This window comes from Variovorax atrisoli 110B, assembly GCF_000382045.1.
Classification (GTDB): Bacteria; Pseudomonadota; Gammaproteobacteria; order Burkholderiales; family Burkholderiaceae_C; genus Variovorax; species Variovorax atrisoli.
In genome coordinates this window covers 1-111,689 of the sequence record NZ_KB907464.1, presented here as the reverse complement: position 1 = coordinate 111,689, position 111,689 = coordinate 1, and the positions used below count along the sequence as shown (strand labels likewise).

Annotated in this window: 105 protein-coding genes (1 of these 105 running past the window's edge); 61 read left to right on the top strand and 44 right to left on the bottom strand. The window is 69.4% G+C overall.

Annotated features, from left to right (window positions below):
- From G369_RS0130095 to G369_RS0130085, 3 genes are all read left to right on the top strand, one after another.
- A protein-coding gene (locus G369_RS0130095; RefSeq protein WP_019657789.1) for a 3-hydroxybutyryl-CoA dehydrogenase crosses the window boundary here: on the top strand, positions 1-608 show its 3' portion. The gene continues 241 nt to the left of window position 1, outside the view; the window shows 608 of its 849 coding nt (coding positions 242-849); its start codon lies beyond the left edge, outside the window; it ends in the stop codon at positions 606-608.
- A 120-nt stretch (positions 609-728) separates the two neighbouring features.
- Positions 729-1,544 carry a crotonase/enoyl-CoA hydratase family protein gene (locus tag G369_RS0130090; protein ID WP_019657788.1) on the top strand — a complete coding sequence of 272 codons (816 nt, stop codon included), beginning with the start codon at positions 729-731 and terminating at the stop codon, positions 1,542-1,544.
- Positions 1,545-1,568: 24 nt separating this feature from the next.
- Positions 1,569-2,921, top strand: coding sequence for a serine hydrolase domain-containing protein (locus G369_RS0130085; RefSeq protein ID WP_019657787.1), 1,353 nt, complete (start codon positions 1,569-1,571; stop codon positions 2,919-2,921).
- 6 nt (positions 2,922-2,927) lie between these two features.
- Here G369_RS0130085 and G369_RS0130080 read toward each other — a convergent pair whose 3' ends face one another.
- Positions 2,928-3,716 carry a type III pantothenate kinase gene (locus tag G369_RS0130080; protein ID WP_019657786.1) on the bottom strand — a complete coding sequence of 263 codons (789 nt, stop codon included), beginning with the start codon at positions 3,714-3,716 and terminating at the stop codon, positions 2,928-2,930.
- A gap of 134 nt (positions 3,717-3,850) precedes the next feature.
- On the opposite strand from G369_RS0130080, the gene lysM reads away from it, so the two are divergent.
- Complete coding sequence (lysM, locus tag G369_RS0130075; protein WP_019657785.1) at positions 3,851-4,315, top strand: peptidoglycan-binding protein LysM; 465 nt, start codon at positions 3,851-3,853, stop codon at positions 4,313-4,315.
- Between the two features lie 209 nt (positions 4,316-4,524).
- On the opposite strand, the gene G369_RS0130070 is transcribed toward lysM, so the two are convergent.
- Positions 4,525-4,935 carry a rhodanese-like domain-containing protein gene (locus G369_RS0130070; protein WP_019657784.1) on the bottom strand — a complete coding sequence of 137 codons (411 nt, stop codon included), beginning with the start codon at positions 4,933-4,935 and terminating at the stop codon, positions 4,525-4,527.
- Positions 4,936-5,112: 177 nt separating this feature from the next.
- On the opposite strand from G369_RS0130070, the gene G369_RS0130065 reads away from it, so the two are divergent.
- The 3 genes from G369_RS0130065 (at position 5,113) to G369_RS0130055 (ending at position 8,926) form a co-directional block, all read left to right on the top strand.
- Complete coding sequence (locus G369_RS0130065) at positions 5,113-6,228, top strand: TRAP transporter substrate-binding protein (RefSeq protein ID WP_019657783.1); 1,116 nt, start codon at positions 5,113-5,115, stop codon at positions 6,226-6,228.
- Between the two features lie 107 nt (positions 6,229-6,335).
- Complete coding sequence (locus G369_RS0130060; RefSeq protein ID WP_019657782.1) at positions 6,336-6,956, top strand: TRAP transporter small permease subunit; 621 nt, start codon at positions 6,336-6,338, stop codon at positions 6,954-6,956.
- Positions 6,953-8,926, top strand: coding sequence for a TRAP transporter large permease (locus tag G369_RS0130055; RefSeq protein WP_019657781.1), 1,974 nt, complete (start codon positions 6,953-6,955; stop codon positions 8,924-8,926). Before G369_RS0130060 ends, G369_RS0130055 begins: the two co-directional genes overlap by 4 nt.
- Positions 8,927-8,953: 27 nt before the next feature.
- Here G369_RS0130055 and G369_RS0130050 read toward each other — a convergent pair whose 3' ends face one another.
- Positions 8,954-11,002: a PEP/pyruvate-binding domain-containing protein gene (locus G369_RS0130050; RefSeq protein ID WP_019657780.1), complete on the bottom strand. Its 2,049-nt coding sequence runs from the start codon at positions 11,000-11,002 to the stop codon at positions 8,954-8,956.
- A 147-nt stretch (positions 11,003-11,149) separates the two neighbouring features.
- On the opposite strand from G369_RS0130050, the gene G369_RS0130045 reads away from it, so the two are divergent.
- Positions 11,150-13,084, top strand: coding sequence for a DUF6600 domain-containing protein (locus G369_RS0130045; RefSeq protein WP_019657779.1), 1,935 nt, complete (start codon positions 11,150-11,152; stop codon positions 13,082-13,084).
- Between the two features lie 4 nt (positions 13,085-13,088).
- Here G369_RS0130045 and G369_RS37265 read toward each other — a convergent pair whose 3' ends face one another.
- The gene (locus tag G369_RS37265) at positions 13,089-13,388 is read right to left on the bottom strand and encodes a double zinc ribbon domain-containing protein (protein WP_051127673.1); all 300 of its coding nucleotides are present in this window, start codon (positions 13,386-13,388) and stop codon (positions 13,089-13,091) included.
- A 171-nt stretch (positions 13,389-13,559) separates the two neighbouring features.
- Between G369_RS37265 and gorA the strand changes: the two genes are divergently transcribed.
- The gene (gene gorA / locus G369_RS0130035) at positions 13,560-14,927 is read left to right on the top strand and encodes a glutathione-disulfide reductase (RefSeq protein WP_019657777.1); all 1,368 of its coding nucleotides are present in this window, start codon (positions 13,560-13,562) and stop codon (positions 14,925-14,927) included.
- 86 nt (positions 14,928-15,013) lie between these two features.
- On the opposite strand, the gene G369_RS0130030 is transcribed toward gorA, so the two are convergent.
- Together G369_RS0130030 and G369_RS0130025 are read right to left on the bottom strand one after the other, a co-directional pair.
- Entirely contained in the window at positions 15,014-15,919 is a 906-nt protein-coding gene (locus tag G369_RS0130030; protein WP_019657776.1) for a ketopantoate reductase family protein, read from the bottom strand.
- Between the two features lie 67 nt (positions 15,920-15,986).
- Entirely contained in the window at positions 15,987-16,901 is a 915-nt protein-coding gene (locus G369_RS0130025; RefSeq protein WP_019657775.1) for a LysR substrate-binding domain-containing protein, read from the bottom strand.
- Between the two features lie 166 nt (positions 16,902-17,067).
- Here G369_RS0130025 and G369_RS0130020 point away from each other — a divergent pair, with 166 nt between their 5' ends.
- The 7 genes from G369_RS0130020 (at position 17,068) to G369_RS0129990 (ending at position 24,383) form a co-directional block, all read left to right on the top strand.
- Complete coding sequence (locus G369_RS0130020; protein ID WP_026346754.1) at positions 17,068-17,853, top strand: ABC transporter permease; 786 nt, start codon at positions 17,068-17,070, stop codon at positions 17,851-17,853.
- Positions 17,854-17,872: 19 nt separating this feature from the next.
- On the top strand, positions 17,873-18,901 hold the full coding sequence (locus G369_RS0130015) for an ABC transporter ATP-binding protein (protein WP_019657773.1): 1,029 nt from the start codon (positions 17,873-17,875) through the stop codon (positions 18,899-18,901).
- A 37-nt stretch (positions 18,902-18,938) separates the two neighbouring features.
- Positions 18,939-20,015: an extracellular solute-binding protein gene (locus tag G369_RS0130010; RefSeq protein WP_019657772.1), complete on the top strand. Its 1,077-nt coding sequence runs from the start codon at positions 18,939-18,941 to the stop codon at positions 20,013-20,015.
- Between the two features lie 158 nt (positions 20,016-20,173).
- Positions 20,174-20,998: an ABC transporter permease gene (locus G369_RS0130005; RefSeq protein WP_020723361.1), complete on the top strand. Its 825-nt coding sequence runs from the start codon at positions 20,174-20,176 to the stop codon at positions 20,996-20,998.
- On the top strand, positions 20,946-21,497 hold the full coding sequence (locus G369_RS0130000; RefSeq protein WP_051127672.1) for a TIGR00725 family protein: 552 nt from the start codon (positions 20,946-20,948) through the stop codon (positions 21,495-21,497). Before G369_RS0130005 ends, G369_RS0130000 begins: the two co-directional genes overlap by 53 nt.
- 230 nt (positions 21,498-21,727) lie before the next feature.
- Entirely contained in the window at positions 21,728-23,245 is a 1,518-nt protein-coding gene (locus tag G369_RS0129995; protein ID WP_019657769.1) for an AMP nucleosidase, read from the top strand.
- Positions 23,246-23,369: 124 nt separating this feature from the next.
- Positions 23,370-24,383 (top strand): Bug family tripartite tricarboxylate transporter substrate binding protein, encoded by a 1,014-nt coding sequence (locus tag G369_RS0129990; protein WP_019657768.1) that lies wholly within the window; start codon positions 23,370-23,372, stop codon positions 24,381-24,383.
- Between the two features lie 100 nt (positions 24,384-24,483).
- Here G369_RS0129990 and G369_RS0129985 read toward each other — a convergent pair whose 3' ends face one another.
- Positions 24,484-25,179, bottom strand: coding sequence for an ArsR/SmtB family transcription factor (locus tag G369_RS0129985; RefSeq protein WP_019657767.1), 696 nt, complete (start codon positions 25,177-25,179; stop codon positions 24,484-24,486).
- A gap of 82 nt (positions 25,180-25,261) precedes the next feature.
- Between G369_RS0129985 and G369_RS0129980 the strand changes: the two genes are divergently transcribed.
- Complete coding sequence (locus G369_RS0129980; protein ID WP_019657766.1) at positions 25,262-26,440, top strand: cytochrome P450; 1,179 nt, start codon at positions 25,262-25,264, stop codon at positions 26,438-26,440.
- Here the strand turns inward: G369_RS0129980 and G369_RS0129975 are convergent.
- Both G369_RS0129975 and G369_RS0129970 read right to left on the bottom strand, forming a co-directional pair.
- Positions 26,398-27,390 carry a pyridoxamine 5'-phosphate oxidase family protein gene (locus tag G369_RS0129975; RefSeq protein WP_019657765.1) on the bottom strand — a complete coding sequence of 331 codons (993 nt, stop codon included), beginning with the start codon at positions 27,388-27,390 and terminating at the stop codon, positions 26,398-26,400. The two genes, G369_RS0129980 and G369_RS0129975, sit on opposite strands and share 43 nt — an antisense overlap.
- The gene (locus G369_RS0129970; protein WP_020723358.1) at positions 27,387-28,043 is read right to left on the bottom strand and encodes a glutathione S-transferase family protein; all 657 of its coding nucleotides are present in this window, start codon (positions 28,041-28,043) and stop codon (positions 27,387-27,389) included. The genes G369_RS0129975 and G369_RS0129970 overlap by 4 nt, the downstream gene beginning before the upstream one ends.
- A gap of 116 nt (positions 28,044-28,159) precedes the next feature.
- Here G369_RS0129970 and G369_RS0129965 point away from each other — a divergent pair, with 116 nt between their 5' ends.
- Positions 28,160-29,050, top strand: a complete 891-nt coding sequence (locus G369_RS0129965) for a LysR family transcriptional regulator (protein ID WP_019657763.1) — start codon at positions 28,160-28,162, stop codon at positions 29,048-29,050.
- A gap of 18 nt (positions 29,051-29,068) precedes the next feature.
- Here G369_RS0129965 and G369_RS0129960 read toward each other — a convergent pair whose 3' ends face one another.
- From G369_RS0129960 to G369_RS0129950, 3 genes are read right to left on the bottom strand one after another with little or no spacing between them, the layout of a single operon-like run.
- Positions 29,069-29,653, bottom strand: a complete 585-nt coding sequence (locus G369_RS0129960; RefSeq protein ID WP_019657762.1) for a hypothetical protein — start codon at positions 29,651-29,653, stop codon at positions 29,069-29,071.
- Positions 29,650-30,339: a hypothetical protein gene (locus tag G369_RS0129955; protein WP_019657761.1), complete on the bottom strand. Its 690-nt coding sequence runs from the start codon at positions 30,337-30,339 to the stop codon at positions 29,650-29,652. The genes G369_RS0129960 and G369_RS0129955 overlap by 4 nt, the downstream gene beginning before the upstream one ends.
- Positions 30,336-31,178, bottom strand: a complete 843-nt coding sequence (locus tag G369_RS0129950) for a hypothetical protein (protein WP_019657760.1) — start codon at positions 31,176-31,178, stop codon at positions 30,336-30,338. Before G369_RS0129950 ends, G369_RS0129955 begins: the two co-directional genes overlap by 4 nt.
- A 137-nt stretch (positions 31,179-31,315) precedes the next feature.
- Between G369_RS0129950 and G369_RS0129945 the strand changes: the two genes are divergently transcribed.
- Both G369_RS0129945 and G369_RS0129940 read left to right on the top strand, forming a co-directional pair.
- Entirely contained in the window at positions 31,316-32,263 is a 948-nt protein-coding gene (locus G369_RS0129945; protein WP_026346752.1) for an ATP-binding cassette domain-containing protein, read from the top strand.
- 119 nt (positions 32,264-32,382) lie between these two features.
- A complete protein-coding gene (locus G369_RS0129940) occupies positions 32,383-33,219 on the top strand; it encodes an ABC transporter permease (protein WP_019657758.1) in 837 nt (278 codons plus the stop codon).
- Here the strand turns inward: G369_RS0129940 and G369_RS0129935 are convergent.
- Positions 33,209-34,273 carry a MerR family transcriptional regulator gene (locus tag G369_RS0129935; RefSeq protein WP_019657757.1) on the bottom strand — a complete coding sequence of 355 codons (1,065 nt, stop codon included), beginning with the start codon at positions 34,271-34,273 and terminating at the stop codon, positions 33,209-33,211. The two genes, G369_RS0129940 and G369_RS0129935, sit on opposite strands and share 11 nt — an antisense overlap.
- A 164-nt stretch (positions 34,274-34,437) precedes the next feature.
- On the opposite strand from G369_RS0129935, the gene G369_RS0129930 reads away from it, so the two are divergent.
- The 4 genes from G369_RS0129930 to G369_RS0129915 all read left to right on the top strand — a co-directional run bounded on the left by G369_RS0129930 (position 34,438) and on the right by G369_RS0129915 (position 37,870).
- Entirely contained in the window at positions 34,438-34,893 is a 456-nt protein-coding gene (locus tag G369_RS0129930; protein WP_019657756.1) for a MarR family winged helix-turn-helix transcriptional regulator, read from the top strand.
- Positions 34,894-34,998: 105 nt separating this feature from the next.
- A complete protein-coding gene (locus tag G369_RS0129925) occupies positions 34,999-35,424 on the top strand; it encodes an organic hydroperoxide resistance protein (protein ID WP_019657755.1) in 426 nt (141 codons plus the stop codon).
- A gap of 259 nt (positions 35,425-35,683) precedes the next feature.
- The gene (locus G369_RS0129920) at positions 35,684-36,799 is read left to right on the top strand and encodes a DUF2855 family protein (protein WP_019657754.1); all 1,116 of its coding nucleotides are present in this window, start codon (positions 35,684-35,686) and stop codon (positions 36,797-36,799) included.
- Positions 36,800-36,835: 36 nt separating this feature from the next.
- Positions 36,836-37,870, top strand: a complete 1,035-nt coding sequence (locus tag G369_RS0129915; RefSeq protein ID WP_019657753.1) for a serine/threonine protein kinase — start codon at positions 36,836-36,838, stop codon at positions 37,868-37,870.
- Here G369_RS0129915 and G369_RS0129910 read toward each other — a convergent pair.
- A complete protein-coding gene (locus G369_RS0129910) occupies positions 37,861-38,763 on the bottom strand; it encodes a LysR family transcriptional regulator (RefSeq protein WP_019657752.1) in 903 nt (300 codons plus the stop codon). The genes G369_RS0129915 and G369_RS0129910 overlap by 10 nt on opposite strands.
- Before the next feature lie 100 nt (positions 38,764-38,863).
- Here G369_RS0129910 and G369_RS0129905 point away from each other — a divergent pair, with 100 nt between their 5' ends.
- The 3 genes from G369_RS0129905 to G369_RS0129895 all read left to right on the top strand — a co-directional run bounded on the left by G369_RS0129905 (position 38,864) and on the right by G369_RS0129895 (position 43,005).
- Positions 38,864-40,558: an acyl-CoA dehydrogenase family protein gene (locus G369_RS0129905; protein ID WP_019657751.1), complete on the top strand. Its 1,695-nt coding sequence runs from the start codon at positions 38,864-38,866 to the stop codon at positions 40,556-40,558.
- Positions 40,559-40,593: 35 nt separating this feature from the next.
- Positions 40,594-41,571, top strand: coding sequence for a Bug family tripartite tricarboxylate transporter substrate binding protein (locus G369_RS0129900; protein ID WP_019657750.1), 978 nt, complete (start codon positions 40,594-40,596; stop codon positions 41,569-41,571).
- Positions 41,572-41,856: 285 nt separating this feature from the next.
- Positions 41,857-43,005 (top strand): CaiB/BaiF CoA transferase family protein, encoded by a 1,149-nt coding sequence (locus G369_RS0129895; RefSeq protein ID WP_019657749.1) that lies wholly within the window; start codon positions 41,857-41,859, stop codon positions 43,003-43,005.
- Here the strand turns inward: G369_RS0129895 and G369_RS0129890 are convergent.
- The gene (locus G369_RS0129890) at positions 42,988-44,334 is read right to left on the bottom strand and encodes a UDP-glucose dehydrogenase family protein (RefSeq protein WP_020723357.1); all 1,347 of its coding nucleotides are present in this window, start codon (positions 44,332-44,334) and stop codon (positions 42,988-42,990) included. The genes G369_RS0129895 and G369_RS0129890 overlap by 18 nt on opposite strands.
- 96 nt (positions 44,335-44,430) lie before the next feature.
- Between G369_RS0129890 and G369_RS0129885 the strand changes: the two genes are divergently transcribed.
- The 4 genes from G369_RS0129885 to G369_RS0129870 are packed head-to-tail and all read left to right on the top strand — an operon-like array spanning position 44,431 to position 48,425.
- Positions 44,431-45,459, top strand: a complete 1,029-nt coding sequence (locus G369_RS0129885; protein ID WP_019657747.1) for a glycosyltransferase family 2 protein — start codon at positions 44,431-44,433, stop codon at positions 45,457-45,459.
- A gap of 49 nt (positions 45,460-45,508) precedes the next feature.
- Positions 45,509-46,522 (top strand): hypothetical protein, encoded by a 1,014-nt coding sequence (locus G369_RS0129880; protein ID WP_019657746.1) that lies wholly within the window; start codon positions 45,509-45,511, stop codon positions 46,520-46,522.
- Positions 46,512-47,294 (top strand): hypothetical protein, encoded by a 783-nt coding sequence (locus G369_RS0129875; RefSeq protein WP_019657745.1) that lies wholly within the window; start codon positions 46,512-46,514, stop codon positions 47,292-47,294. Before G369_RS0129880 ends, G369_RS0129875 begins: the two co-directional genes overlap by 11 nt.
- A 3-nt stretch (positions 47,295-47,297) precedes the next feature.
- Positions 47,298-48,425, top strand: a complete 1,128-nt coding sequence (locus G369_RS0129870) for a glycosyltransferase family protein (protein ID WP_019657744.1) — start codon at positions 47,298-47,300, stop codon at positions 48,423-48,425.
- A 7-nt stretch (positions 48,426-48,432) separates the two neighbouring features.
- Here the strand turns inward: G369_RS0129870 and G369_RS0129865 are convergent, their stop codons facing one another.
- From G369_RS0129865 to htpG, 5 genes are all read right to left on the bottom strand, one after another.
- Complete coding sequence (locus tag G369_RS0129865) at positions 48,433-48,798, bottom strand: nuclear transport factor 2 family protein (protein ID WP_019657743.1); 366 nt, start codon at positions 48,796-48,798, stop codon at positions 48,433-48,435.
- 172 nt (positions 48,799-48,970) lie between these two features.
- Positions 48,971-50,668: a hypothetical protein gene (locus G369_RS0129860; protein ID WP_019657742.1), complete on the bottom strand. Its 1,698-nt coding sequence runs from the start codon at positions 50,666-50,668 to the stop codon at positions 48,971-48,973.
- A gap of 84 nt (positions 50,669-50,752) precedes the next feature.
- Positions 50,753-51,706: a Bug family tripartite tricarboxylate transporter substrate binding protein gene (locus G369_RS0129855; RefSeq protein WP_019657741.1), complete on the bottom strand. Its 954-nt coding sequence runs from the start codon at positions 51,704-51,706 to the stop codon at positions 50,753-50,755.
- 150 nt (positions 51,707-51,856) lie between these two features.
- Positions 51,857-52,588: a hypothetical protein gene (locus G369_RS0129850; RefSeq protein ID WP_020723356.1), complete on the bottom strand. Its 732-nt coding sequence runs from the start codon at positions 52,586-52,588 to the stop codon at positions 51,857-51,859.
- On the bottom strand, positions 52,585-54,621 hold the full coding sequence (gene htpG / locus G369_RS0129845; protein ID WP_019657739.1) for a molecular chaperone HtpG: 2,037 nt from the start codon (positions 54,619-54,621) through the stop codon (positions 52,585-52,587). Before htpG ends, G369_RS0129850 begins: the two co-directional genes overlap by 4 nt.
- 464 nt (positions 54,622-55,085) lie before the next feature.
- Between htpG and G369_RS0129840 the strand changes: the two genes are divergently transcribed.
- The 6 genes from G369_RS0129840 (at position 55,086) to G369_RS0129815 (ending at position 60,658) form a co-directional block, all read left to right on the top strand.
- Positions 55,086-57,224 carry an SdrD B-like domain-containing protein gene (locus tag G369_RS0129840; protein ID WP_244164401.1) on the top strand — a complete coding sequence of 713 codons (2,139 nt, stop codon included), beginning with the start codon at positions 55,086-55,088 and terminating at the stop codon, positions 57,222-57,224.
- Between the two features lie 55 nt (positions 57,225-57,279).
- The gene (locus tag G369_RS0129835) at positions 57,280-57,885 is read left to right on the top strand and encodes a hypothetical protein (protein ID WP_019657738.1); all 606 of its coding nucleotides are present in this window, start codon (positions 57,280-57,282) and stop codon (positions 57,883-57,885) included.
- A complete protein-coding gene (locus G369_RS0129830; RefSeq protein WP_019657737.1) occupies positions 57,885-58,529 on the top strand; it encodes a hypothetical protein in 645 nt (214 codons plus the stop codon). The genes G369_RS0129835 and G369_RS0129830 overlap by 1 nt, the downstream gene beginning before the upstream one ends.
- On the top strand, positions 58,526-59,035 hold the full coding sequence (locus G369_RS0129825; protein ID WP_019657736.1) for a hypothetical protein: 510 nt from the start codon (positions 58,526-58,528) through the stop codon (positions 59,033-59,035). The genes G369_RS0129830 and G369_RS0129825 overlap by 4 nt, the downstream gene beginning before the upstream one ends.
- A gap of 151 nt (positions 59,036-59,186) precedes the next feature.
- The gene (locus tag G369_RS0129820; protein WP_019657735.1) at positions 59,187-59,999 is read left to right on the top strand and encodes a COG1470 family protein; all 813 of its coding nucleotides are present in this window, start codon (positions 59,187-59,189) and stop codon (positions 59,997-59,999) included.
- Positions 59,996-60,658, top strand: a complete 663-nt coding sequence (locus G369_RS0129815; protein ID WP_019657734.1) for a hypothetical protein — start codon at positions 59,996-59,998, stop codon at positions 60,656-60,658. Before G369_RS0129820 ends, G369_RS0129815 begins: the two co-directional genes overlap by 4 nt.
- Before the next feature lie 140 nt (positions 60,659-60,798).
- Here G369_RS0129815 and G369_RS0129810 read toward each other — a convergent pair whose 3' ends face one another.
- Together G369_RS0129810 and G369_RS0129805 are read right to left on the bottom strand one after the other, a co-directional pair.
- Positions 60,799-61,839 (bottom strand): ABC transporter substrate-binding protein, encoded by a 1,041-nt coding sequence (locus tag G369_RS0129810; protein ID WP_019657733.1) that lies wholly within the window; start codon positions 61,837-61,839, stop codon positions 60,799-60,801.
- A 51-nt stretch (positions 61,840-61,890) separates the two neighbouring features.
- The gene (locus G369_RS0129805) at positions 61,891-62,799 is read right to left on the bottom strand and encodes a LysR family transcriptional regulator (RefSeq protein ID WP_019657732.1); all 909 of its coding nucleotides are present in this window, start codon (positions 62,797-62,799) and stop codon (positions 61,891-61,893) included.
- Positions 62,800-62,896: 97 nt separating this feature from the next.
- Here G369_RS0129805 and G369_RS0129800 point away from each other — a divergent pair, with 97 nt between their 5' ends.
- Together G369_RS0129800 and aqpZ are read left to right on the top strand one after the other, a co-directional pair.
- Positions 62,897-63,910, top strand: a complete 1,014-nt coding sequence (locus G369_RS0129800; protein WP_019657731.1) for a zinc-dependent alcohol dehydrogenase family protein — start codon at positions 62,897-62,899, stop codon at positions 63,908-63,910.
- A gap of 186 nt (positions 63,911-64,096) precedes the next feature.
- On the top strand, positions 64,097-64,804 hold the full coding sequence (aqpZ, locus tag G369_RS0129795) for an aquaporin Z (protein ID WP_019657730.1): 708 nt from the start codon (positions 64,097-64,099) through the stop codon (positions 64,802-64,804).
- A 39-nt stretch (positions 64,805-64,843) separates the two neighbouring features.
- Here the strand turns inward: aqpZ and G369_RS0129790 are convergent, their stop codons facing one another.
- The 5 genes from G369_RS0129790 to G369_RS0129770 form a co-directional block, all read right to left on the bottom strand.
- The gene (locus G369_RS0129790; protein WP_019657729.1) at positions 64,844-65,182 is read right to left on the bottom strand and encodes a hypothetical protein; all 339 of its coding nucleotides are present in this window, start codon (positions 65,180-65,182) and stop codon (positions 64,844-64,846) included.
- Positions 65,183-65,392: 210 nt separating this feature from the next.
- The gene (locus G369_RS0129785; RefSeq protein ID WP_019657728.1) at positions 65,393-66,772 is read right to left on the bottom strand and encodes a sensor histidine kinase; all 1,380 of its coding nucleotides are present in this window, start codon (positions 66,770-66,772) and stop codon (positions 65,393-65,395) included.
- A 58-nt stretch (positions 66,773-66,830) separates the two neighbouring features.
- Positions 66,831-67,487, bottom strand: a complete 657-nt coding sequence (locus G369_RS0129780; RefSeq protein ID WP_019657727.1) for a response regulator — start codon at positions 67,485-67,487, stop codon at positions 66,831-66,833.
- Between the two features lie 162 nt (positions 67,488-67,649).
- Positions 67,650-68,786 (bottom strand): winged helix DNA-binding domain-containing protein, encoded by a 1,137-nt coding sequence (locus tag G369_RS0129775; RefSeq protein WP_019657726.1) that lies wholly within the window; start codon positions 68,784-68,786, stop codon positions 67,650-67,652.
- On the bottom strand, positions 68,753-69,592 hold the full coding sequence (locus G369_RS0129770) for a pseudouridine synthase (RefSeq protein ID WP_019657725.1): 840 nt from the start codon (positions 69,590-69,592) through the stop codon (positions 68,753-68,755). The genes G369_RS0129775 and G369_RS0129770 overlap by 34 nt, the downstream gene beginning before the upstream one ends.
- Positions 69,593-69,673: 81 nt before the next feature.
- On the opposite strand from G369_RS0129770, the gene G369_RS0129765 reads away from it, so the two are divergent.
- From G369_RS0129765 to G369_RS0129740, 6 genes are all read left to right on the top strand, one after another.
- Positions 69,674-70,744, top strand: a complete 1,071-nt coding sequence (locus tag G369_RS0129765) for a bifunctional nicotinamide-nucleotide adenylyltransferase/Nudix hydroxylase (RefSeq protein WP_019657724.1) — start codon at positions 69,674-69,676, stop codon at positions 70,742-70,744.
- A gap of 64 nt (positions 70,745-70,808) precedes the next feature.
- Positions 70,809-72,254, top strand: coding sequence for a nicotinate phosphoribosyltransferase (locus G369_RS0129760; protein ID WP_019657723.1), 1,446 nt, complete (start codon positions 70,809-70,811; stop codon positions 72,252-72,254).
- Between the two features lie 341 nt (positions 72,255-72,595).
- On the top strand, positions 72,596-73,750 hold the full coding sequence (locus tag G369_RS0129755; protein ID WP_019657722.1) for an MGDG synthase family glycosyltransferase: 1,155 nt from the start codon (positions 72,596-72,598) through the stop codon (positions 73,748-73,750).
- Positions 73,747-74,244, top strand: coding sequence for a hypothetical protein (locus G369_RS0129750; protein ID WP_019657721.1), 498 nt, complete (start codon positions 73,747-73,749; stop codon positions 74,242-74,244). Before G369_RS0129755 ends, G369_RS0129750 begins: the two co-directional genes overlap by 4 nt.
- The gene (locus G369_RS0129745) at positions 74,241-74,816 is read left to right on the top strand and encodes a dual specificity protein phosphatase family protein (RefSeq protein WP_019657720.1); all 576 of its coding nucleotides are present in this window, start codon (positions 74,241-74,243) and stop codon (positions 74,814-74,816) included. Before G369_RS0129750 ends, G369_RS0129745 begins: the two co-directional genes overlap by 4 nt.
- 87 nt (positions 74,817-74,903) lie before the next feature.
- A complete protein-coding gene (locus G369_RS0129740) occupies positions 74,904-76,025 on the top strand; it encodes a zinc-binding dehydrogenase (protein WP_019657719.1) in 1,122 nt (373 codons plus the stop codon).
- Positions 76,026-76,150: 125 nt separating this feature from the next.
- Here G369_RS0129740 and kdpE read toward each other — a convergent pair whose 3' ends face one another.
- The 9 genes from kdpE to G369_RS39155 form a co-directional block, all read right to left on the bottom strand.
- Complete coding sequence (gene kdpE / locus G369_RS0129735) at positions 76,151-76,846, bottom strand: two-component system response regulator KdpE (RefSeq protein WP_019657718.1); 696 nt, start codon at positions 76,844-76,846, stop codon at positions 76,151-76,153.
- A 4-nt stretch (positions 76,847-76,850) separates the two neighbouring features.
- Positions 76,851-79,607, bottom strand: a complete 2,757-nt coding sequence (locus G369_RS0129730; RefSeq protein WP_019657717.1) for a DUF4118 domain-containing protein — start codon at positions 79,605-79,607, stop codon at positions 76,851-76,853.
- Positions 79,608-79,619: 12 nt separating this feature from the next.
- Positions 79,620-79,754 (bottom strand): hypothetical protein, encoded by a 135-nt coding sequence (locus tag G369_RS39745; RefSeq protein ID WP_019657716.1) that lies wholly within the window; start codon positions 79,752-79,754, stop codon positions 79,620-79,622.
- On the bottom strand, positions 79,744-80,058 hold the full coding sequence (locus tag G369_RS0129720; RefSeq protein ID WP_244164400.1) for a hypothetical protein: 315 nt from the start codon (positions 80,056-80,058) through the stop codon (positions 79,744-79,746). Before G369_RS0129720 ends, G369_RS39745 begins: the two co-directional genes overlap by 11 nt.
- Positions 80,059-80,125: 67 nt before the next feature.
- Positions 80,126-80,737 (bottom strand): potassium-transporting ATPase subunit KdpC, encoded by a 612-nt coding sequence (kdpC, locus tag G369_RS0129715; RefSeq protein WP_019657714.1) that lies wholly within the window; start codon positions 80,735-80,737, stop codon positions 80,126-80,128.
- Between the two features lie 125 nt (positions 80,738-80,862).
- Positions 80,863-82,962: a potassium-transporting ATPase subunit KdpB gene (gene kdpB / locus G369_RS0129710; RefSeq protein ID WP_019657713.1), complete on the bottom strand. Its 2,100-nt coding sequence runs from the start codon at positions 82,960-82,962 to the stop codon at positions 80,863-80,865.
- Between the two features lie 13 nt (positions 82,963-82,975).
- Positions 82,976-84,775 (bottom strand): potassium-transporting ATPase subunit KdpA, encoded by a 1,800-nt coding sequence (gene kdpA / locus G369_RS0129705; RefSeq protein WP_019657712.1) that lies wholly within the window; start codon positions 84,773-84,775, stop codon positions 82,976-82,978.
- A gap of 1 nt (position 84,776) precedes the next feature.
- Positions 84,777-84,875 carry a K(+)-transporting ATPase subunit F gene (kdpF, locus tag G369_RS0129700; RefSeq protein WP_019657711.1) on the bottom strand — a complete coding sequence of 33 codons (99 nt, stop codon included), beginning with the start codon at positions 84,873-84,875 and terminating at the stop codon, positions 84,777-84,779.
- Positions 84,872-85,009, bottom strand: coding sequence for a hypothetical protein (locus G369_RS39155; RefSeq protein ID WP_019657710.1), 138 nt, complete (start codon positions 85,007-85,009; stop codon positions 84,872-84,874). The genes kdpF and G369_RS39155 overlap by 4 nt, the downstream gene beginning before the upstream one ends.
- A gap of 634 nt (positions 85,010-85,643) precedes the next feature.
- Here G369_RS39155 and G369_RS0129690 point away from each other — a divergent pair.
- The 5 genes from G369_RS0129690 to G369_RS0129670 are packed head-to-tail and all read left to right on the top strand — an operon-like array spanning position 85,644 to position 92,591.
- On the top strand, positions 85,644-86,756 hold the full coding sequence (locus G369_RS0129690) for an efflux RND transporter periplasmic adaptor subunit (protein ID WP_019657709.1): 1,113 nt from the start codon (positions 85,644-85,646) through the stop codon (positions 86,754-86,756).
- Entirely contained in the window at positions 86,753-89,833 is a 3,081-nt protein-coding gene (locus tag G369_RS0129685; RefSeq protein WP_019657708.1) for a MexW/MexI family multidrug efflux RND transporter permease subunit, read from the top strand. Before G369_RS0129690 ends, G369_RS0129685 begins: the two co-directional genes overlap by 4 nt.
- Positions 89,830-91,269, top strand: a complete 1,440-nt coding sequence (locus G369_RS0129680; protein WP_020723353.1) for an efflux transporter outer membrane subunit — start codon at positions 89,830-89,832, stop codon at positions 91,267-91,269. Before G369_RS0129685 ends, G369_RS0129680 begins: the two co-directional genes overlap by 4 nt.
- Positions 91,270-91,303: 34 nt before the next feature.
- Entirely contained in the window at positions 91,304-91,972 is a 669-nt protein-coding gene (locus G369_RS0129675; RefSeq protein ID WP_019657706.1) for a helix-turn-helix transcriptional regulator, read from the top strand.
- A gap of 37 nt (positions 91,973-92,009) precedes the next feature.
- Entirely contained in the window at positions 92,010-92,591 is a 582-nt protein-coding gene (locus tag G369_RS0129670) for a superoxide dismutase (RefSeq protein ID WP_019657705.1), read from the top strand.
- Positions 92,592-92,602: 11 nt separating this feature from the next.
- Here the strand turns inward: G369_RS0129670 and G369_RS0129665 are convergent, their stop codons facing one another.
- Positions 92,603-92,980, bottom strand: coding sequence for a VOC family protein (locus G369_RS0129665; RefSeq protein WP_019657704.1), 378 nt, complete (start codon positions 92,978-92,980; stop codon positions 92,603-92,605).
- Between the two features lie 254 nt (positions 92,981-93,234).
- Here G369_RS0129665 and G369_RS0129660 point away from each other — a divergent pair, with 254 nt between their 5' ends.
- Together G369_RS0129660 and G369_RS0129655 are read left to right on the top strand one after the other, a co-directional pair.
- A complete protein-coding gene (locus tag G369_RS0129660; RefSeq protein WP_019657703.1) occupies positions 93,235-94,230 on the top strand; it encodes a Bug family tripartite tricarboxylate transporter substrate binding protein in 996 nt (331 codons plus the stop codon).
- Positions 94,231-94,290: 60 nt separating this feature from the next.
- Positions 94,291-95,301, top strand: a complete 1,011-nt coding sequence (locus G369_RS0129655; RefSeq protein WP_020723352.1) for an MBL fold metallo-hydrolase — start codon at positions 94,291-94,293, stop codon at positions 95,299-95,301.
- A gap of 174 nt (positions 95,302-95,475) precedes the next feature.
- On the opposite strand, the gene G369_RS0129650 is transcribed toward G369_RS0129655, so the two are convergent.
- From G369_RS0129650 to G369_RS0129635, 4 genes are read right to left on the bottom strand one after another with little or no spacing between them, the layout of a single operon-like run.
- Positions 95,476-95,733, bottom strand: a complete 258-nt coding sequence (locus tag G369_RS0129650; RefSeq protein WP_019657701.1) for a hypothetical protein — start codon at positions 95,731-95,733, stop codon at positions 95,476-95,478.
- A gap of 19 nt (positions 95,734-95,752) precedes the next feature.
- Positions 95,753-96,517, bottom strand: a complete 765-nt coding sequence (locus tag G369_RS0129645) for an SDR family NAD(P)-dependent oxidoreductase (RefSeq protein ID WP_019657700.1) — start codon at positions 96,515-96,517, stop codon at positions 95,753-95,755.
- 58 nt (positions 96,518-96,575) lie between these two features.
- Positions 96,576-97,043, bottom strand: a complete 468-nt coding sequence (locus G369_RS0129640; RefSeq protein WP_019657699.1) for a hypothetical protein — start codon at positions 97,041-97,043, stop codon at positions 96,576-96,578.
- Positions 97,040-97,819 (bottom strand): Crp/Fnr family transcriptional regulator, encoded by a 780-nt coding sequence (locus tag G369_RS0129635; protein ID WP_019657698.1) that lies wholly within the window; start codon positions 97,817-97,819, stop codon positions 97,040-97,042. Before G369_RS0129635 ends, G369_RS0129640 begins: the two co-directional genes overlap by 4 nt.
- A gap of 84 nt (positions 97,820-97,903) precedes the next feature.
- Here G369_RS0129635 and G369_RS0129630 point away from each other — a divergent pair, with 84 nt between their 5' ends.
- The 7 genes from G369_RS0129630 (at position 97,904) to G369_RS0129600 (ending at position 106,891) form a co-directional block, all read left to right on the top strand.
- Entirely contained in the window at positions 97,904-99,859 is a 1,956-nt protein-coding gene (locus G369_RS0129630; protein WP_019657697.1) for an AMP-dependent synthetase/ligase, read from the top strand.
- The gene (locus G369_RS0129625) at positions 99,856-100,689 is read left to right on the top strand and encodes an ABC transporter ATP-binding protein (protein ID WP_019657696.1); all 834 of its coding nucleotides are present in this window, start codon (positions 99,856-99,858) and stop codon (positions 100,687-100,689) included. The genes G369_RS0129630 and G369_RS0129625 overlap by 4 nt, the downstream gene beginning before the upstream one ends.
- Positions 100,690-100,851: 162 nt before the next feature.
- Entirely contained in the window at positions 100,852-101,781 is a 930-nt protein-coding gene (locus tag G369_RS0129620) for a branched-chain amino acid ABC transporter permease (RefSeq protein WP_019657695.1), read from the top strand.
- A gap of 94 nt (positions 101,782-101,875) precedes the next feature.
- On the top strand, positions 101,876-102,940 hold the full coding sequence (locus G369_RS0129615) for a branched-chain amino acid ABC transporter permease (protein WP_019657694.1): 1,065 nt from the start codon (positions 101,876-101,878) through the stop codon (positions 102,938-102,940).
- 52 nt (positions 102,941-102,992) lie between these two features.
- Complete coding sequence (locus tag G369_RS0129610) at positions 102,993-104,324, top strand: ABC transporter substrate-binding protein (protein ID WP_019657693.1); 1,332 nt, start codon at positions 102,993-102,995, stop codon at positions 104,322-104,324.
- Between the two features lie 172 nt (positions 104,325-104,496).
- Positions 104,497-105,309, top strand: a complete 813-nt coding sequence (locus G369_RS0129605) for an ABC transporter ATP-binding protein (protein WP_026346745.1) — start codon at positions 104,497-104,499, stop codon at positions 105,307-105,309.
- A 331-nt stretch (positions 105,310-105,640) separates the two neighbouring features.
- Positions 105,641-106,891, top strand: a complete 1,251-nt coding sequence (locus G369_RS0129600; protein ID WP_019657691.1) for a phenylacetate--CoA ligase family protein — start codon at positions 105,641-105,643, stop codon at positions 106,889-106,891.
- Here the strand turns inward: G369_RS0129600 and G369_RS0129595 are convergent.
- Positions 106,882-107,892: a hypothetical protein gene (locus G369_RS0129595; protein ID WP_019657690.1), complete on the bottom strand. Its 1,011-nt coding sequence runs from the start codon at positions 107,890-107,892 to the stop codon at positions 106,882-106,884. The two genes, G369_RS0129600 and G369_RS0129595, sit on opposite strands and share 10 nt — an antisense overlap.
- 102 nt (positions 107,893-107,994) lie before the next feature.
- On the bottom strand, positions 107,995-109,116 hold the full coding sequence (locus G369_RS0129590; RefSeq protein WP_019657689.1) for a citrate synthase/methylcitrate synthase: 1,122 nt from the start codon (positions 109,114-109,116) through the stop codon (positions 107,995-107,997).
- A gap of 81 nt (positions 109,117-109,197) precedes the next feature.
- Between G369_RS0129590 and G369_RS0129585 the strand changes: the two genes are divergently transcribed.
- A complete protein-coding gene (locus tag G369_RS0129585; RefSeq protein ID WP_019657688.1) occupies positions 109,198-110,445 on the top strand; it encodes a citrate synthase in 1,248 nt (415 codons plus the stop codon).
- On the opposite strand, the gene G369_RS0129580 is transcribed toward G369_RS0129585, so the two are convergent.
- Positions 110,390-111,007: a type 1 glutamine amidotransferase domain-containing protein gene (locus G369_RS0129580; RefSeq protein ID WP_019657687.1), complete on the bottom strand. Its 618-nt coding sequence runs from the start codon at positions 111,005-111,007 to the stop codon at positions 110,390-110,392. The genes G369_RS0129585 and G369_RS0129580 overlap by 56 nt on opposite strands.
- Positions 111,008-111,303: 296 nt before the next feature.
- Here G369_RS0129580 and G369_RS0129570 point away from each other — a divergent pair.
- Positions 111,304-111,689, top strand: a 386-nt coding sequence (locus tag G369_RS0129570) for a tripartite tricarboxylate transporter substrate-binding protein (protein ID WP_019657686.1), incomplete at its 3' end; no start/stop codon positions are given.

The window sequence follows — 111,689 nt, the reverse complement described above, 5'->3', positions numbered from 1 at the left end:
AGGGCGCCCAGCTGGTCATCGAGGCCGCCACCGAGAACCACGCGCTCAAGCTCAAGATCCTCAAGCAGGTCGACGAGATGCTGGCGCCCGAGGTCATCATCGCCTCGAACACCTCCTCGATCTCGATCACGCAGCTGGCCGCAGCCACCTCGCGCGCCGACCGCTTCATCGGCATGCACTTCTTCAACCCGGTGCCGATGATGGCGCTGGTGGAGCTGATCCGCGGCTACCTCACGAGCGACGCCACGCACGACACGGTGAAGGAGCTGGCCGAGCGCCTGGGCAAGTCGCCGATCACGGTGAAGAACGCCCCGGGCTTCGTGGTCAACCGCATCCTGGTGCCGATGATCAACGAGGCCTTCTTCGTGCTGTCCGAAGGCATCGCCACGGCGGAAGACATTGACGCCGGCATGAAGCTGGGCTGCAACCAGCCCATCGGCCCGCTGGCGCTGGCCGACATGATCGGCCTGGACGTGTGCCTGGCGGTGATGGAGGTGTACCTGGAGCAGTTCGGCGACTCCAAGTACCGCCCCTGCCCGCTGCTGAAGGAAATGGTCGCGGCCGGCCAGCTCGGCCGCAAGACCGGCCGCGGCGTGTACACCTACTAACCCCCGGACTCGGCCACTTCGTGTGGCCCGCCCCCCCCCTTGGCAAGGGGGCGACACCAGCGGCCCGGCAAAGCCGGTTCCGCGGTGTTCCTTGAAAAGACAAGAAAGGAGACTGCTCGCATGACCGCCACGCCCACCACCCCACCCGCAGAAGGCTGCATCGACACCCAGGTACTCGGCCACGTGCTGCTGATCGGCATCAACCGCCCGGCCAAGCGCAACGGCTGGACGCCGCCGATGTTCAAGCAGCTGGCCGAGGCCTACACCCGGCTCGACGACGATCCGGAACTGCGCGTTGGCGTGCTGCATGCCTTCGGCGACCACTTCACGGCGGGCCTCGACCTGCCGGCGGTCACCGAATACATGAAGCGCGGCGAGAAGGCGATTCCTGCCGGGCTGGTGGAGCCGCACGACTTCGGCCTGCCCGACTACCGCCGCCGCACCAAGCCGATGGTGGTGGCGGTCAAGGGCATCTGCTTCACGGTCGGCATCGAGCTGATGCTGGGCGCCGACATCGTGGTGGCGGCCGACAACTGCCGCTTCTCGCAGATGGAAGTGCAGCGCGGCATCATGGCCACGGGCGGCGCCACGCTGCGCATGGCCGAGCGCGCGGGCGTGGGCAACGCCATGCTGCACCTGCTCACTGCAGACGAGTTCGACAGCGCCGAGGCCTACCGCCTCAACTTCGTGCAGAAAGTGGTGCCCACCGGGCAGGAGCTGGACGCGGCGCTGGCCATCGCCCAGCGCATCGCGGCGCAGGCGCCGCTGGCGGTGGTGGCGACGCGGCTGAACGTGATCAAGGCCGTGGAGCAGGGGCCGCTGGCCGCCGTGTCGGAATTCATCGAGACGCAGAAGCGCCTGTCGAACAGCGAGGACGCCGCCGAGGGCGTGCGCTCCTTCATCGAACGCCGGCCGGCGCGGTTCTCGGGCCGCTGAACTCTTTCATCAAGAACAACGAAGATGCCTCGTCTCACCCCCCTTCTCACTCCTCTTCTCACTCGCACGGCGCTCGCCGCCGCATTCACCCTGCTCGCCGTGAACACCACTTCCGCCCAGACGCCCACGCCTGCAGCGCTGCCCGACCCTGCCGCCACCTCGGTCGAGGCCATGGGCTGGATGAAGGGCTTCCCGCCCCCGCCCGACAAGCTCATCACCTTCGACAACCCCGCCGGCGGCGTCTTCCCGCGCACGCGCTGGAGCTTCTCGCACGTGCGCGAGACGGTGCCCACGGCCAACGTATGGCGCGGTCCCGGCGCGGCCAGCCCGCTGCCTTCGGCGCCGGCCCCCTTCGACATCGAGGCCGTCACCTTCAAGCCCCTGGGCAGCGACCAGACGCTGAACTTCGCCCAGATGATCGCCAACACCTACACCGACGGCATCCTCGTGATGCACCGTGGCAAGGTGGTCTACGAGAAGTACTTCGGCGCGCTCACGCCCGAGCGTCCGCACATCGCGATGTCGGTCACCAAGTCCTTCGTGGGCACGCTGGCGGCGATCCTCGCGGACGAGGGCAAGCTCGACCCGGCCGCGCCCGTCACGAAGTACATCCCCGAGCTCAAGGACAGCGCCTACGGTGACGCCACCGTGCGCCAGGTGATGGACATGACCGTGGGCGTGCACTACTCCGAGAACTACGCCGACCCCAAGGCCGAGATCTGGGACTACGCGCGTGCCGGCGGCATGCTCACCCAGGGCGCGAACTACACCGGCCCGAAGTCGTTCTACGAGTTCCTCGTCACGCTGAAGAAGGAGGGCGAGCACGGCGAAGGCTTCGCCTACAAGACAGTCAACGCCGAGGTGCTGGCGTGGATCGTTCGCCGCGCCAGCAACCAGTCGCTGGCTGACCTGCTGAGCGAGAAGATCTGGCGCCGCATCGGCGCCGAGCAGGACGCCTACTTCATGGTCGACCGCATCGGCACCGAGTCGGGCGGCGGCGGCCTGAACACCGTGCTGCGCGATCTCGCGCGCTTCGGCGAGACCATGCGCAACGGCGGGCGCGCCTCCAGCGGGCAGCAGGCCATTCCGAAGGCGGTGGTGGAAGACATCCAGCGCGGCGGCGACCCGGCCAAGTTCGTGAAGGCGGGCTATCCGCTGCTCAAGGGCTGGTCGTATCGCGACATGTGGTGGGTCTCGCACAACCCGCACGGTGCCTACATGGCGCGCGGCATCCACGGCCAGAGCATCTACGTGGACCCGAAGGCCGAGATGGTGATCGTGCGCTATGCGGCGCACCCGGTGGCGGCCAACGGCGCGAACGATCCGCTCACGCTGCCGGCCTTCCAGGCGATGGCCGAGGCGCTGATGCGCCCCTGAGCCTTCTCAGTTCGAAGCCCGCTCGCGGGCGATCACCAGGAGCCCGTCCATGATCAGGCTTTCGACCAGCTCGAAGTGCCCATTCATCACGGGCGCCATCTTCCAGCCTGCACCGCCGGTCATGTAGCAGGCCGGCTCCACGCCGCAGTGCGAGCGCACGTGCTGCACCATGCGCTCCACCGCGCCCGCGATGGCGTAGGTGCCGCCGCTGGTCAGCGCGTCGCTGGTGTTGGTCGGGAACTCGCGCACCTCGCCGGTGGGCACGTGCAGGCCCGCCGTGCCCGACTCGAGCGCGCGCAGCATGATGCCGTGGCCCGGCAGGATCAGGCCGCCGAGGAACTTGCCGTCGGCATCGATGGCCTCGACTGTCACGGCCGTGCCGATCAGCACCACCACCATCGGCCGCGGCGCCTGTCCCGGCCTGGCGGCGGCCAGCATGCGGTGGCGCGCGCCGATCATCGCCACGAAGCGGTCGGCGCCCAGGCGCGTGGGATGGTCGTAGCCGTTGACGATGCCGGCCTCGCCGGCGCTCGACATCACCCAGCGCGGCGTGCAGTCGAAGCGCTCGACGATCTGCTCCTCGGCGCGACGGCGCACCGCATCGCCGGCCACCACGCAACCCAGCATCGAACCGGGCGAAGGCAGGTCGGCCCACGGGCCGTCGGCCAGCCGTTCGATGTGGTCGAGGAATTCGGCGCCCTGCGCCTGCAACGCGGCGCCGGGGCTGGCCGAGTCGTAGAGCGCCCACTTGATGCGGGTGTTGCCGATGTCGATGGCGAGGAAGGGGGATGACATGCGCGGGATTATTGCGACTTTGTTGTTATTCCTGCTGGCACGTCGTTGACACACGCGGCATGGGACTACGCTGGCACGCCGAGTTCCACCCCTACATTGGCGGGTTCCACCCACCACCGCACAAGGAGAGAACCATGGGATTGCTCAGTTTCATCAAGGAGGCTGGTGAGAAGCTGTTCGGCGGCTCGTCGGCCCAGGCCGCCACGCCCGACGCCAACCAGGCTGCTGCCGCCGCCATCAAGACCTACATCGAGACCCAGAACCTCGGTCTCACGCGACTGGAAGTGACCTACACCGCCAGCACCGGGGTTGTCACCCTCGCGGGCCAGGCGCCGTCGCAGGAAGCCAGCGAGAAGGCCTCGCTCGCCGCCGGCAACGTGGCGAACGTGACCAGCGTGGAGAACAACCTCGTCGCACCGGCCGCACCGCCCGCCCAGTACCACGACGTGGTGCGCGGCGACACGCTCTCTGCCATCTCGAAGAAGTACTACGGCGACGCCAACAAGTACAACGTGATCTTCGAGGCCAACAAGCCGATGCTGAGCAACCCGGACAAGATCTATCCGGGGCAGAAGCTGCGGATTCCGGCGCTGGGCTGAAAGCCTTTCGCCATGCAGTGCAGGAAGGCCCGCGGCGTACCGTGGGCCTTTGTGCTTTCTGGCGCAGCCGATGAAGTGCAAGCCCACCCGGCGCGACGCGTACTGCCGCACGCCGGGTGCCTGTTGCCCGATTAGCAACGATCGTCGCCTTTTGAGCAACGAATTCTTCGTGGCCCTGCCATGAAACACTCAGCCGCCAGGCTTCAGGCTCAGTTCTGCCGCCACGGCAACCCGCGCTTGCGCCAGCCGCCCGTCAGCCCGCGGTGGCCGTTCTCGTCCGGGTTGCCCTCGAAGCCTTCGAGGATGTTGTAGGCCTCCACGCCCAGTTCCGTCGCGCGCTTGGCCGCGGCGATGGAGCGCACGCCGCTGCGGCACAGCAGCACCAGCTTCTTGCCGCCTTCGGCCGCGGCACGGATGCCTTCGTCGAAGGCCGGGTTGAGCGCCATGCCGGGCCACTGCTTCCATGCCAGCGGCACGGCGCCGGGCACGTAGCCGACCCATTCGCGCTCGGCATCCGTGCGCACGTCGACCAGCACGGCCTCTGCGCTGGCGATCCATTGCGCGGCCTGCTCGGGCGTCACGTCGCCGGCGTAGCCCTTGTTCTCGATGGGTTCGGTCATCTCTCTTGCGTCCTTGGCATGCGGGTTTTCATTCCCCGGAATTTTTCACCGGTTCGTGAAAACCCTGTTTGTTGAGTGCTCCCGCGCGCCAAAGATGGCGCCTTGGGCCTGTCGAACCATAACTCCAAGACGCACAGCCTGGGTTTTCCCAAGTCAGAACCGTTTGGAGAGAGACAAATGACAGACAGCAAGATGCCCCGCCGCCGCGGGCTGCTCAAGGGCGCGGCCGTGGCCGCCGGCGCCATGTCCGTGCCGATGGTCAGCATGGCCCAGACCACCACCCTGCGCTTCCAGAGCACCTGGCCCGCGAAGGACATCTTCCACGAGTACGCGCAGGACTACGCGAAGAAGGTCAACGACATGGCGGGCAGCCGCCTGAAGATCGAGGTGCTGCCCGCCGGCTCGGTGGTGCCCGCCTTCCAGCTGCTCGACGCGGTGGCCAAGGGCACGCTCGACGGCGGCCACGGCGTGGTCGCGTACTGGTACGGCAAGAACTCGGCGCTCGCGCTGTGGGGCTCCGGCCCGGGCTACGGCATGGACGCCAACATGGTGCTGGCCTGGCACACCTACGGCGGCGGCAAGGCGCTGATGGAGGAGATCTACAAGGGGCTGAACCTCGACGTGGTCTCGTACCTCTACGGCCCCATGCCCACGCAGCCGCTGGGCTGGTTCAAGAAGCCGGTGGCCAAGGCCGAGGACATGAAGGGCCTGAAGTTCCGCACCGTGGGCCTGGCGGTGGACGTGTTCACCGACATGGGCGCGGCCGTGAACCCATTGCCCGGCGGCGAGATCGTGCCCGCGCTGGACCGCGGCCTGATCGACGCGGCCGAGTTCAACAATGCGTCGAGCGACCGCGTGCTGGGCTTTCCCGACGTCGCCAAGAACTGCATGCTGCAGAGCTTCCACCAGAGCGGCGAGCAGTTCGAGGTGCTGTTCAACGGCGCCAAGCTCAAGGCGCTGCCGACCGAGCTCAAGTCGATCATCGAGTACGCCACGCAGGCCGCAAGCGCCGAGATGAGCTGGAAGGCCATCGACCGCAACTCGAAGGACTACGAGGAGCTGAAGAAGGCCGGCATCAAGTTCTACAAGACGCCCGACACGGTGCTGCGCGCGCAGCTCGCATCGTGGGACAAGACCATCGCGAAGAAGTCGTCCGAGAACCCCATGTTCAAGAAGGTGCTCGACTCGCAGCGCGCCTTCGCGGAACGCGCGGGCCAGTGGCAGAACGACTACGAGGTCGATTTCAAGATGGCCTACAACCACTACTTCGGACGGCAGGCGAAGAAGACCTGAGCCAAGGGATCGATGCGATGCGAGGGCACCCGTGCGGTGCCCTCTTTTCATGCCTGCGCCCAAGCTGCCGCGCAAGACACGGATGACGCGGCGAGGAGTTCGTTCCGATGCAATCTTTCCTGCTGGCGGTCGACCGGTTCTCCACATGGATCGGCAAGACCTTCGCCTGGTGCGCCCTGCTGCTCACGCTGCTGATCAGCTGGGAGGTGTTCTCGCGCTATGCCCTCAACAAGCCCCACGCCTGGGTGCTGGACGCGCAGATCATGCTGTACGGCACCATGTTCATGACCGCGGGCGCCTACACGCTCTCGAAGAACGGCCACGTGCGCGGCGACGTGCTCTACGGCTTCTTCCGCCCGCGCACGCAGGCGCTGGTGGACCTGGTGCTCTACATCGTCTTCTTCCTGCCCGGCATCGTGGCGCTGACCTGGGCCGGATGGGTCTACGCGGGCGAGTCGCTCGCCATCCGCGAGCAGACCTTCTCGGCCGAGCCGCTGCCGCTGTACCCGTTCAAGTACGTCATTCCGCTGGCGGGGTTCACGCTGCTCCTGCAGGGGTTGGTGGAGATCATCCGCTGCGTGCGCTGCATCCGCGAGGGCGCCTGGCCATCGCGCGAGCAGGACGTGGAGGAAGTCGACGTCGAGAAGCTCAAGGAGATGGTGCACGTGAAGGACGAGGACATCGCCGCGCTCGATCGCGTCGTCGCCTCGAAGGAGGCCGCGCGATGATCCGCCGCGAACTCTGGTTCGGCCTCTCGTTCATGGCGCTGATCGTGATCGGCGCGGTGGCGGTGCTGGCCAACGCGCCCACCATCACCAACGGCCACCTCGGCCTGCTGATGCTCTCGCTGGTGGTGGTGGCCATCATGCTGGGCTTTCCCACGGCGTTCACGCTGATGGGCATGGGCATGCTCTTCACCTGGCTGGCCTACGACCGCGACTGGCACCGCACGCTCGACCTGATGGTGCAGTCGGCCTTCAAGACCATGGCCAACGACGTGCTCATCGCGGTGCCGCTGTTCGTGTTCATGGGCTACCTGGTGGAGCGCGCGAACCTCATCGAGTCGCTGTTCAAGAGCCTGCACCTCGCGCTCGCGCGGCTGCCGGGCGCGCTGGCGGTGGCGACGCTCGTGACCTGCACCATCTTCGCGACGGCCACCGGCATCGTGGGCGCGGTGGTCACGCTGATGGGCCTGCTGGCGCTGCCGGCCATGCTGCGCGCGGGCTACAGCGTGCCGCTGGCCGCGGGCTCGATCACCGCGGGCGGCTGCCTGGGCATCCTGATTCCGCCTTCGGTGCTGCTGATCGTGTACGGCGCGACGGCAGGCGTGTCGGTGGTGCAGCTCTATGCGGGTGCCTTCTTTCCGGGGCTGATGCTGGCCTCGCTCTACGTGCTGTACGTGATCATCGTCGCGTGGCTCAAGCCGCAATGGGCCCCGCCGCTGTCGCACGCCGAGCGCGTCGTGCCGCTGCCGCCGCTGTCGCAGCGGCTGGCTGAAAGCCCGGCCGCGCATGCGCTGGTCGGCCTGCTGAAGGGCCGGCGCAATGCCGACGTGCCCTTCTCGCACGTGCTGAAACAGCTTGGCGTCGTCGCGCTGCCGGGTGTGATCTTCCTGCTCCTGGCCGCCTTCAGCTACAAGGCCGTGACCACCGTCGAGGCGCAGGCGCGCTACGAGATCGAGGAGATCGGCGCGGTGCGCAGCAGCACGCCGGAGTCGGGTGGACTGCAGGAGCCTCCGGTCGAAGGCGGGCTGCAGGAGCCGCCGCAGGAAGGCGGCCTCCAGGAGCCGCCCAGTGAAGATTCGCAGCCATCGGCGCCTGCCGCTGCTTCGAACCAAGGCTCGCTGGCCGAGCCACCGGGGGCATCGCCCGCACCACCGGCGCCTGCCGCCGAAGGAGTCGCAGAGCCCGCAGCCCCTGCCGCCGCCGAAGCCGCCACGCAGCGTCCCGCGCCGACCTGGTGGTGGGTCACCTTCGCCATCTTCGGCGCGATCGTCACGCTGTTCTACCTGTTCCTGAGCTTCGCGCGGCTCGAGATATTCAAGATGCTGCTGGCGTCGTTCTTTCCGCTGGTGCTGCTGATCCTCGCGGTGCTGGGCTCGATCGTGCTGGGCCTGGCCACACCCACCGAAGCGGCAGCCATGGGCGCGCTCGGCGGCATGCTGCTGGCGGCGGCCTACCGGCGGCTCAACCTCGCGGTGCTGAAGGAGTCGGTGTTCCTCACGGCCAAGACATCGGCGATGGTGTGCTGGCTCTTCGTCGGCTCGGCCATCTTCTCGGCCGCATTCGCGCTGCTGGGCGGACAGGCGCTGGTGGAGGAATGGGTGCTCGGCATGAACCTCACCAAGGTGGAGTTCCTGATCCTGAGCCAGGTCATCATCTTCCTGCTGGGCTGGCCGCTGGAGTGGACCGAGATCATCGTGATCTTCATGCCCATCTTCATCCCGCTGCTCGACAACTTCGGCGTCGACCCGCTGTTCTTCGGGCTGCTGGTGGCGCTGAACCTGCAGACCGCCTTCCTGTCGCCGCCGGTCGCGATGGCCGCCTTCTACCTCAAGGGCGTGAGCCCGCCGCACGTGACGCTCAACCAGATCTTCCTGGGCATGCTGCCCTTCATGGGCATCCAGGTGCTGGCGATCGTGCTGCTGTACATGTGGCCGCAGATCGGGTTGTGGCTGCCGCAGCTGCTGTACAAGTAGAAACGGCGGCAAGCCGGGGCGGCGGCGTCAGCGCCGCCTCTCCACATACGGCCGCGCCTGCAGCAGCACGATCCTGTCGCCCACCGTCGCCCACTCGATGTCCTGGTCGACGCCGTTGAAGGTGCGTTTGACCGCCGCGCCCACGTTGGCCAGCCGTACGACCAGGTCGTCGGTCAGCACGTTGCGGCCGGCTTCCACCGGCACTTCCTTCACGCCGCCGTCCTTGTCGAGCTGCAGCGCGGTGTCTTCGGCCGAGCGGCTGAGCACCTGGATGGCCTTGGACCAGCTCGAGTACATCACCTGCTCGGCCACGCGCCGGCCCTCGACCACGCGGATGCCGATGCCGCGCTTGGCCGAGATGTAGGTGATGTGCGGATGCCCCGCGTCGAAGGGGTCGCGGGTGATCATCACGCCGGCGTTGGCGGAGTCGATGGCGGTCTGCACGAACACGCCCATGAGGACCGATTCGGCGCCGAAGCCCGCCGCCGCGCGGGCCTCCCAGGCCTCGGGGTTGAACACCGATGCCCAGACCTTCTTCACGGCCACTTCGAGCGCGTCGCCGGTCTTGACGTTGGGCACGGTGGTGTAGAGCCCCGCGCCGCTGAAGCCGGGCAGGTCTTCGGAGTTGGACGAGCTGCGCACGAACACGCCGCCGCCTCCGAGCTGCGACTGCCATGCGGCGCGCCAGCCGGCGGCGGTGGCGGCATCGACGGGCCATTGCACGATCTCGTCGCGCAGCTGCGCCAGCGCCTTCTGGCGGACCTTCGGGTCGCTCGCGAAGCCGGGCTGCTGCTGCATGCGCGCGATGCGATCGGCCAGGCCGTTGGCGCGCATGAAGCGGTCGTAGTGCGCGAAGGGAATGCAGAAGCCGTCGGGCACCGAGGTGCCCGGGATGTGCGCGGCCTGCATGGCGCCGAGGTTGGCGGCCTTGACGCCGCACTGCGCGCTGTTGCGCGCGCGCAGCGAGGCCAGCGGCAGCAGCCGGCTCTCGCGCAGGTCGGGCCTGATGGCGCGCGCGCTGCCGGGCACGGCTCCCGTGGCGGCGGTGCGCACCGCGCGCGGCGGCAGCGCGGCGATTTCCTCCGGCGTGAGCCGGCGCACCTGGTAGCCCGAGCTGACGACCTTCAGCGCCACCCACTGGCCGGCATGCTCCTTCAGGACCGCGGCGGCATCGCGCACGTAGGCGTTGGGAATGCCCCAGCCCTTGGCCAGCAGGTTGACGTGCGAGAGCGCGGTCGAGGGGCGTTCGGTCAGCACGGCCGCCACCGGCGGCAGGCCGATGGGCACCTGCCGCAGCACGGCGATGTCGTCGGGCAGCAGTGCGTCGATGCCGGCGTCGTCCTCCACGATGCGCACGCGGCCGGTGGCGGTGCCTAGGTTCATCGGCAGGAAGGGCTGCTCGCGGATCAGCGCCTCCTGGCTCACGAAATCGATGCCGGCTTCCTTCGCCACGCGCTCGTGCAGCGTGGAGTTGGTCTTGAACTTCACCGGACCGAAGAAGCTGGACCTGACCTGCTGCTCGGCCTGCCGCAGCAGCGGCGCGGTGAGCTTGTCGCCCTCCCAGAACTCGTAGGTGAAGCTGCCGATGTTCTGCTGCCAGCTCAGCGTGCCGAACAGGAAGCGGCGGTCGGGCACGAGGTAGTTGCGGTCGATCTCGCGCTTGACGGTGTTGGGCGCGAGCCGCGTGTCGCGCAGGAAGCGCACGTGCAGCTGGTAGCGCGGAGTGTCGATGTAGTACATGCGCGGCGGCTTCGCCTGCCGGTCGACCACGAAGAGCACGTGCGCAAGCTGCATCGGCGTGCCGGCGTCGTAGACGCGGGCCAGCTGGTCGAAGTCGGCCTGGCTGCGCAGCGCGGGCAGCGACGAGGGCACTGCGGGGCGCGGCACCAGTTGCGCGGCCGGGCCTTCGGGCTGCGGCTGGTTCTGCTGCTGGTAGTAAGACGGCTTGCGGGCCAGCTGCGCATCGGCGGGCCCTGCCACCAGTGTTGCCGCAGCAGCAGCCATGGAGAACACGATCGCGCTACGGTTTTTGAAGCGCGATCTGCCCGTGGGTCGTGTGTTGTTCTGGTTTTTCATGGGGTGTCCCTCCTTACAGCCGGTTTCCGATTGCACGCGCGCTTCACCAAGCAGAGGTCGTGCGGTGACGGCGGCAGCGGATTCTCGCGCGTTACAAAAACCCGGCGCCGCGCTTTCGCACCGTCCCGAGGATCAGAGAACGACACCATGAACCAACCCGCCCCTTCCATGCTTGCCGCGCCACGCCGATGGCTGCTCGGCATCGCGCTGCTGTGCGCGGCCTTCGCGGCCAGCGCGCAGCAGGACCCGCCGGGCCGCGTCGCGCTGCTCGGCTACCAGCAGGGCTCGGTGAGCTTCGCACCCGCCGGCGCCGACAGCTGGTACGACGCGCAGACCAACCGCCCCATCACCACCGGCGACCGGCTCTGGACCGACCGCAACGCCCGCGCCGAACTCTTCATCGGCTCGGCGGCGCTGCGGCTAGATGGGCAGACGCACCTGGAGTTCACAGAACTGGACGACGACACGGCGCACATCACGTCGAACCAGGGCAACCTGCAGCTGCGCGTTCGCGACGAGCTTTCGGGCCAGCGCTTCGAGGTGGACACCGGCAACATCGCGGTGGTGATCGACGCGCCGGGCGAATACCGCATCGCCGCCGATCCAGCCGCCGGCACCACCTGGGTGGCAGTGGCCTCGGGCCGGGTCACGCTCCATGGCGAGAACGGCCAGTCGCAGTCGCTGGGCGCGCGCCAGCAGCTCACCGTGGCGGGCCGCGATCTTTCGGCCGTGAGCGGCGCGCCGCAGCAGGGCAGCGGCTTCGACGCCTGGGTGGCCGAGCGCAACCGCATCGAGGACCAGTCGATCTCCGCCCGCTACGTGTCGCGCGACGTGGTCGGCTACCAGCAGCTCGACGCGTACGGCGACTGGCAGAGCGACCCGAACTATGGCGACGTGTGGTTCCCGCGCAATGTCGATGCCGACTGGGCGCCGTACCGCGACGGCCAGTGGGTCAACGTCGCGCCCTGGGGCCTGACCTGGATCGACGCCGCGCCCTGGGGCTTCGCGCCCTCCCACTACGGACGCTGGGCGCGCGTCGGTCCGCGCTGGGGCTGGGTGCCGGGGCGGCCGGGCGGACGGCCCGTGTATTCGCCGGCACTGGTGGGCTTCGTGGGCGGCGCTGCCGGAACGGGCGGCAACGGCGGGGTCGGCTGGTTCCCGCTGGCCCCGGGCGAACAATGGCGCCCCGGCTACCGCGCGAGCCAGCGCTACCTGGACCAGGTCAACCGCATGGCCATCTATAACCGCCAGGCGTTGCGCAGCGACTTCTACGCCAACCAGCAGATGCCCGGCGCGGTGACCGTGGTGCCCGCCGACCGCTTCGGCCGCGGCCCCTTCGGGCGGCGCGACCTGATGCGGCTGCCGGACGACCGCTTCGCGCGCGGACCTGTGGCGCCCGCGCCAGGCATCGCAGTCAATGCCTTCGGCGGTTTCGGCCGGCCCGCCGCGGTGGTGCCGCCGGCCGCCGCGCTGGCGGCGCGGCAGCAGCAGATCCAGCTCCAGCAGGCGCGACAGGCACAACAGGCACAACAGCAACAGCTGATGCAGCAACAGCAGCAGATGGAATGGCAGCGCCAGCAAGGCTGGAGGCAACAACAGGATTGGCGCCAGCAACAGGACTGGCAGGCGCAGCAGGAATGGCGCCAGCGCGGCGAGCAGGATCGCTGGCAGCGCCAGCAACAACAGCAGCTGCAGCAACAGCAGTTGCAACTCCAGCAGCAACAGGCCATGCGCCAGCAGCAGGAAATGCAGCAACGCGCCGCGCAGGCGCAGGCCCTGCAGCAGCAACAGCTGCTTCAACAACAGCAGGCGGCGCAGATGCAACTTCTGCAGCAGCAGCGCGCGGCGCAGCAGCAGGCGTTGGTGCAGCAACAGCAGCTTCGCCAGCAGCAGGAGATGCAGCAGCGCGCCGCACAGATGCAGCAGCAGGCGCAGGCTCAACAGCAGGCCTTGCAGCAGGCCCAGTTGCGCGCGCTGCAGCAGCAGCGCGGCATCCAGCCGCCCGCCGTGCCGCAACCGCAGCCCGGCCAGCGCGGTGACGACCCGCGCCGGCTCTGGACCTCGCCCGACTCGCGCCAGTAGCGCTTCAGCCGCGCAGCGGGGCGTGCGAGGGCTGGCCGCACTGTGCGCAGAACTTCGCACCGGCCTGCATCGCGGTGCCGCACTGCCTGCAGGCCGCCGGAAGCATCGAGCCGCCGCATTGCTGGCAGAAGCGCGCGCCCGGCCCGTTGACGGCGCGGCATGCGGGGCAAGCGCTGCCGCCACCACCCCCTCCTGCAGGCGGTGCGCCGCTGCCGTGGCCGTGTCCGCCGTGCGAGCCATGGTGGCCGCCGCCGCCATGCCGCGATCCGCCGTGGCCTCCGAAAAGCCTTTCAAGCATGCCCATGTGATCTCCCTGATAGCGGGCTGCCCGTGGAAGCGTCGCCGGCGGCGATGAACACCCGCGGGGCCCGGACGCAGTGGAATCCCTGAAGCAGCTCCAGGGTCAAGCAAGCCCCGACGGAAGCGCCGGCTTCGCCCCGGCCGCTACAGTCGGCGGCCAAGGAGCAAGCCTTTCATGCCCACATTCGACTTCGATCTCTTCGTCATCGGCGGCGGCAGCGGCGGCGTCCGCGCCGCTCGCATGGCTGCGCAGACCGGCGCCCGCGTCGCCCTCGCCGAGGCCGCCGAGCTTGGCGGCACCTGCGTCAACGTGGGCTGCATCCCCAAGAAGCTCTACAGCTACGCGGCCGGCTATGCCGAATCCTTCGAGGAGGCCGCGGGCTACGGCTGGAAGCTGCCCGAGGCGCCGCAGTTCGACTGGGCGCACCTGAAGGCGCAGCGCGCGAAGGAGATCGGCCGGCTCAACGGCATCTATGCCTCGCTGCTGAGGAACGCGGGCGTCACGCTCGTCACCGGATGGGCCCAGCTGGTCGATCCGCACACGGTGGAGGTCGACGGCAAGCGTCACACCGCGCGCCACTTGCTCGTGGCCACCGGCGGCACGCCCTTCGTGCCCGACATCCAGGGCCGCGAGCACGTCGTGACCTCCGACGCGATGTTCGACCTCGATCCGTTCCCCAGGCGCCTGCTGGTGGTGGGCGGCGGCTACATCGCCTGCGAGTTCGCGTCGATCTTCAACGGGCTGGGCGCCAAGGTCACGCAGCTGCACCGCCGCGCGCACCTGCTCACCGGTTTCGACGACGACGTGCGGCAGTTCCTGGCCAACGAGATGGGCAAGGCCGGCGTCGACGTGCGGCTGAACTGCGATGTCGCCTCGGTCACGCGCCACACCGGCGGTAGCGGCGGCCTCACGGTCACGCTGGCACGCGGCCAGCAGATCGAGGCCGACACGGTGCTCTTCGCCACCGGCCGCGTGCCCAACACGCAGGGGCTGGGCCTGGAGGCGGCGGGCGTGGCGCTCGACGAGCGCGGCGCGATCGCGGTCGATGCGCACTACCGCAGCTCGGTGCCGTCGATCTACGCGGTGGGCGACGTCTCCACTCGCGTGCAGCTCACGCCGGTGGCGCTGGCCGAGGCGATGGTGGTGGTCGACGAGCTCTTCGGCAAGGGAAAGCGCCGGCTCGACTACGAGTTCATTCCCACCGCCGTGTTCACGCACCCGAACATCGGCACCTGCGGCTACACCGAGCTCGACGCACGCGCCAGGTTCGGCGAGGTGACGGTGTTCTCCAGCGAGTTCAAGTCGCTGCGCCACACGCTCTCGGGCCGCAGCGAGCGCACCTTCATGAAGCTGGTGGTCGACAAGGCCACCGACCGCGTCGTGGGCCTGCACATGGTGGGCGCCGATGCCGGCGAAGTGGTGCAGGGCTTCGCGGTGGCGATGCGCGCAGGGGCGACGAAGGCGGTCTTCGACAGCACGGTGGGCATCCATCCCACGGCTGCCGAGGAGTTCGTGACGATGCGCGAGCCGATGCCGGGGTGAAGGCTCGCCCCCAGGCTTCGCGCACTTCGTGTCGCTGCGCCAACCCCCTTCCGGGGGCAACCCGCGGTGTTCCCGCCAGATAGGGGTCAGCTCGAGCGTTGCTTGCCTTCAAGGAGCTTCACCATCACGAACAGCACGCGGTTCGCCGGCGTGGGCACGCCCAGCGCCTCGCCGCGGCGCACGATAAGGCCGTTGAGGTGGTCGATCTCGGTGGGCTTGGCGCGCGCGAGGTCCTGCGCGGTGGAGGAGTACTGCGACGGCATGGTCTGCGCGATGGCGCGCACGGCGGCGTCGGTGTCGCCGACCACGTCCACGCCCTCGGCCTTCGCGACCGCGAGGCATTCGGCCACCACGTCGCGGATCACGTCGGCCACGCCGGTGCCCTTCACGAGCACGCCGTAGGGCAGCTGCGTGACGGCGGAGAGCGCGTTGTAGGCACAGTTGAGTATCAGCTTGGCCCAGAGCGATCCGCGCACGTTGGGCGATATCTGCGTGGGCACGCCGGCGGCTTCGAGCTGCCGCGCCACTTCCTCGCTGCGGGCCGAAGGCGCGATCACCAGCTCGCCGCGGCCGTGGTGCTTCACGTGGCCGGGGCCGGCCATCTCGGTCGCGACGTAGACGACGGCCGCGGCGACTTCGTTCGACGGCGGCAGCACCGAGCGCACGCGCTGGTCGTTGTCCACGCCGTTCTGCAGCGTGAGCACAAGCGCGCCGGGTGCAAGGTGCGGCCCGATCTGTCCCGCGGCCGATTCGGTGTCGGTGGATTTCACGCAGAAGAGCACGAGGTCGGCGCCCTGCACGGCCGAAGCCTCGGTGCTTGCGGCAACGCGCACGTGCTCGTCGAAGGCCTTGGTCTCCAGGCGCAGGCCCCTGGCGTCGACGGCCTCCACGTGCGAGGGGCGGCCGATCAGCACCACCTCGTGTCCGGCGCGCGCGAGCATCGCCCCGTAGTAACAGCCGACCGCGCCGGCACCCATCACTGCGACTTTCATCGGTTCGTTTCCTTGCTTGTCCGCATGGAGGGCAAGCCTAGCGAAGATGGCGCCTTCATGCCTCGCTTCATGCTTCGGTTTCGACGCCGCGCGACTTCAGCCCCTCGTCGAGCAGCCATTCGCGGAACGCCGCGAAGGCCGGCAGGTCGAGGCGGTCTGGCCGGTAGCACAGGTAGTGCCCCTGGTTCACGCTCACGGGCGTGCCGCAGGGGCTGAGCAGCGCGCCTTCGGCCAACTCTTCCTGCACCAGCAGCTTCGGTACGAGGCCGATGCCCAGTCCGTTGAGCGCCGCCTGGATCAGCGCCGAATACTGGGCGAAACGCGGTCCGGCCACGGTCTGCACCTCGGGCACGCCGTGCTGGACGGCCCACAGGCGCCAGGCGGTGGGCGCGCCCTCGTGGTGCAGCAGCGTGTGGCCGACGATGTCGGCAGGCTGCGCGATGCGATGGCGCCCTTCGACCAGCGATCGCGCCACGATCAGCACGAACTCGCGCCCCGCGATGTATTCGGACACCACGCCGGGCCAGCCGTCGGGGCCATAGCGGATGGCGGCATCCACGCCGGCCGGGATGCCGTCGCTGGGCTCCAGGTGGCGGCTGAAGCTCAGCATCACGTGGCGGCTCTTCTGGCTGAAGGCGGGCAGGCGCGGAATGAGCCACTTGGTAAGGAAGGTGGGCACGCTCGCCAGCGTGAGCAGGCCGGCGCCGGCATCGCCCGAGCGGGCCTCGAAGGTGGCGGTCTCGATGGCGCGCAGGCCGCCGGAGATCTTCTGCCAGTACACGCGCCCCTGCGGCGTGAGCTGCACGCCGCGGCCGTTCTTCTGCAGCAGCTCGCGGCCCAGGAAGGCCTCGAGCCCCGCGATCTGCTTGCTGACCGCGCTCACGGTGATGCACAGGGCTCCGGCCGCGAGCGTGATGCTCTGGTGGCGCGCCACGGCGTCGAAGGCCAGCAGCTCCTGGATGGTGGGGCAGTCGCGCTTCATGCATGGCCTCGCTTCATGAAAGCTGCGTGAAAAAGGGTTTCCAATTGCTCAAGTGTCGTCATCCAACTTTCACCCATAAGTACGCATGCGGTTCCTAGAATTCGGGACGGCGCGGCGGCATGACCGGCGCGAACAGTAGCGCATCCGGAAAGTATGCCGGGTGTCCATGACATTGGAGACAAACTTGGTTCGCGTCATCTCGCTCGTCTACGGCCTGTACCTGCTGCTGCCCATCGCGCTGCTGCTGGTCGGCAGCGTGGGCGGCAACTGGACCAACACGCTGCTGCCCACGGGCATCACCGGGCAGTGGTACGTCGACCTCTGGCTCGACACCTCCTTCCGCAAGGCCTTCGTGAGCAGCCTGGTGGTGGCGCTGTCGGCCTGCGCCATCAACACCGTGCTGGCGCTGCCGCTGGCCTATGCGCTGTACCACGGCGCGCGGCGCGGCGGCAGCCTGGCGGCGCGCATCGTGAGCGCCACGCCGGTGGCGGTGCCGACGATCACGCTGGCCTTCGGCTACATGATCGTCTTCAACACCGACCTCGCGCCCTGGCTGGGCTCGATGCCGCTGCTGATCGCGGCGCACGCGATCCTCACGCTGCCCTATCTCACCAACACGCTGCTGACCGACCTGCGCCACCTCGACCTCGGCCGGCTGGAGCAGGCGGCCGCCACGCTGGGCGCCTCGGGCTGGCAGCAGTTCACCGGCATCGTGCTGCCCAGCCTGCGCCAGAGCCTGATCAGCGGGCTGGTGATGGTGGCGGCCATCTCGGTGGGCGAGTTCGGCGTGTCGAACCTGCTCACGAGTTTCCAGAACCGCACCTACCCGGTCGTGCTGCTGCAGGCCTTCTACGGCGCGACGGGCTTCGCCTGCGCGGCCACGGTGATCCTGCTGGTGCTGGCGAGTGCGTCGGCGCTTCTTTCCTCCTCCCTCGTGAAGCAACGCGCATAAGCGGCAGAACCGATACGCCATGAGCCTCCTCCTCGACAAGGTCAGCTACAACTACCCCGGCAGCACGCACGGGCTGCACGACGTATCGCTGGACGTCCGCACCGGCGAGCTGGTCGCGGTGATCGGCCCCAGCGGCTCGGGCAAGTCGACGCTGCTGAAGCTGGTGTCGGGCCTGGAGACGGGCCACACCGGCCGCATCGCGCTCGACGGCGAGGACATGTCGCGCACGCCGGTGCACCAGCGCCACATCGGCATGGTGTTCCAGAGCTACGCGCTCTTTCCGCACCTGAGCGTGCTCGACAACGTGGCCTACGGCCTGAAGCTGCGCAAGGTGGCCGCGGCCGAGCGGCATCGCCGCGCGCAGGAGCTGCTCGACATCGTCGGGCTGGGCGAGTTCTCGCGGCGCGCCGTGGCGCAGCTCTCGGGCGGGCAGCAGCAGCGCGTGGCACTGGCCCGCGCGCTGGCCATCGACCCGCGCGCCCTGCTGCTCGACGAGCCGCTCTCGGCGCTCGACGCCAGCGTGCGCGGCCACCTGCGCGACCAGATCCGCGCCATACAGCAGCGCTTCAATGCCACCACGCTGCTGGTCACGCACGACCAGGAGGAAGCGCTGGCCATGGCCGACCGCGTGGCGATGCTCAAGGACGGCAGGCTGCTGCAGATCGCCACGCCGCGCGACATCTACGAGAACCCCGCGAGCCGCGCGGTGGCCGAGTTCGTCGGGCTCTCGACGATCCTGCCCGCGAAGGTGGCCGCACCCGGCCGGCTGGACATGGGTTTTGCCGAGCTCTTCGCCGACACCGGCCGGCGCGCCTTCGGCACCGAGGTGAACGTGCTGGTGCGGCCCGAGCACATCCGGCCCGACCCGGCCGCAGACGCCGTGAACCGGCTCGCGGGCCGCACCGGCGCGCAGCGCTACCTGGGCGCGCTCACGCGCTACGACTTCGAGGTGCAGGGCGCCGCCAAGCCCTTCCTCGCCGAATCGTCGAGGCCGGCCGCCGAGGCGATCGCCATCGCGCCAGAGCACCTGCGCCTGCTCGACCACTGAACAAGAAAACCCTGAACCCATCCTCCAAGGAGCCACCATGCAACGCAGACATCTGATCCAGGCCGCCGGCGCACTGCCGCTGGCCTCTCTCGCGGCCCGCACCGCATTCGCCTTCGACGGCCCCGAGCTCTACGCGGGCGAGAAGGCGCTGTACGCCGAGGCGCAGAAGGAAGGCCTGTGCGTCTCCTTCGACACCGGCCCCGAATGGGCCAACTGGAAGTCGCTGTTCCGCGACTTCAAGAAGCGCTACCCCGAGATCGAGCTGACCTACAACGACATCGGCTCCGCCGCCACCGTGGTCTCGCTCGAGAAGACGAAGCGCCGCCCGCAGGCCGACACCGCCTACTACTTCGCCGCCTCCGCCGTCGACGCCGCGAAGAAGGACGTGGTCGCGCCCTTCAAGCCCGTCAACTTCGACAAGCTGCCGGCCGTGTTCCGCGAGGCCGAGGGCCGCTGGTTCACCATCCACACGCTCAACATCGCCTTCCTGGTCAACAAGAAGCTGGTGAAGAACGTGCCCACCGGCTGGGCCGACCTGCTCAAGCCCGAGTTCAAGAACTCGGTGGTGTACCTCGACCCGCGCTCCACCGGCATCGGCCAGGTGCTGACCTTCGCGGCGGCGTACGCCAACGGCGGCAGCGTCGACAACGTGCAGCCCGGCACCGACTACCTCGGCAAGCTGCATGCGGCCGGCAACGTGCTGCGCGTGGAAGGCACCACGCCCTATGCCAAGTTCCTCAAGGGCGAGATCCCGGTGTGGATCAGCTACGAGAACGACGGCCTGAAGGCCAAGCACGTCGACGGCATGGGCGACGCGGTGGAAGTGGTGATCCCGAAGGAAGCCAGCGTGGCCGCGCCCTACGCCATCAGCCTCGTGAAGAACGGCCCGAACCCGAACGCCGGCAAGCTGTGGCTCAACTTCATCATGAGCGAGGCCGGCCAGTCGCTCTTCGCGCAGGGCTTCGTGCGCCCCGCCGTGCCGGGCACGCCGCTGGCCGCCGACGTGGCCGCCAAGATGCCGGCCGCGCCGCAAATCAAGCCGCTCGACGTGGTGAAGGCCTCGGAGCGCAAGGCCGAGGTCGACAAGCTCTGGGCGCAGGCAGCACTGAAATGACGCACTCCCCCAGTCTTCGCGCACTTGGTGTCGCTTCGCCAACCCCCTCGCCGGGGGCAACACCTGCGGCCCGGCAAAGCCGGTTCCGCGGTGTTCCCCGCCCTGGCCCTGCCGTTGCATGCGCCGTGGGCCGCGGCAGGTCGTGACGGAGAACTGATATGCGACGCTTTGGCGCCTGGCCCGCATGGGCCTTCATGGCGCTGTTCTTCGCGGTGCCCCTTGCCGCACTGCTGCCCGAGGCCTTCGGCGAGGGCGGCAGCGCCTTCGGGCGGCTGTTCGGCAACGCGCTCTTCTTCGGCGCGCTGCGCAATACCCTGGCGCTCGGGCTCGCGGCGGGTGCCATGTCGGCGCTGGTGGGCACCTGCATCGCGATCGAGCTCGCGCGCCAGCCCGAGGCGCGCCGCCGCTGGATGATGACCCTGCTGGGCCTGCCGCTGGCGTTCTCGGGGCTGGTGATCGCCTATGGCTTCATCCTGGCCTTCGGCCGCGCGGGCTTCGTGACGCAGCTGCTCGCGGGCCTGGGCGCCGACCCGGCGGCCTTCGGCAGCTGGATCTACAGCGTGTCGGGCCTGGGTTTTGCGTATGCCTACTACCTGATTCCGCGCGTGGCGCTGTCGCTGTACCCGGTGTTCGCGAACCTCGACCTGCGCCCGGCGCAGGCGGCGCGCACGCTGGGCGCCTCGCGCTCGCGTGCTTTCTGGGACACGGTGGTGCCCGAGGTGCTGCCCTCGGTCCTGTCGAACGCCTGCATGGTGGCCGCGATCGCGATGGGCACCTACGGCACGGCGCTGGCGCTGGTGGGCACGCAGCTCAACATCCTGCCGCTGATGCTGCTGGCGCAGGTGGGCGACGGCGGTTCCGATTTCGCGGTGGCGGCGGCCCTGTCGCTGGTGCTGATGGTTGTGTGTGTGATCGTGATGGGAGTGGGCGATGTCTTTACGCGAAGGCGCGAGCGCGGTGGCGCTGCCGGCGCAGGTCACTGAGGCGCTGGCGCGCCTCGCGCAGAAGCAGCGGGGGCCGCAGCGCCACCGCCAGCCGGTGGCCATCATCGGCCCCGGCGACGGCGGTCCGGCCGAATGCGAGGCCGCCCATGCCGTGGCGCATGCGCTGGCCGGCGCCGGCATGGCCGTGGTCTGCGGCGGGCGCGGCGGCGTGATGGCGGCCGCCTCGCGCGGCGCGGTGGAAGCCGGCGGCATCGCCGTGGGCATCCTGCCCGAGGACGACGACCGCAACGCCAACGAATGGCTCAGCGTGGCCATCCCCACCGGCATGGGCGAGATGCGCAACGGCATCGTCGCGCGCAGCGGCGTGTGCCTGGTGGCCATCGGCGGCAACATGGGCACGCTGTCGGAGATGGCGCTGGGTCTCAAGTGGGGCAAGCCGGTGTTCGTGATGCACGGCGACGTGGCGCTGCCGGGGGCGGTGCAGGTCTCGGATGTGAACGAGATGCTCTCCAAGGTGGTGGCCTGCCTGTTGGGCTGAGTTTCTGCTCTGTCGTTCGGGGGTGTGCACAGGGCACGACGAGCGCTGCTCTTGTGCCGGCCGATCAGCCAATGCTCTGGACGATCACGCCGATGGGGTGCCTTGCGCAGCGAAATAAAGGAGGAGGGGCGAAGCCCCGGGAGACATTCGCGGAGCAAGGTACCCCGTCGGCGTGATCGCGCCCCGAACAGCGGCCCGAAGCAACCCAGCAGCCATTGCACAATGCCGGCATGCCCTACATGCCCACATTCGTCGCCCCCGCCCGCTTCACCGATGCCGCCGCCGCACTCGAGCAGGTCAAGCTCATCTACCAGAGCGGCCTGACGCACCTGCGCGAATCGATGCTGCGCTTCGTCGCCGGCGAGGAGCTTCCGGGGCGGGTGCGGGCCTGCTACCCCTTCGTGCGGGTGCACACCCACACCGTCTCGCGCCACACGCCTCCGGCCAACGCCGGCCTGAGCTACGGCTTCGTGGCCGGCCCCGGCCGCTACGAGACCACGCTGACGCGCCCCGACCTGTTCGCGCGCTACTACCTCGACCAGTTCCGCCTGCTGCTGGAGAACCACCAGGTCGAGCTGGAGGTGGGCACCAGCACGCAGCCGATCCCCATCCACTTCTCCTTCGCCGAGAACGACCACATCGAAGGCACCATGAGCGCCGAGCGCCGGGCCCTCATGCGCGACGTGTTCGACCTGCCCGACCTGGGCGTGATGGACGACGGCATCGCCAACGGCACCTTCGAGGCGCGCGACGGCGAGGCGCAGCCGCTGTCGCTGTTCACCGCCGCGCGGGTCGACTACTCGCTGCACCGCCTGCGCCACTACTCAGGCACGGCGCCGGAGTGGTTCCAGAACTTCGTGCTGTTCACCAACTACCAGTTCTACATCGACGAGTTCGTGCGGCTGGGCCACGAGGCCATGGCCGACGAGAACAGCGAGTACGTCGCCTTCATCGAGCCGGGCAACGTGGTCACGCGCCGGCGCGGCCTGCCCGCCGGTTCGAGCGCCACCTACGGCCACCTGCTCGATGGCAGCCAGGGCACCGCGCCCCCGCGGCTGCCGCAGATGCCGGCCTACCACCTGGTGCGCGAGGACTGCAGCGGCACCACCATGGTCAACATCGGCGTCGGCCCGGCCAACGCCAAGACCATCACAGACCACATCGCGGTGCTGCGTCCGCACGCCTGGATGATGCTGGGCCACTGCGCCGGCCTGCGCAACACGCAGCAACTCGGCGACTACGTGCTGGCCCACGCCTACGTGCGCGAGGACCACGTGCTCGACGAGGAACTGCCGCTGTGGGTGCCGATTCCGGCGCTGTCGGAGATCCAGCTCGCGCTGGAAAAAGCCGTGGCCGACGTCACCCGCTACGAGGGGCCCGACCTGAAGAAGATCATGCGCACCGGCACCGTGGCCAGCACCGACAACCGCAACTGGGAGCTGCTGCCAGGCAACCAGCCGCAGCGCCGCTTCAGCCAGAGCCGCGCGGTGGCGCTGGACATGGAAAGCGCGACCATCGCGGCCAACGGCTTCCGCTTCCGCGTGCCCTACGGCACCCTGCTGTGCGTGAGCGACAAGCCGCTGCACGGCGAGATCAAGCTGCCGGGCATGGCCAACCACTTCTACCGTGAACGCGTGGAGCAGCACCTGCGCATCGGCATGCGGGCCATCGACATCCTGCGCGCCGAGGGCTCGACCCGGCTGCACAGCCGCAAGCTGCGCAGCTTCGCCGAAGTGGCGTTCCAGTAAGAAGAACGGCTCCAGCAGGCCCGCGACCAGGGCCGGGCCTCAGGGTTTGTCCTGCCCGCGGGCACGCCTGATCGGCGCGTTTCGCGGACATCATCCGGTCTATCCCACGACAACCGGAAAGAAGATGACCCAGTCGCGCTCCGTTCCCCCCATTTCCCGTCGCAGTTTCTCTGCATGGATCGCGGCCTCGGCCGCGGCAGCCGGCGCAGGACACGCCGCGCTGTGGCCGCGCTCCGCGCACGCCGCCGACGCGCCGCTGAGCAACCGGCTGCGCATCGTGATCCCCGCCAACGAAGGCGGCGGCTGGGACCAGACGGGCCGTGCGCTGGGCGCCGCCATGCTGGCGTCGGGCGCGGTCGGCAGCGTGGTCTACGAGAACGTCGGCGGCAAGGGCGGCACCATCGGCCTGGCCAAGTATGTCGAGAAATACGACGCCGACCCCGACACCCTGCTGATGAGCGGCATGGTCATGGTCGGCGCGGTGGCCCTGCAGAAGCCGGCGGTCACCATGGCCAGCATGGCGCCCATCGCCCGCCTCACCAGCGACTACGAGGTGATCGCGGTCAAGGCCGACTCCCCCATCAAGACGCCGAAGGACCTGATCACGCAGCTGCACGCGGACGCGGCCAACACCGTCATCGCAGGCGGTTCGGCCGGCGGCGTGGACCACATGTATGCCGGCATGCTGGCGCGCGTGGCCGAGGCCTCGCAGTCGCTGGTCTACCAGGCGCACCCCGGCGGCGCGGAGGTGGTCGAGGCGCTGGAAAGCGGCAAGGCCGCAGCAGGCATCTCGGGCTACAGCGAGTTCGCCGAGAGCATCGCCAATGGCAAGCTGCGCGCCATCGGCGTGTCGTCGAAGCGGCCGTTCCAGGGCATCGCCTCGGTGCGCGAGCAGGGCGTGGACGCCGACCTCGCCAACTGGCGCGGCGTGCTCACCGGCCGCAAGGTGCCGCCGTACCGCAAGACCGCCCTGCTGACCGTGGTGAAGCGCGCCACCGCCACCGATCTGTGGCAGAAAACCGTCAAGCAGAACAACTGGGACCCGTTCTGGCTGGAAGGCAAGGAATTCGAGAACTTCCTCGAGACCGACACGGCGATGGCCGGGCCACTGATCTATCTGCTCAAGCTCAAGGCCTGAGGCGGGCTGACCGCCAGGCTTCGCGCACTTCGTGTCGCGCACGCCTTGCCCCTTCCCAGGGGGATATCGCGGAGCCTTGCAGCCGGTAGCCCCTGCTCGTTCAGGCGAAGAGTTCCGGCATCTCGCGCTGCGCCTTCGGCGTCAACGTGAGCGCGCGCCCATCCAGCTCCTGCCGCACCCACCCGCGCTTCAGCGACAGCTGCAGCCATGCCGCGCCCAGCGCGCCGCCCAGGTGCGGGCGGCGCTCGCTCCAGTCGAGGCAGGCGCAGGCGAAGCGGCGGCGGGAGCGGCGCACCTCGTCGATCTTCACGCCCAGGCTCTCCAGCGCGATCGCACCTTCGGGCGTGAGTTCGTACGAGCCGCTCTGCAGGCCGCTGAGCCAGCCATGGGCGTGCAGCCGGTCGTGCAGCGCGACGCCGGCCGTGCCCGCCATGTGGTCGTAGCAGGTGCGCGCGCTGCGCAGGCGGCTGGGCGTGCTGGGCCTGAACTCGGGTGTGCGTGGAGTGCCGGCCACCACCATCAGGCTTTCAAGCGCCGAGGCGACGTCGTCGCTGGCGAGGCGGAAGTAGCGGTGCTTGCCCTGCACCAGCACGTCGACCAGTCGTTCTTCCTTCAACCGGGCGAGGTGCGCGCTGGCGGTGGAGGCGGCCACCTCGGCGACGGTGGCGAGCTCGGTGGCGGTGCGTGCGTGGCCGTCCATCAGGCAGCTCAGCATGCGGGCGCGCGCCGGCTCGGCGATGGCCCCGGCCAGTCGGGCGAGCTGGAAGTCGGCGGCGGATGAAAGGGTGTCGTCCATGCGCCCATCCTAAGACGGCGGCACACGCCATACTTCGTTCACGGGCGAAGTGTGGCGGCAGCTTCGACAGCACACTGGCGCCATGAACCCAAGCCCCACGCTCTCCGCCATGCCCGCAGATCCGGTCGCGGCTGCCACGCATGCAGATCCCTATCCTTACTACGCAGCCCTTCGCGACGGACCGGCGCTCGCATGGAACGCGCAGCTGCGCCTGTGGGTCGCGAGTCGTGCCGACGTGATCGAGCAGGTGCTGCAGGCCCACGGCGCCCTGCGCGTGCGGCCGGCCGCGGAGCCCGTGCCGCGCGCCATCATGGGCAGCCCCGCCGGCGAGGTGTTCGGCCACCTCGTCCGCATGAACGACGGCGCCGCGCACCAGGCGCACAGGCCTGCGCTGCAGCGCGCGCTCGCAGGGCTGGACCTGGATGCGGTCTACGCGTCAACGCTGCAGGTGGCGCAGCGCGTGCTGGCGCAGCAGCAGCCGCCTTCCGAGGCGTTGTTCTCGATGCCTGTGCAGTCCGTCGCCCACCTGCTCGGCTTCGCGGACGATGCGCTGCCGCAGGTGGACCGGTGGATGCGCGACTTCGTGGCCTGCCTCTCGCCGCTTTCCACGCCCGAGCAGCTGCAGCGCGCGAGCACGGCGGCTGCGCAGCTGATGACGCGCTTCGAAGCGCTGGCAGCCGGCAATGCGCCGCGTCACGGCACGCTGCTCGCAGCGGTGCTGGCCGAGGGCTCCGGCGATGCGCTCACCTCGCGCTCGCTGCTCGCGAACCTCGCGGGCCTGCTCTCGCAGACCTGCGACGCCACGGCTGGCCTGGTCGGCAACAGCTTGATCTCTCTGATGCGCGAGCCATCGCTGTTGCCCTCGGCCCGCACGCGCAATGGACTGCAAGCCATCGTCGAGGAAACCGCGCGCCACGATCCCTCGGTGCAGAACACGCGGCGCTTCGCCGCCGAGGCCGTCACCATCGCCGGCACCGACGTGGCTGCAGGCGACACGGTGCTGGTGCTGCTGGCATCGGCCAACCGCGATCCGGCGTTCAACACCGAGCCCGACCGGTTCATGCCGATGCGGGAGCGCCGCCGCATGCTCGGCTTCGGCCACGGCATGCACGCCTGCCCGGGACAGGCGCTGGCCTGCACGCTGGCGGCGGCCAGCCTCCACACGCTGCTGCAGCAGCATGCAGCCGACCTCGACGCACAGCGCCTGCGCGGCTGGAGCTACCGCCCGTCGGTCAACGGCCGCATCCCCGTGTTCCACTGACCCGTGCCCGCGAGGTGCGGCGACAGCTGCGCGTCGCCCCAGCGCAGCGGCAGCGCACCCGGACGGCGCAGCGCGTGCGTGACGTGGAAGCGCACCAGCCGCTCGGCGCCTTCGAAGGCATCCACCTCGGGTCCGTTCCACACGATCTCGGCGGTGGCCGCCACGTGCAGCAGGTCGCCGCTGTCGAAGTCGACGAAGAGCAGGCCCGCGCGCGGATGCACCGCGAGGTTGCCCAGCGTGTTGAAGAAGCGGTTGCCGTTGAAGTCCGGCAGGATGAGCGTGTCGTCGCCGTCGATGCGCACGAAGCCCGGGCGGCCGCCGCGATGCGACACGTCGACGCCGTGCGAGCTCGCGTCGGCCCCGTCGCCCGCCGCGGCTTCGTCGGGGTAGGCGGTGGCGATGAACAGCGTGTCGGCGCTGCCGATGAGGCGGTGCGCGGCAAGGTCCAGCCTGTCGAGCCATTGCGCGGGAGCCGCATCGGCAGCGCGCGGCGCGACGAACTCCGGCTCGCGCGCCTGGATGTAGCGCGGGCAGTTGCCGAAGCTCTGCTGCACCGCGACGCTGAAGCCCGCCGCATCGAGCGCCTCCACGGTTCCGTTCATGCGGTTGCGCCGCCGCGTGTGCGGCTGGATGCCGAGAAGGCCCAGCGTGGCGCCCTGCTTCAGCTGGCCGATGAGCGGGTCGCCGGCAGCCGGCAGCGCGTCGATGCGCAGGTGCGTGGCATCGGGCGAGTGCACGAAGCCTGTGGGCCCCGCGAGCACGCTGGCCCAGGGCTGCAGCTCTTCGTCGAGACTGCCGGCCACGATGAAGGGCAGCAGCGAGAAGAACTCGCGGTGCTGGTCGGGCATGTAGTCGCGGATCACGCGGGGCCCGGCGACCTCCATCTGCTCGCGCGAGCCCGCCAGCGCCTGCAGCGTGCGCTCGCCGGCATGGAAGGGCGCGGCGATCATGACTTGGCCTCCGCAGCGAGTCCGACGGGAGTGCGCACCATCGGCACGAAGCCGGGCAGCGCTTCCACGCGCGCCAGCCACTCGCGCACGCTCGGATAGCCGTCGAGCGACACGCTGCCTTCGGGGGCATGCGCCACGTAGGCGTAGTTCGCGATGTCGGCCAGCGTGGCATCGGGGCCTGCAAGGAAGGGCTGCTGCTGCAGGTGCGTTTCCATCACCGAGAGCAGCGCGTGCGAGCGCTTGACGGTCTCCGTCGGATCGGTCGCATGGCCGAACAGCACCATGACCCGCGCGGCCGCCGGGCCATAGGCCAGCGGACCGGCCGCCACCGAGAACCAGCGCTGCACGCGCGCCGCGCCGACCGCGTCGCGCGGCATCCAACGCGTCGGATCGGACGAATAGCGCTCGTTGAGATAGACCAGGATGGCGTTGGAATCGGCCAGCGTCAGATCGCCGTCCTCGATCACCGGCACCTGGCCGAAGGGATTGCGCGCAAGGAACTCGGGCGTGCGGTTCTCGCGCTTGCGCATGTCGAGCTCGATGCTCTCGAAGGGCAGCCCGAGCATCGTGAGGAACAGGCGCACGCGATGCACGTGGCCCGAGATGGAGGAGCCGTAGAGCTTGATCGGCTGGGCGGGGCGGGTGGCGGCCATGGGCGATTCCTTTTCCGTGAAGAGATGAGGCATGGGCTGGATTCTTCTCTCTTGCGTGGAATGAATGAATAGCCATTCCTGTATTTGACTGCTGCGTTTTCCGGTTTAATCGACCCATGGATCGCTTCAAAGCCCTGCAGAACTTCGTCCAGATCGCCGACCAGGGCAGCCTCACTCGCGCCGCCGAGGCGCTGGGCACCTCGCTGCCCGCCGTGGTGCGCTCGCTCGCCGCGCTGGAGGCCCACCTGGGCGTGCGCCTCTTCCACCGCACCACGCGTCGCCTCTCGCTCACCGAGGAAGGGCGCAGCTACCTGCCGAGCGCGCGCGAGCTGCTGCTCGCGGCCGACGCCGCCGACCTCGCGCTGAAGGCCGAGGCCCGCGAGCCCGCCGGCCAGCTCACCATCACCGCGCCGGTGCTCTTCGGCCACATGTACGTGGCGCCCGCCATCGTTCGCTTCATGCAGCGTTACGAGAAGGTGCGCTGCAGCGTGCGGCTGTACGACCGCACGGTGAACCTGCTGGAGGAAGGCATCGACGTCGGCATCCGCATCAGCCCGCTGGAAGATTCGTCGCTCGTCGCACAGACCATGGGCACCATCCGCCGCGTGCTGGTCGCGAGCCCCGACTACCTGGCGCGACACGGCACGCCGATGCACCCGCGCGAACTGAACGGCGCACCGTGCGTGCGCGGCCGCGTCGACGCGCCGACGCAGTGGCAGTTCTACGAGGGCGGCAAGGCGATCGGCGTGACGCCCGACACCCGGCTGGAGTTCAACCACCTCGCGCCGGCCATCGAGTCGTGCGCGGCGGGCATGGGCTTCGGCACCTTCTTCTCGTACCAGGTGATACCCCACGTGGCACAGGGCCGGCTGAAACTGGTGCTCGAAGACTTCGAGCCGCCGCCGCGCCCGGTGAGCGTGATCTATCCGAATGCGAGGCTGCTGCCGGCGCGCACGCGGGCGTTCATCGATTGGATGAAGATGGAGTTCGAGGGGCTCAGGCTTTGAGCGGCGGCGGCCGCGATGTCATGCGGCCGCGTGCAGCGAGCTGTCGTGCAGGCAGACCTGCGAATGCTGCTTCATCAGCGGCCAGCCTTCGCGATCCAGGTGCGCGGCCAAGGCAGCGACACGCGCCTTGAAGCCGGCCAGCGGCTCGTGGCTGCGCAGCGTCACTACGTGAACATCGGGTTCATCGCCGATGTCGTCGCGCGAAAGCCGTGCACCGTGCTCTTCACACAGCTGCTGCAACGCCGAGACATCGCGCAACCGCAGCTTGCCGTGCCATCTGAAATACTGGCTCGGCCACTCAAGGCTCTCATGACTCTCGATCGGCGCCTCGACCTTCACGCGCAGCACCGCCATGCCCGCGCGGGCCAGCCATTGCGCGAGCGCCATTGCCTCGGCCTTGGCCTCTGCCAGGTCGCCGCGCAGCCAGGTGGTGGCCATGGGCTGCTGCTTCTGCTCGCCGTTGGCGAGGTCGATAAGCAGCGGCTTGAGCCCGACCTGCTCGCAGACCTCGACGAAGGACGGGATCTGCGCGGCGTGCATCGCGCCGCAGGTCAGGTGCAGTTCGAGCCTGCTCTTGTTGGGTTGCCGGGCGATCGTGTTCATGGCGCGGGGGCCCTCGCGGGCAGGGGTTTGCCGTCGCACAGCGCGGCCACGTCGACGACGAGGCCTCGCACAGCCTCTTCCATGCCGAGGTTGAGCACCGACATGAATTCGCCGTTGCCGTTGGCCCAGTTGGCGCGCGTGCCCATGCCGTGGTACTGGCGCACCACGGCCTCGGTGCCGGGCATGCGGAAGCTGGCCTGCAGCACGACGTGCGAGACGAGGTTGAGGCCCGACGACCACGAATGCGCCAGGCGCAGCGCGACTTCGGCCGTGGCCTGCCGCGTGGCGCCGGTGGAGGGCGGCACTGCGCTCACGACCTGCAGGCCGTAGCGGCTCGCGGACTGCAGCGCACTGCGCGTCCACTCGACCGGATCGCCGCCGGCCCGGATGGACTGCACCTTCACAGGCGTGGCGTGCAGCGTCGGCAGCATGAGCGTCAGGTTGCCGACGTTGGCCTTGTTCAGGCGGGTGTCGTCGATCCTCGGCAGGTACAGCGTGCAGCCGCTCGTCACGCGCAGCGCCGGGGCGGGCGCGCTGTTGGGCCGCTCGGCCGGCTCGGGTGCCGCCTCGTAGACCATGGGAAGCGGCTCGGTCTCGGTCAGCGCGTGCGAGATGCCCGGCATGGCGCCGAGCATGCACAGGGCGCGGAAGACGGCCGGCCTCCAGGCTTGCAGCAGCGGCGTCATGGCGCAGCGCTCCTCACCGAATAGAGCGCGCCATCCTGGTCGCGGAACAGCACGCGGCCCGGACGCTCGTCGAAGCTCTGGCCGGCCAGCGTCACCCATGAGCCGTTGACGTTGAAGCGCGCGGTCTTCACCGGCCCCGAGCGCGCGCCGGCGAGGTCGAGCGCCACCGCATGCAATGTCTGCGTCATCGACTCGCGCATCATGCCGCGCAACACCTGCCCGTCATCCGCGGTGAGGCGGCGCAGAACGGTGGCGCGCGCGACGCCGCCTACGGGCGTCTGGAAGATGGCGGCGGCGCGGTAGGTGGGCTCGCTCCTGCCGTCCTGCCAGAGCAGCGCCGAGGTGCGCGTGGTGAAGGCGCCCAGGCCGGGCTCCAGCGCGTACTGCAGCAACAGCACCATGTAGGACGGCCCGCTCTTCGTGGCGGCGATGCGGGCCTCGTGTTCGGCCCTGGCCGGCATGGCCGGCAGCAGCTGCGCCGAGCGGATCTTCAGCGGAAAGGTCGACGGCTCCCCGAGCTGCGCCTCGAGCGCCCGGGCGGCCTCGGCGCGGTAGTCGTAGTCGAGCAGCGGGCCGACGATGGCCTGCACCTCGGCGCTCATGTCCTTCTGGCGCGACTGCTGCACCGAAGAATCGATGAGCGCGCCGATCAGCCCGCCGCCCGTGGCCGCGCTCACGCCGGGCGCCTGCGCCGAGAACATGAAGCTCTCCTGCGCGACGACGACGCGCAGGTCGACTTCGCCGACCTTGTTGCGGTCCGCGGCCGCCAGCGGCCGGTGAAAAGGTGCGCAGGCACCGAGCAGCGACAGCGCCGCCAGCGCCAACCAGAAACGCAGCATCCTTGGGCCTCCCCCCGTTGCAATGCCAGATATTCGAACGTTGATGGACTGCGATTGTGGGGCCGCCGGGAACGCGCCCCGACCCGGGTTATCGAGGACCCGGCACGCACGCCGCCGGCGTGCGTCAGAATGGCCGCGTGCCGCCTACGACATCCTCCAGCCCGCCTCCCCTCTTCCACGCCAGCCATCTGCTCAAGCGCTATGGCGACACCACGGTCGTGGACGACCTGTCCTTCGAGATCGCGCCCGGCGAATGCCTGGGCGTGATCGGGCCGAACGGCGCCGGCAAGACCACCACCATCCGAATGTGCCTGGGCCTCACGGCGCCCGACGGCGGCGAGATCTCCGCGCTCGGGCTGCAGATGCCGCGTGATGCGCTGGCGATCAAGGCGCAGCTCGGCGTGGTGTCGCAGTTCGACACGCTCGACCCCGACTTCAGCTGCGCCGAGAACCTCGTGGTGTACGGCCGCTACTTCGGCTTCAGCAAGGCACAGGTGCGCGCACGCGTGCCGCAGCTGCTGGAGTTCGCGGCGCTCTCGCACAAGGCCGATGCGAAGCCGGGCGAGCTCTCGGGCGGCATGCGGCGTCGGCTCTCTCTGGCGCGCGCATTGGTCAACGACCCGAAGCTGCTGCTGCTCGACGAGCCCACCACCGGGCTCGACCCGCAGGCGCGGCACCTGATGTGGGAGCGGCTGCAGGTGCTGCTGCAGCAGGGCAAATCGATCCTGCTGACCACGCACTTCATGGACGAGGCCGAACGCCTGTGCTCGCGCCTGCTGGTGCTGGACCACGGCCGCAAGATCGCCGAGGGCCGCCCGCGCGACCTCATCGCCGAGCATCTGGAGCCCGACGTGGTCGAGGTGTACGGCAACGGTGCGCTGTCGCTGGCCGAGTCGGCCGAGCTGAAGGCGATGGCGGCGCGCGTGGAGGTCAGCGGCGAGACGGTGTTCTTCTACACGCAGGACTCGCGCAGGCTGCTCGCAGCGCTGACAAGGCACGGTGGACTGCGCACCTTCCACCGCCCCGCGAACCTCGAAGATCTTTTCCTCAAGCTCACGGGTCGCCAGATCCGCGAGGACGGCTAAAGATGAGACTCACCCCCCAGGCTTGCCCACGTCGTGTGGCCGCCACCCCCCTCGCCGGGGGCAATACCGGCGGCCCGGCAAAGCCGGTTCCGCGGCATTCCTGAGATGGAGCAGCAGCCATGAACAACGTATCGAGTCCGGCGTCGACTTCAACGCCCCCTTCGCCTTCACCATGGCGCCCGCCAGAGCTTTCCCTGCGCTGGTGGCCCGTGTTCCTGCGCAACCTGCTGGTGTGGCGCAAGCTCGCGATACCGAGCCTGATCGGCAACATCGCCGAGCCGCTGATCTGGCTGGTGGCCTTCGGCTACGGCATGGGGGCGCTGGTGGGGCAGGTGTCGGTCGACGGCACGAAGGTGCCGTACATCCTGTTTCTGGCCAGCGGATCGATCTGCATGAGCGCGATGAACGCGGCGAGCTTCGAGGCGCTGTACTCGGCCTTCTCGCGCATGCACGTGCAGAAGACCTGGGACGGCATCATGAACGCGCCGGTCGGCCTCGACGACATCGTGCTGGCCGAGATGCTGTGGGCGGCGTTCAAGTCGATCTTCACGGTGACGGCCATCCTCTTCGTGATGCTGGGCCTCGGCATCAGCCACAGCCCGAAGCTCGTCGTGGCATGGATGGTTCTGATCGGCGCGGGCATCACCTTCTCGTCGATCGCGCTGATCTTCAACGCGCTGGCCAAGGGCTACGATTTCTTCACCTACTACTTCACGCTGTTCATGACGCCGATGATGTTCCTGAGCGGCGTGTTCTTTCCGCTGGAACAGCTGCCTGCCGCGGTGCAGGCCGTGGCGGCCTGGCTGCCGCTGACGAACGCGGTGGCGCTGGTGCGGCCGCTGTTCATGGACCAGTGGCCCACAGGCTGGTGGGTGCACGCGGTGGTGCTGGCGGTGTATGCGGTGGCGGCGTTCTGGATCGCGCTGGGGCTGACGCGCAAGAGGTTCAAGGCGTAGCGGCAGCGGCCTGAAGCCGGCCCGGCGGACGCCATGCGATGACGCCTGCTGTCCGCGCCCGCACTTCCGGCGAGGCCAGGCAGGTGGCGACCGCTTCGTAGCCGGGAGAACCGGGATACGGCGCGACCTGCATCGGCGGGCTGTGGTTGGCCGGGCACAGGATGATGCTTTCGTCGGGGCCCACGGCGGACAGGTCGAGGATCGCGCAGGAGCGGGTGAGCATGAAGACCGGCCGCGCGCCCGGGCCCCTTCGGCGCAGCCAGGCGATGAGGGCTTCCTGCGTCGGCTGGTCGAGGCCCTGCTCGATCATGTCCACGATCAGCGGGACGGCAGGCCCCTCGGCGACCAATGCAGCGAGCAGCACGCCCAGGGCATCCGACGGGGTTGCGCCGTCTTCCACGAGCCAGGCCACGGCCGCATCGATGCTCGACTTCGATCGATGGTCTGCAAGCGGCTTCGCCTTTGCCCCGGCCGGTTCGGGCGCATCGAGCCTCTGCAGACCCAGGAAGACGGCGCCGGGCAGCGCCTTCGCGAGGCTGTGCGCCAGCCGCGTCTTCCCGCTGCCCAGCGGGCCGACGATGTAGTTCAGCGTGCGGATGTCGCGCAGCTCGAATAGCTCGCCGCCCCAGGGCCAGGGAAGCTCGAATGCGACGCGGGCCCCGGAGGCCGGTGCGCGCAGGTCCGCGAGTTCGCCGATGGTCGGCGTGCGGCCCTGCCGCAGATCGCTTCGCAGGCTGCGGATCTTCGCGACCGTGCCTGCGAGGCCATGCAGTTGCGCCTCCAGTGCGGCCTGATGGGCCTCCAATGTCTGTTCCAGGCCCTGCGGGTCTCCCTGCAGCACCCGTGCCACCTGGGCAAGGCTGAAGCCGAGCGCGCGAAGCGCGACGATCTCTGCGGCGCGCGCCATCTGCCCGGGGCCGTAGGCGCGCCAGCCGGCTGCCGTGCGCTCGGGCGCCACCAGCCCGCGCTGCTCGTAGAGCCGCAGGGCCTTGGTGGACACGCCGAGCCGCCGGGCGGCTTCGGAGGGACTGAGGAATCGGGCGTTGGACGGCATGACAGTGGCCTTTCGGCGGGAGTTTCCGCTTTTGTAAGGGCTGCCCCAGGGGCCGGGTCAACAGGCGGACACGAAAACCGGGTTTCATGTGCCCCGGACCGGCTGTATATCGATACTTTCAAATTACATTGCACGCAATTTAATTGTTCGCTACAATTCAGCCCATGCCCTCCACCGCCATCAACGCCGACGAAATGCTCAAGCTGGACAACCAGCTTTGTTTCGCCGTCTATTCCGCTTCGCTGGCCATGACCCGGCTCTACAAGCCGGTGCTGGAGAAGCTGCAGCTCACCTACCCCCAATACCTCGTGATGCTCGCCCTCTGGGAGCAGGACGGCCTCATGGTCTCCGAGCTCGGCGAGCGTCTCTCGCTCGATTCGGGCACGCTCACGCCGCTGCTCAAGCGCCTGGAGGCCAACGGCTACGTGGCCCGCGTGCGCGACGTGGCCGACGAGCGGCGCGTGCACATCACGCTGACCGCCGCGGGCCGCAGGCTCAAGAGCCGCGCCTCCAACGTGCCCGCCTGCCTGATGGCTGCGGCCGAGTGCTCGGTGCCCGAGCTGGTTTCGCTCACCCAGCAGATCCAGACGCTGCGCGACCGCATCAGGAAGGCGGCCTGACGCCACGCAACATGTTTCTCCCGCTCCGGTCGACTTCCGCAAGGAAAGAGAACGAAGCCTTTTCACCACCCTCCCTTCAACTTCATCACCACCAGAGGAATCACCATGACCACCAAGCTCGACAAAGTGCTCTACACCGCAGAAGCCCACACGGTCGGCGGCCGTGACGGCGCAGGCAAGTCCAGCGACGGCGCGATCGACGTCAAGCTGAGCTCGCCCGGTTCCGGCAAGCCCGGTACCAACCCCGAGCAGCTGTTCGCAGTCGGCTATGCCGCCTGCTTCATCGGCGCGATGAAGGCCGTCGGCCCGAAGATCGGCGTGAAGGTGCCTGAAGACGTCGCCATCGACTCCAGCGTTTCCCTCGGCCCGACGAACGGCGGCGCCGCCTACGGCATCGCCGTGAAGCTGGCGATCACGCTGCCCGGCCTCGACGCCGAAGCCAAGCAGAAGCTGGTCGACACCGCCCACCAGGTGTGCCCGTACTCGAACGCCACGCGCGGCAACATCGACGTCGAACTGACGATTGCTTGAGCTCGCCCCCAGGCTACGCGCACTTCGTGTCGCTTCGCCAACCCCCTACCGGGGGCAACACCTGAGGCCCGGCAGAGCCGGTTCCTCGGTGTTCTCTTGAAGGGATCACATACAGAGCGGTCCGGCCACAAGCCGGGCCGCTTTTTTCATGCCCGCCGATGTCTCACGGGTGACGCCGGAAGCCGCCGCGCGATGGCGCCTTTCATCAAGCTTGGCTAACGTCGGCGAATCCCGCAACCGCCAGCCAGGAGCCACGCTCATGAGCACCACCAGCCTCCTCATCCGCAAAGACCAGCTTGCCGCCACCCGCCTTCACACCGCCACCGACGAGGCGCTTGCCGACGGCCAGGTGCGGGTGCGCATCGACAGCTTCGCGCTCACCTCCAACAACATCACGTATGCGGCCTTCGGCGACGCGATGAGCTACTGGCAGTTCTTCCCGAGCGGCGAGGAAGGCTGGGGCAGCATCCCCGTGTGGGGCTTCGCGAGCGTGGTGCAGTCACTGCACCCGGGCGTGCCGGTAGGCGAGCGGCTGTACGGCTACTGGCCGATGGCCTCGGGCGCGGTGCTGAGCCCCGGGCGGCTTTCGCCCGAGCGCTTCACCGACGTGGCGCCACACCGCGCGGAGCTGCCGGCCGTCTACAACCAGTATTTCCGCTGCGCGAGCGACCCGCTCTACACGGCGGGCACCGAGGACATCCAGGCGCTGCTGCGACCGCTGTTCATCACCTCGTGGCTGATCGACGACTTCATGGCCGACAACGATTTCTTCGGCGCCAACACCATGCTGCTGTCGAGCGCATCGAGCAAGACGGCCTATGGCACCGCCTTCCAGCTGCACAAGCGCAAGGGCATCGAGGTGATCGGGCTGACCTCGCCCGCCAACGTGGCCTTCTGCGAGAGCCTCGGCTGCTACGACCGCGTCGTGACCTACGACACGCTCGATTCCATCGCGGCCGACGCGCCCTGCGTGTACGTCGACTTCGCCGGCAACGGCGCGCTGCGCAACGCCATCCACGAGCGCTTCGCCAATCTGAAATACAGCAGTTCCATCGGCGGTACGCACGTCGAGCAGCTCGCGGCCAAGGGCGCAGGCAAGGACCTGCCGGGCCCGCGCGCCACGCTCTTCTTCGCGCCGGCGCAGATCAAGAAGCGAACCGCCGAATGGGGCCCCGAGGAGTTCGGCCGCCGCATGGTCGCGGCCTGGCACGACTTCATGGCGACCGTCACCGACGCGAAGGCGCCCTGGCTTCGCGCCGAGCATCACGATGGCGCAGCGGCCGTGCAGGCGGCCTATGCGCAGGTGCTGGGCGGCAAGGGCGATCCGCGCACGGGTCACATCCTTTCCCTTTCCAGGCAGGCCGTCACGTCCTGAGACGGACGGGCGCCCGGCGGCGACGACAATCGCCGCATGACCCAATCTTCCGCGGCGCCCGCGAACACACATCCCTATGAGAGCCTCACGCCCGACGTGGTGCTCGACGCGCTCGCGACGCTCGGCCTGTACGGCGACGGCCGGCTCACCGGCCTGAATTCCTACGAGAACCGGGTCTACCAGGTTCACCTGGAAGACCGCAGCGTGGTGGTGGTCAAGTTCTATCGCCCCGGCCGCTGGGGCGAGGCCGAGATCCTCGAAGAGCACAGCTTCTCGCTCGAGCTGGCCGCTGCCGAGGTGCCGGCCGTGCCGCCGCTGGCCTTCGACGGCAAGACGCTGCACCACCACGCCGGCTTCGCCTTCAGCGTGAGCCCTTACCGCGGCGGCCGCGCGCCCGAGCTCGACGACTTCGAAGTGCTCGAATGGGTGGGCCGCTTCCTGGCGCGCATCCACACCGTGGGCGGCGCCAGGCCTTTCGAGGCCCGGCCCGCGCTCGACCTGCAGAGCTTCGGCATCGCCTCGCGGGACTGGCTGCTCGCCAACGAAAAGATCCCGCTCGACGTGCAGCGCGACTGGGAGAAGGCCTGCAACGAGGCGCTGGACATGATCGGCGCCACGGCGCTCGCGGCGAATCCGCCTTCGTCCGACTTCCAGCCCCGCAAGCTGCGCCTGCACGGCGACGTGCACCCCGGCAACATCCTGTGGACGCCCACCGACCGCCCCGGCGGCGGGCCCCATTTCGTCGACCTCGACGACGCGCGAACCGGCTTCGCGGTGCAGGACCTGTGGATGCTGCTGTCCGGTGACCGCGCGCAGCGCACCGCGCAGCTGTCGGGCCTGCTCGACGGCTACGAGCAGTTCCGCGAGTTCGACCGGCGCGAGCTGGCGCTGATCGAGCCGCTGCGCACGCTGCGCCTCATCCACTACAGCGCCTGGCTGGCGCGGCGCTGGGAAGACCCGATCTTCCCGATCAACTTCCCGTGGTTCGGCTCCAGCGACTACTGGAAGGGGCAGATCCTCATGCTCGAGGAGCAGTGCGAGCAGATGGCGGAAGAGCCGCTCTACGCCTGATCTTCCTGCGTGGCGGCGAGGCTGTCGGCCACGCCCTCCAGCAGCCGCTCGACCAGCACGTTGGCCGGGCCGTTGCGCCAGATGCCGTAGGCCTCCGACTGCACCACCGCCCTGTCGAGCGGCCTGAACACCGCGCCGCGCAGGGCCGAATGCCGCATCGCCTGCGGCACCAGCGCCACGCCCAACCCCTGCGACACCCACGAGACCACCGCCAGCCAGTGGCGCACCTCGTGCCTCACCTCGGGCAGGAAGCCCGCGTCGGCGCAGATGCTCAGGATGCGCTCGTGGTAGTCGGGCGAGACCTCTCGGGAGAACAGCACGAAGGGCTGCTCGCGCAGGTCGGCCGGTGCCAGCACCCGCTTGCGCGCCAGCGCATGGCCGGCGGGCAGGCAGGCCACGAAGGGTTCGGCCAGCAGCAGCCGGTGCTGCAGCTCGGGCGGCACGCGGTGCGTGTGGGCGAAGCCCAGGTCGAGCCGGTCGTTCATCAGCTCGGCGATCTGCATGCCCGAATTGAGCTCGCTCAGCGTGATGCGCACCGCCGGATGCTTCGCCTGGAAGGCGCGCAGCGCCTGCGGCAGGCCCCGGTAGAGCATCGCCCCGACGAAGCCGATGCGCAGCCGCCCGGCCGAACCCAGCGCCACGTCGCGCGCCTCGATGGCGGCCTCCTCGGCCTGCAGGAGCAGCCGGCGCGCCGAAACCCGCAGCGCCTCGCCAGCAGGCGTGAGCCGCACCTCCTTGCTGTTGCGCTCGAAGAGGCGCGCACCCACGTTGTCCTCGAGCTGGCGTATCGCCACCGACAGCGGCGGCTGCGAGATCGACAGCCGCCGCGCCGCGCGCCCGAAGTGCAGCTCCTCGGCGAGCACGCAGAAGTAGCGCAGGTGCCGCAGTTCCATGGATAGTCAGATCGAATCGAACAAGACCAAATCGATATTAGACACGGATCGTCGCGGCTCCAACAATGCGCCAAACAAGGAACCCCAGGAGACAACGCGCATGTCCGCAGAGCACGCCCATCCGATCCCCGACCGCCACGGCCAGAACCTGTTCACCACCGACGCCGAGCTGCACGCCCTGCTCGCGCTCTACCTGCCCGAAGACCTGCGCCGCCACATGCAGCCGCACTTCGAGCGCCTGGGCGGCCTCGCGGGCGGCCTGATCGACGAACTGGCCGGCACCGCCGACCGCAACCCGCCCGTGCTGAAGCAGCGCACGCGCACCGGCCTGGACGAACAGAAGATCGTCAAGCACCCCGCCTACGTGGAGATGGAACGCCTCGCGCTCGCCGAATTCGGCCTCGCCGCCATCTCGCACCGCGACGACACGCTGGGCTGGAAGGGCAGGATGCCGCCGCTGGTCAAGTACGTGCTGACCTACCTGTTCGTGCAGGCGGAGTTCGGCCTGTGCTGCCCGGTGTCGATGACCGACTCGCTCACGCGCACGCTGAAGAAGTTCGGCAGCCCGGAGCTGGTCGCGAAGTACCTGCCGCGCCTCACCTCGCTGGACTTCGACGAACTCGCCCAGGGCGCGATGTTCATGACCGAGCAGGCCGCCGGCTCCGACATCGCCGCCACCGCCACCATGGCCCGCCGCGAATCGGACGGCAGCTGGCGCCTCACGGGCGACAAGTGGTTCTGCTCGAACCCCGACGCCGACTTCGCGATGGTGCTCGCGCGCGCCGAAGACGGGCCGCAGGGCATGAAGGGCGTGTCGCTGTTCCTGCTGCCGCGCCGGCTGGACGACGGCAGCCTCAACAGCTACCGCATCATCCGGCTGAAGGACAAGCTCGGCACGCGCTCGATGGCCAGCGGCGAGATCCGCCTCGAAGGCGCCACCGCCTGTCTGGTGGGCGAGGAAGGCCGCGGCTTCGTGCAGATGGCCGACATGGTCAACAACTCCCGCCTGTCGAACGGCGTGCGCGCCGCCGGCCTGATGCGCCGCGCGGTGGCCGAGGCCGAGTTCATCGCATCCGAACGCCGCGCCTTCGGCCGCACGCTGGAGCAGATGCCGCTGATGCAGCGCCAGCTCGACAAGCTGCGCCTGCCCGCCGAACAGGCCCGCACCATGGTGTGCCAGACGGCGCTGGCGCTCGCGCGTTCGGACGCCGGCGAGCCCGATGCCTATGCGCTGCTGCGCATCCTCACGCCGCTCATCAAGTTCCGCGCCTGCCGCGATGCGCGCAAGGTCACGGGCGACGCGATGGAGGTGCGCGGCGGCTGCGGCTACATCGAGGAATGGAGCGACGCCCGGCTCGTGCGCGACGCGCACCTGGGCTCGATCTGGGAAGGCACGAGCAACATCGTGGCGCTGGACGTGATCCGCGCGGTGAAGCGCGAGGGCTCGCTGCCGGTGCTGCGCGCGCATTGCGCGAAGCTGCTCGACGACGCGGCGCTCGCCTCCGGTTTCGACAAGTCGCTGCGCAGCGCGCTCGACCGCGCCGCCGCGCTCACCGAGACGGCCGCGCGCCAAGGCGGCGACGTGCTCGCGCGCCAGGCCGCCTCCGCCCTCTATCACTGCACCAGCGCCATCGCGATGGCCTGGGAGGCCTCGCGCGGCGGCTCGGCAGCGCGCCTGCGCTGGGCGCAGCTGGTGCTGCTGCATCGGGTGCTGCCGCGCGATCCGCTCTCGCCCGACGCGATGCCTGCGGACTGGAACGCGGCAGCCGTTTCGCCCACGGCCGTGCCCGCCTGAGCTTTCTCTTTCATTCAAAAAATCGGAGACATCCCTTGAAACGCATCACCTTCCTGCTGGCCGCCTGTGCCACGCTGATGACTGCCATGCCCGCCGCGCAAGCGGCCGACGCCTTCCCCTCCAAGCCCCTGATGCTGGTCGTTCCCTTCCCGCCCGGCGGCCCCACCGACGCGATGGCGCGCACGCTCGCCGCCGAGATGAAGGACCGCCTCGGCCAGCCCATGATCGTGGAGAACCGTGCGGGTGCCGGCGGCAACATCGGCGCCGAATACGTGGCGCGCGCCGAGGCCGACGGCCACACGCTGCTGTTCGGCACCTCGGGCCCGCTGGCCATCAACTCGAGCCTTTACCGCAAGATCAACTACGACCCGGTCAAGAGCTTCGCGCCGGTGATCCAGGTCGGCTACCTGCCCAACATCCTGGTGGTGAACCCGTCGCTGCCGGTGAAGAACGTGCAGGAGCTGGTGGCCTACGCGAAGGCCAACCCCGGCAAGCTCAGCTATGCCTCGTCGGGCAACGGCGCCTCGTCGCACCTCGCGGGCGTGCTCTTCAATTCGGTGGCGGGCACCGACCTGCAGCACATTCCCTACAAGGGCACCGGCCCCGCGCTCAACGACCTGCTGGGCAACCAGGTCAGCATGACCTTCACCGACATCCTCACCGCGCTGCCCTACGTCAAGGCCGGCAAGCTGCGCGCGCTGGGCGTGGCCACCGTCGCGCGCTCGCAGGCGCTGCCGGAGGTGCCGACGATCTCGGAGCAGGGCTACAAGGGCTACGACGTGAGCGTGTTCTTCGGCATCGTCGCGCCGGCCGGCACGCCTGCCGATCGCGTGAACAAGCTCAACCATGCGTTCACGGAAGTGCTGAATTCGCCCAAGGTGAAGCAGATGTTCGCGGCCCAGGGTCTCGAAGTGCCTGCCGACACTTCGCCGCAGAAGCTCGGGCAGTTCATTGCTGGCGAGTCCGTGAAGTGGAAGGACGTCGTGAAGAAGTCGGGGGCGCAGCTCGACTGAGGCAGTCATCCGGGGAGCGATCACGCCGACGGGGTGCCTTGCTCCGCGAATGTCCCCGGCCTGCGGCCTCCTCCTTTGTTTCGCTGCGCAAGGCACCCCATCGTCGTGATCGATGAGCGCTGCGCTCATGCGGCCGGCACCAGCAGAGCGTCCATGTGCACAGGGCGTCGGGTGCTCCCCGCAGCGAAACAAAGGAGGAGGGCCGCAGGCCCGGGGGACATTCGCGGAGGGGAGTACCCGGCGGCCTGTGCACGCGCCCCGCAAAGCAAAACACAGGAACAAGAAATGACGCAAGCTCCACAAGGCGCCCTCGCAGGCATCCGAGTCCTCGACATCTCCCGCATCCTCGGCGGCCCCTACTGCGGCCAGATCCTCGGCGACCACGGCGCCGACGTGCTCAAGGTCGAGCCGCCGCAGGGCGACGACACGCGCACCTGGGGCCCGCCCTTCAGGGAAGGCGTGGCCTCGTACTACCACGGGCTCAACCGCAACAAGCGCGTGCAGCACCTGGACTTCTCCACCGAGGAAGGCCGCGAGGCGCTGCTCGCGCTGGTGGCCGAGGCCGACGTGCTGATCGAGAACTTCAAGACCGGCACCATGGAGCGCTGGGGCATCGGCTACGAGGAACTGTCGAAGCGCTTCCCGCGCCTGGTGTGGTGCCGCGTGTCGGGCTTCGGCGCCGACGGCCCGCTGGGTGGGCTGCCGGGCTACGACGCCGCCGTGCAGGCCATGACCGGCATCATGAGCATCAACGGCGAGGCCGACGGCGGTCCGCTGCGCGTCGGCCTGCCGGTGGTCGACATGGTGACCGGCCTCAACGCGGTGATCGGCGTGCTGCTCGCGCTGCAGGAACGCAACCGCAGCGGGCGCGGCCAGTTCGTAGAGGCGGCGCTGTACGACAGCGGCCTCTCGCTGCTGCATCCGCACGCCGCCAACTGGTTCATGGACGGCACCGAGCCGCGCCGCACCGGCAACGCGCATCCGAACATCTATCCCTACGACGCGCTGGCCACCGGCACCGACCCCGTGTTCGTCGCCGTGGGCAACGACCGGCAGTTCGCGAGCATGTGCCGCTGCATCGGCGTGCCCGAGCTCGCGGACGATCCGCTCTTTCGCACGGCCGGCGCGCGCTCGGTGCACCGCGCGCAGCTCAAGCAGCGGCTCGAGGCCGCGATGGCGGCATTCGACGGCCGCACGCTGGTCGATGAATTGATGGCCGCCGGCGTGCCCGCCGCGCCCGTGCTGCCGGTCGATGCCGCGCTGCAGCATCCGCACACGCTGCACCGCGAGATGGTGGTGGAGATGCCCGGCGGCTATCGCGGCATCGGCGCGCCGGTGAAGCTCAGCCGCACCCCGGCGAGCTACCGGCATGCGCCGCTCACGCCCGGCGACGCCTTCCTCGCGCAGGACCAGGACTCAGCCCAGCCGCAGTGACGACCGGCCGCGGCCGATGCCGTAGTAGGCGATGCCCGCCGACTCGACCTCCGCGGCGTCGTACACATTGCGGCCATCGAAGATGACCGCAGCGCGCAGCTCTTTCGCGATGTGCGCGAAGTCGGGGCGCCGGAACTCGTCCCACTCGGTGACGAGCGCCAGCGCATCGGCGCCCTGCAGTGCTTCGGGCGCCGTGGCGCACCAGCGCAGGTCCTCGCGATCGCCGAGGAGGTCGCGCGCGTTCGGCATCGCCGCGGGGTCGTAGACCTGCACGCGCGCACCGGCCGCCCACAGCCGCTGCAGCAGCACCAGGCTGGGCGCGTCGCGCATGTCGTCGGTATCGGGCTTGAAGGCCAGGCCCCACACCGCGACGGTCTTGCCGGCGATGCGGCCGCCGAAGTGGTGCGTCATCAGGTCGAAGAGGCGGCCCTTCTGCTCGTGGTTCGTGGCCTCGACCGCGGCAAGGATGCGCAGCGCGTGGCCGCCGCGGTCGGCCGCATGCACCAGCGCCCGCACATCCTTCGCGAGGCAGGAGCCGCCATAGCCCGCGCCGGCCTGCAGGAAGTCGGGCCCGATGCGCCGGTCTGCGCCGATGCCGCGCCGCACTGCGTCGATGTCGGCACCCGCCAGCTCGGCCACGCGGGCCATCTCGTTCATGAAGCTGATGCGGGCGGCGAGCATCGCGTTGGCCGCGTACTTGGTGAGCTCGGCCGAGCGGCGGTCCATCACCAGCAGCTGCCTCTGCGGGTCCTGGATGAAGGGCGCGTAGAGCCGGGTCAGCAGGTCGACGGCCCATGGGTCCTCGCTGCCGATCACCACGCGGTCGGGCTGGCGGCAGTCGCGCACCGCCGAGCCTTCGCGCAGGAACTCGGGGTTCACCGCCACGGCGATGCGGTGCCGCACGCCGCGCTGCGCGAGTTCGCCGCCCAGCACGGCCTCGACCTGCGCGGCCGTGCCCACGGGCGCGGTCGATTTGCAGACCACCAGCGCGTCGCGATCGCGATGCCGTCCGATGGCGGCGGCCACCGCGATCACGTGCCGCAGGTCGACCCGCCCCTGCGCATCGGCCGGCGTGTTCACCACGATGAAGAGCAGATCGCCGTGCGCGCAGGCCGCGCGCTCGTCGGCCGTGAATCGCAGGGTGCCAGCGGCGATGCCCGAGGCCACCAGCGCCTCCAGGCCCGGCTCGTGCAGCGGCATCAGGCCGCGCTGCAGCCCCTCGATGCGCGCCAGGTCCGCGTCCGCGCACAGCACCTCGTGGCCGGCCTCGGCCAGACAGGCCGCGAAGCTCAGGCCCACGTAGCCCGCGCCGAAGATGGTCACCTTCATGGCCGGCCCCATGGCATGCGGCACTGGTGGCGGGCGCGGTTGTGCGATAAAAGCAGGATGCAAGCCTTCAAAACGATGTCCGGACAGGAAAATTCGATGATGCCCGATCAAGTTGCCGCGCGTTGCGCTCTGGTCCTGGAGACCAACAACCTGCGCGGCGGAGCCGATGCCGAGGCCAGGGCCGGTGCCAGCCTGCAGCGCCTGGTCGCCCTGCTGGGCAGGCAGAAGCTGCCGCTCGCCGCGCTCGCGCAGGTGGTCATCACGCACGACGGCCTGAGCCCCGCCACCTGCGAGGCCGTGAGCGCGCTCGCAGGCCGCCCGGTCGACTTCGTGCGCATCGACGCGAGCACCGGCTACTACGACGCCAAGAACGCGGGCTTCGCGGCCACCGACGCGCAGCGCTGCACGCACGTGGTGTTCGCCGACGCCGACTGCCTGCCCGACGACGACTGGCTGCTTCAGATGCTGCTGCCCTTCACCAGGGGCGCCGAAGCGCCAGCCGTGGTGGCCGGGCGCACCAGCTATGCAGCCAGCGTGGTGGGCACCGCGCTCACCACCATCGACTTCATGTACTTCCCCAACGCCGACCACGCCGGCGCCACGAGCAACTTCTACGCGAACAACGTGGCCTTCCGCCGCGACGTGTTCGAGCAGCACAGCTACCAGGCGCTCGACGGCGTCTACCGCGCGCACTGCCAGGTGCTCGGCATGCGGCTGAAGGCGGCGGGCGTGCCCATCCACTACGCAGCCGCGGCCCACACCGAGCACCGCCTGCCCGACACCCGCGCCGAGGCGCTGAAGCTGCGCTGGATGCGCGGGCAGGACACCTACTCGCTCACGCCGCACCTGCTGCGCAGCTACGTGTCGCCCCGCTGGCAGTGGCTCGCGCGCAGCGGTCCGATCGGGCCGCTGGCGGTGCTGTTCACGCGGCTGGGCTTCAGCATGAAGGCGCTCAACCATCAAGACCTGCCGCCGCTGCGCGGCCTGCGCTGGCTCGCGGGCGTGGCGCTGATCCTGGGTTTCTCGGCCATCGACATGCTGGGCGCGTTCGCGCGCGGCATCGGCTGGCACACGACCGGGCGCACCCACGCGGATGCGCAGGCGCTGTCGTATCACCGGCCCTGATCGAGCCCTGCTCCTTTCCCTTTCCGCAGAAGAAGAACGAACAAAGACCATGCGCAACTTCCCTTCACCTGCCGTTCGCCGAGCGGCACTGGGCCTCGCGCTCGCCGGCACCTGCGCGCTGGCCGGCGCCGCCGACTTCGCCGGCCGCGGCGTCTTCAACTTCAAGTCCGACGCCGGCTGCCCCTTCGCCGCGCTCGCGGGTGGCGGCAGCGAGTGCAACCGCCTCGCGCTGGACGACGCCGACACCCACGCCGCGCTCGACTCGGCGTCCCACACCATCCGCTTCGCCAGCACCCGCAGCTACCCCGAGAAGACCATCGTCGGCGACGTGCTGCTGCAGGGCTCCGGCCGCGCGCGCGACGGCCAGCGCGTGCCGCTGACCTTCCATGCGCTGCTGAGCCGCTCGGGCAGCGAGTGGTCGGTCAGCAGCCATGCCCATTCGCCGGTGAGCGGCGAGTTCGACGACATCCGCATCGATCCGTACAAGGTGACGGTGAACGAACCCGGCAGCGAGCGCGTGATGCTCACCGCCGAGCAGGTCGTCGAGGCGCTGGCGAAGCCCTCGCTGGCCGCGCGGCTGGCCAACGTGTTCGTGCAGGTGGACGACAACCGCGCCGATGGCGCGCGGGACGCCGACATCACCATCGGCCTCGGCCTGAGCCGGGCCTCCAAGTCGGTGGCGCGCGCGCGTTTCCGCGCGCCGGGCGCCAAGGGCCGCGACCTGGCCGAGGCGATGCGGCAGGGCAACTGGACGCTCGAGCTGCAGGCGCTCAGCAGCAAGATCCCGCGCCAGGTGATCCAGCGCGACATGTTCCTCTACGGGCTCGAATCGCAGCCTCTGCTGCAGCCCCTGCTGCAGCGCGGCTTCCGCAAGAACGAGAAGCTGCTGCTGGGCGCCGCCGACGGCAAGGGCTACATCCGCTACGACGGCCAGCAGCGCGAGTTCGCGGGCGCCGACGCCGCCGCGCGCGCCTTCCTGCAGGACAGTTTCATCGGGCTGGTGCTGGGCTGGCAGCAGCAACAGCCGCCGCAACCGGTGAAGACCAGGGCCGATGGCCGCTGACCCCACGCCTGGCAACCCGGCCGGCTCCGCGCCCGGCTTCGAGTGCCTCTCGCCGCCGCGACTGCGCGGCTGGCCCGCGCTGCAGGCCCGGCTGGTGCACCACGTCAAGCGCGCCGCGCTGCGGCAGCTGCATGCGAGCAACGACGGAGAGATGCTGCTGCTGCGCTTCTACCTCGTGGGCGAGGAATCGTCGGAGCAGGCGCTGCAGCGCGAGCTGCGCATCGCGCCGCCCGAATGGCTCGTTCGCCAGCTCGACCAGCACCTGGCCGACGAGCAGCTGCATGCGCGCCTGTTCGCACAGGCCATCGTCGAGCGCGGCGGCAGCGCGCAGGCCGCCGCATCGCCGGAGGAAGCGCCCAGGCCCGACTGGTTCAGCCGCCGCAAGCTCGCACGCTGGCAGGCGCTGATCCGCCGCCATGCGCCGCACTTCGCGCACGGCGGGCTGGTTCCCGCCTACGCCATCGGCCTCGCGGCCGAGCAGATGGCCTCGCGCATCCTGCAGCGCCACTGCGCGTTGATCGGCCCGCAGCACGCGCTGCATCCGCTGCTCGCGCGCGTGATGGCCGACGAGGACCGCCACATCCGCCTGTGCACCCGTACGCTGCAGCGCTGCGTGGCCCCGCATGAAGAGGCGCGGCTCGCGCAGCTGATGCGCGAGGTGCGCGACACCGAGCGCGGTTTCGGCGTGACGGGAGCTCTCGGCATGTGGCTCGCCGGCGTGGCGCTGCGCCTGCGCCCGGGCTCGGCGCCACCGGTGCGGCACCACGCCTGAGCGATGCCGCCGCGCATCCTGTACCTCGCGACCGCGGACGCGCGCGGGCACCTCATGCGCGCGCAGCTGCTCACGCATGCGCTGCGCGAGGCCGGTGCGCAGGTGCGCGTGCTCACCACCTCCGACGAGGGCGCGCGCTTCCTCGCCGGTTTCGGCATCGACGCGCCAGTGCTCTCGCGCCACTACGCGGTGCAGTTCGACACGCAGCAGAACATGCTGCGCCGCGAGACCGACCGCAACGTGGCGCTGTACATGTTCAGGCCCGAACGCATGCTGCGCGACGTGTGGCGCCTGCGCGCGCACTTCCGCGATGCCGACCTGGTGGTGAACGACTCCTTCCACCCCGCGCTGCTGCTGATGGGCTGGCTGCCCTTGTGGCGGCGCAAGGTGGTGCACGTGTACGGCGCGAGCCTGCGGCATGCGCTGGAGACCAACTTCGGCGGACGCATGCCGGGCTTCGTCGCCCGTCTGTTCGGCCGCATCGTGGCCTGGCAGATCGACCGCAGCCTCGCGCGCATCGAGCACGACTTCGCCTACGGCGAGCCCCGGCACGACGAACGCGGCCGTCACCGGCTGGCCACGCCGGTGGCCGTGGTCGACGCGGTGGACAGGGGCGATGCGACGCAGCATCGTGTCGCGGCCGTCTACCTCAACCCGCACTTCCAGGAACCGGCGCTGGCCGACGGGCTGGAGCAGGGGCTCGCCGACGCCGGCGTGCCCGCGCACCTCGTCGGCGAGGGCTATGCGCACCGCCCGCACTGGCACGCGCGCGACGAGCACTGGATCGAGGCAGCCGCGCACAGCGCCTTCATCGTCTCGGCACCGGGCATGGCGGCGCTGTCGATCGCGGCGGTCTACCGCAGGCCGATCCTGCTGCTGCTCACCGACCAGCCCGAGCAGGCGATCAACGCGGGCCGCGCGGCGCAGCTCGGGCTGGCGCACCGCGTGGTGGTGTGGCGCGGCGACGCGCCGAAGTTCGCACGGGCCGTGGCGGGCGTGGCGGAGGAACTGCTCGCGGCGGCGGCCGATGACGCGGCGCGCACTGCCGACGGCCGGCAGGCGGCCATCGAGCGGCTACAGCACTGGGTCGTGCTGTTGCACGGGCTTGCGGCGTCGAACGCGCAGCGATAGGCGGCCGTCAGCCCTGCGCCTGCGGGCGGGCTTCGACGACGAAGGCCTGCAGTTCGGCCAGCCGGCCATCGCGCAAGCGCCAGACATCGCAGTACGCATGGCGGGTCGCCTTGCCGGTTTCGTCCTTCAGCGTGATCTCGCCGAGGGCAGCGAGAAAGTCGCCGTCGGCGATCAGGCGGTGCACCTCGAACCGGGGTGGCTCCAGGTAGGCGGTCGCCATCCATTCACGCACCGCCTGCTTGCCGTCGAGGGTTCTGTCGCCGACGAAGGTCCACTTCGTGTCGTCGGTGCAGAACGTGAGAAATCCTTCGTGGTCGCCCTGGGCGATGGCGGCATTGGCCTTCTCGAGGATTGCCTTGTGGGTCTCGGACATCCGGAACTCTCCTGTGTTCGTGCGGCGCATGCGAATGCATGCGTGCCGGCGAAGGCCAATTTCCGTCGGTCCGGCTCTGCCGGCTGCCAGCCTGCCTGCAGCGAGGGCGTCAGTCTTCGGCTCGTGGGCTCCGGCTGCCCAGGCAAGCGCACGCGGCGGAAGGCTACCTGCGTCAGCCTGCGATTCCGCGCGCCGAATCGATCAACGCACGGACCCTCCGGGCCATCGCGCGCACCGGATGCAACTCGGGCCATCGCACCGCCTTCGCCTTCGGCGGCGCGGAGATCACGCCCCGGCCCATGCGCAGCGACACCTGCAGCTTCCTGATCGTGAAGGCCGGAGGCGCCGCGCGCCTGCGCATCGGGCCGCCGCGCACGCCGGTACCGGCCACGACGAACTGCAGCACCAGGCATTTGCGGCCCGCGGCCGGTTCGACCTCGAACACCAGGCTGCGCCGCCGTGCGCCGGTCGTCTGCTGGCTTGGCAGCACCATCCCGTCGAACATCGCGTGCACGCTGGTGGACCTGGCGTTGCCGCAATAGTCGACGCGCACCTCCACGCGGTAGGGCTGCCGATGCGACAGCGATTGCACGCAGGCCTGTGACGGCGCCGACAGCGCGGGCAGCGGCACCACGAGGCAGGCAAGCTCCCCCTCGCTGCGCGCGCCCTCGCCGTCGAAGCCCGACCAGCCGTGGCTCAGCCAGCCCGTCGCGGGGCTGCCGGGCCGGAACAGGTAGGGGCGGTCCAGCTGCAGTTCGGCCACCGCGGGCAGGCCGGCGGCCCGGTCGTCGAGACCCCAGCGCGTGAGGAAGGCGCGGTCGATGGCCGTGGAGGGCCAGGCCGCGAAGCTGCGCACGGCGTCGACGGCGGTGCCTTCTTCTTCCATGCCGCAGGCGGCTGCCATGAAGTCCTTCGATCCCAGATCCGCACCCACCGGTATCCAGCCCGAGCAGGCGGCCGGCAGCAGCTCGCCCGCGTTGCGGTCGGCGCGGATCAGCGCGTGGGCGGGCTTGCGGAAGTAGCGCGCCTCGATCAGGACGCTGGAAGACAGGCTGGCCGCGAAATGCACATTGCCCGCCGACAGAAGCGCATAGGTGTTCTCGCGCGTCCATGCCACGTTGGGAATGGCGCGCGCGATGGGCGCCAGGTCGTGCAGCGCGGGCTCGTACGGATGCGGCTTGACCACCAGCAGGTCCACGCCCCGGGCCAGCTCGCGCAGCGGCGCGATCACGCTGGCCGGGTGCATGGTGCGGCCGCCGCTGACGAGCGACAGGTCCACCAGGCTCTGGCCGAAGAAGAGGCCCACGCGCAGCCTCGCGTCGAAGAGCGATCCGGCGCCGTGGCGCGCGAAGCGGCCCTTGAGCGCGCTCGCGTGGTTCCAGAACAGCTCCTCGTCCACGCGGCGTGCCAGAAGCGCGGCTTCGATGGCGGGGTCGTTGGTGCGCGCGCAGAAGTGCAGGTGCTCGGTGAAGCGGCGCGGATCGATCTCGATGTCGAGGTAGCTGGCGCCGCAGGTGTCGATGCAGCACTGCTGCGCAGGCGTGAGGCCCCAGCCGATCACCAGGCAGCCGGGGCCGAAGGCCGGCATGCCGTCGCGGCCGGCCAGCGGCGCGAGGTCGGTCACGCAGGCGCGCGCCCAGCCGGCGGGCGTGCAGGGCAGCTCCAGCCGGTCCATGAGGCGGGCGACGTCGATACGCCCGCCCTCGGACATCGGCGCGACCTCGCTCGCGGGCAGGCCCAGGCGGCCCAGCGCGGAGTCGAAGAAGCCTCGAAGGAAGCGCCGGTTGGCGACGTGGTACTGGAGCCCGTTGGCGGAAGAACGGAAGAAATCGTCGGCGAAGACGACGTGATGGAACCGGCGGGTGGTCATGGGCCCCGCCAATCTAGGCAGGCCGTCTTAGCCCGGCGTGAGCAAGGCGCGGCGCTTCGGCAAAGTTGCCGTAAAGGCGGCGTCCTAGTCCAGCGAAAGGTTCAGGTCGCGGATCAGCGGATGCCACCGCGCCGACTCGCCCTGCAGCAGCGCCGCGAAGCGCGAGGGCGTGTCGCCCGCGGGCTCCACGCCGTACTCGGACAGCCGGCGCTGCACCGCGGGGTTGTGGATGGCGCTGGCGACCGACTGCTGCAGCCGCGAGACGATCTCGCCCGGCGTGTTGGCGGGCACCACCAGGCCCATGAGCGCGGCGGCCTCGACGCGCGGCAGGCCGATCTCGGCGAAGGTGGGCACGCGCGGCAGCTGCGCGAGGCGCGAGGGGTTCGCCACCGCCAGTGGGCGCAGCCTGCCGCTCTGGATGAAACGGCGCGAGGCGGCCAGGTCGCACATCATCACCGGCAGCTGGCCGCCGGCCACGTCGGCCACCGCGGCCGCGGCGCTGCGGTAGGGCACGTGCACCATCTCCAGCCCGGCCTCGCGTTCGAGCAGTTCCATCGACAGGTGCTGCGGGCTGCCGGTGCCGGCCGAGGCGTAGCTGACCTTGCCGGGGAAGGCGCGCGCGTCGTCGATGAAGGCCGGCGCGTCCTTCACGCCGCTGGCCGGCCCCACCAGCAGCACCATCGGCAGCCGCCCGAGCAGGGTAACGGGCGCGAAGTCGCGCGAGGGGTTGTAGCTGAGGTTGCGGTACAGCGCCGGGTTGAACACCAGCGTGCCGCTGTCCGCCGACAGCAGCGTGTAGCCGTCGGCCGGAGCACGCGCGGCCTCGATGGCGCCCAGCGCGGTGTTGCCGCCGGCGCGGTTCTCGATGCTCACCGACTGGCCCCAGTCGATGGCGAGCTGCGCGCCGATGGTGCGCGCGACGATGTCGGTGCCCGCGCCGGCCTGGTAGGGCACGATCCAGCGGATCGACCTGGAGGGATAGGCGAACTGCGCCTTCGCCGCGCGCGGCAGCCACGGTGCGGCCGCAAGCGCGGTCATGGCCAGGAGTTGCTGCAGAAGCGGTCGGCGGCTTGTCATGGAAGGGCGGACGGGTTCTGCGCCATGGTAGTGGCATCGCCGCCGGCCCGGGCGTTCGCATGCCGCGAGGCCACATGGGCCGAGCGGGGATGCGGGGCGATCAGGAAGAAGTCAGGGCGCGACCGGATTGCCCGGCGTGCCGGCCTCGCGGGCCGCTGCCGCGGCGGCGGCCACGGCCGGCGTGCGGTAGGTGACGTTGACGGCGGGTGCGGCTGCGGGCGCCGCCTGGGCGATGGGTGCAGCCGGCTCCGGCGGCGGTCGCGTGATCTTGACCAGCGGCGCCCTCCTGGAGGGAGCCGGCGCCGCAGCCACCGGCTTCGGGGGGACGACGGGTGCCACGGGCGTGAAGGGAGCCTCGGGTGTCGAGTAGTACTGCACGGGGGCGGGCGCAGCGGCGGCGGAAGAGGCGACAGGCGTGCCGGCCGGGGAAGCGCCCGGTGAAGGAGCGGCTGGCGCAGCCGAAGCCACAGTGCCGGCCGCCGCGGCCGGCGCAACGGGCGCTCCAGGAGCTGCAGGAGTTCCGGGAGCCGCCGGTGCGGCCTTGGGGTCGTAGAGCACGGCCCCCTTGCTCACGCCGGTGCGCACCGGCCCCACGCCGACGCCCACGCCGGCCGAGCCCGACACCTGCCCGCCGTTGTTCACGGCGACGCCCGCGCCCAGCGGGCCGAAGCCGGTATTGAGCCCCACGGAAAAATTGCCGTCTTTCGTGGCGCCGAGCCCCAGCGAGAGCCCGGGCACCAGCGGAATGCCGACGTGGTAGTGGGAACAGCCGCCCGCCAGGAGCAGCAGCATCGCCGCCGGAACGACGGCCGCTGCCCGGATGACGCGCGGCCGGCCGTTCACACCAGCAGCGCGTTGACGCGCCTCACGTAGGCCGCCGGGTCCGCCGGCAGGCCGCCTTCGGCCAGCAGGGCCTGGTCGAACAGGATGTTGGCCAGGTCGTCGAAGTGCGAGGAGCCCTCGAGCTTCTTCACCAGCGGATGCTCTGCGTTGACTTCGAGCACCGGCTTCAGGTCGGGCGCGGGCTGGCCGGCCTGCTTGAGCATGCGCGCGAGCTGCGTGCTCATGCCGCCGTCCTGCACCACGAGGCAGGCGGGCGAATCGACCAGGCGCGTGGTCACGCGCACGTCCTCGGCCTTGTCCTTGAGCGCTTCCTTGAGCTTCTCGAGCATCGGCTTGAACGACTCGGCAGCTTCCTCGGCGGCCTTCTTCTCGGCCTCGTCCTGCAGCTTGCCGAGGTCGACCGCGCCCTTGGCCACGCTCTGCAGCGGCGTGCCGTCGAACTCGTTGAGGTAGTTCAGCGCCCACTCGTCCACGCGGTCGGTCATCAGCAGCACCTCGATGCCCTTCTTCTTGAAGACTTCGAGCTGCGGGCTGTTCCTGGCGGCGGCGAGCGTGTCGGCCGTGATGTAGTAGATGGCGTCCTGGCCTTCCTTCATGCGGGCCTTGTAGTCCGCGAAGCTCACGCTCACCGAGTCGGTGGTGGTGGAGGCGTAGCGCAGCAGCTTGGCGATGCGATCGCGGTTGGCGAAGTCCTCGCCCAGGCCTTCCTTGAGCACCGCGCCGAACTCGGCGTAGAACTTGGCGTACTTGCCCGATTCGTCGGCCGCGGCAGCGGCGGTCTCGGCGGCGGTCGGGGCGTTCTTGTCGACCACGTCGGTCACGCCTTCGGTCGGCTCGGGGGCCGGCACCGATTCGCCGGAGCCCACGTCGATCCTGCCCTCGCCGCTCTCGGGCGAGGTCTTCTGCTTCTTGGCCAGGTCTTCCAGCATGCCGAGCACGCGCTTGGTGCTGCCCTCGCGGATCGCCTTCACGTCGCGGCTTTCCTGCAGCAGCTCGCGGCTCACGTTCAGCGGCAGGTCGGCCGAGTCGATCACGCCCTTGACGAAGCGCAGGTAGCTGGGCATCAGCGCATCGGCGTCGTCCATGATGAAGACGCGCTTGACGTAGAGCTTCACGCCCGCGCTCTTGTCGCGGTTCCACAGGTCGAAGGGCGCCTTGGCCGGGATGTACAGCAGCTGCGTGTACTCGGTGCTGCCTTCCACGCGGTTGTGGCTCCATGCGAGCGGGGCCTCGTAGTCGTGGCTGATGCTCTTGTAGAACTCCTCGTACTGCTCGGGGGTGATGTCCTTCTTGGGTCGGCTCCACAGGGCGTTGGCCTTGTTGACGGTCTCCCATTCGCCGGTCTTCACCATGTCGCCGGGCTGGTCGTTCTCGCCGTCCTTCCACTCTTCCTTCTCCATGAGGATGGGCAGGGAGATGTGGTCGGAGTACTTGCCGACGATCTGCTTGAGCTTCCAGGCGTTGAGGAACTCGTCGGCATCCTCGCGCAGGTGCAGCGTGATGCTGGTGCCGCGCTCGGCGCGCGTGATGTCGGTCACCTCGAAGTCGCCGGCGCCGCCGCTCACCCAGCGCACGCCCTGGTCGGCCGGAAGGCCCGCGCGGCGCGATTCGACCGTGATCTTGTCGGCCACGATGAAGCCCGAGTAGAAGCCCACGCCGAACTGGCCGATGAGCTGCGCGTCGGCCTTCTGGTCGCCGCTCAACTTGCTCATGAAGTCCTTGGTGCCGCTCTTGGCGATGGTGCCGAGGTTGTCGATCGCCTCCTGGCGCGACAGGCCGATGCCCTTGTCGGTGATGGTGATGGTGCGCGCGGCCTTGTCGAAGCTCAGGCGCACGTCGAGGTCGGACTGGCCTTCGTACAGCTCGGGATGGTCGAGGGCCTCGAAGCGCAGCTTGTCGCAGGCGTCCGATGCGTTCGAGATCAGCTCGCGCAGGAAGATCTCCTTGTTCGAGTAGAGCGCATGGGTGACCAGATGCAGCAGCTGTGCGACTTCGGCCTGGAACGGAAGTTTGGTTTTGGAGGAATCAGCCATGGAAATTGAAATGTCGAAACCGGAAAAATTCTAAGTCGGGCGCGGCGCCGCAGGGCGCCGCCGCGCCAACGTCTTCAATTGGGTCGCCTTTTGTTCTCATCAAGAGCAAATGAAATCCAACGTTCCAGTTTTGGCTTTCCTGAAGGCCGGAGGCCCACGTTCTCCTGTGGGGAAAACCCTCCGCGGCCCGAAAAATTGACTCTTGTTAACAGTTCTGAAATATCCTGACGACTGCCAAGAAGTGACACGAACAGGGGTGCAGCCCCGGGGAACGAGACAAGGGATGACTTCTGATGACTTGCACGTCGCCAGGGGCCGTTTCCGGCCCGCCCGGAGCCGCGAGGCGCCCGGTGGCCGCCCTTGCATGGCTCGAGTGCACGACAGCCCTCGCCTGCCTGTCCTGTGCACAGGCACAGGCGCAACCCCAGCAGAAACCGCAGGCGACGGCCCCGGCCGCCCACGTCGTGGCTGACGCGCGCATCGAATCCCTCGACCGCGCCCAGGCGGAGCAGGCGCGGCTGAAGGCGCTCCTCGAATCCGCGCCCAAGGCCTACGAAGACCGCTTCATGAGCTCCGACGCCGACGCTCCCGCGGCCGAGGCCACCCCCGAGTCCGAGCAGCCGGAGGGCTTTCGCGCCTGGCTGGTGGAAAGCCGCCTCGGCTTCGGCGACGCCACGACCACCGGCTACGGCCGCCAGCGCGCGACCGAGTTCGGCCAGCGCCTCGAATACCGCCGCGAGACGCTCAACTACGGCGAGTTCGTGCTGCAGGCCGACGGCCGCCACCTGGGCGGCGACAACGCCACCGGCGGGCTGGGCATCGGCTCGCTGGGCTACGCGCGCGAGAACACCAGCGGCCGCTTCGCGCTGCGCAACATCGGCCTGCCGCTGACCACGCGGATCTTCGCCGACACCACGGTGGGCGACGCCTACAGCGAGCTGACCGACGGCCTGTCGCGCAACTACAGGCTCTCGCTGGGCTCGACCACGGTGCGCGGCGTCTCCACGCGCATCTACGGCAGCGGGTTCGACGTGCGCGCCGGCTTCGGCGAGCGCGGCAACCTCACGGGCGGGCCGTACCCCGGCTTCGAGAAGAGCCAGGGCACGCTGGGCTGGCTCGGGGCCACGCTGCGGCTGGACGAGCAGTGGTTCACCTCGTTCCAGCTCGACCGGGCGCGCAACGTGGCCGCCTACTACTACGACCCGCTGACGGCGCAGGGCTACGGCCGCAAGGACATCACGAGCTGGGCCGCCTCGCTCGGCTGGGGCCGCGAGGTGGTGCGCGACGGCGACTTCAGGGCGCGCGCCACGCTGGTGGGCAGCCGCGTGGCCTCGCCCACGCCGGGCGTGGCCACCGGCGGCTCGCACGGCCTCTTCGTCGAGGCGAGCGCGCGCACCGGCCTGTACCGCCACGAGTTCGGCGCCTACACGGCGCGGCCCAACCTGTATTTCGGCGACTACGCACTGGCCACCGGCACGCGCGGCGCCTACTGGCGGGTCGACCGCAACACCAGCCGGATGAGCTGGGGCGCCGGCCTGGACTACGAGCGCGCGGCAGCCGATGCCAGCTTCCGCCTGTCGGGCTACAGGCGCTTCGGCGCCAGCGGCAACTTCCAGTACATCTTCGACCGCTACAGCTCCATCGGCGGCAGCCTGAGCGCCTACCGCACGCGCTACGAGGGCCGCGCGGACGACAGCCTCGCCGGCACCTTCGGCGGCGCGCCCGGCGGCAGCAGCAGCGACGGGCGCAGCCTCTACGGCAGCGCCTTCTACCAGACCCGCTTCTTCGACTGGCCGCGCAGCCGCTTCACGCTGACGGTGCGGCGCAACGAGCTGATCGTGCTGGGCGATTCCGCCGCCACCGGCCAGGAGGTGCAGTGGGAGCAGGACTGGATCGGCGGGCGCTACGAGACGATGCGCCCCGAGCTCACCACCACCATCGGCCATGCGCGCGACCGCAGCGGCGGCACCGCGCGCAGCTACCCGACGGCGGGCCTGCAGTTCCGCTACTGGATCGACAGCGGCTTCCACGTGGGCGGCAACCTGCGCTACACATCGCAAAGCGGCGGCCTCTACACCAGCCGCGGCCTGTCGGGCTCGCTCACGGCCGAGAAGGACCTGGGCTCGGGCTGGAAGATGGGCTTCGTCGCCAACTTCAACCAGGCGCGGGCCTCGCTGCTGCCGACTTCGTGGTCGGCGCCCAATCTCTATCGCAGCAACGAGAAGACCGCCTACGTCTACCTGCGCTGGGAAGGCAGTGCCGGCACGGGCTACCGGGCGGCCGGCGTGCGCGCCGAAGGCCCGGGCGGCGGCAGCGTGTCGGGGCGCGTTTTCTACGACGCCAACCGCGACGGCGAGCAGCAGCCGGGCGAAGGCGGCGTCGCTGGAGTCGAGGTGCTGCTCGACGACCGCTACCGCGCCGTCACCGACCGCGACGGCCGCTTCGAATTTCCGCTGGTGACCACCGGCCGCCATCAGCTGACCCTCAGGCTCGAGAGCGTGCCGCTGCCATGGGGCGCGGCCGGCGAGACCGGGGCGAGCGTGAACGTCCCGCTGCGCGGCCAGGCCAGTGCGGCGATCCCCGTCGTGAAGGTGGGCGAATGAGCTGCGCCGACCTGCCGCTTTCCCCACCCCCGTGCATTCAACCGAAGGAGACTCCATGACCAGAGCACGCATCTCCCGCAAATTGCCGGCCCTGTGCCTGGCCGGCCTCGCGCTGGCCGGCAGCGGCGCCCTCGCCGAGAGCCAGTACGGCTCCGGCACGGGCACCATCACGGCGCAGGCCAGGGTGAACCTGAGCGTGACGGTGCCCAAGCTGATCCTGCTGCGCGTGGGCTCGACCAACACCACGGTCGACACGGTGACATGGGCCTCCACCCTCAGCATCCCGCCCGTGCCCACCACGCCGGTCACGGGCAACAACACCAACGTCGACTGGAACGGCGCGGCCCCCACCGTCACGCCCGCGTCGACCACGAACACGCTCAACGTGTACGCCTGGACCAACGCGGGCGCCGGCACCATCAACTGCGCCATGGGCACCTGGGCACCCGCGACCGGCGGCCCGGCGAACGCGGACTTCACCGTCGTGACCACGGGCACGCTGCCGCACCCCGGGGCCAACCTCGGCGCCTGCGCCTCGACCTCCTTCACCTCGAACGCGGTCGCCTCCGGCACCTGGGCCTACACGCTCGGCGGCACACCCGCGGGCTGGGTGGCGGGCACCTACACGAACACCGTCACGTACACGGCCCAGGGCATCTGATGCCTGCGCATGCGGCGATGGCGGCGGCGACGGCGATCGCCGCGGCGGCGGCCATGCTCGCCGCCATGCCCGCGCGGGCCGTCATCACCACGGTCACCGACACCGGCAGCACCTACAGCCTGACCCTTCGCGTGGGCTCGGCCGGCGCGACCGTCGACACCGTGGCCTTCAGCGTCACCGGCGCCAACGCGGGGCTCACCCCCACGGCCGTGACCGGCACGCCCGCCATCAGCGTCTGGGTGATGCCGGTGCGCCCCGTGGCCAACACCACCGTGGCGCGGCCGGTGACGCTGCGCGTCGATTCGTCCGTGGCCCTGACCTGCCAGTCGGGCGGCTGCGCAAGCACCGCCATTCCGTTCAGCAGCATCAGCTGGGTGGCCTCCAACAACAGCAGCGCGGCCTCGGGCGACATCCAGAGCGGCCGCTTCGACGGCACCGCCAGCCAGACGATCGCGAGCTACAACGCCAACGCCACCTTCTGCGTCGGCCCGCTCGGCCTGCCCTGCGTGCTTGGCGTGGGCACCTGGACCTACCTGTCGAACAACATCACGGCCACGCAGCTGCAGTTCTCCTACGACAACAACACCGTGTACCCGGGCGGCAACTACAGGGGCACCGTGCGTTTCACGGCGTCGATGGAATGACCCATCGCATCCTTCGCCGCCTGCACCCGGGGCTCGCCGCCGTCGCCGCGCTGCTGCTTGGCGGCATGCCGTGCGCGCCGGCCGCCGCCGCCGTCGCGCGGCTGGACGATTCGGCCTCGCCGCGCGCGCAGGTGCGCACCGATTTCGCCAATGCGCAGGGCATGGACGGCAACATGCTGGTGCTGCCGTTCGGGCGCATCGAATACCGGCTGGCCACCGCTGCGCACGTGGGCCGGCGCGCGCGCATCTTCTACGTGATCCCGGCGATGGTCGCGGGCCTGCGCTCGCCGGCCGGGATGCTGGTGCAGTGGCGCGGCAACGGCGCCTTCGCGAGCGGCAGCGGCCGCCCCGGCGACCGGGTGCAGGTGTGGAACGGCGTGGTCCAGTCGCCGTGGATCAACGAGACCTTCGAGCTGACCCTGCGCATCGATCCGCGCGAGCTGCGCATGCCGTCGGGCTCGGCGCTGAGCTTCGAGTCGTTCTTCGAGATCGAGACAATTCCATGAGACACCCCCTGAGTCGCTTCGCGCCTTCCCCCTCTCCTTCGGGAGGGGGACGCACCCCGTGGCCTGGCCAAGCCAGTTCCACGGGTGCCCGCGCATCGGCTGCGTCCGTTTCATGGGCTGCGCGTGGTGCGCGGCGCGATGGACAACTGACATGAAAGCAACCGCCTTCCTCCTGTCCTTCTGCCTCGCGCTGCTCGCGGCTGCCGGCTTGGCGAGGGCCGCGCCCTTCGAGCTGGCCGTCACCCCGTCGCGCTTCGAGCTCGCGGGCAAGGCCGGCGCGCGGCTCGGGCAGTCGCTCGACATCCACAACCTGGCCTCGGCCGCCACCGAGGTGACTATGCGCACCATCGACTGGAGCTACTCGGCCGAAGGCAACATCGGCTATCACGACGAGCTGCTGCCCGGCAGCTGCAGGCCGTGGGTGGTGCTGGAGCGGCGCAGCCTCTCGGTGCCCGCGCGCAGCAAGCGTTCGTTCCGCTTCCAGGTGGAGCCGCCGGCGGACGCGCCGCGCGGCGAATGCCGCTTCATGATCGCCATCGAGGGCACGGAGCCGGCGCAGCAGACCGTGATGCGCAACGGCGGCGCCAGCCTGAGCCTGCCGGTCACCGGCCGCATCGCGGTGGCGGTGTACGTGATGCTCGACGGCGCCGAGCCCAGGCTCGAGATCAGGCAGATCGCCAGCGGCGAAGCCGGCGGTGCGCGCCGCGCGGTGGTCACCGTGGTCAACACCGGCGACGCCCACGGCCGCCTCGAGGGCAGCCTGGACGCCACCGACAGCCAGGGCCGCGCGTTCGAACTGGTGCCCGAGGGCACGCCGATCCTGCCGGGCCAGACGCGCACCCTCGCACTGGTGCCCAAGGGCGAGAACGGGCAGCCCGCGCCGCAACCCGCCTACCCGGTCAAGGCCAGCGGCAGGCTGGACTGGGACAAGGGCAGCTTCAAGGTGGACGTCGAATTGAAATGACGCTGCGCTCGACGCATCGCGCCGGCACCCTCGCCATGGCGGGCTTGATCGCCGGTGCGCTAGGGGCAGGCATGACCGCCTCGCAGGCCGCGTCCAGCACCGCGGGCCCCAGTGCGACCGTACCGCTGAGCACCGGCGTGAACCTGGACTTCACCATCGCGATCGACAAGTTCATCTTCTTCCGCATCGGCAATGGCGCCTGGCCCACGCCGGGCGGCACCCCCAGCACGGTGAGCTTCGTGCTCACGCCCTCGATCCCGCCCGTGCCCACCACGCCGGTCGCAGGCAACAACAGGTCGGTGAACTGGAGCGGCGCCGCGCCGGCCTTCAGCGTCACGCCTTCGGGCAACGCGCTGCCGGTGGAGGTGCGCAGCAACGCGGGGCAGGTCACGCTGCGGGCCACCGCGACCACGCCGCTGGCGAGCGGCGCCAGCACGATCCCGCTTTCGGAGATCACCATCGCCAGCAGCGACGCCAACCTCCCCGCGCCGCAGATCCCGAACACGGGTACCGGCACCGCGGTGAACGTCGCGGGCACGGCCTTCGCCAACCTCGTCACCCAGCGCACCGCGACCTGGACCTTCTCCTACGCCAACCTGGCCAGCCGCACCGCGGGCACCTACACCGGCCAGGTCACCTTCACCGCCAGTTCGCCCTGAGGCATTCCAGCCAAGGCAATTGCCCAGGAGATACGTCTTTCCAGGAACACCGCGGAACCGGCTCGGCCGGGCCGCCGGTGTTGCCCCCCGGAAGGGGGTTGGCGCAGCGACACGAAGTGCGCGAAGCCTGGGGGTGAGCCCTATCTCGGCAACGACTCGACTTCCTTCGTCCAGCGGTCGATGAGGCGCTTGCGCTCGGCCGCCTTGCCGTACTTCTCGAAGTCGTACCTGATGAGCTTCACGTCGGCCATCGACGGGATGCGCGGGTCGGGCTTGAAGGTCTTGTTGGCAGGCGACTGCAGGCTGCCCGCCTTGCCGCCGATGGCCTGGCCCGCAGGGCTCATCAGCCAGTCGTAGTAGCGCTTCGCGTTCTCCTTGTTGCGCGCGCCTTTCACCAGTGCGATGCCGCCGATCTCGTAGCCCGTGCCTTCGCAGGGAGCGGCGGTCTTCACGGGAAATTTGTCGTAGCGCCAGCGTTCGAAGCCGAAGATGAAGCTCACGCCGATGGCCACCTCGCCCTTGGCGACGTTGGGCGCCTGCGCCTGGCCGCTGCGGGTGTAGCTGGTGACGTTGCGGTGCAGCTTCTTCAGGTATTCGAAGGCCTGGTCCTCGCCCATCTGCTGCACCAGGCCCGCGATGATGGTGTAGGCCGTGCCGCTGGTGGCGGGGTGCGAGATCTCGATTTCGCCCTTGTACTCGGGCTTGATCAGGTCGGCCCAGCACTTGGGCTCGGGCAGCTTCTTCTTTTTCAGCACGTCGGTGTTGAAGCCGAAGCCGATGGCGCTGGTGTAGAAGCCGCCCACCATGTTCTGCGACAGCGCGTACTGACGCACCGCCCAGTCGTGCAGGTCGTTGATGTAGGCCGGACGGTAGGGCTCCAGCAGCCCCTGTTCCGCCGCCTGCAGGAACGGATCGCCGGTGCCGCCCCACCAGATGTCGGTCTTGGGGTTGGCCGCTTCCGCGCGCAGCTGGGCGCCGATCTCGCCGGTGCCCTTGTGGGCCTGCTGCACCTTGATGCCGGTCTCGCGCGTGAAGGCCGCGGCGGCCGCCTCGCACCAGCCGGCGTCGGTGCTGCACAGCGCGTTGACCGTGCCCTGGGCCGCGGCGTTCGGCGCGGCCAGAAGAAATGCCGCGGCAATGCCCGCGGCGGTGGCGATGTGCCGGATGGCGAATGGGCGCATGCGCGGATCTCCTCGTCGTCTTTGTCGGAAGGCGCAGGATAGCGCCGCTTCTCAGCGCGCGGCCAGCAGCGGCGGCAGGTGCTCGGCCAGCCAGTCGATCACCACGCGCGTCTTCAGCGGCAGGTAGCGGCTGCGCGGGCGGATCAGGTTCAGCTCGAAGCCGAAGGGCCGCGGCTCGTCGAACACGCGCACCAGCGTGCCGGCCGCGAGCGCATCGGCCGCCAGCCACGCCGGCAGCCGCGCGAGGCCCATGCCGCCGATGGCCGCCTCCAGCAGCACCTCGGCGCTGTCGCAGCGCAGCCGCGAGGGCGGCGTCACCTCGACGAGGCGGCCCTCGGCGTCGTGGAAGCGCCAGGACGACACCTGCCCGTCGCGCGCGTAGAGCACGGCCCCGTGTTGCTTCAGTTCGTCGATGCCGCCTGGATGCCCGTGCGCGGCCAGGTAGGCCGGCGAGGCGCACAGCGCCATCCACTGCATGCCGACCGGGCGCGCGACCAGCTCCGTGCTGTCGGCGAGCTCGCCGCTGCGGATGGCGAGGTCGAGCCCCTCCTCGGCCAGATCGACGCGCCGGTCGTTGAACGACAGCTCCAGCGACAGCTGCGGATGGCTGCGCGCCAGCGCCAGCAGCAGCGGCCCCACCTTCAGCCGGCCCAGCATCGCCGGCATGCTCAGCCGCACGAGGCCCGAGGCGGTGCTGCGCGCCACGTCGGCGATCGCCTCGGCCGCTTCGAGCTCGGCGAGCGCGCGGCGGCAGCGCTCGTAATAGCCGTGGCCTTCCTCGGTGAGGCTCTGGCTGCGCGTGGTGCGCAGGAAGAGCCGCGTGTCCAGCCGCGATTCGAGCCTCGCGATGCTCTTGGCGACTGCCGAGCGGGTGACGTGCAGCCGCTGGGCGGCCAGCGCGAAGCTGCCGGCTTCCACCGCCGCGACGAACTCTTCGATGCCTTGCAGACGCTGGCTCATTGGATACTTTCAGGCGCCATTGATAGGAAAATTATCCACCACCGGATATTCTTAATCGTCAATAGCATGAAGACTTCCGTTTTCCCTGGAGTCACTAATGCAAGAAAACCCCTCGCTGCGCCGCTGGCAGCTTCCCGAATTCGGCCGTGCCCATCTCGAACAGGCCGACGCCCCGCTGCCCGCACCTGGCGCGAACCAGATCCTCGTGAAGGTGGGCGCGGTGTCGCTCAACTACCGTGACCTGCTGATGATCCGCGACGGCATGGGCATGGCGATCGGCATGCCCTTCGTGCCGGGCTCCGACATGGCCGGCACCGTCGAAGCCGTGGGCCCGGGCGCCACGCGCTTCTCCGTTGGCGACCGCGTCGTCAGCACCTTCTGGGGCGGCTGGATCGACAGCCACTGGCCCGACGGCGCCACGCCGCTGGGCGGGCCCGGCGCCGGCATGCTGGCCTCGCACGTGCTGCTCGATGCCGGCTGGGCGGTGGCCGCGCCCGAGACGCTGAGCCTGGCCGAAGCCAGCACCCTGCCCTGCGCGGGCCTCACCGCGTGGTTCGCGCTGGTCGAGACCGGCGCGCTGCGCGCCGGCGAGACGGTGCTGATCCACGGCACCGGCGGCGTCGCGCTCTTCGGCCTGCAGATCGCACGGCTGCACGGCGCGCGAGCCATCGTGGTAACGGGTGGCGACGACCGCAAGCGCGCACAGGCCCTCGCGCTCGGCGCCGAGCACGTGCTCGCGCGCGCCGGCGACTGGCCCGCCGAAGTGCGGCGCCTCACGCAGGGGCGCGGCGCCGACCACGTGCTCGAACTCGCGAGCGGGCCGAACCTCGACCGCTCATTGCAGGCCGTGAAGCAGGGCGGGCGCGTGTCGATCATCGGCATGCTCGGCGGCGAGACGCTGAGCGCGTCGTTCTACGCGATGGTGCTGGGCCGCGTCACGGTGCAGGGCATCGGCGTGGGCCACCGGCGCGCGCTCGAGGACCTGGTGCGCGCCGTCGACGCGAATGCGCTCAAGCCGGTGATCGCCGCGAGCTACGGCTTCGACGCGCTGCCCGATGCGCTCGACCACCTGGAGCGCGGCGCGTTCGGGAAGATCGTCGTGACGCTGTAAAAGATCACGAAATCCCGGCTTCCGCAGATGCAACGCAGTTGCGGCAGTGCACGAAAGCCGCGCGTTCCGTGAACAGGTTCCGTTAGCGCCGAAGACTTGCTCGAAGCCCTCATCCTGCGTTCCTAGAATCCGCCCGCGCATCGCCTGGCGGCCTGCGCTTTCTCATCAACTTCAGGATGGAGCGTCATGGAACACAGTACCTACAAGAAGTGGTCCGCCGAGTTCATTGGTACTTTCTGGCTCACGCTCGGAGGCTGCGGAAGCGCAGTCCTGGCGGCGGCCTTCCCGAATGTCGGCATCGGCCTGCTGGGCGTCTCGCTCGCCTTCGGCCTCACGGTGGTGACCGGGGCCTATGCACTGGGCCCGATCTCGGGCGGGCACTTCAATCCAGCCGTGTCCATCGGCCTCGCGGCCGCCGGCCGCTTCAAGGCCTCGCAGCTCGCGGGCTACATCGTGGCGCAGGTGCTGGGCGCCATCGCGGCGGCGGGCATTCTCTATCTCATCGCCACCGGCAAGCCGGGCGCCGACATCGGCGGCTTCGCCACCAACGGCTATGGCGAACACTCGCCCGGCAAGTACGGCCTCACGGCCGCGCTGCTGTGCGAAGTGGTGATGACGGCGGTGTTCCTCATCGTGATCCTCGGCGCTACCGCCCGACGCGCGGCCGGCGGCTTCGCGGGGCTTGCGATCGGCCTGTGCCTCACGCTCATCCACCTGATCTCGATCCCGGTGACCAACACCTCGGTCAACCCGGCGCGCAGCACGGGACCGGCACTCTTCGGGCCGTCCCATGCGGTGTCGGAACTTTGGCTCTTCTGGGTGGCGCCCATCGCGGGCGCCATCATCGGCGCGGTGATCTACCGCGCGCTGCTCGCCAACGGCAACGACGACTGATCGCAGCCGTCATCGCCGCAGCAGGATGCGGGCTCGCGCTCAGCTGCCGCTGCCCGACTTCACCATCGGCAGCGAAGTCGATTGCCCGATCGGCTCGGTGCCGGTCGGATGCGAGGCGGCATAGGCACCGGCCTGGATGTCGGCCACCGGCATCGTCGAGCTCATCGCGGGTGCGCTGGTCGACTGGCCGACGGGCTCGGTGCCGCTCGGACGCGCGGCAGCCATCGCACCGGCCTGCACGTCGGGGTTCACCGGCGAATTCATCTGCAGCGGATGGAAGTCCGAACCGTCGGTGGTTTCGGCCGAAGCGGTGGCGGCGCCCACGGCTGCCAGCGCAGCAAGGGAACCGACGGCGAGAAGCTTGAATGAAGTGCGCATGGTGTGTGTTCTCCTGATTGAATGAAGCAGGCTGTCTCCGGTCACATGCCATCGCGCGAACTGCGCGTGGCAGGACCTGAACGCACTCTAGGCACGCTGACTGAGTTGGATGTGAGCGAAGAGTTAGGCGCGAGTGAGGGGTGCGCCTTTTGCTGGAACTTTGGACCGCACCAGCCCCGTTCGCCGGCGTGCGGCTCCTTCCTCCGTCCGCTAGGCAGCTGACGCAGGCAGATGCACCCGCGCCATCAGGCCGGGCCCGTCGGTGCGGTTGCGCAGCTCGATGCGCAGCCCATGCCGCTCCGCCGCGGTGCGCGCAATCGCCAGCCCCAGCCCGCTGCCGCCCGCTGCAGCTCCCGGCACGCGGAAGAACCGGTCGAACACCCGGTCGATGGCCTCCTTCGGAATGCCCGGGCCGTTGTCGAGCACGTCGACCACCGCATGGCCCTCGACCTTGTGCAGCTTCACGTCGACCACGCCGCCTTCGGGCGCGTAGCGCAGCGCGTTGTCGATCAGGTTGTCGAAGACGCTGCGCAGCTCCGCCGCGGGCGCGACCACCACGGCTGCGATGCTGCCCTCGAAGCCGACGTCCACGCGCCGCGCGTCGGCCAGCACCATCAGCTGGCTGACGCTGTCGCGCAGCAGCACCTCGATGTCGACGCGCTCGTTCGCGTTGCCTGCGCGCGGCGCGTCCTGCCGCGACAGGTGCAGCAGCTGCTCGATGAGATGCTGCGCGCGCGTGACGCCAGCTTCGAGCTGGTTGAAGCGTTCGGTGGCTTCGCCGGCCGGCACGTGCGCGCGCAGGTTCTCGATCTGCAGGCCGATGGCGGCCATCGGCGTGCGCAGTTCGTGCGCCGCGTCCTGCACGAAGCGCCGCTGCGTGGCGAAGGCGCTGCGCACGCGCGACAGCAGGTTGTTGAAGGCGCTCACCAGCGGCGCGATCTCGTCGGGCACGCGCGCGAGCGACAGCTCGGTGGGGCTGCGCTCGTCCTGAGAGGCCACGTCGCGGGCCACGGCACGCAGGGAGCGCGAGGCGGCCGACACGATGATCCACAGGATCAGCAGCGCCAGCGGCAGCAGCAGCGTGATCGGCAGGCCTTCGAGCAGCGCGCGGCGCAGGGCGCGGCGGCGGCGGTAGTCCTCGTTCTGCAGCACCTGCACGCGCGGCTGGTCGGCGCGCGAGCCGTGCTCGGCGGTGAACACGCGCCATGCGGAGCCCGCGTGCGTGCCGGTGTTCACGTCGCTGAAACCCGGCTGCGGCTGCAGCGGCACGGTGAGCACCGGCCACGAGGTGGCGCGCAGCGTGCCGCCGTCGGGGCTCCAGATCTGCACGATGAAGGCGCCGCGCGAGAACGCGGCCTCGCCGTCCATCGGGCGCGGCAGCTTCTGCGGATCGCTGCCCGCGTACGACTCGGCCACCAGGCGCATCTGGTCGTCGAGCGCGTTGTGCACGAGGTTGCCGTAGGCCACGAAAGAGAACCACGCCGTGAGCACCGCCGCGCCCAGGTGCAGCGTGATGAGCCACAGCAGCAGTTGCGTGCGCAGCGATCGCGGCCGCCACCAGCGGCCCTTGCCGCGAGAGCTTGCGTTCATCGGCAGGCCAGCCCGGCAGCCCTACCCCGAAGTGCGCGAGGCCTGCGGGCGGGCATCATCATGCGGCGACGCGCCAGCCCAGGCCGCGCACGTTGCGGATCGCATCGGCGCCGAGCTTCCTGCGCATGCCGTGGATCAGCACGTCGATCGCGTTGCTGGTGACTTCCTCGCCCCAGCCGTAGATGCGGTTCTCGAGCTGCTCGCGCGAGAGGATGGCGCCGGGGCGCTCCAGCAGTGCGTGCAGCAGCGCGAACTCGCGCGCGGTGAGCGCCTCGCGCGCGCCGTTGACCACGACTTCGCGCGTGGTGAGATCGAGCTGCAGCGCGCCGCTGCCCACCAGCGAGTGCGCGGCGCCGTCGCGGCGGCGCACCACGGCGCGCATGCGCGCGAGCAGCTCGCGGAATTCGAAGGGCTTGAGCAGGTAGTCGTCGGCGCCGAGGTCGAGGCTGTGGATGCGGTCGTCGAGACCGTCGCGCGCGGTGAGCACCAGCACCGGCGTGGCGTCGCCGCGTTCGCGGGCGCGGCGCAGCACCTCGGTGCCGTCCTGCTTCGGCAGGCCCAGATCGAGCAGCACGCAGGTGTAGCCGCCGTCGCCCAGCGCACTCTGCGCCAGTTCGCCGTCGCGCACCCAGTCCGCTGACCAGCCCGCGCCCTCGAGCGCCTGCTTCAGGCTGCGCCCGATCATTTCATCGTCTTCCACCAACAGCACGCGCATCGCGGCGACTCCTTCGGCCGCAAGGTAGCACGCGACCGGGATGATCGGAAGAGCCTGCGCCGCGGCGCAGAGTAGGTGCGAATACTTAGGGCACGCTTAGGCGGCTGGCGCGCCGCGGGGTCAATGGCCGGACCATGCCAGGCCATGCCAGGCCATGCCGGATCAGGCCAGGCGCACGGCGTGGCGCTCGCCTTCGTCGTCCGAGCTGAAGGCCAGCAGGTCGAGGGCCTCCCGCTCCACGCCGTCGCGGTCGGCCTTCGACCAGCGGCCGAAGGGCTCCAGCAGCACGGTGGCGATGTTCTTCTTGCTCCGGCTCCTGTCGCGCTCGATCTTCCACACGCCCGCGACGAAGCCGTCGAGCAGCACCGTGCCGCGCACGATGCCGTTGACGGTGAACACGCGGGCGCGATGCGACTCGCTGAGGATGCGGCTGCGGTCGGCGTGCGAAAGCAGCAGGTTGTCCCACTCGGCCACGAGGCGCGGCGGCGCAGGCGTATCGGGATCGGGCCGCGGCGCGCGGGGCAGGTCGAACAGCTCCTGGCCGTCTTCGCCCGCGAACACGCGCAACTGCGGCCGCAGGCGTTCGGCGACCGCCTTCCATCCCGTGAGGCCCGACCATGCGCCGGCATCGGCCAGCGTGGCCGGGCCGAAGGCGGCGAGGTAGCGCAGCAGCATGTCCTCCTGCGTGGCGACAGCGGCTTGCACGGCCTGCCCGAGCCAGTCGCCCAATGGCTGCAGCACCGCGCCCTGGTGCGAGTTCCAGGTGCCGGCCGGCGGCAGGTGCACGAGCGGCAGGTTGTTGCGGATCAGCGCGGCGAGCGATGCGGCCTCGCGGCCCGTCCACCGCAGGCCCAGCGCCTGCCCCAGCTCGGCGCCGGTGCGCGGCTGTTCGCCGAGCAGTGCGCGCCCTGCCGCGATCACCGCTGCGCGATCGAGCCCTTCAAGTTCCTTCCTGTGCGTGCTGCCCAGCAGCCCTCGCTGATGCACGGGCTCCAGCAGCGGGCGCCATGACAGCGCGTCCTGCGCGGTCATCAGGTGCAGCGTCGCGCGCAGGGTCGACATGCGCACGATGCGGCGCCGGCGCAGGGCCTCTGTGAGCTGTTCTCGACGGAAGCCCTCGATGCGGCTCCAGAGGCCGATGTAGGGCGGATTGGGTGCCTGCGCCTGCAGCCCGGCCAGCCGCTCGACGGCCTGCGTCACGCCCAGCCTGCGCCGCTCCAGCAGCACCTGCCGCGCCAGCGTGGCGCGGTTCAGCGCGCGCAGGCTCAGAACTTCTCGTGCGGCGCGAGGTATCGCCATTGCCCCAGCGGCAGGTTGCCGAGCATCACCCGGCCGATGCGCACGCGCTTGAGCCCCACCACCTTCAGGCCGACCAGCTCGCACATGCGGCGGATCTGCCGCTTCTTGCCCTCGGTGAGCACGAAGCGCAGCTGCTCGGGGTTCTGCCAGTCCACGCGCGCCGGCTTCAGCGCCTGCCCGTCGAGGCTCAGGCCGTGCCGCAGCTTCGCGAGCATGGCCTTCGGAAAGACCGCCTGCACGTTGGTGGTGACGGGGTCGTCGTCGTCCAGCCGCACCAGCTGGCCCGTGGGCGCGGGCTGGCCCAGGCCGTGGTAGGCCACGCGCACGAGGTACTCCTTCTCCATCGTCGAGTCCTCGCCGATGAGCTGGCGCGCGATGCGCCCGTCCTGCGTCATGACCAGCAGGCCGGTGGAATCGATGTCGAGGCGGCCGCAGGGCGCAAGGCCGCGCAGCTGCTTCGGGCTGAAGAAGAAGCGCGCGTTGTCGTCGGCCCAGCGGTTCTGCGGCGTGAAGAGCTTGACCGCCGGATCGTGCCCGTCCTCGGCCTGTCCGCTCACGTAGCCGATGGGCTTGTTGATGAGGATGGTGACCTGGCTGGCCTGCTGGCCCTTGGCAGCCTTGTCGACCTCGATGCGGTCGGCCGGCGTGACCTTCACGCCCATCTCGGCCGGCCTGCCGTTGACCTTCACCCAGCCGTTGGCGATCCATTCGTCGGCTTCGCGGCGCGAGCACAGCTTGAGATCGGCCATGCGCTTGTTGAGGCGCACGGCATCGGAGGGAGCGGAAGGAGAGGAAGGCTCTGTCATCGGGGCTTGATCGGAATGCGGCACCGATGCTATCCTGAACCCAGACGCGAGTTGATCGCGTCCTTTTTGGGGGATTCCCAAGTGAGCACACGCAAGTACCAGTACGCCATCGTCATCGGGCGTTTCCAGCCCGTTCATTTCGGACATCAACGACTCATCGAGGAAGGCCTTCGCGCCGCCGAGCGGGTCATCGTGGTGGTCGGCTCCGACCGGCAGCCGCGCAGCGTCAAGAACCCCTTCACCTTCGACGAACGCGAACGCATGGTGCGCGCCTGCCTTCGCGGCACCGAGCAGATGCGCGTGAGCGTGGTCGGCGTGGGCGACTCGCCCTACAACGACCAGATCTGGATCGCGTCGATCCAGTCGGCGGTCGAGCGGCTCATCGCGCAGGACGGCCATGCGCCGGCCAAGGCCAAGGTGGCGCTCGTGGGGCACCTCAAGGACGCATCGAGCTACTACCTCAAGCTCTTCCCGCACTGGGAGTTCGTCGGCCAGAACAGCGTGGAGAGCCTCAACGCCACCGACGTGCGCAGCCTCTACTTCGACCCCGAGAACCGCGGCCAGCTCGCCCGCGCCGACCTGCCCGACGGCACCGCGGCCTTTCTCGACCAGTTCACCCGCACGGCCGACTACGCCGAGCTCTGCGAGGAGCGCGCCTTCCTCGCCGACTACCGCGACAAGTACCGCTACGCCGGCAGCGAATTCCCGCCGATCTACACCACGGTCGATGCGGTGGTGGTCGAGGCAGGCCACATCCTGCTGGTGCAGCGCAAGTTCCATCCCGGCAAGGGCACCTGGGCGCTGCCCGGCGGCTTCGTCGGCCAGCACGAGCGGCTGCAGGACGCGGCCATCCGCGAGCTGAAGGAAGAAACGCGGCTGAAGGTGCCGGTGCCCGTGCTCAACGGCAGCATGAAGGCCAGCCACGTGTTCGACGCGCCCGATCGCTCGCAGCGCGGCCGCACCATCACGCACGGCTTCTTCTTCGAGCTGGCGCACAACCAGTGGACGGGCCTGTCGGAAGTGCGCGCCGACGACGACGCGGCCGAGGTGCGCTGGGTGCCGATCGCCGAGTTCCTCGACATGCAGGAGCGCATCTACGAAGACCACTTCTTCATCGCGAATCATTTTTTGGGTGGGCTGGGAAAGAACTGAACGTCCCGGCCTTGTCAGCAAGAACGGCCCCGGTTGACGGGGCCAACGTGAAAGGAGCTTTCACATGAACCGCAATCTCAATTCCACGCCCCTGGGCAACAACCTGCTGCTGCGCACCGACTCGTACAAGGTCTCGCACTGGATGCAGTACCCGCCCGGCACGCAGACGGTGTACAGCTACATCGAGTCTCGCGGCGGCATCTTCAGCCACTCGCTCTTCTTCGGGCTGCAGGCCTACCTGCGCGAATACCTGCAGACGCCGGTGACGCGCGACGATGTCGAGGAAGCCGCCGCGCTCATGGCCGTGCACGGCGAGCCCTTCAACCGCGAGGGCTGGCTGCGGCTGATCGAGAAGCACGGCGGGATGATGCCGGTGCGCATACGCGCCGTGCCCGAGGGCAGCGTGACGCCGGTGCACAACGTGCTCGCGACCATCGAGAACACCGACCCCGAGTTCTTCTGGGTCACGAGCTTCCTCGAGACCGAGCTGCTGCGCGCGATCTGGTATCCCACCACGGTGGCCACGCTCTCGGCCGCAGCGCGCACCACGCTGCTGCGCTACCTGGAAGCGACCTGCGACGACCCGCAGGGCCAGATCGCCTTCCGGCTTCACGACTTCGGCGCGCGGGGTGTCTCGAGCCTCGAATCGGCCGCGCTCGGCGGCATGGCGCACCTGGTGAACTTCATGGGCACCGACACGCTGGCCGCGCTGGTGGCGGCGCGCCGCTACTACGACTGCGACGTGGCGGGCTTCTCCATTCCCGCGGCCGAGCACAGCACCATCACCGGCTGGGGCCGCGAGCACGAAGCCGATGCCTACGGCAACATGGTCGACCAGTTCGGCAAGCCCGGCGCGACCTTCGCGGTGGTGAGCGACAGCTACGACATCTTCAATGCCTGCGCGCGCATCTGGGGCGAGGAGCTGAAGGCCAAGGTGGTGGCCTCGGGCGCCACGCTGGTGGTGCGGCCCGACTCTGGCGACCCGGCCGAGACAACGCTGCAGGTTGCACGCATCCTGGCCGACCGCTTCGGCACCACGACCAACGCCAAGGGCTTCCGCGTGCTGAACAACGTGCGCATCATCCAGGGCGACGGCGTGACGCTCGACTCGCTGCGGCTGTGCCTGTCGAACTTCTATCACAACGGTTTCTCGGCGGAGAACATCGCCTTCGGCATGGGCGGCGGGCTGCTGCAGCAGGTCAACCGGGACACCATGCAGTGGGCGATGAAGTGCTCGGCTATGCAGGTGAACGGCGAGTGGCGCGACGTGTACAAGTCGCCCGTGGGGGACATGGGCAAGGCTTCGAAGAAGGGGCGTCTTGCGCTGGTGCGCGGTGCGAACGGCATCGAGAGCACCGTGCGGGAAGAGACGATGGCGGTTGGTCAGGCCGATTTGCTGCAGACGGTGTTCGAGAACGGGCGCATCGTGGAGAGCACCACTTTCGATGCTGTTCGCGAGCGGGCTGCTGCGGGGGTCAATCAGTTCATCACTTCGCGGGCGCCTCTTTAGGCTTTTGGTTCATTCATTCATTCAGGGCGGGTGCACAGGCCACCGGGTACTCCCCTCCGCGAATGTCCCCCGGCCTGCGGCCTCCTCCTTTATTTCGCTGCGGGGAGCACCCGATGCCCTGTGCACAACGAGCGCTGCTCTTGTGCTGGCTGATCAACCAGCACTTTTTCCACGCTCACGCCGATGGGGTGCCTTGCGCAGCGAAATAAAGGAGGAGGGGCGCAGCCCCGGGGGACATTCGCGGAGCAAGGAACCCCGTCGGCGTGAGCGTGCCCCGAACAAGGCCCCAGAAGCACTGCCACAAGGCATCGCCATAATCCGCCGCGCAAACCCCGGATTCCATGACCAAACTCCTGATCCTCAGCGTGAGTGCCGGCAACGGCCACGTGCGTGCAGCACAGGCGATCGCCGCCACCGCGCAATCCCTCGCCCCGCCCTGCACGGCGGTCCACATCGACGCGATGGCCCATGTGGCGGCGGGGTTCCGCAAGGTCTACACCGACTGGTACATCCAGCTCGTGAATCGTGCGCCCGAGCTGTGGTCCTACCTGCACCAGCGCACCGACGTCACGCCGCACCATGCACCCTCGCAGCGCCTGCGCCGCGGCATCGAGCGGCTGAGCACCGGCGCCCTGGTGCGCGAGATCCGCCGCGAGAAGCCCGACGCGGTGATCTGCACCCACTTCCTGCCGGCCGAACTGCTGATGCGAGAGCGCAACCGCGGCCGCATCGACTACCCCGTGTGGCTGCAGATCACCGACTACGACCTGCACAACATGTGGCTGGTGCCGGGCATGACGGGCTACCTCGCGGCGACGGAAGAAGTGGCCTTCCGGCTGCGGGCGCGCGGCATTCCGCCCGAGCGCATCCACGTCACCGGCATCCCGGTGATGCCGGCTTTCTCCGAGCCCGATGCGCCCGCGCTGGCGCGTGAAGCCTGCGCGGCTGGGCTCGGCCTCGATCCTTCGCGGCCGGTGCTGCTGATGGTGTCCGGAGGCGCGGGCGTCGGCGACCTGCCGAGCATGGTCGAGCGCGTGCTCGGCATGGGCGGGCCCGACGGCAAGCCGAACGACTTCCAGGTGATCGCCGTCGCGGGCCGCAATGCGGAGGCGCACGGCAGGCTCGAGGCGCTGGCCAGGCGCCACCCGGGCCGCGTGGCGGCCATCGGCTTCACCAACGAGATGCACCGGATGATGGCCGCGTCCGACCTGGTGGTGACCAAGCCTGGCGGCCTCACGGTGTCGGAGTGCCTCGCGCTGGGCAAGCCGATGCTGCTGATCTCGCCCATTCCGGGGCAGGAAGAACACAACGCCGGCTTCCTGATGGAGGAAGGCGCGGCCTGGCTGGCCTACGACGCCATCGGCCTCGACTACAAGGTGGCGCGCCTCATGGCCGATCCGGCCAAGCTCTCCTCGATGGCCGCGCGCAGCCGAGCGCTGGGCAAGCCGCAGGCTGCGCGATCGGTGCTGCGGCACGTGCTCGGGGCGCCCGCATGAAGCCCGCCGTCGAGAAGACGAGCGTGGCCCGCACGCTCGGTTACCTGGCCTGGGTCATCGTCATGGCCTTCTTCTTCGCCAACGCCGAGATCCAGATCGAAGGCGGTGCCGGCTGGGCCACCTCGCTGCCCACATGGCGCATCGAGAACAGCATCTGGCTCGACCTCTTCTGGGGCGGCCGCGCGATGACGGGCTACCACGCCTGGGTCTTCACCTTCATGGCGCTGGTGTTCTTCTCGCCGCTGGCCTTCAATGGCCGATGGACCTGGCGCGACGTGGGGCTGGCGGCAGCGGGCCTGATCGTGTTCTGGGTCTGCGAGGACTTCACCTGGTTCCTCATCAACCCGGCCTTCGGCTGGGAGCGCTTCAATCCGGTGGATGCGTTCTGGCACAAGCACTGGCTGTGGGGCGCGCCCGTGGACTACTGGGGCGGCCTCGCGGTGGCGGCGATCATCCTGGCGACGCGGCACTGGCCGCGCAAGGGCAGCCGATGAGCAGCAGCAGAAGAAAACGCAGGGAACGCGGGCAGGAGCCCATCGCCGACGCACCGCGCCCCGGCCACTGGGCCGATCCGCTGGACGCGCTGGGCGTGGAGAACCTGCACCGCATCACGCCCACGCTGTACCGCAGCGCGCAGCCGAAGCGCTCGAACCTTGCCGCGCTGCAGTCGCTGGGCATCCGCACGGTGGTGAGCCTGCGTTCGTTCAACGACGACCGCAAGGTGTTCGCGGGCAGCGGCATCCGGCTGGTGCGCGTGCCGATCAACACCTGGTCCATCGACGACGCCAAGGTGCTGCGCGCGCTGCAGGCCATCCGCGCAGCCGAGAGGCAGGGGCCGGTGCTCATCCACTGCATGCACGGCGCCGACCGCACCGGCGTGGTCGCGGCGGTCTACCGCATGGCGCTGCAGGACTGGGACAAGGACATCGCCCGCCAGGAGATGCTGCGCGGCGGCTACGGCTACCACACGCTGTGGCGCAACATCCCGCGCTACATCGAGCGGCTGGACCCGGCCGCCATGAGCGATGCACTCGCCCACGCGCCTGCGGTTCCGGCCGTGTCCTGAAGGCGCCAGCAGGCTGCGCAGGCCACTCCTATACTGGCCGCCCCGTGGCCGAAGGCCATCCGCGAACCTGACCAGAAGGGCTCTTCCATGGCACTCCAAATCCGCTCCCTCATCCGCTCCAGTGGCGAACTCGAACTCTCGCTGCACGACGACCCCATCCCCGAGCCGCAGGCCCACGAAGTGGTGATCCGCGTCGAGGCATCGCCATTGAACCCGTCGGACCTGGGCCTGCTGTTCGGCGCTGCCGACATGAGCACCGCCAAGGCATCCGGCACCGCCGACCGCCCCGTCGTCACCGCCACCGTGCCCGAGCGCGTGCTGCCCGCCATGAAGGCGCGGCTCGACGAGTCGATGCCCGTCGGCAACGAAGGCGCGGGCGTGGTGGTGAAGGCCGGCTCCTCGCCGCAGGCGCAGGCACTGCTCGGCAAGACCGTGGCCGCCATCGGCGGCGCGATGTACTCGCAGTACCGCTGCCTCGCCGCCGCCCAGTGCATGGAGCTGCCGGAAGGCACCACGCCGGCCGAAGGCGCATCGTGCTTCGTCAATCCCCTCACCTCGCTGAGCATGGTCGAGACCATGCGCATGGAAGGCCACAAGGCGCTGGTGCACACCGCCGCCGCGTCCAACCTCGGCCAGATGCTCAACAAGATCTGCCAGAAGGACGGCATCGCCCTCGTCAACATCGTGCGCAAGCAGGACCAGGAAGACCTGCTGCGCAGCCTCGGCGCCAAATACGTGTGCAATTCGAGCTCGCCCACCTTCATCGAAGACCTGACCCAGGCCCTCGCCGAGACCGGCGCCACCCTGGCCTTCGACGCCATCGGCGGCGGCAAGCTCGCCGGCCAGATCCTCGGCTGCATGGAAGCGGCCATCAACCGCACCGCCAAGGAATACAGCCGCTACGGCTCCAACACCCACAAGCAGGTCTACATCTACGGCGGCCTCGACCGCAGCCCGACCGAGGTCGTGCGCAACTTCGGCATGACCTGGGGCATGGGCGGCTGGCTGCTGTTCCCCTTCCTGCAGCGCATTGGCGACGCCGGCACGCAGCGCCTGAAGGCCCGCGTGGTCGCCGAACTGAAGACCACGTTCGCGAGCCACTACACGCGCGAGGTGTCGCTGGTGGAGATGCTGCAGCTCGATGCCATTGGCGTGTATGGCAAGCAGGCGACGGGGGAGAAGTTCCTGCTGAATCCGAACAAGGCTTGATTCGCCTTGCCTGAATAGGCCGCCCGGTACGCAGCACGGCACGCTCGACCCCACGATGCCGGCCGCTTCGCGGCTTCTCTGCGGTGCTCGCGTTTCGCAGGGTCTCGCAGCCGTAGCTGGAAGCCCTAGACGACCAGCCGATACCCCACAGCCGTCTCCGTCAGCAGATGCTTCGGCTGCGCCGGATCGGCCTCCAGCTTCTGCCGCAGGTGCCCCATGTAGATCCGCAGGTAGTGGCTCTGGTCGGTGTACGACGGGCCCCAGACCTCGCGCAGCAGTTGGCGTTGCGTCAGCACGCGACCCGCGTTGGCGACGAGCACCGACAGCAGGCGGTATTCGGTCGGCGTGAGGTGCACCTCGGCGCCGGCGCGGCGCACCAGGCGTGCGGCGCGGTCGAGTTCGATCTCGCCGAAGCGGAAGAGCGCCTCGGGGGCCGCTTCTTCCGTGCTCGCCGTGCGCGGGCGGCGCAGGTTGGCGCGCACGCGGGCCAGCAGTTCGCCTGTGCCGAAGGGCTTGGTGAGGTAGTCGTCGGCACCGGCGTCGAGGGCGGCGATCTTGTCGGCCTCGTCGGTGCGTGCCGAGAGCACGATGATCGGCACCGCCGACCAGCCGCGCACGTCGCGGATCAGCGAGACGCCATCGCCGTCGGGCAGGCCGAGGTCGAGCACGAGCAGGTCGGGCTGTCTCGTGCCGGCGGCCGCCAGGCCGTCGCGCAGGGTGCCGGCCTCGTGCACCGCCCAGCCCTCGGCCTCGAGCGCGCCACGTACGAACCGGCGGATCTGCGGCTCGTCTTCGATCACTATGGCGGTCGGGGAAGGCATGGGTTCAGAGTTGGGCTTCGGCAGGTTCGGGCGGCTCGCGCCGTGGGAGCGTGACCGTGAATTCTGCACCGCCGTCACGCGCATTCTCGGCAGTGATCTCGCCGCCGTGCGCGCTTACCACCGCCTTGCAGATCGCGAGGCCCAGACCCACGCCCGGCGTCGCCGACTCGGCCTCGCCGCGCGTGAACTTGTCGAAGAGCTTCTGCTCGTGGCCCAGCAGCGCGGCCGGCAGGCCGGGGCCATGGTCGCGCACGGTCAGCACCAGCGCGCCGGGTTCGGCCCGCGCGCCGACCACGATCGGCGGCGCGCCGTACTTGGTGGCGTTCTCCAGCAGGTTGACCAGCACGCGCTCGATGAGCACGGCATCGAACTCGACCAGCGGCAGGTCGGGGTCGAGCGCGGTCTGCACCACGGTGCCGCCCAGCGAGGTGCGCGCCGCGCGGATGGCCGAACCCACCACCTCCTCCACCGACTGCCAGTCGCGCCGCAGGTTCACCGTGCCGCCAGCGATGCCGCTTTCGAGCCGCGCCATGTCGAGCAGGTTGCTCACCAGCGCATGCAGCTCGTGCGCCTGCGCGACGATGGCGCGCGCGGCCTCGGCGTGTTCCCCGGGCGGCAGTGTCTGCAGCGACTCGGCCAGGGCGATGAGGGCTGTGAGCGGCGTGCGCACGTCGTGCGAGATGGCGCCGAGCAGTGCGTTGCGCAGGCGCTCCGACTCCATCTCGACCACGGCCTGCTGCGCCACCTCGACGTAGTGCACGCGCTCCAGCGCGATGGCGATCTGCCGCGCCAGCGTGTCGAGCTGCTGCGCCTGTTCGGGTATGAGCAGCCAGCGCGGCTGCGCGGGCGAGAGCGCGAGCACACCGCGCACGCGCATCGGCGCGCGCAGCGGCACGTAGTGCCAGGGCTGGGCCGCGAGCGTGGCGGTGGCGAGGCCGGCGCTCTGGCCGTGGCGGAAGGCCCAGTCGGCCACCTGCGGATCGAAGCCCTGGGGCGCGCCGTCTGGCATCACGAGCTGGTCGGCCGCGTCGGTCACGAGCACCAGCGCATCGCCGCCGAAGTGGCCCCGCACGGCGGCCGTGCCGAGCGCGACCACCTGCGAAGCCTCGAGCGCAGCCGAGAGCTCGCGCGTGAGCTCGAACAGCGATCGCGCGCGCCGCTCGCGGCTGGTCGAGACGCCCGCCGCGAAGCGCAGCCCGGCCGTGAGCTGCCCCACCAGCAGGCCGACGCCGAGCATGATCGCGAAGGTCAGCACGTACTGCACGTCGCTCACCGCGAACGACAGGCGCGGCGGCACGAAGAAATAGTCGAAGGCCGCGACGTTGAGCAAGGCCGCCAGCGCCGAGGGCCCGCGGCCGAAGCGCATCGCCACGCCCACCACGCCGAGCAGGAACAGCATGACGATGTTCGACAGCTCCAGCACGCTGGCCAGCGGCGTGCACAGCAGCGTGAGAGCGATGCTGGTGGCCGCCGCCCATGCGTAGCCGGGCCAGTAGGTGGGCGCCTTCTCGTGGTCGTCGCTGTCGACGCTCCCGCCCTGCAGCGGCGCGCGCGACAGGCGGCGCGAGCTGTCGACGGGCGCGACCTCCATGATGTCGAGCGCCGGCGCACGCTGCGCCAGTGCGCGAGCGAGCGGCATACGCCCGACGGGCCACCAGCGGCGCCAGCTGGTCTCGGGCTGCGATCGCCCCAGCACCAGCGTCGCGCAGTTCAGCCGCCTTGCCTGTTCGGCCAGCTGCTCGGCCACGTCGGAGCCGGTGAGCACGGCCGTGGCCGCGCCCAGTTCTTCGGCGAGCTTGAGCACCGCGAGGATGCGGTCGCGCTCGGCGGCGGCCAGCCGCTGCAGCCGGGGTGTCTCGACATAGACCGCGTGCCAGCGCACGTTGAGCTGCCCGGCCAGCCGAGCCGCCGTGCGCACGGTCTGCGCCGCGCCCTCGTGCGGGCCGACGCACGCGAGGATCGCGCCCGAGGTGTTCCAGGCCTGCAGGCCTGGACCCTTGCCGTTGCCGCCGGCGCCCCCGGGGCCGGACTGCTCCACGCGCCAGCCGCGCACGTCGTCTTCCACATGCTCGGCGGTACGCCGCAGCGCGATCTCGCGCAGCGCGATGAGGTTGCCCTTGCGGAAGAAGTTCTGCGCCGCACGCTCGGCCTGCTGCGGCAGGTAGACCTTGCCGGCCGCCAGCCGCGCGGTGAGCTCGTCGGGCGTGACGTCGACCAGCACCACTTCGTCGGCCTCGTCGAGCACGGTGTCGGGCACGGTCTCGTGCACGCGCACGCCGGTGATGGCGCCGACCGTTCCGTTGAGGCTCTCGAGGTGCTGCACGTTGAGCGCCGACCACACCTCGATGCCGGCGGACAGCAGCTCCTGCACGTCCTGCCAGCGCTTGGCGTGGCGCGAGCCCGGCGCATTGGTGTGAGCCAGCTCGTCGACGAGCAGCACGGCGGGCTTGCGCTCGAGCGCCGTGTCGAGGTCGAACTCGGCCAGCGTGCGGCCGCGGTACGCGATCTCGCGCAGCGGCAGCGCGTCGAGCCCCGCGAGCAGCGCGGCGGTCTCGCTGCGGCCATGGGTCTCGACCACGCCGATCAGCACGTCGCGCCCGGCGGCCCGCTCGCGCTGCGCCGCGCTGAGCATGGCCCACGTCTTGCCGACGCCCGCGCTGGCGCCGAAGTAGATGCGCAGCTTGCCGCGCTGGGCGCGCGCCTCGTCGCTGCGCAGCTGCGCGAGCAGCGCGTCGGGGTCGGGGCGGAGCACTTCGTTCATCGGCGGCAAAGGTTAGCGCATCGGGCCGTCCTTGCGGCGCGAACGCTGGTGGCGCCGCGCGGTGCGCGACAGCACCCACCACGCGAAGCCCAGCGGCACGAAGAGCGCCGCCATGGCCAGCAGCGCCATCAGCAGGTCAGTGACCATGGCGCAGGCCGCAGCGCGCGAGGTGCTCCCGCCAGCTCACGAGTCGGCCGACCTCGCCCGACGGCACGCATTCGATCAACCGGTGCAGCACGTCGGCGTAGCGCGCCAAGGGCAGGCGGATCATCAGACGCACGCAGGGCGCGTCGCTCTCCTGCGAGCTGCAGGCATGCAGCAGCGGCTCGCAGCGCACCACGCCGGCCTCGGGGCAGCCGGCGATGCTGCGGCGCACGCGCAGGGCATCGGCGCAGCAGACCGTGACGTCGAGCACATAGAACGGGCTGTCGTTGCCCTTGCCGGTGTTCATGGAAGCGCGCGTTCTCGGCGCACCGGGGTGTTCTCGATAGGCGGCATAGGCCATGGCTTGTTTCTCCTCAACGCGGTGTCGAAGGACTGAATGAACCGGAGGCGGCGTCGAGCGCGATGTTCAACGCCAGCACATTGACGCGCGGCTCGCCCAGGAAGCCCAGCAGGGGCTGCTGGGTGTTCCCGTCGATCAGCGACTGCACCTGCGCGAGCGGCATGCCGCGCACGCGCGCCACGCGCGCCGCCTGGTACTGAGCGGCGGCCGGGCTGATGTCGGGATCGAGCCCGCTGGCCGATGCGGTGACGAGGTCGACGGGCACCGGCGCCGTGTTGCCCGGATCCGCCGCGCGCAGCGCCTCCACGCGCGTCTTCACCGCATCGGTGAGCGCCGGGTTGAGCGGGCCCTGGTTCGAGCCGCCCGAGGCGCTCGCGTTGTAGGGCTGCGGTGCGGTGGCCGAGGGCCGCCCCCAGAAGTGCTTCGGATCGCTGAAGTTCTGGCCGATGAGCTTCGAGCCCACCGTGGTGCCGTCGATCACGATCAGGCTGCCGGCCGCCTGCGCAGGAAACGCAGCCTTCGCGACGCCGGTGACGGCCATCGGGTAGATCAGGCCGGTGAGCGCGCTCAGCAGCACGAAGAGCACGAGCGCGGGGCGGACGATGCCGCCTTGGTTGTCATTCATGATCGATACCTTTCAGTGATCCAGACATTTCGGGGAACGCCGTGGAGCCGGCTTCGCCGGGCCACCGGTGCTGCCCCTTGGAAAAGGGGTGGGAGAAGCGACACGAAGTGCGCGAAGCCAGGGAGTCATACCAGGCGTACGGCGACCAGCAGCCAGTCGATCAGCTTGATGCCGATGAAGGGCACCAGCAGGCCGCCCAGGCCGTAGATGGCGAGGTTGCGGCGCAGCAGCGCGGCGGCACCCACGGGCCGGTAGCGCACGCCCTTGAGCGCCAGCGGGATGAGGAACACGATCACCAGCGCGTTGAAGATCACCGCGCTCAGGATGGCCGACGACGGGCTCGCCAGCCGCATCACGTTGAGCGCGCCCAGCTGCGGGTAGGTCGAGATGAAGATCGCCGGGATGATGGCGAAGTACTTCGCCACGTCGTTCGCGATCGAGAAGGTGGTTAGCGAGCCGCGCGTCATCAAGAGCGCCTTTCCGGTCTCCACCACTTCCAGCAGCTTGGTCGGGTTGGAGTCGAGGTCGACCATGTTGCCGGCCTCCTTGGCGGCCTGCGTGCCGCTGCCCATGGCCACGGCCACGTCGGCCTGCGCGAGCGCGGGGGCGTCGTTGGTGCCGTCGCCGGTCATGGCCACCAGGCGGCCTTCGGACTGGTACTGGCGGATCAGCGCGAGCTTGTCCTCGGGCGTGGCCTCGGCCAGGAAGTCGTCCACGCCGGCCTCGGCTGCGATGGCTGCCGCGGTGAGCTTGTTGTCACCGGTGATCATCACCGTCTTGATGCCCATGCGGCGCAGCTCGGCGAAGCGCTCCTTGATGTCCGTCTTGACGATGTCCTTGAGCTCGACGATGCCCAGCACGCGGTTGCCCTCGGCCACCGCCAGCGGCGTGCTGCCGCGGCGCGCCGCTTCCTCGGCCGCACGCAGCACTTCGGGAGCGGCCGCGCCGCCGATGGCCTCGACGTGGCGGCGCACCGCATCGACCGCGCCCTTGCGCAGCAGCACGGGGTCGGTGTCCAGGCTGTTGGGCGCGGCCGGCAGGTCGGCGCCGCTCATGCGCGTCTGCGCGGTGAACGCGACGAAGCGGGCGCCCTCCACCGGCGTCGGCTCCAGGCCTTCGCGGCGCGCGAGCTCGACGATGCTGCGGCCCTCGGGCGTCTCGTCGGCGAGCGAGGCGATCATCGCGGCGCGCGCGAGGCGCGCCTTGGTCACGCCCGGCGCGGGCAGGAAGGCGCTGGCCTGGCGGTTGCCGTGGGTGATGGTGCCGGTCTTGTCGAGCAGCAGCACGTCGACGTCGCCGGCGGCTTCGACCGCGCGGCCCGAGGTGGCGATCACGTTGGCCTGCATCATGCGGCTCATGCCGGCCACGCCCACGGCCGACAGCAGGCCGCCGATGGTGGTCGGAATCAGGCACACCAGCAGCGCGACCAGCGCGGTGAGCGACACCACCGTGCCCGCACCCGCGGCCTCCACGCTGAAGATGGAGAACGGCAGCAGCGTGACCGTGACCACCAGGAACACGATCGTCAGTGCCACCAGCAGGATGGTCAGCGCGATCTCGTTGGGCGTCTTCTGGCGCTTGGCGGCCTCGACCATGCCGATCATGCGGTCGAGGAACGACTCGCCCGGGTTCACCGAGATGCGCACCACCAGCCAGTCGGACAGCACGCGGGTGCCGCCGGTCACGGCAGAGAAGTCGCCGCCCGATTCGCGCACCACAGGCGCCGATTCGCCGGTGATGGCGCTCTCGTCGACCGAGGCCACGCCTTCGATCACCTCGCCGTCGAGCGGGATCACGTCGCCGGTTTCCACCAGCACCACGTCGCCCTTGCGCAGGTTGGGCGCCTGCTCAGGGAGCCACTGGGCGCCGTGGTGCGGCTCCTGCAGTTTCTTGGCCCAGGTGTCCTTGCGCAGGCCGCGCAGCGAGGCGGCCTGCGCCTTGCTGCGGCCTTCGGCGAGCGCCTCGGCGAAGTTGGCGAACAGCACGGTGAACCACAGCCAGATGGTCACGGCCAGCACGAAGGCGGGCTTCATGCCGGTGTCGCCCGGAAAGCTCAGCGCATGCACCCAGAGCACCGTCGTGAGGATGCTGCCGATGTAGACGATGAACATCACCGGGTTGCGCCACTGGACGCGCGGATTGAGCTTCGCGAAGGCGGCCCACAGCGCGGGCCTGACCAGCGCCGCATCGAAGAGCGAGAGAGAGGTTTTTGTATTGGCGGTCATGGTGCGCTCCTTCTCATTTCCAGAGCACGAGGTGTTCGACGATGGGGCCCAGGGCCAGCGCCGGTACGTAGTTGAGCAGGCCGACCAGCAGCACGGTGCCGATCAGCAGCGAGACGAACAGCGGACCGTGCGTGGGCAGCGTGCCGCTGGTGACGGGCAGGCGCTTCTTGGCGGCCAGTGCGCCGGCCACGGCCAGCACCGGCACGATCATCGCGAAGCGGCCGAGCCACATGGCGAGCGCGAGCAGGCCGTTGTAGAAGGGCGTGTTGGCCGACAGGCCCGCGAAGGCGCTGCCGTTGTTGTTGGCGGCCGAGGTCAGCGCGTACAGAATCTCGGAGAAGCCGTGCGCGCCGGGGTTGGCGATGCCGGCCTTGCCGGCGTCCGCGATCACCGCCACCGCGGTGCCGGCCAGCACCAGGATCGGCGTGACCAGGATGGCGATGGAGATCAGCTTCATCTCGCGCACCTCGATCTTCTTGCCGAGGTACTCGGGCGTGCGGCCGATCATCAGTCCGGCGATGAACACCGCGAGCATCGCGAAGATCAGCATGCCGTACAGGCCCGAGCCAACGCCGCCGAACACCACCTCGCCGAGCTGCATCAGCACCAGCGGCACCATGCCGCCGATCGGGGTGAGCGAGTCGTGCATGCCGTTGACCGCGCCGCACGAGGCGGCCGTGGTGATGGCGGCGAAGAGCGAGGAGGCGTCGATGCCGAAGCGCACCTCCTTGCCCTCCATGTTGCCGCCGGCCTGCAGCGCGCCGTGCATCTGGTCGACGCCCAGCGGGGTCAGCAGCGGGTTGCCGGCCTGCTCGGCGGGCGTGATGACGATGACTGCGACGACGAACATCACCGTCATCGCCGCGAGCACCGCCCAGCCCTGGCGCATGTCGCCCACCACGTGGCCGAAGGTGAAGCACAGCGCGGCCGGGATCAGGAAGATCGCGATCATCTGCAGCAGGTTCACCAGTGCCGTCGGGTTCTCGTACGGATGCGCCGAGTTGGCGTTGAAGAAGCCGCCGCCGTTGGTGCCCACCATCTTGATGGCTTCCTGCGAGGCGACCGGGCCCATGGCGAGCGTCTGCGTCTTGGTGGTGGCGTCTTCCATCACCGGCTGGCCCTTCTCGTCCTTCAGCGGCTGGCCGTCGGCGCCGTTCCTGGGCTGCTGGAAGGCGGTGGTCTCCAGCGTGCTCACTTCCTTGTAGGCGTCGAAGTTCTGGATCACGCCCTGGCCCGCGAAGACCACGGCCAGCACGAAGGAGATCGGCACCAGCACCCACAGCGTGACGCGCGTGATGTCGGCCCAGAAGTTGCCCACCAGTCCCTTGCCGTCGCCGCGCCGGGCGAAGCCCCGCACCAGCGCGAAGGCCACCGCGATGCCGGTGGCGGCGGAGAAGAAGTTCTGCACCGAGAGCCCCAGCATCTGCGTGAGATAGCTCATGGTCGACTCGCCCGCATAGCCCTGCCAGTTGGTGTTGGAGACGAAGCTCACCGCGGTGTTGAAGGCCGAGTCGGGCGACACGGCCGCCATGCCCGCGGGGTTGAGCGGCAGCCAGGCCTGCAGGCGCTGCAGCGCATAGACGAAGATCGCGCCGATGGCATTGAAGGCCAGCAGCGCGAAGGCATAGCGCAGCCAGTGCATCGACTGCTCGGGCCTGGTGCCCGAGAGCCTGTAGAGCGGCGCCTCCACGCGCTGCATCCAGCGCGGCACGCGCTCGTTGCACAGCGCGGCAAGGAACTTGCCCACCGGCCATGCGAGCAGGCCCAGCAGCACCAGGAAAAGGGCCAGCAGGCCCCAGGCGGAGGAAGTCATTTCAGAATTCCTCCGCGCAGATCAGCGCGAACACCAGGTACGCGAAGAGAACCACGGCGATCAGCGCGCCGAAGCCATAGAGAACTTCGAGGCTGATCACGACGCGGCTCCATCGGCGGCATTCGCCGCCTTGCTCGACGGGTTCTTCGGCGCATCGAGCCTGTCCAGCCCGACCACCATGGCCCCCACCACGGCCCACAGCGCCAGCAAGGCGCCCATCCAGACGATGTCCATGCATCACTCCTGCATACGAGAAAAGATGGGAGTCAGTCTCGGCAGTCGGGCGTCAAAACGGGGGAAAGAGTAATGGGGTGGGCGTAAAGAAAGCGTAAAAACGCCACCTCAGTGCCCGTGAGGTGGCGCCGGGAACGGCCCGAGCATCCTTGTCGGGCCATATTCCCGGCGAGGACACGACACACAAATCGATCAGTACCTGAAGCCAGGTATCGGGACCGGACTGCAGTCCGGCGCATTCACCGGGTTCAGCTGGACAACGGCGCAGTTTCCGCGCCGCCCGGCGCCGGTGGATCACCCACCACGATCACTTTTGCAATGAATCTCCGAGTTGAGGACATCGACTTGTAGAGAGGCCGGCTGCATCGCCTGCCAAGCACCGCAGACAAAGCTCTGCGACGCGACTTACTTCACGCGATGCATTCGGCCGGACAGAAGAGCCCGACTGTCACAACAAGCCGGGCCGGCACGTCTCAGGTCTGCGGCATTTCCCGCTCGACTCCTGGAGACCCAGACATGCACTGCCCTGCGCGAATAGCCCCGGCCTATGACGGCCATTGCGATGCCTTCATCGACAGGCAACGGACACCGACAAATAATCAAAGTACTTTCTTTGATTAATAATGGACGTCGTATGAACAAGCAATCAAGGGCCTGGCTGGGCGCCGGCCTTGCGACACTGGTATTGGGAGGCGCCGGCTTCGGGCTCGCCACGAAGCTGCGGCCCGCGCATGCGGAGGGTGGAGGCGGCATGCCGCCCGCCAAGGTGGCGATCGCCGCCGCGAGGAAGACGGAAGTGGCGCGCTTCCTCGGCGGCATCGGCACGCTGGAGGCGAATCGGCAGGTGGAGGTGCCGGCCGAGGTGGAGGGGCGCATCGCGAAGATCCTCTTCACGCCCGGCGCCGAAGTGCGCGCGGGGCAGGTGCTGGTGCAGCTCAACGATGCGCCCGAGCAGGGCGACCTGGAGCGCCTGACCGCCCAGCGCGCCAACGCGAAGGCACTGCTGGAGCGCACGCGGCGGCTGGTGCCGCAGCAGGCGGCCACGCAGGAGCAGCTCGAGCAGGCGCAGGCGGCCTTCGACCAGGCCGGCGGCGAGCTGCGGCGCGTGCAGGCGCTTCTGGAGCAGAAGCGCATCAGGGCGCCCTTCGACGGGGTGCTCGGCATACGCCGCGTCAACCTCGGCCAGTTCGTGCGCGCGGGCGACGCGCTGGTGTCGCTCACCGACAGCCGCACGCTGTTCGCCAACATCACGCTGCCCGAGACCGCCCTGCCCGTGCTCAAGCGCAACCAGCAAGTGGCGCTTTCGGTCGATGCGTATCCGGGCCGCGTGTTCCAGGGCAGGCTCAGCACCATCGAGCCGCAGATCGGCAGCGACACGCGCACGGTGCGCGTACAGGCCACGCTCGACAACGCCGACGGCGCGCTCGCGCCGGGCATGTTCGTGAACGGCCGGGTCGCGCTGCCGGCGCGCACCGACGCCATCACCGTGCCCGAGACGGCCATCACCTACAGCACGCACGGCGACTCGGTGTTCATCGTGGTTCCCGCCGAGAAAGGCGGCGGCTTCTCGGCGCAGCAGGTCTTCGTGAAGGCCGGCGAGCGGCAGGACGGGCTGGTGGTGATCGAGAAGGGCCTCTCGCCCGGCGACAGGGTCGTCACCTCGGGCCAGCTGCGCCTGTACACCGGCGCGGCCGTCGCGCCCAGCGACAAGGACACGCTGTCGCTCGCCCAGGAATCGAAGCCATGAAATTCACCGACCTCTTCGTGCGCCGGCCCGTGCTGGCGCTGGTGGTGAGCACGCTCATCCTGCTGCTGGGCGCGCGCGCCCTGGGCGACCTGCCGGTGCGCCAATACCCGCTGACCGAGAGCACCACGCTCACGATCACCACGCAGTACCCCGGCGCCTCGCCGGAGCTGATGCAGGGCTTCGTCACGCAGCCGATCGCGCAGGCGGTGGCGACCATCGAGAACGTCGACTACCTCTCGTCGTCCTCCACGCTGGGCCGCAGCGTGATCAGCGTGCGCATGAAGCTCAACGCCGACGCCAACCAGGCGCTCACGCAGGCGATGGCGCAGGTCAGCCAGGTGAAGTACCGGCTGCCGGCCGAGGCCTTCGACCCGGTGATCCTGAAGTCGTCGGGCGAGGCCACTGCCGTGGCCTATGTGGGCTTCTCCAGCAGGACGATGCCGATGCCCGCGCTCACCGACTACCTCTCGCGCGTGGTGCAGCCGCAGTTCGCCTCCATCACGGGCGTGTCGGGCGTGGAAGTGTCGGGCGGGCAGACGCTGGCGATGCGCGTGTGGCTCGACCCCAACCGCATGGCCGCGCGCGGCATCTCGGCCGGCGAGCTGGCCGACGCGCTGCGCCAGAACAACGTGCAGGCCGCGCCCGGGCAGGTGAAGGGCCTGTACGTGGTGTCGAACATCCGCGTGAACACCGACCTGGTGAACGTGGCCGAATTCCGAGACATGGTCGTCAAGCGCGAGGGCGATGCCATCGTGCGCCTGGGCGACGTGGCCACCGTGGAGCTCGGGGCGGCCAGCGCGGACAGCAGCGCGACCATGGACGGCGTGCCCGCCATCTACCTCGGCCTGCAGGCCGCGCCCAACGGCAACCCGCTGGTGATCGTGAAGCGCATCCGCGAACTGCTGCCCGGCATCAAGCAGAACCTGCCGCCGGGCGTGGAAGTGCAGCTGCCCTTCGAGCTCGCGCGCTTCATCGAGGCTTCCATCGACGAGGTGCGCCACACGCTGCTCGAAGCCATCGCCATCGTGGTGATCGTGATCTTCCTGTGCCTGGGTTCGGTGCGCGCGGTGCTGATTCCGGTGGTGACCATTCCGCTGTCGATGCTGGGCGCCGCCGCGCTGATGCTGCTGTTCGGCTTCAGCATCAACCTGCTGACGCTGCTGGCGATGGTGCTGGCGATCGGGCTGGTGGTGGACGACGCCATCGTGGTGGTCGAGAACGTGCACCGGCATATCGAGGAGGGCAAGTCGCGGGTGCAGGCCGCATTGATCGGCGCGCGCGAGGTGGCCGGCCCTGTGATCGCCATGACGCTCACGCTGGCAGCGGTGTACGCGCCCATCGGCCTCATGGGCGGACTCACGGGTTCGCTCTTCAAGGAATTCGCCTTCACGCTCGCGGGCGCGGTGGTGGTGTCGGGCGTGATCGCGCTCACGCTGTCGCCGGTGATGAGTTCCTTCCTGCTGCCGCAGGATGCCACGGGCAGCCGCATGGCACGCGCCGCGGAGAGCTTCTTCCATCGTCTCGCCACGGCCTACGGCAAGCTGCTCGACGTGTCGCTGCACCATCGCTGGGCCACCGGCATCTTCGCGGCGCTGGTGCTCGCGAGCCTGCCCTTCCTCTACAACGCGGCGCAACGCGAGCTGGCCCCGGGCGAAGACCAGGCCATGGTGCTCACGGCCATCAAGTCGCCGCAGCACGCGAACATCGACTACGTCGAGACGTTCGGCAGGAAGTGGGACGAGGTGTTCGCCGCGCTGCCCGAGAACACCGGCCGCTGGCTCATCAACGGCTCCGACGGCGTCTCCAACAGCATCGGCGGCGTGCAGCTGTCCGACTGGAAGGACCGCAAGCGCAATGCCGACCAGATCCAGGCCGACACGCAGGGCCGCATGAACGAGGTGGAGGGCAGCAGCGTCTTCGCGTTCCAGCTGCCCTCGCTGCCGGGCTCGACCGGCGGGCTGCCGGTGCAGATGGTGATCCGCAGCGCGGGCGACCACCGCACCGTGTTCGAGGCCATGGAGGCGCTGAAGAAGTCGGCGCGCGACAGCGGCAAGTTCATCGTGGTCGACAGCGACCTGGAGTTCAACAACCCCACGGTCGAGATCCGCGTGGACCGCGCCAAGGCCAACAGCATGGGCGTGACGATGAAGTCCATCGGCGACACGCTCGCGGTGCTGGTGGGCGAGAACTACGTCAACCGCTTCGGCATGGACGGCCGCTCGTACGACGTGATCCCGCAGTCGCCGCGCGAGCAGCGGCTGACGGCCGAGGCGCTCTCGCGCTACTTCGTGAAGAGCGCGAGCGGCCAGCCGGTGCCGCTGGCCAACCTGGTGCAGCTGTCGACCAGCGTCGGGCCCAACAAGCTCACGCAGTTCAACCAGCTCAACGCGGCCACGTTCCAGGCCATTCCGGCACCGGGCGTGACCATGGGCGATGCGGTGGCCTTCCTGAGCGACGAGGCGAAGAAGCTGCCGGCCGGCTTCAGCTACGACTGGCAGTCGGACGCGCGGCAGTTCACGCAGGAAGGCTCGGCGCTGGTGATGGCCTTCGTGTTCGCCATCGTCGTCATCTACCTGGTGCTGGCGGCGCAGTACGAGAGCCTGCGCGACCCGCTGATCATCCTGATCAGCGTGCCGATGTCGATCTGCGGCGCGCTGGTGCCGCTGGCGCTGGGCTTCGGCACCATCAACATCTACACGCAGATCGGGCTGGTGACGCTGATCGGGCTCATCAGCAAGCACGGCATCCTGATGGTGGAGTTCGCCAACGAGATCCAGATGCGCAAGGGCCTCGACCGGCGCTCGTCCATCGAGGAGTCCGCGCGCATCCGGCTGCGCCCGATCCTGATGACCACCGCCGCGATGGTGGTGGGCCTGGTGCCGCTGCTCTTCGCGAGCGGGGCCGGCGCCAACAGCCGCTTCAGCATCGGGCTTGTGATCGTGGTCGGCATGCTGGTGGGAACGCTGTTCACGCTGTTCGTGCTGCCCACCATGTACACGCTGCTGGCGCGCGACCACCGCGCCGAAGGCCGCTCGCAGCGCGCGGCCGAACTCGAGGCGCTGGCCGAAGGAGCATGACCATGAACCGACTCTTTTCACGTGCGGCTCCCTTCGCCTTGAGCCTGCTGGCGCTCGCGGGCTGCGCGGTCGGGCCCGACTACAAGCGCCCGGCGGATGCGCCGGTGGCCATCCGTGCGCCCGAGCGCTCGCTATTCGCGAACGACGCGGTGCAGCGCGACTGGTGGCGCCAGCTCGACGATCCGCAGCTCGATGCGCTGGTCGACCGCGCGCTGGTGGAGAACCACGACATCCGCATCGCACAGGCCCGGCTGCTCGAAGCACGCGCCGTGCAGACCGAAGCCGAGCTCGACCGGCTGCCCGTCGTCACCGCGAGCGCGAGCAAGACGCGCAGCATCGCGCAGGGCAACAGCGGCACGCAGCCCGACGTGCGTTCGCTCTCGCAGAGCAGCCGCGCGGGCTTCGACGCCTCGTGGGAGATCGACCTGTTCGGCCGCCTCAAGCGCCTGGACGAGGCCGCCACCGCGCGCGCCGAGGCCAGCGCGGCCGATCTCGAGCAGGTGCGCATCGTCGCGGTGGCCGAACTGGCCCGCAACTACTTCGAGATGCGCGGCGCCGAGCAGCGCATCGCCGTGACGCGCCGCACACTCGAAAGCCTGCGCCAGAGCCTGCGCGTGACCGAGGCGCAGGTGCGCACCGGCCGCGGCCTCGAAGGCGACCTTGCGAGCGCGCAGGCCAACCTCGCGGCCACCGAGAGCCAGCTGCCCGCGCTGGAGACCACGCGCCGCCAGGCGGCCTACCGCGTCGCGGTGCTGGCCGGCCTGCGTCCCGGCGAACTCGAGCCCATGCTGCAGCCGCGCCAGCTGCGCGTGCTCGACAGGCGCCTGCCCGTCGGCGACCTGGCCGATCTGCTGCGCCGCCGGCCCGACGTGCTGCGCGCCGAGCGCGGCCTCGCGGCGAGCACGGCCGACGTGGGCGCGGTCACGGCCGAGCTGTATCCGCGCTTCGACATCGGCGGCTTCCTCGGCTTCGTCGCGCTGCGGGGTTCGGACCTCGGCAGCTCGTCGAGCCGCGCCTTCAGCGTGACGCCGGGCGCGAGCTGGCCGGCCCTTCGGCTGGGCTCGGTGAAGGCCCGCGTGCGCGGCGCCGAAGCCCGCGCCGAGGGCGACCGGGCGCTCTACGAGCAGACGGTGCTGCGCGCCATCGAGGACGTGGAAGGCGCCCTCGCCGGCTACGGCCAGAACCAGCTGCGCCTGCAGCGGCTGGTGGAGGCCTCGGCCCGCAGCAGCCGCGCCGCCGAACTGGCCGAGGTGCGCTACCGCGAAGGCGCCGCGCCCTACCTCAGCGTGCTCGATGCCCAGCGCAGCCTGCTGCGCGCGCAGGAGGCCGTGGCCGAGGCCGAGACCGCCTCGTACACCAGCCTCGTCGCGCTCTACAAGGCACTGGGCGGGGGCTGGCAAGCACCTGCCGGGGCAGGGGGCGTGCCAACCACCTGACAATGGCACTGTTTTCCCCACGCCCCTAGCCGCCATGTCCTCCCCCGACGCCAGGCCCACCTGGATGCCGCACCAGCCGGCAGACCGCATCCTCTCGACGCTCAAGACGCGCGGCGCGCTCGGCATTCCCGACATTGCCAAGGTGCTGAACGTCACGGTGGAGGCGGTGCGCCAGCAGATGGCCAAGCTGGAGGCCGAGGGGCTGGTCGACTCCGAAAGCCGCTCCAGCGGCCGGGGCCGGCCCACGCAGATCTGGCGCCTCACCGGGGAAGGCCACAAGCGCTTTCCCGACACGCACGCCGAGATGACGGTGCAGATGATCAGCGCCGTCATCAGCGTGTTCGGGCAGAAGGGCATGGACCAGCTCATCGGCGCGCGCGAGGCCGCCATGCGCGCGAGCTACACCGAGGCCATGCGCGGCGCGCGCAGCCTGAAGACGCGGCTGGAGCGGCTGGCCGAGATCCGCAGCCGCGAGGGCTACATGGCCGAGTTCCGGCCCGACGAGGAAGGCAGCGGCTTTCTCTTCATCGAGAACCACTGCCCCATCTGCACCGCGGCGCAGGCCTGCACGGGCTTCTGCCGCAGCGAGCTGCAGCTGTTCGACGAGGTGCTGGGCCCCGACGTGAGCGTCAGCCGCGTCGAACACGTGCTGGCGGGCGCACGGCGCTGCGCCTACCGGGTCGAACCCAGGGCGAATGCCTGACCCTTCTTTCTTTTTCAACCACCACGAGGAAACCACGATGGAACACAAGCTCCCACCCCTGCCCTACGCGCTCGACGCACTGGCCCCCGAGTACTCGCAGGAGACCCTCGAGTACCACTACGGCAAGCACCACAACGCCTACGTGGTGAACCTCAACAACCTGCAGAAGGGCACCGAATTCGAGTCGATGACGCTCGAGGAGATCGTCAAGAAGTCCAGCGGCGGCATCTACAACAACGCCGCGCAGATCTGGAACCACACCTTCTTCTGGAACTGCATGAAGCCGCAAGGCGGTGGTGCTCCCACCGGCGCGCTGGCCAAGGCCATCGAAGCCAAGTGGGGCAGCTACGACGCCTTCAAGGAAGCTTTCGTGAAGTCGGCCGTGGGCAACTTCGGCTCGGGCTGGACCTGGCTGGTGAAGAAGGCCGACGGTTCGGTGGACATCGTGAACACGGGCGCAGCCGGCACGCCGCTGACGACTGCAGACACCGCGCTGCTGACGGTGGACGTCTGGGAGCACGCCTACTACATCGACTACCGCAACCTGCGTCCGAAGTTCGTCGAGACCTTCCTGGCCAAGCTGGTCAACTGGGACTTCGCCGCCAAGAACTTCGGCTGATCGACCGTCGATCAGTCGTTGATCAGGTTCAGGATGTTCCCGTCAGGGTCCTTGAACCACGCGACCTTCATGTCGCCCATGACATGGAGGTCGCCCACCAGCTTCGCATGAGGCATGTCGTAGTGCTCGAAGCGCACGCCCCGCGACTTCAAAGCCTCCACGACGCGCTCGATGTCGCCGTCGACCGACCACGTCACGGCCGTCGCCTGGTTGGTGCCCGCGAACTGCGAGCGGTACACGTTGATGCGCGTGTTGCCGCTGCGGTAGACGATGACCTCGTCGCCCTCCGCATCGACCTGGGCCAGGCCCAGCGTGTCCTCGTAGAAGCGGCGGGCCACGGCGAGATCCTTCACCGCGAGGTTGGCCACTGCGTTGATGTTTCCGAGCATGCGAGTCTCCTGCAAGGCCCGCCACGGCATCGAGCGGCGCCGGGCGAGCCAAAAATACTCAACCATACGGTGCAGTATTTGCGTCGGAGAGGGGCCTGTCAAGGCATCGGAAAATGGAGGCCCCGCGAGTCGATACGTGCCCCATCGCGAATGAAGAAATCCTTCTTACGCGGCTTCCGGCACACTGCACCCCAGGTGCAGTGACGGCACAGGCAACGGCTGCAACCCCATCTACTTCGACAAAGAGACAACCCATGATCCGCAGACACTTCGGCAAGCTGGCCGCATCGACGGCCCTTTCGCTGGCACTCCCCCTGGCCTTCACGGCCACCGCCCACGCACAGGCCACCGCCTATCCCAACAAGCCCGTGCGCATGATCGTGCCCTTCCCGCCCGGCGGCGGCACCGACATCCTGGCGCGCCTGGTGGCCCAGAAGCTGACCGAGGCCAAGCACTGGACCGTGGTTCCCGACAACCGCGCGGGCGCCGGCGGCACCATCGGCATCGCCGAGGCCGCGCGTGCCGCGCCCACCGGCTACGACATCGTGATGGGCCAGAAGGACAACATGGTCGTGGCGCCCTGGCTCTACAAGAACCTGAGCTACAGCCCGGTGAAGGACTTCACGGCCGTGGCCCACGTGGCCTACACGCCGGTGGTGATCGTCACGCAGGCCAACTCCAAGTTCAAGACGCTCGACGACGTGGTGAAGGCCGCGCGCGCCGCGCCCGACACCGTCACCTACGGCTCGCCCGGCAACGGCACCACCATCCACCTGGCCGGCGAGATCTTCAACAGCGCCGCCAAGATCAAGATGCGCCACGTGCCCTACAAGGGCTCCAACGCGGCCATGATGGACGTGCTCGCGGGCAACGTCGACCTGATGGTGTCGTCGGTGCCCTCGGCCATGGCGCAGATCAAGGCCGGCAAGCTGCGTCCGCTGGCCGTGACCTCGGCCAGGCGCAGCACCTCGCTGCCCGAGACGCCCACCGTGGCCGAGCTTGGCTACAAGGACTTCGACGTGAGCACCTGGTACGGCCTCTTCGTGCCCGCCGGCACGCCGAAGGACGTAGTGACCACGCTGAATGCCGAAGTCAACAAGCTGCTGGCCACGCCCGAGATGAAGGCGGCCATCATCGCCCAGGGCGCCGAGCCGCAGAGCATGACGCCCGAGCAGTTCGGCGCGCTGCTGAAGACCGACTACGAGAAGTGGGAGGGCATCGTGCAAGCCTCGGGCGCGACAATCGAATAAGCCTTCGCGTCGCAGAATGGTGTCTCCCGAACAGGCCGCAACGACGGCATGGAGACACCGATGGTTCCTTCGCTTCCATTGAAGACGGCCGCCCTCGCGGCGGCCGTCGCCCTCTTCCAGGGCTGCGCGCAGACACCTGCCGCGCAGAAACCTTCGGACGCCACCGTTGCCGCGCACGTCGCGGCAGCCACCAGGGCCGCGGGCACCGACCTCGGGCCGCTGCTGTCGCTGTGCAAGCCCGCTCCCGCCGCGCACCCGCCCCAGGAAGAGCTCGACAAGGGCCTGCCCCTGCTCATCAACAGGCCCGCGCCGCCGCCGGCCAGGGCCTTCGACAACCTCTACTTCGTGGGCGCCGACTGGGTCAGCGCCTGGGCCATCAAGACCTCGGACGGCATCATCCTCATCGATGCGCTCAACAACCAGGTGGAAGCGGCCGCGCTCATCGAAGGCGGCATGCGCAAGCTGGGCCTCGACCCCGCGCAGATCAAGTACGTGATCGTCACGCACGGCCACGGCGACCACTACGGCGGCGCGCCCTACCTCGCGCAGAAGTACCGCGCGCGCGTGGTGATGAGCGATGCCGACTGGACGATGACCGAGACCAGGCTGGAATTCGCCACGCCGATCTGGGGTGCGCCGCCCAAGCGGGACATCTCGGTGAAGGACGGCGACCGCGTCACGCTGGGCGACACCACCGTCACGCTCTATCTCACGCCGGGCCACACCATGGGCACGCTGTCGCCGGTGTTCGACGTGAGCGAGAACGGCAGGAAGCACCGCGCCATGCTCTGGGGCGGCACGGGCTTCAACTTCGGCAAGGACATTCCGCGGCTGGACAACTACATCGCGTCCACCAAGCGCATGGATTCGATCGTGAAGGCGCAGAACATCGACGTGATGCTGTCGAACCACTCGAACGTCGACAGCTCGCAGGCCAAGATGGCCGCGCTGCGGCAGCAGCCGGCAGGCGCCGCGAACCCGTTCGTGATGGGCACGCCGACGGTGGAGCGCGCGCTGGGCGTGATGGGCGAATGCGCGCAGGCGCAGCGCGACAGGTTTGCGATGCAGTAGCAAGCAGCATCTTGGGCATGTGCCGCGCCCCGATGGCTGCACTCCCTCTCCCCTCGGGGAGAGGGCTGGGGTGAGGGGGTAGCGGCGGTAGCGAAAGTCGCGCATCTTCCTGCGCCGCATCCCTCACCCTGCCCCTCTCCCCAAGGGGAGAGGGAACAAAGCCCCCGGGCGACCTCAGTCCGGCACGAACTTGCGATTGAAGACGTCCACGTCCGCCACGTCCTCGAACGTCACCACCTGCCCCATCTTCCCGTCGCTCATGCGGCAGGCCGAGAACAGGCTGTAGCGCCCCTTGAAGCCGAACTCGTTCATCACGATCAGCGCATAGGGGTACGGCACGAACACCTGGTGCTCGAACACGATGCGATGCAGGTTGCGCGGCGAGGGAAAGAGCTTGTACTCGCCGGTATCGATGGCCTGGGCGGTTGCCATGAGGTCGCTCGCCTTCCGCTCAGTCGGGATCGCGCACGTCGGCCACGGGCTTCGCGCCGAAGTCCGCGCGCGCCAGGTACTTCAGCACCTTGGCGGCCGCGGTGGCGGGGCTGTCGAGCATGCCTTCGTTCTTCATCTTCTCGAAGCGCGTGCGATCGGGAAACTTCTCGGCCGAGGCGCCGCGCAGCTGCACCTGCATGTCGGTATCGATCACGCCGGGTGCCAGCGAGACGATGCGCGCGCCGTTCGGCGCGTTGGCCTCTTCCAGCGCCACGGCGCGCGAGAAGTGGTCCATGCCGGCCTTCGCGGCGCAGTACGGCGCCTGGCTGCCCATGGCGTTGCGGCCCAGGCCCGAGGAGATGTTCAGCACCTTGCGCGCGCCGCGCCATTCGCGCGTGGCGCCGAGGAACGCCGCCGTCAGCAGCATCGGCGCTTCCAGGCCGATGCGCAGCGCCTGCGACAGCTCGGTTTCCACCGCGCCCGACAGCGGCGCCGGATTGCCGACCGTCCCGGCGTTGTTGATGAGCGTGACGCTGTCGAAGCGCTGCGCATCGACAGTCTTGAGCCACGCCGACAGCCGCTCGGCTGCGGCGACGGGATCGGACAGGTCCTGCTCCCATTGCGTGAGTTCGGCGCCGGCGGCCTTGGCCGCTTCGGCCAGCGCGGGCGACTGCTTGCGCGAAATGCCGATCACCGTGTGGCCGGCCTGCAGCAGCTGTTCGGCCATGGACTGGCCCAGGCCGCGCGAGGCGCCGGTGATAAGGGTGAGGTGGGAGGTGGACATCTGGAGAAGTCTTTGTTGATGGAACGAAGGCCGCAAGGTTAAAGCGAATCGCTTGTCCCTACTTGAACTGCTTTCTCAGGAAGCTCCGATGCCGCGCGATGTGCTGCATCTGCGCCGGCGCGATGGTGCCGCCCAGGTCGACCTCGTCCGCGCCGTTGAGCACCGCGTTGGCATTGGCCATGGCACGCGCCACCACCTCTTCCTCGCTCACGCCGAGCTGCGCTGCGAGGTCGAGCGCCACGCGGCGCATCGCGCGCTGCGAGAGCATCCACATGGCGCCGAAGCGGTCCCACGCGAGCGCGGCTTCCTCGGCCTTCTCGCGGTCGGCGAGGATCTCGTTGAGCGGCCTGGCCAGCACCGCGTCGAGCGCCTCGATCTTCTCGGTGAGGGCCTCGTTGCGTGCGATGGCTTCTTCCAGCGTGGGGCCGGCGCTTTCGGGCCGGGCCTTGGGCGGTTCCGGGGGCGGGATGAATGCTGCCTCGGCGTTAGCGGGCACGATCTGGAGCTTGTCGGAAAGTTGGGTCATGGTCTTTGTGCCTGGGTTGTCGCCGGCTGGCTCTTCCTGTTCGACATGGCGGTCGCGCGCAGGCCCGGCAGGTCGAGCACGCGCAGGCCGCCGTATTCCACGCGGATCAGCCCCTGCGCCGACAGCGCGTTGAGCGCCTCGTTCACGCGCTGGCGCGAGAGGCCGACCAGGTAGGCCAGCTCCTGCTGCGTGATCCGCAGGACTTCGCCCACGCCCGGGTACAGCACCGGGTTGAAGAGCGACACGAGGTTGCGCGCCACGCGCGCGTCGGGGTTGTTGAGCCGGTCGATCTCGAGTGCGGCGATGAACTGGCCCAGCCGCTCGTTGAGCTGGTTCATCACGAAGCGGTTGAAGCCGATGGAGTGGTCGAGCAGCCAGTGGAAGCTTTCGGTCGGCAGCCCGGCGATGAGGCTGCGCCGCAGCGCCTGGATGTTGTAGCGGTAGGGCTCGCGCTTCATCACCGTGCCCTCGCCGAACCATCCGCCGGGCGGCACGCCGGTGTAGGTGACGGAGCCGCCGTCGGCGTTGTCGTTGCTCATCTTCAGCAGGCCCTCGACCACGCCGAACCAGTAGGTGGGCGAGCGACCGACGCGGCACACCAGGTCGCCGGGCTCGGCCTCGCCGACCACCAGCGCGGCCTCGGCACGGCGGCGCTCGGCGGGCGTGAGGGTCGAGAGCCAGGGAATGCCGGCCAGCTCTTCCGCATTGGCTGCGCGCACCCGGTCCCTGATGGTCGAACCGCCGAGCGCGCTGTGGGTGGGATGGCCGTGAGGCATCGGGAAACTCCGGGGAGTAGTGTCCCTAGGATTGTCGTTGGAACGACAAGCGGGCGTCAAAGTGAGTCCTACGATCCGCCCACTGTGCAAACACCCGCCCCCACCTTTCCCCGTCTGCTGCTCGCGCATGCCGAGGCCCGGCCCGAGGCCCCCGCCATGCGCGAGAAGGACCTCGGCATCTGGCAAACCTGGAGCTGGAGCGCCGTGGCGCAGGAAGTGCGCGAGATCGCCTGCGGCCTCGCGAGCCTGGGCTTCAAGCCCTTCGACAACCTCGCGATCGTCGGCGCCAACCGGCCGCACCTGTACATGTCGGCGGTCGCGGCGCAGAGCCTGCGCGGCGTGCCCGTGCCGCTGTACCAGGACGCGGTGGCCGGCGAGATGGTCTTCATGCTGCAGGACGCCGGCATCGAGTTCGTGATCGTCGAGGACCAGGAGCAGGTCGACAAGCTGCTCGAATGCCGCGAGCTGCAGCAGGGCGGGCAGCCGGGCATCCGCTACATCGTCTACGACGACCCCAAGGGCCTGCGCCACTACGACCAGCCCGGGCTCATGAGCTACGAGCAGCTGCGCGCGCTGGGCCGCGAGTTCGACAAGTCCAACGTGGGCCACTACGACCGCGCGGTGGCCAGCGGCGAGGCCACCGACGTCGGCGTGATCCTCTACACCTCCGGCACCACCGGCCGCCCCAAGGGCGTGTGCCAGACGCACGCGAGCTTCATCGCGGCGGGCCGCGGCGGCGTGCAGACCGACAGGCTCGGCCCCGGCGACAACATCATGAGCTACCTGCCGATGGCGTGGGTGGGCGACCACCTGTTCTCGGTGGCGCAGTGGCTGGTGGGCGGCTTCACGCTCAACTGCCCAGAATCGTCGGAAACGGTGATGAACGACATGCGCGAGATCGGCCCGAGCTACTACTTCGGCCCGCCGCGCACCTTCGAGGGGCTGCTCACGGCCGTGTCGATCCGAATGGAGGACGCCGCCGCGCCCAAGCGCTGGCTGTACGCGAAGTTCATGGCGCTGGCGCAGCGCGTGGGCGCGGACATCCTCAACGGCGCACCGGTGAGCACGGGCGACCGGCTGATGTACCGCCTGGGCGACCTGCTGATCTACGGCCCGCTGCGCAACGTGCTGGGCATGAGCCGCATCCGCGTGGCCTATACCGCGGGCGCGGCCATCGGGCCCGACCTGTTCCGCTTCTACCGCTCCATCGGCGTGAACCTGAAGCAGTTCTACGGCCAGACCGAGACCTGCGCCTATGTGTGCCTGCAGCAGGACGGCAAGGTCAAGCTGCAGACCGTGGGCACGGCCGCGCCGGGCATCGAGCTGAAGATCGCCGACGACGGCGAGGTGCTGGTGCGCGGGGTGTCTGTGCTCAAGGAGTACTACAAGCGCCCCGACGCCACCGCCGAGGTGCTGGATGCGAACGGCTACTTCCACACCGGCGACGCCGGCGTGCTCGACAGCGAGGGCCACCTGCGCATCATCGACCGCGCCAAGGACGTGGGCCGGCTCGTGGGCGGCGCGATCTTCGCGCCCAACTACATCGAGAACAAGCTCAAGTTCTTCCCTCAGATCAAGGAGGCCGTGTGCTTTGGCAACGGCCGCGACGAGGTCTGCGCCGCCATCAACATCGACTACGAGGCCGTCGGCAACTGGGCCGAGCGCCGCGGCCTGGCCTACGGCGGCTACGTCGACCTGGCCGGCAAGGCCGACGTGCTCGCGCTGGTGGCCGAGTGCATCGCCAAGGTGAACGCCGACCTCGCCGCGGAAGACGGCATGGGCGAGACGCAGATCGCCCGCTTCCTGGTGCTGCACAAGGAGCTCGACCCCGACGACGACGAGCTCACCCGCACGCGCAAGGTGCGCCGCGGCTTCATCGCGGACAAATACGCGGTGCTGGTCGATGCGCTCTACGGCGGCAAGGCCGAGCAGTTCATCGAAACCCAGGTCAAGTTCGAGGACGGACGCACGGGCTCGGTGAGCGCCACGCTGAAGATCGTCGACGCGAAGCGCTTTCCACTGGTCAAGGCGGCCGCATGAACGCGCACAACCACACCGAGGCCTCCATGCTTGCAACAACGACCCGGGGCGGCCGCAAGGACGGCGAGGTCATCCTCGACGTGCAGAACATCTCCCTGAGCTTCGGCGGCGTGAAGGCGCTCACCGACATCAGCTTCAACGTGCGCGAGCACGAGGTGCGGGCCATCATCGGGCCGAACGGCGCGGGCAAGAGCTCGATGCTGAACTGCATCAACGGCGTGTACTGGCCGCAGCAGGGCTCCATCACCTTCCGCGGCAAGACCTTCAAGCACATGAACTCGCGCCAGGTGGCCGAGATGGGCGTGGCGCGCACCTTCCAGAACCTGGCCCTCTTCAAGGGCATGAGCGTGCTCGACAACATCATGACGGGGCGCAACCTCAAGATGAAGAGCGGCCTGTTCGCGCAGGCGCTGCGCTGGGGACCGGCCGAGCGCGAGGAGCTCGCGCACCGCGAATTCGTCGAGCACATCATCGACTTCCTCGAGATCCAGGCGCACCGCAAGACGCCCGTGGGGCGCCTGCCCTACGGCCTGCAGAAGCGCGTCGACCTGGGCCGCGCGCTCGCGATGGAGCCGCAGGTGCTACTGCTGGACGAGCCCATGGCCGGCATGAACGTGGAGGAGAAGCAGGACATGAGCCGCTTCATCCTCGACGTGAACGACGAGTTCGGCGCCACCATCGTGCTGATCGAACACGACATGGGCGTGGTGATGGACATCTCCGACCGCGTGGTGGTGCTGGACTACGGCAAGAAGATCGGCGATGGGACGCCGGATGAGGTCCGGAACAACGAAGACGTGATCCGGGCATACCTCGGCGTGGAGCACTGACGTGGCAGCACACGAGCGCTCCCCGTCTTGCCCCCTCTCCCGCTTGCGGGAGAGGGTTGGGGTGAGGGCCGACGGCCTCGCTACCTTCATCGGTTTTTCCAACGCCGCCTGCCCTCACCCCCGCCCTCTCCCGCAAGCGGGAGAGGGAGAAAGAAACTGACCATGGGCTTTTTCCTCGAAACCCTCTTCGGCGGCCTGATGGTCGGCATGCTCTATTCGCTGATCGCCATCGGCTTCGTGCTGATCTACAAGGCCTCCGGCGTCTTCAACTTCGCGCAGGGCGCGATGGTGCTCTTCGCAGCGCTGGCGATGGCGCGCTTCGCCGAGTGGTTCCCGCAGTGGTTCGGCTTCCAGAGCCAGATCCTCGCCAACATCCTGGCCTTCGTCGCTGCCATGGCGGTGATGGTGGTCGTGGCATGGCTGATCGAGCGGCTCGCGCTGAGCAGGCTGGTGAACCAGGAAGGCATCACGCTGCTGATGGCGACGCTGGGCATCGCCTACTTCCTCGACGGCATGGGCCAGACCATCTTCGGCAACGACATCTACAAGATCGACGTCGGCATGCCCAAGGAGCCACTGATGGTGCTGGAGAACACCTTCCAGGGCGGCCTGCTGCTGAGCCAGGAAGACCTGATCGCCGCGCTGGTGGCGGCCGGACTCGTGGTGGTGCTGGCCATCTTCTTCCAGAAGACCGCCACCGGCCGGGCCCTGCGCGCGGTGGCCGACGACCACCAGGCCGCGCAGTCCATCGGCATTCCGCTCAAGCGCATCTGGGTGATCGTGTGGTCGGTGGCCGGCTTCTCTGCACTGGTGGCCGGGATCATCTGGGGATCGAAGCTGGGCGTGCAGTTCTCGCTGTCGCTGGTGGCGCTGAAGGCGCTGCCGGTGGTGATCCTGGGCGGGCTCACTTCCATCCCGGGCGCGATCATCGGCGGCCTGCTGATCGGCGTGGGCGAGAAGCTCTCCGAGATCTACCTCGGGCCGATGTTCGGCGGCGGCATCGAGATCTGGTTTGCCTACGTTCTCGCGCTGGTGTTCCTGCTGGTCCGTCCGCAAGGCCTCTTCGGCGAAAAAATCATTGATCGCGTATGAAATACGAGATCAACAATTTTTCGGCGCAGGCCAACTTGCGAAGCAAGTTAAGCGAAGCGGGCCGGAGCCAAAAGATCATCGATCGGGTCTGAAAATGTTCTACAGAGAAAACGGCCAATTCAAGTCGAGCTACCGCGCCGACCAGCAGATCTTCCCGATCGCGCAGGACCGCTTCGCGATCCTGGCGCTGCTCGTCGTGGCCTTCGTGGTGGTGCCGCTGAGCGTGTCGGACTACTGGATGCGAGCGATCCTCACGCCCTTCCTCATCCTGTCGCTCGCCGCACTGGGGCTGAACATCCTGGTGGGCTACTGCGGGCAGATCTCGCTGGGCACCGGCGCCTTCATGGCGGTGGGTGCGTACGCGGCCTACAACTTCCAGGTGCGCATCGACGGCATGCCGCTGATCGCGTCGCTGCTGCTGGGCGGGCTGTGCGCCACTGTCATCGGCGTGCTGTTCGGCATTCCCAGCCTGCGCATCAAGGGGCTGTACCTGGCCGTGGCCACGCTGGCGGCGCAGTTCTTCACCGACTGGGCCTTCCTGCGCATCCAGTGGTTCACCAACAACTCTTCCTCCGGCTCGGTGAGCGTGGCGGGGCTCAACGTGTTCGGCGTGCCCATCGAGTCGCCGGCGCAGAAGTATCTTTTCTGCCTGGTCTTCGTGTCGGTGTTCGCGCTGCTCGCAAAGAACCTGGTGCGCAGCGCCATCGGCCGCGAGTGGATGGCGATGCGCGACATGGACGTGGCGGCCGCGGTGATCGGCATCCGCCCGGTGTACGCCAAGCTCACGGCCTTCGCGGTGAGCAGCTTCATCGTCGGCGTGGCCGGCGCGCTGTGGGGCTTCGTTCACCTCGGCGCGTGGGAGCCGGCGGCCTTCAGCATCGACCGCTCGTTCCAGCTGCTGTTCATGGTGATCATCGGCGGGCTGGGATCGATCATGGGCTGCTTCTTCGGCGCCGCCTTCATCGTGCTGCTGCCGCTGTTCCTGAACCAGCTGCCCGCATGGCTGGGCTTCTCGATTTCCACCGCGCTCGCCTCGCACCTGGAGACCATGATCTTCGGCGCGCTGATCGTGTTCTTCCTGATCGTGGAGCCGCACGGCCTCGCGCGGCTGTGGTCCACGGCCAAGGAGAAGCTGCGGCTGTGGCCCTTCCCGCATTGACGAGTTCCGTTCGTAGAAACCCGGCACCGAGGTGCCCACAAAGGAGACAGGCATGAAACTCAAATCGCTCGCTCTGACCGCCGCCCTGGTGGCCGGCACCCTCGGCGCCGCGCTCGCGCCATCCGTGGCCGGTGCGCAGGCCAAGGAGCAGTTCTTCCCGCTGCTGGTGTACCGCACCGGCCCCTACGCGCCCAACGGCACGCCCTGGGCCAACGGCAAGCAGGACTACATCAAGCTGGTCAACGCCAACGGCGGCATCAACGGCGTGAAGATCGCGTACGAGGAGTGCGAGACCGGCTACGCCACCGACAAGGGCGTGGAGTGCTACGAGCGCCTGAAGGGGCGCCCGGGCGTCGCGCTCTTCGACCCGCAGGCCACCGGCATCACCTTCGCGCTGACCGACAAGGTGCCCACCGACAAGATCCCGCTGATCACGCTGGGCTACGGCCTGGCCGCCTCGCAGGACGGCGGCGTCTTCAAGTGGAACTTCCCACTGATGGGCTCCTACTGGACCGCAGCCGACATCCTGATCCAGCACATCGGGAAGAAGGAAGGCGGCATGGACAAACTCAAGGGCAAGAAGATCGCCCTCGTGTATCACGACTCGCCCTTCGGCAAGGAGCCGATCCCGCTGCTGCAGGAGCGCGCGAAGCAGAACGGCTTCGAGCTCTCGCTGATCCCGGTGACCGCGCCGGGCGTGGAGCAGAAGTCGGCCTGGCTGCAGGTGCGCCAGCAGCGCCCCGACTTCGTGCTGCTGTGGGGCTGGGGCGTGATGAATTCCACCGCCCTGAAGGAGGCCGTTGCCACCGGCTACCCGCGCGAGAAGATGTACGGCGTGTGGTGGGCCGGCGCCGAGCCCGACGTGAAGGACGTGGGCGCGAACGCCAAGGGCTACCACGCGCTGGCGCTGAACACCTCGGGCACCGAGCCCAAGGTGATCCAGGACATCCTCAAGCAGGTGCACGACAAGGGCCAGGGCACGGGTCCGAAGGAAGAAGTTGGCTCGGTGCTCTACACACGCGGCGTGATCATCCAGATGCTGACCATCGAGGCCGTCAAGCGTGCGCAGGAGCGCTTCGGCAAGGGCAAGGTCATGACCGGCGAGCAGGTGCGCTGGGGCATGGAGAACCTCGCGCTCGACCAGAAGAAGCTCGACGCGCTGGGCTTCTCGGGCGTGATGCGGCCGGTGAGCACCTCGTGCCAGGACCACATGGGCTCGACCTGGGCGCGCGTGCACACCTGGGACGGCGCGAAGTGGGGTGACATGTCCGACTGGTACCAGGCCGACGAGCAGATCATCAAGCCGATGGTGAAGGCCGCCGCCGACAAGTACGCGGGCGAGAAGAAACTGACCCGGCGCGAAGCGGCCGACTGCCAGTCTTGAGCTGACCCCCAGTCTTCGCGCACTTCGTGTCGCTTCGCCAACCCCCTGGCAGGGGGCAACACCTGCGGCCCGGCATAGCCGGTTCCGCGGTGTTCCCCGAAAGGAGGTGGGCCAAGCGGGCATCCGAAAGAACGGCATCGCGTCGGTTCTTTCGAATGCTTCGGACCACACCATGAGCGAATCCAACATCCTCCTCAACGTCAACGGCATCGAGGTCATCTACAACCACGTGATCCTGGTGCTCAAGGGCGTGTCGCTGACGGTGCCCGACGGCGGCATCGTGGCGCTGCTCGGCGGCAACGGCGCGGGCAAGACGACCACGCTGCGCGCGGTGAGCAACCTGCTGGCGGGCGAGCGCGGCGCGGTCACCAAGGGCACCATCGAGCTGCGCGGCGAGCGCATCGAGGCGCTCTCGCCGGCCGAGCTGGTCAAGCGCGGGCTGATCCAGGTGATGGAAGGCCGCCACTGCTTCGCCCACCTGACCATCGAGGAGAACCTGATGACCGGCGCCTACACGCGCACCGACGGCAAGGCCGCGGTGCAGCAGACGCTGGAGAAGGTGTACGCGTACTTCCCGCGCCTGAAGACGCGCCGCACCTCGCAGGCGGCCTACACCTCGGGCGGCGAGCAGCAGATGTGCGCCATCGGACGCGCGCTGATGGCCAACCCGACCATGGTGCTGCTGGACGAGCCCTCGATGGGCCTGGCGCCGCAGATCGTGGAGGAAGTGTTCGAGATCGTGAAGGACCTCAACGCCAAGGAGCGCGTGACCTTCCTGCTGGCCGAGCAGAACACCAACATGGCGCTGCGCTACGCCGACTACGGCTACATCCTGGAGAACGGCCGCATCGTGATGGACGGCGAGGCGAAGAGCCTGCGCGAGAACGAGGACGTGAAGGAGTTCTATCTCGGTGTCGGCGGCGCGGATCGCAAGAGCTTCCGCGACGTCAAGAGCTACAAGCGCCGCAAGAGGTGGCTGGCTTGACCGTTCCAACGTTTTCGCCGCGTTGCCGTTCGGGGCGCGATCACGCCGACGGGGTGCCTTGCTCCGCGAATGTCCCCCGCCCTTCGGGCTCCTCCTTTATTTCGCTGCGCAAGGCACCCCATCGACGTGATCGGTTCGGAGCTCTGGTTCATCGGCCGCACACCGACAGCGTGTCTCGTGCACAGGGTACCGGGTGCTCCCCGCAGCGAAATAAAGGAGGAGGCCGCAGGCCGGGGAACATTCGCGGAGGGGAGTACCCGGTGGCCTGTGCACGCACCCTGAACACATCAGCGTGGTTGAAAAACCGAATTGCAAGACAAAGGGTACGGACATGACCGACCACTACGACAAGCTCGAGATCCGAGACCCCGCCGAACGCGAACGCGACCTGCTGGCCGCGCTGCCGAAGCAGATCGCGCAGGCACAGACCGCGGCACCCGCCTTCGCGAAGATCCTCGACGGCGTGAAGCCCGGCGACGTCACGACGCGCGAGGCGCTCGCGAAACTACCGGTCACGCGCAAATCGGAATTGCTCGAACTGCAGAAGGCTCGCCGCGCGGACGACCCGTTCGGCGGCTTCTCGTCGATCGTGCGCGGCCCGCGCATGCCGCGCGTGTTCGCGAGCCCCGGCACCATCTACGAGCCCGAGGGCGAGGCGCGCGACTACTGGCGCACCGCGCGTGCGCTGCATGCGGCGGGCTTTCGCAACGGCGAGCTGATCCACAACAGCTTCAGCTACCACATGACGCCCGCCGGCTCGATCATGGAAAGCGGCGCGCACGCCATGGGCTGCACCGTTTTCGCGGGCGGCACCGGCCAGACCGAGCAGCAGCTCGAGGCGATGGTGGACCTCAGGCCCGAGGGCTACGCGGGCACGCCGAGCTTCCTCAAGATCCTGCTGGAGAAGGCCGAGGAGAAGAACCTGAAGCTGCCCTGGCTGACCAAGGCACTCGTCTCCGGCGAAGCCTTTCCGCCGAGCCTGCACGACTGGATCGCGGCGCGCGGCGTGAAGGGCACGCAGTGCTACGCCACCGCCGACCTGGGCCTCATCGCCTACGAGACCAGCGCGCGCGAGGGGCTGGTGCTCGACGAGGGCGTGCTGGTCGAGATCGTCCGCCCCGGCACCGGCGACCCGGTGCCCGACGGCGAGGTGGGCGAGATCGTCGTCACCACCTTCAACCCCGACTACCCGCTGGTGCGCTTCGGCACCGGCGACCTCTCGGCCGTGCTGGCGGGCACCTGCCCCACGGGCCGCACCAACAAGCGCATCAAGGGCTGGATGGGCCGGGCCGACCAGACCACCAAGGTGCGCGGCATGTTCGTGCACCCCTCGCAGGTGGCGGAGATCGCGAGGCGCTTTCCCGAAGTGCAGCGCGCACGGCTGGTCGTCTCGGGCGAGACGGGCGACGACAGGATGACCCTGCAGCTCGAATGCGCGGACGTGGCTCCTGAAGGACTCGAAGCGCGCGTGGGCGAGGCGATCCGCGAGGTGACCAAGCTGCGCGGCGAGGTCGTCGTCGTGGGCGCGGGCTCGCTGCCCAACGACGGCAAGGTGATCGAGGACGCGCGCAGCTACAAGTAGCGGCGGTACAGCCCGCGCGTGGTGGCACGCGTGAGCACCACCGTGAGCACCGTGTAGACCAGCACGAGTGCCAGCGCGAAGCCGACGAGGCTGCCCGCGCTGTTGAAGCCGTGCAGCCAGACCGCCATCGCCAGCCATGCCAGTGCGGCCGCGATGCACAGCAGCTGCACCAGCACGAAGGCCAGCACCGACGCTCCCACCGCCCTGAACGGCCGCACCCGCGAGAAGACCGGCGCGGCACCGAGCCATGCACCCCAGAACGCGAGCCCGAAGGCCGCGAGCGGCGGCACCACCCAGGCGACCAGCAGCGCGGGACCGTCGAGGCCTTGCGTCATGGAACTCCAGCGGCTCACCGCGGCACCGCTCCACATCTGCAGCGACGCGAACACCGAGGCAGCCACCAGCGCCACCGCGCGGCGCGGCGGTGGTCCTTGCAGCGACTCGTCGGCCTGCACGTCTGCCGATCCGGCACGGGCGCCCCTCAGCGCGATCCAGGCCGAGAGCCAGATGCCCAGCACCAGCACGATCAACTGGGCCATGGACTGCAGGAACATGAACACCGGCATCGCCGCGCGCATCGAGGTGTAGCCCAGCGATTCATGAAAGCGCCCGCCCGGCATGAAGAGCAGCTGCAGGTCGTAGAGCAGCGGGCTCAGCGCGTAGAAGTTCAGCAGCAGCACCACGAGGTAGGCTGCGGCATAGCGGATACGCGGCTGCGGCAGCCGCGCCACGCTGACGGCGCCGTGCCTTTCGAGCGCATTGCGCCCGTGGCTCCACGCCATCGCGGCGGCCAGCACCCAGCCCATCGCGATGCTGCACACCATCGGGATCCAGACGCCCGGCAGCGCATAGGCGCTGCGCAGCTGCTCGGCCTCGGGCGAGTCGGGCCAGAGCTGGGCGGCCATGTTGACAAGCATCATCGCGGCATCGATGGCCACGGTGATGAGCGCGAGATCGCGCGGCAGGCGCAGTGCCTGCGGCTGGAGGGAGGTCGCCGTCATGGAGGAAATACTTTCGCCTTTCACGATGCAGGGCGCGGCCTGTGCGGCGGAGTCCTGCGGAAAGGCGAGCGTATCGGATGGCGGCGTGCGCCCCCTGTAGGCTCAGTGCGCGAGTGCGGCTTCGCCGGACTCCTGCGGCTCGGGTCCGATGTAGACCGACTGCGGGCGGATCAGCCGCCCCTTCTTCACCTGCTCGCGCGCATGCGCCACCCAGCCGCTCACGCGGCCGGCCGCGAACACGCAGGTGAAGCTCTCGCGGCCGAAACCGAGGACCTCCAGCAGCAGCGCGGTGTAGAACTCGACGTTGGTCTCCAGCGCGCGGCCCGGCTTCTTCTCGCGCAGGATGGCGAGCGCGGCCTGCTCCGCCGCCTCGGCCAGCGCGAAGCGCGCCGCGTTCACGCTGCCCTCCTCGCCGAGCCGCCCCAGCGCGCCCTTGAGCGCGTCGGCACGCGGATCGCGCACGCGGTAGATGCGATGGCCGAAACCCATCAGCCGCTGGCCTTCCGCCACCGCCTGCTCCAGCCACGCGCGGGCGTTGGCGGCACTGCCGATGGCATCGAGCGCGTCGAGCACCGGCCCGGGTGCGCCGCCGTGCAGCGGCCCCTTCAGCGCGCTGATGCCCGCGAGCACGGCCGATGCGAGCCCCGCTCCGGTCGATGCGACCACGCGCGCCGCGAAGGTCGATGCGTTGAGGCCGTGGTCGCACACGGTGACCAGGTAGGTGTCGAGCGCCGCGCTCTGCGCGGGCGTGGGCGAGCGGCCATGCAGCATGCGAAGCATGTCCGCGGCGTGCGGCAGCGCCTCGTCGGGCGCCAGTGCAGGCACGCCGATGCGCCAGCGCATCACGGCGGCGGTGTAGACGGCCGGCGCGGCAACGAGGCGCAGCGCGGTCGGCAGGTCGTCGCCATCGGGCAGGCGCGCCATCAGTGCGCGCACGGCCTCGATGGGCGGCATGCGGCGCAGCAGGGCGTCGTCGTTCGGCTGCAGCAGCTCGAAGGCCTCGCGGCGCGCGCGGCCGATGGCGCGGCGCAGCGCCGAGGCGGCAGGCAGGGTGTCGAAGAAGCCCTCGAAGAGCAGGTGCACCACGTCCTCGTAGCGCCAGCGCTGCGCGATCTCGTCGAGTTCATGGCCGCGGATCACCAGCCGGCCGGCCGCACCATCCACCTCGGACAGCACGGTATGCGCAGCCACCACGCCTTCGAGGCTGCCATCGTCGTTGTTCATCGCTCTTTGCTCCTGGTTGTCACGATGGCATCGATTCTGATCGGGCGGATATTGACGTCAATCTTGATCTATTCTGTCAACATGACCATCAAGAAGACCCCGCCGCTGTGGCTTCCGGCGGCCGATGCGCTCGAACTGATGCAGGTGCGTCCGCAGACCCTCTACGCGAGCGTGAGCCGCGGCCGCATCCGCGCCAAGACCGACGCGGCCGACCCGCGCCGCAGCCTCTACCACCGCGACGACGTGCAGCGCATCGCCGCACGCGCGAGAGGCAGGCGCAGCGTCGAGACGGTGGCGAGCGAGGCGATCCAGTGGGGCGAGCCGGTGCTGCCATCCGCGGTATCGACAGTGGCAGATGGACGGCTGCTGTATCGCGGACAGGACGCCTGCGAACTCGCAGCGCACGCCACGCTGGAAGACGTGGCGGGGCTGCTGTGGCAAAGCGCGCCGCCGCGCTTCCACACCGCCGCCTCGCCTTCCGATGCCCAGGACTCGCATGAATACCCCTTGCAGGCCGGACTGCTCGCGCTGGCAACGCGCGCCGGTTCGGACCTGCCCTCGCGCGGCCGCTCGGCAGGCGTGTTGCAGGCCGAGGCGGCAGTGGCGATCGGCGCACTGGCCGATGCCATGCTGCGCACCGCACCGCCGCGTGCCGACACGCCAATGCACATGCGGTTGGCCGCCGCATGGCGCCGTCCGCGTGCGGCCGACGACCTGCGCCGCGCGCTCGTGCTGCTGGCAGACCACGAACTCAACGCCTCGACCTTCGCGGCACGCGTGACCGCATCCACCGGTGCCTCGATGGCGGCCTGCCTGCTCACGGGGCTTTCGACGCTGACGGGTCCGCTGCACGGCGGTGCTTCCGCCGCGGTGCAGGCGCTGATGCGCAACGCGGCCGCCGTCGGCACCGAAGCCGCCGTGCGCGAATGGCTCTCGCACGGACGGCCGCTGGCGGCGTTCGGGCATCCGCTCTATCCGGCGGGCGATGCACGCTGCGCTGCCCTGCTGGAGAACATCGCGCTGCCGCCCGAATTCGCGCAGCTGCGCGAGACCGGCGAGAAGCTGTTGGGCGAGGCCGTGAACATCGACTTCGCGCTTGCCGCGCTCGCAGCCGTGCACAAGCTGCCGGCCGGCGCTCCGCTCACGCTCTTCGCGCTCGCGCGCAGCGTGGGATGGACCGCGCACGTGCTCGAGCAGCAGGCCGCGGGCCATCTGATACGCCCCCGCGCGCGCTACACGGGCCCGCTGCCCGCCACGGCGCAAGCGGCACCGGTCAGTGCGCCACCGGCTCCCGCGCGTGCTCGAAGAGCTTCGTCATCTCGCGGTTGAAGGCCGGAATGTCGTCGGGCTTCCGGCTGGTGACGAGCTTGCCGTCGACGACGACCTCCTTGTCGCTCCACTGCGCGCCCGCGTTCTTCAGGTCGGCCTGCAGCGAGGGCCACGAGGTCATCTTGCGGCCCTTGACGCCGCCGGCGTCGATCAGCGTCCATGGGCCGTGGCAGATCGCCGCGATGGGCTTGCCGGACTCGACGAATGCACGCACGAAGGCGACCGCCTTCTCGTCGATGCGCAGCGTGTCGGGGTTCACGACGCCGCCCGGCAGCAGCAGCGCGTCGAAGTCGTCGGGCCTGGCGCTCTTGAGCGGCACGTCGACCGCGAAGCTGTCGGCCGGATCGTGATGGTTCCAGCCGCGCACGCTGCCCTGGGCGGGCGAGACGATCCGCGTCCGCGCGCCGGCGTTGTCGAGCGCCTTGCGCGGCTCGGTCATCTCGACCTGCTCGAAGCCGTCGGCCACGAGGATGGCGACCTTCAATCCATCGAGCGACGAGGAGGATGCCGTGGTGGTCGATGCAGTGGTCGACGGGGTGGTCGACCGGGAGGTATTGGACATGGGTGGAATCTCCTTTTGAAGCTTCACCCTAGGTCTGCCCCGTGCAGCCCGCATCGTCCGTCGCCGGCTCCGCCTGTCGGACAGTTCGACGGCCGGCAATCTTCCCTTACGAAGAGTGGGCCTGCGCGCCACTTGCCGCTGCTTGTCGAGGCCTGCGAGGCAGGGGTTCGAACGCCCTCCGCACGCCCCGCCACGGTGCGCAAGACGGCCTTCGGCTAAGGGCTATTCGCTATAGGTCAGGCCCTGGTCAGCCCTTAAGATCGCGGCGTTTTTATTCCCCCCTTTTCGGAGACGACATGAAGAAACTGTTCGCCCTCGCGGCGATTGCCGCCGCGGCCGTCGGTGCACACGCCCAGGATTTCCCCGCGGGCAAGACCGTGACGCTGGTGGTGCCATTCGCCGCCGGCGGCCCCACCGACCGTGTCGCTCGCGACCTGGCCGAAGCCATGCAGAAGACGCTGGGCACCACCATCGTGGTGGACAATACCGCCGGCGCGGGCAGTTCCATCGGCACCGCCAAGGTGGCACGTGCCAATCCCGACGGCTACACGCTGCTGCTGAACCACATCGGCATGTCGACGATGCCGGCGCTCTATCGCAAGCTGCCCTTCAACGTCGAGACCGACTTCGAATACCTGGGCATGGTCAACGAAGTGCCGATGACGCTGATCGGCAAGCCCGG

Coding starts and splice junctions, on each gene's coding strand:
- G369_RS0129650 (WP_019657701.1), bottom strand. CDS start 95,733: ATGGCAACCGCCCAGGCCATCGATACCGGCGAGTACAAGCTCTTTCCC.
- G369_RS0129755 (WP_019657722.1), top strand. CDS start 72,596: ATGACCAAACTCCTGATCCTCAGCGTGAGTGCCGGCAACGGCCACGTG.
- G369_RS0129920 (WP_019657754.1), top strand. CDS start 35,684: ATGAGCACCACCAGCCTCCTCATCCGCAAAGACCAGCTTGCCGCCACC.
- G369_RS0130065 (WP_019657783.1), top strand. CDS start 5,113: ATGACAGACAGCAAGATGCCCCGCCGCCGCGGGCTGCTCAAGGGCGCG.
- G369_RS39745 (WP_019657716.1), bottom strand. CDS start 79,754: ATGGTCACTGACCTGCTGATGGCGCTGCTGGCCATGGCGGCGCTCTTC.
- G369_RS0129685 (WP_019657708.1), top strand. CDS start 86,753: ATGAAATTCACCGACCTCTTCGTGCGCCGGCCCGTGCTGGCGCTGGTG.
- G369_RS0129750 (WP_019657721.1), top strand. CDS start 73,747: ATGAAGCCCGCCGTCGAGAAGACGAGCGTGGCCCGCACGCTCGGTTAC.
- G369_RS0130020 (WP_026346754.1), top strand. CDS start 17,068: ATGACATTGGAGACAAACTTGGTTCGCGTCATCTCGCTCGTCTACGGC.
- G369_RS0129910 (WP_019657752.1), bottom strand. CDS start 38,763: ATGGAACTGCGGCACCTGCGCTACTTCTGCGTGCTCGCCGAGGAGCTG.
- G369_RS0130030 (WP_019657776.1), bottom strand. CDS start 15,919: ATGAAAGTCGCAGTGATGGGTGCCGGCGCGGTCGGCTGTTACTACGGG.
- G369_RS0129940 (WP_019657758.1), top strand. CDS start 32,383: ATGAACAACGTATCGAGTCCGGCGTCGACTTCAACGCCCCCTTCGCCT.
- G369_RS0129990 (WP_019657768.1), top strand. CDS start 23,370: ATGACCCAGTCGCGCTCCGTTCCCCCCATTTCCCGTCGCAGTTTCTCT.
- kdpE (WP_019657718.1), bottom strand. CDS start 76,846: ATGCCTTCCCCGACCGCCATAGTGATCGAAGACGAGCCGCAGATCCGC.
- G369_RS0129620 (WP_019657695.1), top strand. CDS start 100,852: ATGGGCTTTTTCCTCGAAACCCTCTTCGGCGGCCTGATGGTCGGCATG.
- G369_RS0129875 (WP_019657745.1), top strand. CDS start 46,512: ATGGCCGCTGACCCCACGCCTGGCAACCCGGCCGGCTCCGCGCCCGGC.
- G369_RS39155 (WP_019657710.1), bottom strand. CDS start 85,009: ATGGACATCGTCTGGATGGGCGCCTTGCTGGCGCTGTGGGCCGTGGTG.
- G369_RS0129615 (WP_019657694.1), top strand. CDS start 101,876: ATGTTCTACAGAGAAAACGGCCAATTCAAGTCGAGCTACCGCGCCGAC.
- G369_RS0129730 (WP_019657717.1), bottom strand. CDS start 79,607: ATGAACGAAGTGCTCCGCCCCGACCCCGACGCGCTGCTCGCGCAGCTG.
- G369_RS0129915 (WP_019657753.1), top strand. CDS start 36,836: ATGACCCAATCTTCCGCGGCGCCCGCGAACACACATCCCTATGAGAGC.
- G369_RS0129610 (WP_019657693.1), top strand. CDS start 102,993: ATGAAACTCAAATCGCTCGCTCTGACCGCCGCCCTGGTGGCCGGCACC.
- G369_RS0129810 (WP_019657733.1), bottom strand. CDS start 61,839: ATGCGCCCATTCGCCATCCGGCACATCGCCACCGCCGCGGGCATTGCC.
- G369_RS0129880 (WP_019657746.1), top strand. CDS start 45,509: ATGCGCAACTTCCCTTCACCTGCCGTTCGCCGAGCGGCACTGGGCCTC.
- G369_RS0130015 (WP_019657773.1), top strand. CDS start 17,873: ATGAGCCTCCTCCTCGACAAGGTCAGCTACAACTACCCCGGCAGCACG.
- gorA (WP_019657777.1), top strand. CDS start 13,560: ATGCCCACATTCGACTTCGATCTCTTCGTCATCGGCGGCGGCAGCGGC.
- G369_RS0129790 (WP_019657729.1), bottom strand. CDS start 65,182: ATGCGCACTTCATTCAAGCTTCTCGCCGTCGGTTCCCTTGCTGCGCTG.
- G369_RS0129930 (WP_019657756.1), top strand. CDS start 34,438: ATGCCCTCCACCGCCATCAACGCCGACGAAATGCTCAAGCTGGACAAC.
- G369_RS0129895 (WP_019657749.1), top strand. CDS start 41,857: ATGACGCAAGCTCCACAAGGCGCCCTCGCAGGCATCCGAGTCCTCGAC.
- G369_RS0130060 (WP_019657782.1), top strand. CDS start 6,336: ATGCAATCTTTCCTGCTGGCGGTCGACCGGTTCTCCACATGGATCGGC.
- G369_RS0130000 (WP_051127672.1), top strand. CDS start 20,946: ATGTCTTTACGCGAAGGCGCGAGCGCGGTGGCGCTGCCGGCGCAGGTC.
- G369_RS0130025 (WP_019657775.1), bottom strand. CDS start 16,901: ATGAAGCGCGACTGCCCCACCATCCAGGAGCTGCTGGCCTTCGACGCC.
- G369_RS0129885 (WP_019657747.1), top strand. CDS start 44,431: ATGATGCCCGATCAAGTTGCCGCGCGTTGCGCTCTGGTCCTGGAGACC.
- G369_RS0130090 (WP_019657788.1), top strand. CDS start 729: ATGACCGCCACGCCCACCACCCCACCCGCAGAAGGCTGCATCGACACC.
- G369_RS0129770 (WP_019657725.1), bottom strand. CDS start 69,592: ATGACAGAGCCTTCCTCTCCTTCCGCTCCCTCCGATGCCGTGCGCCTC.
- lysM (WP_019657785.1), top strand. CDS start 3,851: ATGGGATTGCTCAGTTTCATCAAGGAGGCTGGTGAGAAGCTGTTCGGC.
- htpG (WP_019657739.1), bottom strand. CDS start 54,621: ATGGCTGATTCCTCCAAAACCAAACTTCCGTTCCAGGCCGAAGTCGCA.
- G369_RS0129855 (WP_019657741.1), bottom strand. CDS start 51,706: ATGACCGCGCTTGCGGCCGCACCGTGGCTGCCGCGCGCGGCGAAGGCG.
- G369_RS0129970 (WP_020723358.1), bottom strand. CDS start 28,043: ATGGCCGCCACCCGCCCCGCCCAGCCGATCAAGCTCTACGGCTCCTCC.
- G369_RS0129665 (WP_019657704.1), bottom strand. CDS start 92,980: ATGCTCGGAAACATCAACGCAGTGGCCAACCTCGCGGTGAAGGATCTC.
- G369_RS0129785 (WP_019657728.1), bottom strand. CDS start 66,772: ATGAACGCAAGCTCTCGCGGCAAGGGCCGCTGGTGGCGGCCGCGATCG.
- G369_RS0130010 (WP_019657772.1), top strand. CDS start 18,939: ATGCAACGCAGACATCTGATCCAGGCCGCCGGCGCACTGCCGCTGGCC.
- G369_RS0129775 (WP_019657726.1), bottom strand. CDS start 68,786: ATGGCGATACCTCGCGCCGCACGAGAAGTTCTGAGCCTGCGCGCGCTG.
- G369_RS0129635 (WP_019657698.1), bottom strand. CDS start 97,819: ATGCCTCACGGCCATCCCACCCACAGCGCGCTCGGCGGTTCGACCATC.
- G369_RS0129645 (WP_019657700.1), bottom strand. CDS start 96,517: ATGTCCACCTCCCACCTCACCCTTATCACCGGCGCCTCGCGCGGCCTG.
- G369_RS0129890 (WP_020723357.1), bottom strand. CDS start 44,334: ATGAAGGTGACCATCTTCGGCGCGGGCTACGTGGGCCTGAGCTTCGCG.
- G369_RS0130070 (WP_019657784.1), bottom strand. CDS start 4,935: ATGACCGAACCCATCGAGAACAAGGGCTACGCCGGCGACGTGACGCCC.
- G369_RS0129995 (WP_019657769.1), top strand. CDS start 21,728: ATGCCCTACATGCCCACATTCGTCGCCCCCGCCCGCTTCACCGATGCC.
- G369_RS0129935 (WP_019657757.1), bottom strand. CDS start 34,273: ATGCCGTCCAACGCCCGATTCCTCAGTCCCTCCGAAGCCGCCCGGCGG.
- G369_RS0129680 (WP_020723353.1), top strand. CDS start 89,830: ATGACCATGAACCGACTCTTTTCACGTGCGGCTCCCTTCGCCTTGAGC.
- G369_RS0129905 (WP_019657751.1), top strand. CDS start 38,864: ATGTCCGCAGAGCACGCCCATCCGATCCCCGACCGCCACGGCCAGAAC.
- G369_RS0129835 (WP_019657738.1), top strand. CDS start 57,280: ATGACCAGAGCACGCATCTCCCGCAAATTGCCGGCCCTGTGCCTGGCC.
- G369_RS0129595 (WP_019657690.1), bottom strand. CDS start 107,892: ATGACGGCGACCTCCCTCCAGCCGCAGGCACTGCGCCTGCCGCGCGAT.
- G369_RS0129720 (WP_244164400.1), bottom strand. CDS start 80,058: ATGAACACCGGCAAGGGCAACGACAGCCCGTTCTATGTGCTCGACGTC.
- G369_RS0129780 (WP_019657727.1), bottom strand. CDS start 67,487: ATGCGCGTGCTGTTGGTGGAAGACGATGAAATGATCGGGCGCAGCCTG.
- G369_RS0129975 (WP_019657765.1), bottom strand. CDS start 27,390: ATGATCGCCGCGCCCTTCCATGCCGGCGAGCGCACGCTGCAGGCGCTG.
- G369_RS0129805 (WP_019657732.1), bottom strand. CDS start 62,799: ATGAGCCAGCGTCTGCAAGGCATCGAAGAGTTCGTCGCGGCGGTGGAA.
- G369_RS0129690 (WP_019657709.1), top strand. CDS start 85,644: ATGAACAAGCAATCAAGGGCCTGGCTGGGCGCCGGCCTTGCGACACTG.
- G369_RS0129985 (WP_019657767.1), bottom strand. CDS start 25,179: ATGGACGACACCCTTTCATCCGCCGCCGACTTCCAGCTCGCCCGACTG.
- G369_RS0129965 (WP_019657763.1), top strand. CDS start 28,160: ATGGATCGCTTCAAAGCCCTGCAGAACTTCGTCCAGATCGCCGACCAG.
- G369_RS0129655 (WP_020723352.1), top strand. CDS start 94,291: ATGGTTCCTTCGCTTCCATTGAAGACGGCCGCCCTCGCGGCGGCCGTC.
- G369_RS37265 (WP_051127673.1), bottom strand. CDS start 13,388: ATGGGCATGCTTGAAAGGCTTTTCGGAGGCCACGGCGGATCGCGGCAT.
- G369_RS0129740 (WP_019657719.1), top strand. CDS start 74,904: ATGGCACTCCAAATCCGCTCCCTCATCCGCTCCAGTGGCGAACTCGAA.
- G369_RS0129950 (WP_019657760.1), bottom strand. CDS start 31,178: ATGCTGCGTTTCTGGTTGGCGCTGGCGGCGCTGTCGCTGCTCGGTGCC.
- kdpB (WP_019657713.1), bottom strand. CDS start 82,962: ATGACCGCCAATACAAAAACCTCTCTCTCGCTCTTCGATGCGGCGCTG.
- G369_RS0129600 (WP_019657691.1), top strand. CDS start 105,641: ATGACCGACCACTACGACAAGCTCGAGATCCGAGACCCCGCCGAACGC.
- G369_RS0129800 (WP_019657731.1), top strand. CDS start 62,897: ATGCAAGAAAACCCCTCGCTGCGCCGCTGGCAGCTTCCCGAATTCGGC.
- G369_RS0130005 (WP_020723361.1), top strand. CDS start 20,174: ATGCGACGCTTTGGCGCCTGGCCCGCATGGGCCTTCATGGCGCTGTTC.
- G369_RS0129590 (WP_019657689.1), bottom strand. CDS start 109,116: ATGAACAACGACGATGGCAGCCTCGAAGGCGTGGTGGCTGCGCATACC.
- aqpZ (WP_019657730.1), top strand. CDS start 64,097: ATGGAACACAGTACCTACAAGAAGTGGTCCGCCGAGTTCATTGGTACT.
- G369_RS0130085 (WP_019657787.1), top strand. CDS start 1,569: ATGCCTCGTCTCACCCCCCTTCTCACTCCTCTTCTCACTCGCACGGCG.
- G369_RS0129830 (WP_019657737.1), top strand. CDS start 57,885: ATGCCTGCGCATGCGGCGATGGCGGCGGCGACGGCGATCGCCGCGGCG.
- G369_RS0130050 (WP_019657780.1), bottom strand. CDS start 11,002: ATGAAAAACCAGAACAACACACGACCCACGGGCAGATCGCGCTTCAAA.
- G369_RS0129960 (WP_019657762.1), bottom strand. CDS start 29,653: ATGAACACGATCGCCCGGCAACCCAACAAGAGCAGGCTCGAACTGCAC.
- G369_RS0130055 (WP_019657781.1), top strand. CDS start 6,953: ATGATCCGCCGCGAACTCTGGTTCGGCCTCTCGTTCATGGCGCTGATC.
- kdpC (WP_019657714.1), bottom strand. CDS start 80,737: ATGAATGACAACCAAGGCGGCATCGTCCGCCCCGCGCTCGTGCTCTTC.
- G369_RS0129585 (WP_019657688.1), top strand. CDS start 109,198: ATGACCATCAAGAAGACCCCGCCGCTGTGGCTTCCGGCGGCCGATGCG.
- G369_RS0129625 (WP_019657696.1), top strand. CDS start 99,856: ATGAACGCGCACAACCACACCGAGGCCTCCATGCTTGCAACAACGACC.
- G369_RS0129670 (WP_019657705.1), top strand. CDS start 92,010: ATGGAACACAAGCTCCCACCCCTGCCCTACGCGCTCGACGCACTGGCC.
- G369_RS0129825 (WP_019657736.1), top strand. CDS start 58,526: ATGACCCATCGCATCCTTCGCCGCCTGCACCCGGGGCTCGCCGCCGTC.
- G369_RS0129820 (WP_019657735.1), top strand. CDS start 59,187: ATGAAAGCAACCGCCTTCCTCCTGTCCTTCTGCCTCGCGCTGCTCGCG.
- G369_RS0129955 (WP_019657761.1), bottom strand. CDS start 30,339: ATGACGCCGCTGCTGCAAGCCTGGAGGCCGGCCGTCTTCCGCGCCCTG.
- G369_RS0130045 (WP_019657779.1), top strand. CDS start 11,150: ATGAACCAACCCGCCCCTTCCATGCTTGCCGCGCCACGCCGATGGCTG.
- G369_RS0129925 (WP_019657755.1), top strand. CDS start 34,999: ATGACCACCAAGCTCGACAAAGTGCTCTACACCGCAGAAGCCCACACG.
- G369_RS0129980 (WP_019657766.1), top strand. CDS start 25,262: ATGAACCCAAGCCCCACGCTCTCCGCCATGCCCGCAGATCCGGTCGCG.
- G369_RS0129870 (WP_019657744.1), top strand. CDS start 47,298: ATGCCGCCGCGCATCCTGTACCTCGCGACCGCGGACGCGCGCGGGCAC.
- G369_RS0129860 (WP_019657742.1), bottom strand. CDS start 50,668: ATGACCACCCGCCGGTTCCATCACGTCGTCTTCGCCGACGATTTCTTC.
- G369_RS0129745 (WP_019657720.1), top strand. CDS start 74,241: ATGAGCAGCAGCAGAAGAAAACGCAGGGAACGCGGGCAGGAGCCCATC.
- kdpA (WP_019657712.1), bottom strand. CDS start 84,775: ATGACTTCCTCCGCCTGGGGCCTGCTGGCCCTTTTCCTGGTGCTGCTG.
- G369_RS0129580 (WP_019657687.1), bottom strand. CDS start 111,007: ATGTCCAATACCTCCCGGTCGACCACCCCGTCGACCACTGCATCGACC.
- G369_RS0129605 (WP_026346745.1), top strand. CDS start 104,497: ATGAGCGAATCCAACATCCTCCTCAACGTCAACGGCATCGAGGTCATC.
- G369_RS0130080 (WP_019657786.1), bottom strand. CDS start 3,716: ATGTCATCCCCCTTCCTCGCCATCGACATCGGCAACACCCGCATCAAG.
- G369_RS0129660 (WP_019657703.1), top strand. CDS start 93,235: ATGATCCGCAGACACTTCGGCAAGCTGGCCGCATCGACGGCCCTTTCG.
- G369_RS0129640 (WP_019657699.1), bottom strand. CDS start 97,043: ATGACCCAACTTTCCGACAAGCTCCAGATCGTGCCCGCTAACGCCGAG.
- G369_RS0129865 (WP_019657743.1), bottom strand. CDS start 48,798: ATGTCCGAGACCCACAAGGCAATCCTCGAGAAGGCCAATGCCGCCATC.
- G369_RS0129815 (WP_019657734.1), top strand. CDS start 59,996: ATGACGCTGCGCTCGACGCATCGCGCCGGCACCCTCGCCATGGCGGGC.
- G369_RS0129760 (WP_019657723.1), top strand. CDS start 70,809: ATGAACCGCAATCTCAATTCCACGCCCCTGGGCAACAACCTGCTGCTG.
- G369_RS0129675 (WP_019657706.1), top strand. CDS start 91,304: ATGTCCTCCCCCGACGCCAGGCCCACCTGGATGCCGCACCAGCCGGCA.